Origin of the sequence: Mycobacterium interjectum (assembly GCF_900078675.2) — a bacterium.
In the GTDB taxonomy this organism is placed as follows: domain Bacteria; phylum Actinomycetota; class Actinomycetes; order Mycobacteriales; family Mycobacteriaceae; genus Mycobacterium; species Mycobacterium interjectum.
On sequence record NZ_LT546237.1, the window covers coordinates 224,622 to 334,755 of the forward strand.

At 68.0% G+C, this 110,134-nt stretch carries 105 protein-coding genes, 4 tRNA genes, 23 pseudogenes and 1 riboswitch (1 of these 133 running past the window's edge); of the genes and pseudogenes, 64 read left to right on the plus strand and 68 right to left on the minus strand.

The window, feature by feature from the left end:
* Positions 1 to 663, minus strand: a 663-nt coding sequence (locus BN4348_RS35485) for a (2Fe-2S)-binding protein (protein WP_096866112.1), incomplete at its 3' end; no start/stop codon positions are given.
* 40 nt (positions 664 to 703) lie between these two features.
* Positions 704 to 833: riboswitch (cobalamin riboswitch) on the minus strand.
* A gap of 168 nt (positions 834 to 1,001) precedes the next feature.
* On the opposite strand from BN4348_RS35485, the gene recA reads away from it, so the two are divergent.
* From recA to BN4348_RS35515, 5 genes and pseudogenes are all read left to right on the plus strand, one after another.
* Complete coding sequence (recA, locus tag BN4348_RS35490; protein ID WP_066909836.1) at positions 1,002 to 3,146, plus strand: intein-containing recombinase RecA; 2,145 nt, start codon at positions 1,002 to 1,004, stop codon at positions 3,144 to 3,146.
* Positions 3,112 to 3,630: a recombination regulator RecX gene (gene recX / locus BN4348_RS35495; RefSeq protein ID WP_066909839.1), complete on the plus strand. Its 519-nt coding sequence runs from the start codon at positions 3,112 to 3,114 to the stop codon at positions 3,628 to 3,630. Before recA ends, recX begins: the two co-directional genes overlap by 35 nt.
* 52 nt (positions 3,631 to 3,682) lie before the next feature.
* Positions 3,683 to 5,206 carry a tRNA (N6-isopentenyl adenosine(37)-C2)-methylthiotransferase MiaB gene (miaB, locus tag BN4348_RS35500; RefSeq protein WP_211145686.1) on the plus strand — a complete coding sequence of 508 codons (1,524 nt, stop codon included), beginning with the start codon at positions 3,683 to 3,685 and terminating at the stop codon, positions 5,204 to 5,206.
* Positions 5,203 to 5,589, plus strand: a pseudogene (locus tag BN4348_RS35505) (Rv2732c family membrane protein); the annotation flags it as partial. The gene miaB and the pseudogene BN4348_RS35505, both read left to right, overlap by 4 nt.
* Before the next feature lie 816 nt (positions 5,590 to 6,405).
* Positions 6,406 to 7,263 (plus strand): annotated as a pseudogene (locus tag BN4348_RS35515) (DMT family transporter); the annotation flags it as partial.
* Positions 7,264 to 7,297: 34 nt separating this feature from the next.
* Here the strand turns inward: BN4348_RS35515 and BN4348_RS35520 are convergent.
* A pseudogene (locus BN4348_RS35520) lies at positions 7,298 to 8,392 on the minus strand (DUF349 domain-containing protein); the annotation flags it as partial.
* A gap of 12 nt (positions 8,393 to 8,404) precedes the next feature.
* On the opposite strand from BN4348_RS35520, the pseudogene BN4348_RS35525 reads away from it, so the two are divergent.
* The 5 genes and pseudogenes from BN4348_RS35525 to BN4348_RS35545 all read left to right on the plus strand — a co-directional run.
* A pseudogene (locus BN4348_RS35525) lies at positions 8,405 to 8,778 on the plus strand (tRNA (adenosine(37)-N6)-dimethylallyltransferase); the annotation flags it as partial.
* A gap of 26 nt (positions 8,779 to 8,804) precedes the next feature.
* Positions 8,805 to 9,527, plus strand: a pseudogene (locus BN4348_RS35530) (HflX-like GTP-binding protein); the annotation flags it as partial.
* Positions 9,476 to 10,108, plus strand: a pseudogene (gene dapF / locus BN4348_RS35535) (diaminopimelate epimerase); the annotation flags it as partial. The pseudogenes BN4348_RS35530 and dapF, both read left to right, overlap by 52 nt.
* Positions 10,109 to 10,141: 33 nt before the next feature.
* Complete coding sequence (locus BN4348_RS35540) at positions 10,142 to 11,290, plus strand: acyl-CoA dehydrogenase family protein (protein ID WP_066909848.1); 1,149 nt, start codon at positions 10,142 to 10,144, stop codon at positions 11,288 to 11,290.
* 423 nt (positions 11,291 to 11,713) lie between these two features.
* Positions 11,714 to 13,810 (plus strand): LGFP repeat-containing protein, encoded by a 2,097-nt coding sequence (locus BN4348_RS35545; protein ID WP_407937893.1) that lies wholly within the window; start codon positions 11,714 to 11,716, stop codon positions 13,808 to 13,810.
* A gap of 6 nt (positions 13,811 to 13,816) precedes the next feature.
* Here the strand turns inward: BN4348_RS35545 and lexA are convergent.
* A pseudogene (lexA, locus tag BN4348_RS35550) lies at positions 13,817 to 14,320 on the minus strand (transcriptional repressor LexA); the annotation flags it as partial.
* A 190-nt stretch (positions 14,321 to 14,510) separates the two neighbouring features.
* Between lexA and BN4348_RS63060 the strand changes: the two are divergent.
* Positions 14,511 to 14,798 carry a sunset domain-containing protein gene (locus tag BN4348_RS63060; RefSeq protein ID WP_066909854.1) on the plus strand — a complete coding sequence of 96 codons (288 nt, stop codon included), beginning with the start codon at positions 14,511 to 14,513 and terminating at the stop codon, positions 14,796 to 14,798.
* A 6-nt stretch (positions 14,799 to 14,804) separates the two neighbouring features.
* Here the strand turns inward: BN4348_RS63060 and BN4348_RS59355 are convergent.
* Positions 14,805 to 14,879 (minus strand): annotated as a pseudogene (locus BN4348_RS59355) (transcriptional repressor LexA); the annotation flags it as partial.
* 539 nt (positions 14,880 to 15,418) lie between these two features.
* Between BN4348_RS59355 and BN4348_RS61150 the strand changes: the two are divergent.
* The 3 genes and pseudogenes from BN4348_RS61150 to BN4348_RS35570 all read left to right on the plus strand — a co-directional run.
* Positions 15,419 to 15,595, plus strand: a pseudogene (locus tag BN4348_RS61150) (LysM peptidoglycan-binding domain-containing protein); the annotation flags it as partial.
* Positions 15,596 to 15,695: 100 nt separating this feature from the next.
* Positions 15,696 to 16,175 carry a transcriptional regulator NrdR gene (gene nrdR / locus BN4348_RS35565; protein ID WP_066909860.1) on the plus strand — a complete coding sequence of 160 codons (480 nt, stop codon included), beginning with the start codon at positions 15,696 to 15,698 and terminating at the stop codon, positions 16,173 to 16,175.
* A 9-nt stretch (positions 16,176 to 16,184) separates the two neighbouring features.
* Entirely contained in the window at positions 16,185 to 16,679 is a 495-nt protein-coding gene (locus tag BN4348_RS35570) for a peroxynitrite isomerase (protein WP_066909863.1), read from the plus strand.
* Between the two features lie 8 nt (positions 16,680 to 16,687).
* Here the strand turns inward: BN4348_RS35570 and BN4348_RS35575 are convergent, their stop codons facing one another.
* The 3 genes from BN4348_RS35575 to BN4348_RS35585 are packed head-to-tail and all read right to left on the minus strand — an operon-like array spanning position 16,688 to position 19,467.
* Positions 16,688 to 17,383, minus strand: coding sequence for a PhzF family phenazine biosynthesis protein (locus BN4348_RS35575; RefSeq protein ID WP_066909866.1), 696 nt, complete (start codon positions 17,381 to 17,383; stop codon positions 16,688 to 16,690).
* Between the two features lie 33 nt (positions 17,384 to 17,416).
* A complete protein-coding gene (locus BN4348_RS35580; RefSeq protein ID WP_066909869.1) occupies positions 17,417 to 18,448 on the minus strand; it encodes an alpha/beta fold hydrolase in 1,032 nt (343 codons plus the stop codon).
* Positions 18,449 to 18,495: 47 nt separating this feature from the next.
* Positions 18,496 to 19,467, minus strand: a complete 972-nt coding sequence (locus BN4348_RS35585; protein WP_066909872.1) for a proteasome assembly chaperone family protein — start codon at positions 19,465 to 19,467, stop codon at positions 18,496 to 18,498.
* Positions 19,468 to 19,620: 153 nt separating this feature from the next.
* Between BN4348_RS35585 and BN4348_RS35590 the strand changes: the two genes are divergently transcribed.
* Entirely contained in the window at positions 19,621 to 20,445 is an 825-nt protein-coding gene (locus BN4348_RS35590; RefSeq protein WP_407937894.1) for a trypsin-like serine peptidase, read from the plus strand.
* Position 20,446: 1 nt separating this feature from the next.
* Here BN4348_RS35590 and sthA read toward each other — a convergent pair whose 3' ends face one another.
* A complete protein-coding gene (gene sthA, locus BN4348_RS35595; protein WP_096866250.1) occupies positions 20,447 to 21,853 on the minus strand; it encodes a Si-specific NAD(P)(+) transhydrogenase in 1,407 nt (468 codons plus the stop codon).
* Positions 21,854 to 21,967: 114 nt separating this feature from the next.
* Here sthA and BN4348_RS35600 point away from each other — a divergent pair.
* Positions 21,968 to 22,369, plus strand: a pseudogene (locus BN4348_RS35600) (DUF4192 domain-containing protein); the annotation flags it as partial.
* Here the strand turns inward: BN4348_RS35600 and BN4348_RS35605 are convergent.
* From BN4348_RS35605 to BN4348_RS60735, 3 genes and pseudogenes are all read right to left on the minus strand, one after another.
* Positions 22,369 to 23,064: a metal-dependent transcriptional regulator gene (locus tag BN4348_RS35605; protein ID WP_066909885.1), complete on the minus strand. Its 696-nt coding sequence runs from the start codon at positions 23,062 to 23,064 to the stop codon at positions 22,369 to 22,371. The pseudogene BN4348_RS35600 and the gene BN4348_RS35605 sit on opposite strands and share 1 nt — an antisense overlap.
* A gap of 191 nt (positions 23,065 to 23,255) precedes the next feature.
* On the minus strand, positions 23,256 to 24,215 hold the full coding sequence (sigB, locus tag BN4348_RS35610; RefSeq protein WP_066909888.1) for a sigma-70 family RNA polymerase sigma factor SigB: 960 nt from the start codon (positions 24,213 to 24,215) through the stop codon (positions 23,256 to 23,258).
* Positions 24,216 to 24,365: 150 nt separating this feature from the next.
* Positions 24,366 to 24,862: pseudogene (locus BN4348_RS60735) on the minus strand (DUF3099 domain-containing protein).
* A gap of 45 nt (positions 24,863 to 24,907) precedes the next feature.
* Between BN4348_RS60735 and BN4348_RS35620 the strand changes: the two are divergent.
* A complete protein-coding gene (locus BN4348_RS35620; protein WP_066909891.1) occupies positions 24,908 to 25,147 on the plus strand; it encodes a DUF3039 domain-containing protein in 240 nt (79 codons plus the stop codon).
* Here the strand turns inward: BN4348_RS35620 and BN4348_RS35625 are convergent, their stop codons facing one another.
* Together BN4348_RS35625 and BN4348_RS35630 are read right to left on the minus strand one after the other, a co-directional pair.
* Positions 25,148 to 26,131: a YihY/virulence factor BrkB family protein gene (locus tag BN4348_RS35625; protein ID WP_066909894.1), complete on the minus strand. Its 984-nt coding sequence runs from the start codon at positions 26,129 to 26,131 to the stop codon at positions 25,148 to 25,150. It abuts the gene before it with no gap.
* A gap of 64 nt (positions 26,132 to 26,195) precedes the next feature.
* Positions 26,196 to 26,381, minus strand: coding sequence for a DUF7455 domain-containing protein (locus BN4348_RS35630; protein ID WP_066910155.1), 186 nt, complete (start codon positions 26,379 to 26,381; stop codon positions 26,196 to 26,198).
* 132 nt (positions 26,382 to 26,513) lie between these two features.
* Between BN4348_RS35630 and BN4348_RS35635 the strand changes: the two genes are divergently transcribed.
* Positions 26,514 to 26,879, plus strand: a complete 366-nt coding sequence (locus BN4348_RS35635) for a DUF952 domain-containing protein (protein ID WP_066909897.1) — start codon at positions 26,514 to 26,516, stop codon at positions 26,877 to 26,879.
* Here the strand turns inward: BN4348_RS35635 and BN4348_RS35640 are convergent.
* On the minus strand, positions 26,825 to 27,241 hold the full coding sequence (locus BN4348_RS35640) for a Rid family hydrolase (protein WP_066909900.1): 417 nt from the start codon (positions 27,239 to 27,241) through the stop codon (positions 26,825 to 26,827). The genes BN4348_RS35635 and BN4348_RS35640 overlap by 55 nt on opposite strands.
* A gap of 90 nt (positions 27,242 to 27,331) precedes the next feature.
* On the opposite strand from BN4348_RS35640, the gene BN4348_RS35645 reads away from it, so the two are divergent.
* The gene (locus tag BN4348_RS35645) at positions 27,332 to 27,754 is read left to right on the plus strand and encodes a nuclear transport factor 2 family protein (protein ID WP_160040313.1); all 423 of its coding nucleotides are present in this window, start codon (positions 27,332 to 27,334) and stop codon (positions 27,752 to 27,754) included.
* Between the two features lie 3 nt (positions 27,755 to 27,757).
* On the opposite strand, the gene BN4348_RS35650 is transcribed toward BN4348_RS35645, so the two are convergent.
* Positions 27,758 to 29,320 carry an RNA polymerase sigma factor gene (locus tag BN4348_RS35650; protein WP_084453994.1) on the minus strand — a complete coding sequence of 521 codons (1,563 nt, stop codon included), beginning with the start codon at positions 29,318 to 29,320 and terminating at the stop codon, positions 27,758 to 27,760.
* A gap of 179 nt (positions 29,321 to 29,499) precedes the next feature.
* Entirely contained in the window at positions 29,500 to 30,306 is an 807-nt protein-coding gene (gene ppgK / locus BN4348_RS35655; protein ID WP_066909909.1) for a polyphosphate--glucose phosphotransferase, read from the minus strand.
* A 101-nt stretch (positions 30,307 to 30,407) separates the two neighbouring features.
* Here ppgK and BN4348_RS35660 point away from each other — a divergent pair, with 101 nt between their 5' ends.
* A complete protein-coding gene (locus BN4348_RS35660) occupies positions 30,408 to 31,292 on the plus strand; it encodes an inositol monophosphatase family protein (RefSeq protein WP_066909912.1) in 885 nt (294 codons plus the stop codon).
* A gap of 7 nt (positions 31,293 to 31,299) precedes the next feature.
* Here BN4348_RS35660 and cei read toward each other — a convergent pair whose 3' ends face one another.
* On the minus strand, positions 31,300 to 31,950 hold the full coding sequence (gene cei, locus BN4348_RS35665) for an envelope integrity protein Cei (RefSeq protein WP_066909915.1): 651 nt from the start codon (positions 31,948 to 31,950) through the stop codon (positions 31,300 to 31,302).
* A 183-nt stretch (positions 31,951 to 32,133) separates the two neighbouring features.
* Between cei and BN4348_RS35670 the strand changes: the two genes are divergently transcribed.
* Positions 32,134 to 32,436 (plus strand): DUF4193 domain-containing protein, encoded by a 303-nt coding sequence (locus BN4348_RS35670; RefSeq protein WP_036468275.1) that lies wholly within the window; start codon positions 32,134 to 32,136, stop codon positions 32,434 to 32,436.
* Positions 32,437 to 32,440: 4 nt separating this feature from the next.
* Here BN4348_RS35670 and BN4348_RS35675 read toward each other — a convergent pair whose 3' ends face one another.
* Positions 32,441 to 32,926: a DUF3093 domain-containing protein gene (locus tag BN4348_RS35675; protein WP_066909918.1), complete on the minus strand. Its 486-nt coding sequence runs from the start codon at positions 32,924 to 32,926 to the stop codon at positions 32,441 to 32,443.
* Between the two features lie 25 nt (positions 32,927 to 32,951).
* Here BN4348_RS35675 and dut point away from each other — a divergent pair, with 25 nt between their 5' ends.
* Positions 32,952 to 33,416, plus strand: a complete 465-nt coding sequence (gene dut / locus BN4348_RS35680) for a dUTP diphosphatase (protein WP_066909926.1) — start codon at positions 32,952 to 32,954, stop codon at positions 33,414 to 33,416.
* Positions 33,416 to 34,171 (plus strand): DUF3710 domain-containing protein, encoded by a 756-nt coding sequence (locus tag BN4348_RS35685; protein WP_066909929.1) that lies wholly within the window; start codon positions 33,416 to 33,418, stop codon positions 34,169 to 34,171. The genes dut and BN4348_RS35685 overlap by 1 nt, the downstream gene beginning before the upstream one ends.
* Before the next feature lie 30 nt (positions 34,172 to 34,201).
* On the opposite strand, the pseudogene BN4348_RS59370 reads toward BN4348_RS35685, so the two are convergent.
* Positions 34,202 to 34,291 (minus strand): annotated as a pseudogene (locus BN4348_RS59370) (alpha/beta hydrolase); the annotation flags it as partial.
* A gap of 136 nt (positions 34,292 to 34,427) precedes the next feature.
* On the opposite strand from BN4348_RS59370, the gene BN4348_RS35690 reads away from it, so the two are divergent.
* Both BN4348_RS35690 and BN4348_RS35695 read left to right on the plus strand, forming a co-directional pair.
* Positions 34,428 to 34,796, plus strand: coding sequence for an OB-fold nucleic acid binding domain-containing protein (locus BN4348_RS35690; RefSeq protein WP_066909931.1), 369 nt, complete (start codon positions 34,428 to 34,430; stop codon positions 34,794 to 34,796).
* A complete protein-coding gene (locus BN4348_RS35695; RefSeq protein ID WP_066909934.1) occupies positions 34,793 to 35,467 on the plus strand; it encodes a DUF3159 domain-containing protein in 675 nt (224 codons plus the stop codon). The genes BN4348_RS35690 and BN4348_RS35695 overlap by 4 nt, the downstream gene beginning before the upstream one ends.
* Positions 35,468 to 35,547: 80 nt before the next feature.
* On the opposite strand, the gene BN4348_RS35700 is transcribed toward BN4348_RS35695, so the two are convergent.
* Together BN4348_RS35700 and BN4348_RS35705 are read right to left on the minus strand one after the other, a co-directional pair.
* A complete protein-coding gene (locus BN4348_RS35700) occupies positions 35,548 to 36,222 on the minus strand; it encodes a potassium channel family protein (RefSeq protein WP_066909937.1) in 675 nt (224 codons plus the stop codon).
* Entirely contained in the window at positions 36,219 to 36,902 is a 684-nt protein-coding gene (locus tag BN4348_RS35705; RefSeq protein WP_066909940.1) for a potassium channel family protein, read from the minus strand. Before BN4348_RS35705 ends, BN4348_RS35700 begins: the two co-directional genes overlap by 4 nt.
* Before the next feature lie 129 nt (positions 36,903 to 37,031).
* On the opposite strand from BN4348_RS35705, the gene BN4348_RS35710 reads away from it, so the two are divergent.
* On the plus strand, positions 37,032 to 39,026 hold the full coding sequence (locus tag BN4348_RS35710) for an APC family permease (protein WP_066910158.1): 1,995 nt from the start codon (positions 37,032 to 37,034) through the stop codon (positions 39,024 to 39,026).
* The gene (locus BN4348_RS35715) at positions 39,023 to 40,204 is read left to right on the plus strand and encodes a class I SAM-dependent RNA methyltransferase (protein ID WP_066909944.1); all 1,182 of its coding nucleotides are present in this window, start codon (positions 39,023 to 39,025) and stop codon (positions 40,202 to 40,204) included. The genes BN4348_RS35710 and BN4348_RS35715 overlap by 4 nt, the downstream gene beginning before the upstream one ends.
* A gap of 7 nt (positions 40,205 to 40,211) precedes the next feature.
* Here the strand turns inward: BN4348_RS35715 and BN4348_RS35720 are convergent, their stop codons facing one another.
* Together BN4348_RS35720 and BN4348_RS35725 are read right to left on the minus strand one after the other, a co-directional pair.
* Entirely contained in the window at positions 40,212 to 41,501 is a 1,290-nt protein-coding gene (locus tag BN4348_RS35720) for an ArsB/NhaD family transporter (RefSeq protein WP_066909947.1), read from the minus strand.
* A 17-nt stretch (positions 41,502 to 41,518) separates the two neighbouring features.
* The gene (locus BN4348_RS35725; RefSeq protein ID WP_066909950.1) at positions 41,519 to 41,962 is read right to left on the minus strand and encodes a CBS domain-containing protein; all 444 of its coding nucleotides are present in this window, start codon (positions 41,960 to 41,962) and stop codon (positions 41,519 to 41,521) included.
* Between the two features lie 184 nt (positions 41,963 to 42,146).
* Here BN4348_RS35725 and dxs point away from each other — a divergent pair.
* A pseudogene (gene dxs / locus BN4348_RS35730) lies at positions 42,147 to 43,640 on the plus strand (1-deoxy-D-xylulose-5-phosphate synthase); the annotation flags it as partial.
* A gap of 1 nt (position 43,641) precedes the next feature.
* On the opposite strand, the pseudogene BN4348_RS35735 reads toward dxs, so the two are convergent.
* From BN4348_RS35735 to BN4348_RS35745, 3 genes and pseudogenes are all read right to left on the minus strand, one after another.
* Positions 43,642 to 44,671, minus strand: a pseudogene (locus BN4348_RS35735) (HRDC domain-containing protein); the annotation flags it as partial.
* Position 44,672: 1 nt separating this feature from the next.
* The gene (locus BN4348_RS35740) at positions 44,673 to 45,278 is read right to left on the minus strand and encodes a DUF3000 domain-containing protein (protein ID WP_066909956.1); all 606 of its coding nucleotides are present in this window, start codon (positions 45,276 to 45,278) and stop codon (positions 44,673 to 44,675) included.
* Between the two features lie 98 nt (positions 45,279 to 45,376).
* Positions 45,377 to 46,183 (minus strand): enoyl-CoA hydratase/isomerase family protein, encoded by an 807-nt coding sequence (locus BN4348_RS35745; protein WP_066909959.1) that lies wholly within the window; start codon positions 46,181 to 46,183, stop codon positions 45,377 to 45,379.
* Positions 46,184 to 46,247: 64 nt separating this feature from the next.
* Here BN4348_RS35745 and hemE point away from each other — a divergent pair, with 64 nt between their 5' ends.
* The 4 genes and pseudogenes from hemE (at position 46,248) to BN4348_RS35765 (ending at position 48,838) form a co-directional block, all read left to right on the plus strand.
* On the plus strand, positions 46,248 to 47,321 hold the full coding sequence (hemE, locus tag BN4348_RS35750) for a uroporphyrinogen decarboxylase (RefSeq protein WP_096866251.1): 1,074 nt from the start codon (positions 46,248 to 46,250) through the stop codon (positions 47,319 to 47,321).
* Positions 47,318 to 47,611, plus strand: a pseudogene (locus BN4348_RS35755) (NAD(P)-binding protein); the annotation flags it as partial. The gene hemE and the pseudogene BN4348_RS35755, both read left to right, overlap by 4 nt.
* A pseudogene (gene hemQ / locus BN4348_RS35760) lies at positions 47,574 to 48,086 on the plus strand (hydrogen peroxide-dependent heme synthase); the annotation flags it as partial. The pseudogenes BN4348_RS35755 and hemQ, both read left to right, overlap by 38 nt.
* Entirely contained in the window at positions 48,083 to 48,838 is a 756-nt protein-coding gene (locus tag BN4348_RS35765; RefSeq protein WP_066909966.1) for a class I SAM-dependent methyltransferase, read from the plus strand. The pseudogene hemQ and the gene BN4348_RS35765, both read left to right, overlap by 4 nt.
* Positions 48,839 to 48,877: 39 nt before the next feature.
* Here the strand turns inward: BN4348_RS35765 and msrB are convergent, their stop codons facing one another.
* From msrB to BN4348_RS35785, 4 genes and pseudogenes are all read right to left on the minus strand, one after another.
* Positions 48,878 to 49,288: a peptide-methionine (R)-S-oxide reductase MsrB gene (gene msrB / locus BN4348_RS35770; RefSeq protein ID WP_066909969.1), complete on the minus strand. Its 411-nt coding sequence runs from the start codon at positions 49,286 to 49,288 to the stop codon at positions 48,878 to 48,880.
* Complete coding sequence (aftC, locus tag BN4348_RS35775) at positions 49,285 to 50,613, minus strand: arabinofuranan 3-O-arabinosyltransferase (protein WP_066909972.1); 1,329 nt, start codon at positions 50,611 to 50,613, stop codon at positions 49,285 to 49,287. The genes msrB and aftC overlap by 4 nt, the downstream gene beginning before the upstream one ends.
* Before the next feature lie 19 nt (positions 50,614 to 50,632).
* Positions 50,633 to 51,972, minus strand: a pseudogene (locus BN4348_RS35780) (alpha/beta hydrolase).
* A 14-nt stretch (positions 51,973 to 51,986) separates the two neighbouring features.
* On the minus strand, positions 51,987 to 52,730 hold the full coding sequence (locus BN4348_RS35785) for a pyrimidine reductase family protein (RefSeq protein ID WP_066909975.1): 744 nt from the start codon (positions 52,728 to 52,730) through the stop codon (positions 51,987 to 51,989).
* A 33-nt stretch (positions 52,731 to 52,763) separates the two neighbouring features.
* Between BN4348_RS35785 and zapE the strand changes: the two genes are divergently transcribed.
* Positions 52,764 to 53,813 carry a cell division protein ZapE gene (gene zapE, locus BN4348_RS35790; protein WP_066909978.1) on the plus strand — a complete coding sequence of 350 codons (1,050 nt, stop codon included), beginning with the start codon at positions 52,764 to 52,766 and terminating at the stop codon, positions 53,811 to 53,813.
* Here the strand turns inward: zapE and BN4348_RS35795 are convergent.
* The 3 genes and pseudogenes from BN4348_RS35795 to BN4348_RS35805 all read right to left on the minus strand — a co-directional run.
* A pseudogene (locus BN4348_RS35795) lies at positions 53,797 to 54,306 on the minus strand (GNAT family N-acetyltransferase); the annotation flags it as partial. The gene zapE and the pseudogene BN4348_RS35795 overlap by 17 nt on opposite strands.
* Positions 54,294 to 54,803: a hypothetical protein gene (locus BN4348_RS35800; RefSeq protein WP_066909981.1), complete on the minus strand. Its 510-nt coding sequence runs from the start codon at positions 54,801 to 54,803 to the stop codon at positions 54,294 to 54,296. The pseudogene BN4348_RS35795 and the gene BN4348_RS35800, both read right to left, overlap by 13 nt.
* A gap of 21 nt (positions 54,804 to 54,824) precedes the next feature.
* Complete coding sequence (locus BN4348_RS35805; protein ID WP_066909984.1) at positions 54,825 to 55,562, minus strand: Clp protease N-terminal domain-containing protein; 738 nt, start codon at positions 55,560 to 55,562, stop codon at positions 54,825 to 54,827.
* 97 nt (positions 55,563 to 55,659) lie between these two features.
* On the opposite strand from BN4348_RS35805, the gene BN4348_RS35810 reads away from it, so the two are divergent.
* The 5 genes from BN4348_RS35810 (at position 55,660) to BN4348_RS35825 (ending at position 59,626) form a co-directional block, all read left to right on the plus strand.
* A complete protein-coding gene (locus tag BN4348_RS35810) occupies positions 55,660 to 55,992 on the plus strand; it encodes a DUF732 domain-containing protein (protein WP_308204241.1) in 333 nt (110 codons plus the stop codon).
* Between the two features lie 114 nt (positions 55,993 to 56,106).
* Positions 56,107 to 57,591 carry an alanine/glycine:cation symporter family protein gene (locus tag BN4348_RS35815; protein WP_066909987.1) on the plus strand — a complete coding sequence of 495 codons (1,485 nt, stop codon included), beginning with the start codon at positions 56,107 to 56,109 and terminating at the stop codon, positions 57,589 to 57,591.
* 102 nt (positions 57,592 to 57,693) lie between these two features.
* Positions 57,694 to 57,831, plus strand: coding sequence for a hypothetical protein (locus BN4348_RS60350; protein WP_167670460.1), 138 nt, complete (start codon positions 57,694 to 57,696; stop codon positions 57,829 to 57,831).
* A 448-nt stretch (positions 57,832 to 58,279) separates the two neighbouring features.
* Positions 58,280 to 59,218, plus strand: a complete 939-nt coding sequence (locus BN4348_RS35820; RefSeq protein WP_066909990.1) for a cytochrome c oxidase assembly protein — start codon at positions 58,280 to 58,282, stop codon at positions 59,216 to 59,218.
* Positions 59,219 to 59,266: 48 nt separating this feature from the next.
* A complete protein-coding gene (locus tag BN4348_RS35825) occupies positions 59,267 to 59,626 on the plus strand; it encodes a DUF732 domain-containing protein (protein WP_066909993.1) in 360 nt (119 codons plus the stop codon).
* Between the two features lie 6 nt (positions 59,627 to 59,632).
* Here the strand turns inward: BN4348_RS35825 and BN4348_RS35830 are convergent, their stop codons facing one another.
* The gene (locus BN4348_RS35830) at positions 59,633 to 60,655 is read right to left on the minus strand and encodes a methyltransferase (RefSeq protein WP_084453997.1); all 1,023 of its coding nucleotides are present in this window, start codon (positions 60,653 to 60,655) and stop codon (positions 59,633 to 59,635) included.
* A 408-nt stretch (positions 60,656 to 61,063) separates the two neighbouring features.
* Here BN4348_RS35830 and BN4348_RS35840 point away from each other — a divergent pair, with 408 nt between their 5' ends.
* From BN4348_RS35840 to BN4348_RS35850, 3 genes are all read left to right on the plus strand, one after another.
* On the plus strand, positions 61,064 to 61,399 hold the full coding sequence (locus tag BN4348_RS35840) for a hypothetical protein (protein ID WP_066909999.1): 336 nt from the start codon (positions 61,064 to 61,066) through the stop codon (positions 61,397 to 61,399).
* A 56-nt stretch (positions 61,400 to 61,455) separates the two neighbouring features.
* Positions 61,456 to 62,334 carry an alpha/beta fold hydrolase gene (locus tag BN4348_RS35845; RefSeq protein ID WP_235852661.1) on the plus strand — a complete coding sequence of 293 codons (879 nt, stop codon included), beginning with the start codon at positions 61,456 to 61,458 and terminating at the stop codon, positions 62,332 to 62,334.
* Between the two features lie 154 nt (positions 62,335 to 62,488).
* A complete protein-coding gene (locus BN4348_RS35850) occupies positions 62,489 to 63,655 on the plus strand; it encodes a glycosyltransferase (protein WP_066910007.1) in 1,167 nt (388 codons plus the stop codon).
* A 6-nt stretch (positions 63,656 to 63,661) separates the two neighbouring features.
* On the opposite strand, the gene BN4348_RS35855 is transcribed toward BN4348_RS35850, so the two are convergent.
* Complete coding sequence (locus BN4348_RS35855; protein WP_142308643.1) at positions 63,662 to 63,940, minus strand: hypothetical protein; 279 nt, start codon at positions 63,938 to 63,940, stop codon at positions 63,662 to 63,664.
* 196 nt (positions 63,941 to 64,136) lie between these two features.
* Between BN4348_RS35855 and BN4348_RS35860 the strand changes: the two genes are divergently transcribed.
* The 4 genes from BN4348_RS35860 to BN4348_RS59900 all read left to right on the plus strand — a co-directional run bounded on the left by BN4348_RS35860 (position 64,137) and on the right by BN4348_RS59900 (position 66,975).
* A complete protein-coding gene (locus BN4348_RS35860; RefSeq protein WP_066910010.1) occupies positions 64,137 to 64,637 on the plus strand; it encodes an Rv2253 family sensor-like surface protein in 501 nt (166 codons plus the stop codon).
* A 155-nt stretch (positions 64,638 to 64,792) separates the two neighbouring features.
* Positions 64,793 to 65,089: a hypothetical protein gene (locus tag BN4348_RS35865; protein ID WP_066910013.1), complete on the plus strand. Its 297-nt coding sequence runs from the start codon at positions 64,793 to 64,795 to the stop codon at positions 65,087 to 65,089.
* Positions 65,090 to 65,537: 448 nt separating this feature from the next.
* The gene (locus BN4348_RS35870) at positions 65,538 to 66,683 is read left to right on the plus strand and encodes a PPE family protein (RefSeq protein ID WP_066910166.1); all 1,146 of its coding nucleotides are present in this window, start codon (positions 65,538 to 65,540) and stop codon (positions 66,681 to 66,683) included.
* A gap of 115 nt (positions 66,684 to 66,798) precedes the next feature.
* A complete protein-coding gene (locus BN4348_RS59900) occupies positions 66,799 to 66,975 on the plus strand; it encodes a hypothetical protein (protein WP_160040316.1) in 177 nt (58 codons plus the stop codon).
* A gap of 31 nt (positions 66,976 to 67,006) precedes the next feature.
* Here BN4348_RS59900 and BN4348_RS35875 read toward each other — a convergent pair.
* The 3 genes from BN4348_RS35875 to BN4348_RS35885 form a co-directional block, all read right to left on the minus strand.
* Positions 67,007 to 67,081: transfer RNA gene (locus BN4348_RS35875), tRNA-Val, on the minus strand.
* A gap of 14 nt (positions 67,082 to 67,095) precedes the next feature.
* A tRNA-Cys gene (locus BN4348_RS35880) sits at positions 67,096 to 67,169 on the minus strand.
* Positions 67,170 to 67,197: 28 nt separating this feature from the next.
* Positions 67,198 to 67,270, minus strand: a tRNA-Gly gene (locus tag BN4348_RS35885).
* Positions 67,271 to 67,447: 177 nt separating this feature from the next.
* Here BN4348_RS35885 and BN4348_RS35890 point away from each other — a divergent pair.
* Positions 67,448 to 67,519: transfer RNA gene (locus BN4348_RS35890), tRNA-Val, on the plus strand.
* Between the two features lie 679 nt (positions 67,520 to 68,198).
* Here the strand turns inward: BN4348_RS35890 and BN4348_RS35895 are convergent.
* Positions 68,199 to 69,113, minus strand: coding sequence for an alpha/beta fold hydrolase (locus BN4348_RS35895; RefSeq protein WP_084453998.1), 915 nt, complete (start codon positions 69,111 to 69,113; stop codon positions 68,199 to 68,201).
* A gap of 232 nt (positions 69,114 to 69,345) precedes the next feature.
* Positions 69,346 to 69,641 (minus strand): annotated as a pseudogene (locus BN4348_RS62710) (magnesium transporter MgtE N-terminal domain-containing protein); the annotation flags it as partial.
* 431 nt (positions 69,642 to 70,072) lie between these two features.
* Here BN4348_RS62710 and BN4348_RS35905 point away from each other — a divergent pair.
* The 3 genes from BN4348_RS35905 to BN4348_RS35915 are packed head-to-tail and all read left to right on the plus strand — an operon-like array spanning position 70,073 to position 72,331.
* Positions 70,073 to 70,345: a hypothetical protein gene (locus BN4348_RS35905; protein WP_142308644.1), complete on the plus strand. Its 273-nt coding sequence runs from the start codon at positions 70,073 to 70,075 to the stop codon at positions 70,343 to 70,345.
* On the plus strand, positions 70,329 to 71,327 hold the full coding sequence (locus BN4348_RS35910) for a CobW family GTP-binding protein (protein WP_066910026.1): 999 nt from the start codon (positions 70,329 to 70,331) through the stop codon (positions 71,325 to 71,327). Before BN4348_RS35905 ends, BN4348_RS35910 begins: the two co-directional genes overlap by 17 nt.
* Positions 71,324 to 72,331 carry a WD40 repeat domain-containing protein gene (locus BN4348_RS35915; protein ID WP_066910029.1) on the plus strand — a complete coding sequence of 336 codons (1,008 nt, stop codon included), beginning with the start codon at positions 71,324 to 71,326 and terminating at the stop codon, positions 72,329 to 72,331. Before BN4348_RS35910 ends, BN4348_RS35915 begins: the two co-directional genes overlap by 4 nt.
* Before the next feature lie 105 nt (positions 72,332 to 72,436).
* Here BN4348_RS35915 and BN4348_RS35920 read toward each other — a convergent pair whose 3' ends face one another.
* On the minus strand, positions 72,437 to 74,425 hold the full coding sequence (locus BN4348_RS35920; protein WP_308204242.1) for a heavy metal translocating P-type ATPase: 1,989 nt from the start codon (positions 74,423 to 74,425) through the stop codon (positions 72,437 to 72,439).
* A gap of 94 nt (positions 74,426 to 74,519) precedes the next feature.
* On the opposite strand from BN4348_RS35920, the gene BN4348_RS35925 reads away from it, so the two are divergent.
* On the plus strand, positions 74,520 to 74,882 hold the full coding sequence (locus tag BN4348_RS35925; protein WP_066910035.1) for an ArsR/SmtB family transcription factor: 363 nt from the start codon (positions 74,520 to 74,522) through the stop codon (positions 74,880 to 74,882).
* A gap of 533 nt (positions 74,883 to 75,415) precedes the next feature.
* On the plus strand, positions 75,416 to 76,180 hold the full coding sequence (locus BN4348_RS35935; RefSeq protein ID WP_066910041.1) for a transglutaminase-like domain-containing protein: 765 nt from the start codon (positions 75,416 to 75,418) through the stop codon (positions 76,178 to 76,180).
* Positions 76,181 to 76,807: 627 nt separating this feature from the next.
* Here the strand turns inward: BN4348_RS35935 and BN4348_RS35940 are convergent.
* Positions 76,808 to 77,614 carry a class I SAM-dependent methyltransferase gene (locus BN4348_RS35940; protein ID WP_235852662.1) on the minus strand — a complete coding sequence of 269 codons (807 nt, stop codon included), beginning with the start codon at positions 77,612 to 77,614 and terminating at the stop codon, positions 76,808 to 76,810.
* Between the two features lie 40 nt (positions 77,615 to 77,654).
* Here BN4348_RS35940 and BN4348_RS35945 point away from each other — a divergent pair, with 40 nt between their 5' ends.
* Positions 77,655 to 78,689, plus strand: coding sequence for a CobW family GTP-binding protein (locus tag BN4348_RS35945; RefSeq protein ID WP_066910055.1), 1,035 nt, complete (start codon positions 77,655 to 77,657; stop codon positions 78,687 to 78,689).
* Positions 78,690 to 79,086: 397 nt separating this feature from the next.
* On the opposite strand, the gene BN4348_RS35950 is transcribed toward BN4348_RS35945, so the two are convergent.
* From BN4348_RS35950 to mrf (BN4348_RS35960), 3 genes are all read right to left on the minus strand, one after another.
* Positions 79,087 to 80,448 (minus strand): dihydroorotase, encoded by a 1,362-nt coding sequence (locus BN4348_RS35950; RefSeq protein ID WP_211145687.1) that lies wholly within the window; start codon positions 80,446 to 80,448, stop codon positions 79,087 to 79,089.
* A 21-nt stretch (positions 80,449 to 80,469) separates the two neighbouring features.
* Complete coding sequence (locus BN4348_RS35955; protein WP_066910060.1) at positions 80,470 to 81,498, minus strand: CobW family GTP-binding protein; 1,029 nt, start codon at positions 81,496 to 81,498, stop codon at positions 80,470 to 80,472.
* Positions 81,499 to 81,923: 425 nt separating this feature from the next.
* Positions 81,924 to 83,120: a ribosome hibernation factor-recruiting GTPase MRF gene (mrf, locus tag BN4348_RS35960; protein ID WP_066910063.1), complete on the minus strand. Its 1,197-nt coding sequence runs from the start codon at positions 83,118 to 83,120 to the stop codon at positions 81,924 to 81,926.
* A gap of 131 nt (positions 83,121 to 83,251) precedes the next feature.
* Between mrf (BN4348_RS35960) and BN4348_RS35965 the strand changes: the two genes are divergently transcribed.
* Positions 83,252 to 84,112 (plus strand): mycofactocin-coupled SDR family oxidoreductase, encoded by an 861-nt coding sequence (locus BN4348_RS35965; protein WP_066910065.1) that lies wholly within the window; start codon positions 83,252 to 83,254, stop codon positions 84,110 to 84,112.
* Between the two features lie 61 nt (positions 84,113 to 84,173).
* Here BN4348_RS35965 and BN4348_RS35970 read toward each other — a convergent pair.
* From BN4348_RS35970 to rpmB, 7 genes and pseudogenes are all read right to left on the minus strand, one after another.
* Positions 84,174 to 84,873: pseudogene (locus BN4348_RS35970) on the minus strand (GTP-binding protein); the annotation flags it as partial.
* 63 nt (positions 84,874 to 84,936) lie between these two features.
* Positions 84,937 to 85,344, minus strand: a complete 408-nt coding sequence (locus BN4348_RS35975) for a Fur family transcriptional regulator (protein ID WP_235852664.1) — start codon at positions 85,342 to 85,344, stop codon at positions 84,937 to 84,939.
* A gap of 24 nt (positions 85,345 to 85,368) precedes the next feature.
* A complete protein-coding gene (locus BN4348_RS35980) occupies positions 85,369 to 86,259 on the minus strand; it encodes a metal ABC transporter permease (protein WP_084454001.1) in 891 nt (296 codons plus the stop codon).
* The gene (locus tag BN4348_RS35985; RefSeq protein ID WP_066910068.1) at positions 86,256 to 87,176 is read right to left on the minus strand and encodes a metal ABC transporter permease; all 921 of its coding nucleotides are present in this window, start codon (positions 87,174 to 87,176) and stop codon (positions 86,256 to 86,258) included. The genes BN4348_RS35980 and BN4348_RS35985 overlap by 4 nt, the downstream gene beginning before the upstream one ends.
* Positions 87,173 to 88,054, minus strand: a complete 882-nt coding sequence (locus BN4348_RS35990) for a metal ABC transporter ATP-binding protein (protein WP_235852665.1) — start codon at positions 88,052 to 88,054, stop codon at positions 87,173 to 87,175. The genes BN4348_RS35985 and BN4348_RS35990 overlap by 4 nt, the downstream gene beginning before the upstream one ends.
* Positions 88,055 to 88,885, minus strand: coding sequence for a metal ABC transporter solute-binding protein, Zn/Mn family (locus BN4348_RS35995; protein WP_235852847.1), 831 nt, complete (start codon positions 88,883 to 88,885; stop codon positions 88,055 to 88,057).
* Between the two features lie 138 nt (positions 88,886 to 89,023).
* Positions 89,024 to 89,176 (minus strand): annotated as a pseudogene (gene rpmB / locus BN4348_RS60355) (50S ribosomal protein L28); the annotation flags it as partial.
* A 111-nt stretch (positions 89,177 to 89,287) separates the two neighbouring features.
* Between rpmB and mrf (BN4348_RS36000) the strand changes: the two are divergent.
* From mrf (BN4348_RS36000) to BN4348_RS36015, 4 genes are all read left to right on the plus strand, one after another.
* Positions 89,288 to 90,484 (plus strand): ribosome hibernation factor-recruiting GTPase MRF, encoded by a 1,197-nt coding sequence (gene mrf / locus BN4348_RS36000; protein WP_066910080.1) that lies wholly within the window; start codon positions 89,288 to 89,290, stop codon positions 90,482 to 90,484.
* A complete protein-coding gene (locus BN4348_RS36005; protein ID WP_066910083.1) occupies positions 90,484 to 90,777 on the plus strand; it encodes a type B 50S ribosomal protein L31 in 294 nt (97 codons plus the stop codon). The genes mrf (BN4348_RS36000) and BN4348_RS36005 overlap by 1 nt, the downstream gene beginning before the upstream one ends.
* Before the next feature lie 513 nt (positions 90,778 to 91,290).
* Entirely contained in the window at positions 91,291 to 91,584 is a 294-nt protein-coding gene (locus tag BN4348_RS36010) for a hypothetical protein (RefSeq protein WP_066910086.1), read from the plus strand.
* 48 nt (positions 91,585 to 91,632) lie between these two features.
* Positions 91,633 to 92,460 (plus strand): enoyl-CoA hydratase/isomerase family protein, encoded by an 828-nt coding sequence (locus BN4348_RS36015; RefSeq protein WP_066910089.1) that lies wholly within the window; start codon positions 91,633 to 91,635, stop codon positions 92,458 to 92,460.
* Here BN4348_RS36015 and BN4348_RS61155 read toward each other — a convergent pair.
* From BN4348_RS61155 to BN4348_RS62715, 7 genes and pseudogenes are all read right to left on the minus strand, one after another.
* A pseudogene (locus BN4348_RS61155) lies at positions 92,455 to 92,652 on the minus strand (MBL fold metallo-hydrolase); the annotation flags it as partial. The gene BN4348_RS36015 and the pseudogene BN4348_RS61155 sit on opposite strands and share 6 nt — an antisense overlap.
* Positions 92,653 to 92,768: 116 nt before the next feature.
* Positions 92,769 to 94,310 carry a long-chain-fatty-acid--CoA ligase gene (locus tag BN4348_RS36025; RefSeq protein ID WP_066910095.1) on the minus strand — a complete coding sequence of 514 codons (1,542 nt, stop codon included), beginning with the start codon at positions 94,308 to 94,310 and terminating at the stop codon, positions 92,769 to 92,771.
* Between the two features lie 191 nt (positions 94,311 to 94,501).
* Positions 94,502 to 94,732 carry a hypothetical protein gene (locus BN4348_RS36030; RefSeq protein ID WP_160040322.1) on the minus strand — a complete coding sequence of 77 codons (231 nt, stop codon included), beginning with the start codon at positions 94,730 to 94,732 and terminating at the stop codon, positions 94,502 to 94,504.
* Positions 94,733 to 94,746: 14 nt separating this feature from the next.
* Positions 94,747 to 95,115 carry a hypothetical protein gene (locus BN4348_RS36035; protein ID WP_142308646.1) on the minus strand — a complete coding sequence of 123 codons (369 nt, stop codon included), beginning with the start codon at positions 95,113 to 95,115 and terminating at the stop codon, positions 94,747 to 94,749.
* Between the two features lie 489 nt (positions 95,116 to 95,604).
* Entirely contained in the window at positions 95,605 to 95,835 is a 231-nt protein-coding gene (locus BN4348_RS36040) for a hypothetical protein (RefSeq protein WP_160040322.1), read from the minus strand.
* Between the two features lie 14 nt (positions 95,836 to 95,849).
* Entirely contained in the window at positions 95,850 to 96,218 is a 369-nt protein-coding gene (locus tag BN4348_RS61160; RefSeq protein WP_142308646.1) for a hypothetical protein, read from the minus strand.
* Between the two features lie 231 nt (positions 96,219 to 96,449).
* Positions 96,450 to 96,548: pseudogene (locus BN4348_RS62715) on the minus strand (DUF2510 domain-containing protein); the annotation flags it as partial.
* Between the two features lie 226 nt (positions 96,549 to 96,774).
* Here BN4348_RS62715 and BN4348_RS36050 point away from each other — a divergent pair.
* The 3 genes from BN4348_RS36050 to BN4348_RS36060 are packed head-to-tail and all read left to right on the plus strand — an operon-like array spanning position 96,775 to position 99,320.
* On the plus strand, positions 96,775 to 97,572 hold the full coding sequence (locus tag BN4348_RS36050) for an SDR family NAD(P)-dependent oxidoreductase (protein WP_211145688.1): 798 nt from the start codon (positions 96,775 to 96,777) through the stop codon (positions 97,570 to 97,572).
* 17 nt (positions 97,573 to 97,589) lie between these two features.
* Positions 97,590 to 98,513, plus strand: a complete 924-nt coding sequence (locus BN4348_RS36055; RefSeq protein ID WP_066910104.1) for a catalase family peroxidase — start codon at positions 97,590 to 97,592, stop codon at positions 98,511 to 98,513.
* Between the two features lie 36 nt (positions 98,514 to 98,549).
* The gene (locus BN4348_RS36060; RefSeq protein WP_066910107.1) at positions 98,550 to 99,320 is read left to right on the plus strand and encodes a sulfite exporter TauE/SafE family protein; all 771 of its coding nucleotides are present in this window, start codon (positions 98,550 to 98,552) and stop codon (positions 99,318 to 99,320) included.
* Here the strand turns inward: BN4348_RS36060 and BN4348_RS36065 are convergent.
* Together BN4348_RS36065 and BN4348_RS36070 are read right to left on the minus strand one after the other, a co-directional pair.
* A complete protein-coding gene (locus BN4348_RS36065) occupies positions 99,307 to 100,275 on the minus strand; it encodes a glutamate--cysteine ligase (protein ID WP_066910110.1) in 969 nt (322 codons plus the stop codon). The genes BN4348_RS36060 and BN4348_RS36065 overlap by 14 nt on opposite strands.
* Position 100,276: 1 nt before the next feature.
* On the minus strand, positions 100,277 to 100,720 hold the full coding sequence (locus tag BN4348_RS36070; protein ID WP_066910113.1) for an anti-sigma factor antagonist: 444 nt from the start codon (positions 100,718 to 100,720) through the stop codon (positions 100,277 to 100,279).
* A gap of 152 nt (positions 100,721 to 100,872) precedes the next feature.
* Between BN4348_RS36070 and BN4348_RS36075 the strand changes: the two genes are divergently transcribed.
* Positions 100,873 to 101,493, plus strand: coding sequence for a TetR/AcrR family transcriptional regulator (locus tag BN4348_RS36075; RefSeq protein WP_066910116.1), 621 nt, complete (start codon positions 100,873 to 100,875; stop codon positions 101,491 to 101,493).
* 12 nt (positions 101,494 to 101,505) lie between these two features.
* On the opposite strand, the gene BN4348_RS36080 is transcribed toward BN4348_RS36075, so the two are convergent.
* Both BN4348_RS36080 and BN4348_RS36085 read right to left on the minus strand, forming a co-directional pair.
* On the minus strand, positions 101,506 to 102,171 hold the full coding sequence (locus BN4348_RS36080; protein ID WP_066910119.1) for a DedA family protein: 666 nt from the start codon (positions 102,169 to 102,171) through the stop codon (positions 101,506 to 101,508).
* Positions 102,168 to 103,007 (minus strand): SGNH/GDSL hydrolase family protein, encoded by an 840-nt coding sequence (locus BN4348_RS36085; RefSeq protein WP_066910122.1) that lies wholly within the window; start codon positions 103,005 to 103,007, stop codon positions 102,168 to 102,170. Before BN4348_RS36085 ends, BN4348_RS36080 begins: the two co-directional genes overlap by 4 nt.
* 71 nt (positions 103,008 to 103,078) lie before the next feature.
* Between BN4348_RS36085 and BN4348_RS36090 the strand changes: the two genes are divergently transcribed.
* From BN4348_RS36090 to BN4348_RS36100, 3 genes are all read left to right on the plus strand, one after another.
* Complete coding sequence (locus BN4348_RS36090) at positions 103,079 to 104,716, plus strand: acyl-CoA synthetase (protein WP_066910125.1); 1,638 nt, start codon at positions 103,079 to 103,081, stop codon at positions 104,714 to 104,716.
* 104 nt (positions 104,717 to 104,820) lie between these two features.
* Positions 104,821 to 105,894 (plus strand): permease, encoded by a 1,074-nt coding sequence (locus BN4348_RS36095; protein ID WP_235852667.1) that lies wholly within the window; start codon positions 104,821 to 104,823, stop codon positions 105,892 to 105,894.
* Between the two features lie 20 nt (positions 105,895 to 105,914).
* The gene (locus BN4348_RS36100; RefSeq protein WP_066910128.1) at positions 105,915 to 106,706 is read left to right on the plus strand and encodes an IclR family transcriptional regulator; all 792 of its coding nucleotides are present in this window, start codon (positions 105,915 to 105,917) and stop codon (positions 106,704 to 106,706) included.
* A gap of 71 nt (positions 106,707 to 106,777) precedes the next feature.
* On the opposite strand, the gene BN4348_RS36105 is transcribed toward BN4348_RS36100, so the two are convergent.
* The 5 genes in view from BN4348_RS36105 to BN4348_RS36125 are tightly spaced (each overlapping or abutting the next) and all read right to left on the minus strand, a layout consistent with a single transcriptional unit that may run on beyond the window.
* Positions 106,778 to 107,491, minus strand: a complete 714-nt coding sequence (locus BN4348_RS36105) for a class II aldolase/adducin family protein (protein ID WP_066910131.1) — start codon at positions 107,489 to 107,491, stop codon at positions 106,778 to 106,780.
* The gene (hcaB, locus tag BN4348_RS36110) at positions 107,484 to 108,281 is read right to left on the minus strand and encodes a 3-(cis-5,6-dihydroxycyclohexa-1,3-dien-1-yl)propanoate dehydrogenase (protein ID WP_066910136.1); all 798 of its coding nucleotides are present in this window, start codon (positions 108,279 to 108,281) and stop codon (positions 107,484 to 107,486) included. Before hcaB ends, BN4348_RS36105 begins: the two co-directional genes overlap by 8 nt.
* Positions 108,265 to 108,507 (minus strand): dihydrodiol dehydrogenase, encoded by a 243-nt coding sequence (locus BN4348_RS36115; RefSeq protein WP_066910137.1) that lies wholly within the window; start codon positions 108,505 to 108,507, stop codon positions 108,265 to 108,267. The genes hcaB and BN4348_RS36115 overlap by 17 nt, the downstream gene beginning before the upstream one ends.
* Positions 108,504 to 109,028, minus strand: a complete 525-nt coding sequence (locus tag BN4348_RS36120; RefSeq protein WP_066910140.1) for a 3-phenylpropionate/cinnamic acid dioxygenase subunit beta — start codon at positions 109,026 to 109,028, stop codon at positions 108,504 to 108,506. Before BN4348_RS36120 ends, BN4348_RS36115 begins: the two co-directional genes overlap by 4 nt.
* A protein-coding gene (locus tag BN4348_RS36125) for an aromatic ring-hydroxylating dioxygenase subunit alpha (protein ID WP_372514271.1) crosses the window boundary here: on the minus strand, positions 109,025 to 110,134 show its 3' portion. It continues 225 nt past the right edge of the window; 1,110 of the gene's 1,335 nt are visible here — the last part of the coding sequence; its start codon lies off the right edge, out of view; it ends in the stop codon at positions 109,025 to 109,027. The genes BN4348_RS36120 and BN4348_RS36125 overlap by 4 nt, the downstream gene beginning before the upstream one ends.

Here is a 110,134-nt window from a genome sequence, read left to right on the forward strand (position 1 = left end):
CCGCCGGTCCCGCCGAAACACGCAATCGCCGCACACGGACCGCCCCGGCACGCGGTAGAACAGGCAGCAGCTATGGCGCCGGAACGCGAGATGCGGGCCGGTGAGGACGCCGGAACCGGCCAGCACGCCGCTGTCCAGCAGTGCCTCCGTCGTCGCGACGATCGCGGGCCGCAGGTCCGGGCGGGCGACCAGCAGTGCCCGGGCCGCGCCGACGAGCGCGGACGCGATGTTGCCGGCCAGCAGGGCGGGCGCCAGCTTGACCCGCAGCCCCGCGGCGAACGGGTTCATGTGCTGTGTGACCACGAGGCGGTACAGCAACTTCGCCGACGGCGGGTCGACCGCCCGGCCGAGGGGTTTGGGCATCCGCAGCTGCGCCCCGCCGTCGGCGCGCTGCAGGTCTTTGAGGTCCGGAACGACGCCGTGGCCCAGCGCGCACGCGAGCACGGGTGACCACAACCGGGTGGCGTGGCCGAGGTGCACCAGCGAGGCGCCGATCCGCAGGTCCGACGTGTGATACCGCCGGGCGGTGGTGTCGATCAAGTCGGCGAAGCCGTCGGTGTAGGACTGCTTCACCGGTTGCCACCCCGCGGGTTCGCCGCCCACCGTGAGCGCGAAAAAGCCTTTGTAGGAAGATATTTCGGCCAGCTCAGCCGAGATGTCCATGCGCAACCAGTCCTCTTTAGGGGAAATCCGCCCCAGTTCTCGTGAGGAAGCGCTGACGGTGAGTATCTGGCTCTCGGGTCGGGCATGCCCTTCCCGGTCACAGTGGCGGGACCGCACCGGATTCGCACCGGTTTCCTCAAGGGGTGTGGCCCGTCAGCGCCTTTCGGTAGCAAATATTGCCACACGCCACGCACACGGCGTGTCAAGCTTGAGTCGAACAGGTGTTCGGCTACTGTGGTGAGCGTTCTGCACGCCGACTTGTCGGTGGCCTTCTCTAGTGTCACGGCCAACCGACCGATACCGGTCAGAAGAACACACCGACGATAGGAAGAGGCACCATGACGCAAGCCCCCGACCGCGAAAAGGCTCTCGAACTGGCGATGGCCCAGATCGAAAAGAGCTACGGCAAAGGCTCGGTGATGCGTCTCGGCGACGAGATGCGTCAGCCGATCTCGGTCATCCCGACCGGATCCATCGCACTGGACGTGGCCCTGGGCATCGGCGGCCTGCCCCGCGGCCGGGTCGTGGAGATCTACGGCCCGGAGTCCTCCGGTAAGACCACCGTCGCGCTGCACGCGGTGGCCAACGCCCAGGCCGCCGGCGGCGTCGCGGCGTTCATCGACGCCGAGCACGCCCTGGACCCGGACTACGCCAAGAAGCTCGGCGTCGACACGGATTCGCTGCTGGTCAGCCAGCCCGACACCGGTGAGCAGGCCCTGGAGATCGCCGACATGCTGATCCGCTCCGGCGCGCTGGACGTCCTGGTCATCGACTCGGTGGCGGCCCTGGTGCCGCGCGCCGAACTCGAAGGCGAGATGGGGGACAGCCACGTCGGCCTGCAGGCCCGGCTGATGAGCCAGGCGCTGCGCAAAATGACCGGCGCGCTCAACAACTCGGGAACCACGGCGATCTTCATCAACCAGCTCCGCGAAAAGATCGGCGTGATGTTCGGCTGCATGAATTACTCCACCCGAGTGACTCTTGCCGACGGCTCCACCGAAAAGATCGGCAAGATTGTCAACAACAAAATGGACGTCGAGGTGCTGTCCTACGACCCGAAGACGGATCGGATTGTGCCCCGCAAGGTAGTGAACTGGTTCAATAACGGACCGGCCGAACAGTTTCTCCAGTTCACCGTCGAGAAGTCCGGCGGCAATGGCAAGTCGCAATTCGCGGCGACGCCCAACCACCTTATTCGCACACCGAGTGGCTGGAAAGAAGCAGGCGACCTCTTTACCGGTGACCGCGTGCTGGCAACTGAGCCGCATCTGCTCAGCGAGCAGCAGTTCCAAGTGGTGCTGGGATCGCTGATGGGCGACGGCAACCTCTCGTCTAATCGGCGCGATCGCAACGGTGTCCGTTTTCGGCTGGGACATGGCGCCAAGCAGGTGGAGTACCTACGGTGGAAGACCGGGCTAATGGGCAACATTCGGCACACGGTGCGGGAGAACGCCAAGGGCGCGAGCTTTGTCGACTTCACCCCACTACCAGAACTCGCCGAATTACAACGCGCGGTTTATCTCGGAGACGGCAAGAAGTTCTTGTCTGAGGAGTACCTTAAGGCGCTAACGCCGCTGGCTTTGGCTATTTGGTACATGGATGACGGCTCATTCGTCTTGCGTTCCAAGGGATTGCAGGAACGTACTATTGGCGGCAGCGGCCGCATTGAGATCTGCGTCGAAGCCATGACCGAGGGCACGCGTGTGCGGTTGCGCGACTATCTGCGTGATTCATACGGTTTGGATGTGCGGCTGCGGCACGCCGGCTCAGCTGGCAAGGCAGTGCTGGTGTTCTCCACAGCGGCCACAACGAAATTCCAGGAACTGGTCGCGCAATACATTGCGCCGTCCATGGACTACAAGCTATTGCCGCGATTCCGTGGTCAAGGAACGGTAACGCCGCAGTTCATCGAACCCACGCAGCAGTTGGTGCCAGCCCGCATTCTCGATGTTCATGTGAAGCCGCAAACCCGGTCAATGAATCGGTTCGATATCGAGGTTGAGGGCAATCACAACTATTTCGTTGACGGCGTGATGGTGCATAACTCGCCCGAAACCACCACGGGTGGAAAGGCGCTGAAGTTCTACGCGTCGGTGCGCATGGACGTGCGGCGGATCGAGACACTCAAGGACGGCACCAACGCGGTCGGCAACCGCACCCGGGTCAAGGTCGTCAAGAACAAGGTGTCGCCGCCGTTCAAGCAGGCCGAGTTCGACATCCTTTACGGCAAGGGCATCAGCCGTGAGGGTTCGCTGATCGACATGGGTGTGGATCAGGGCTTCATCCGCAAGTCCGGGTCGTGGTTCACCTACGAGGGCGAGCAGCTCGGCCAGGGCAAGGAGAACGTCCGCACCTTCCTGATGGAGAACGCCGACGTCGCCAACGAGATCGAGAAAAAGATCAAGGAAAAGCTCGGCATCGGCGCGGTGGTGACCGACGACTCTTCCGCTGACAGTGTCCTGCCCGCCCCCGTCGATTTCTGAGCCCTCCCGCGACGAGCAGGCGCGGGCGCTGTGCCTGCGCCTGCTCACCGCGAGATCGCGCACGCGGGCCGAGCTGTCCGGTCAGCTGGCCAAACGCGGATACCCCGACGACGTCAGCGACCGGGTGCTTGACCGGCTGGCCGCCGTCGGCCTGGTAGACGATGCCGAGTTTGCCGAACAGTGGGTGCAGTCCCGCCGGGCTAGAGCGGGCAAGAGCAAGCGTGCCCTGGCCGCCGAGTTGCACAGCAAGGGCGTCGACAACGACGTGATCAGCGCGGTGCTGGGTGGGATCAACGCCGGGGCCGAGCGCGACCGCGCCGAGCAGCTGGTGCGGGCCAAGCTGCGCCGCGAGACACTGAGCGACGAAGCGAAAGTCAGCCGTCGGCTGGTGGCGATGCTGGCCCGGCGCGGCTACAGCCAAAACCTCGCGTGCGAGGTGGTCCTCGGCGAACTGGCCGCCGAACGGGAGCGCCGCTGCGTCTAGCCTTGTGACGTGCGGTTTCTCGCCCGCCGGATGCTCGCCGTACCATGGCCGGGTGACTTCCCCCGTGACTTCGCCGGCGGCCCGAGATGTTTCGGGGGCGCGCACCTATCAGGTGCGCACCTACGGCTGCCAGATGAACGTCCACGACTCCGAGCGCTTGGCAGGCCTGCTGGAGGCGGCCGGTTACCGCCGGGCCGCCGACGGCGCCGACGCCGACGTCGTGGTCTTCAACACCTGCGCCGTCCGCGAGAACGCCGACAACAAGCTGTACGGCAACCTCAGCCACCTGGCGCCGCGCAAGCGCGGCAACCCCGACATGCAGATCGCGGTCGGCGGCTGCCTGGCCCAGAAGGACCGGGACGCGCTGCTGAGCAAGGCGCCATGGGTCGATGTCGTCTTCGGCACGCACAACATCGGATCGCTGCCGGCGCTGCTCGACCGGGCCCGGCACAACAACGCGGCGCAGGTGGAGATCGCCGAGGCGCTGCAGCAGTTCCCGTCGTCGCTGCCCAGCGCCCGCGAATCCGCCTACGCCGCCTGGGTTTCCATCTCCGTGGGATGCAACAACTCCTGCACGTTCTGCATCGTCCCGGCGCTGCGCGGCAAGGAGGTCGACCGCAGCCCGGGCGACATCCTGGCCGAGGTGCGCTCGCTGGTGGCCGACGGCGTGCTGGAGGTCACCCTGCTGGGCCAGAACGTCAACGCCTTCGGGGTGTCCTTCGCCGACCCGGCGCTGCCCCGCGATCGCGGCGCCTTCGCCGAGCTGCTGCGGGCCTGCGGGCGCATCGACGGGCTGGAACGCGTGCGGTTCACCTCGCCGCACCCGGCCGAGTTCACCGACGACGTCATCGAGGCGATGGCCCAGACGCCGAACGTCTGCCCGGCCCTGCACATGCCGCTGCAGTCGGGATCCGACCGGGTGCTGCGGGCGATGCGGCGGTCGTACCGCGCCGAGCGGTATCTGGGGATCATCGAGCGGGTCCGGGCGGCCATGCCGCACGCGGCGATCACCACGGACCTGATCGTCGGATTCCCCGGCGAAACCGAAGAGGACTTCGCCGCCACCCTCGACGTCGTGCGGCAGGCGCGGTTCGCGGCGGCGTTCACCTTCCAGTACTCCAAACGGCCCGGCACCCCCGCCGCCGAATTCGGCGGCCAGCTGCCGAAAGCCGTTGTGCAGGAACGCTACGAGCGGCTGGTCGAGGTGCAGGAGCAGATCTCGCTGCAGGGCAATCAAGCGCTGATCGGGCAGGCCGTCGAATTGCTGGTCGCCACCGGTGAAGGACGCAAGGACGCCCGCACGGCCCGCAGGACCGGCCGGGCCCGCGACGGCAGGCTGGTGCACTTCACCTCGAACGAGGGGGTCCGCCCGGGCGACATCGTCACCGCGGTCGTCACCGGCGCCGCCCCGCATCACCTCGTCGCCGACGCGGGAATCCGCAGCCACCGCCGCACCCGGGCGGGTGATGCGCACGCCGCCGGGCGGCGCCCGGGCACGATCGGTCTCGGCATGCCCGCCGTCGGGCCGTCCACTGAACCGCTGCAACCGCTAGAACCGCTGGGGTGCCCCCGATGAAGAAAGAACACGCAGACATCGACGCTTTGCGAACCGAAATCGAGGCCGTTGAACGCCGGGTGGCGCGCGAGATCGATCCCGGGCCAAGGGCTTTGGTGGTCGCGATCCTGGTGTTCGTGCTGCTGGGTTCGTTCGCCTTGCCGCACACCGGCGACGTGCGGGGATGGGACGTGCTGTTTTCCAGCCACGACGCCGGCACCGCCGCGGTGGCCCTGCCGTCGCGGGTGTTCGCGTGGCTGGCGCTGGTGTTCGGTGTGGGGTGCTCGACGCTGGCGCTGATGACGCGGCGCTGGGCGCTGGCGTGGGTCGCGCTGGCGGGTTCGGCGATCGCGTCCGGCGCCGGGCTGCTGGCGGNGTCGCCCAGCACGGTCGCGGTCGGCAACGTTTCGGCCAGCGCGGAGGCGTTGGCCCGGATCTTGCGCGCGTCCCCGGTGCCGGAGGCCAGCCGTTCCTCCATGAGGGTGATCTCGGTGCTCAGGTCGTCGAATCGGCGGCCGAAGTGGGCGAAGGCGGCCTCGGGATCGCCGGCCTGCCAGGAGCCGACGATGCGCTCGCCGGCCGAGCTGATCAGCCAGACCGTGCCGTCGTCGTCGACGCGTCCGAACCGGTGCGGGTCGCTGGTCGGGTGCGTGGCCAGCGGGTAGGGGGTGGTGGGTCGTGGCCCCGGGCTCATCGGGCGGGGACCGGGCCGCGGTCCCGGTCGCGGCACCGGCCTGGGCGAAGCGGTGCTGCCTGGCTCGTCGGCCGTCATCCTCTCGTCACCACCTTCCAAACCTCTTGCGCGGTGATGTCCCGCGCGCCTGCCGCGCGTGGCGGCTCCCGTTCGCTCCTCGACTCGTTCCCACAGTATTCAAGCAGGACGGCGGGCGTCGCGCCGCTACCTCTTGGCGGCGCCGGGACGGATAACGGTTCGGTTCCACCGCAGCTTGGGTCATAGGGCGCCGCCGTGCCGCCCGGTAGCGTGGCGGAAGCGAGTGGAGTTTCTGGTGGGATGAGCGAGGTGCGCTGGATGCCGCGGGTAGCCGTCGTTGCGCTGTACAACGGTTTGCTGCGGGCGCAGTATTGATGGGCCGTCGGGGCCGCTGAGGGGCTGAGCCCGGCGCCGTCGCACTACAGTGGTCGCTGAATTCTGATCGAACAGCGCGTGTACACGCAGTGTCCAAGGGAATGCTGCTCGGAACGCCGGTGAGGGGGTTCGCATGACGAAAGTAGACGTCGCGGCGCTGATTGCGTTGTGCGCGGCGCTGGCTTCCGCTGTCGGCGATGTGATCCGGCAGCGCTCGGCGCAGGAGATCACCGACCAGGAAGTAGGCCACCTCGAGCTCTTCCGGATGTCGTTGCGGGACAAGCGGTGGTGGTTGGGCGGGCTCGCGGCGATCGTCAACTACAGCTTGCAAGCCGCCGCCCTGGCGTGGGGATCGGTGGTGTTGGTGACGGCGCTGCAGGTGACCGCGCTGCTGTTCGCGCTGCCGATCTATGCGCGGCTGACCCACATCCGGGTGACCCGCTGGGAGTGGGTGTGGGCGGTGGTGCTGGCCGCGGCGCTGGCGGTCGTGATCATCGTCGGCGACCCGCGCTCCGGTCAGCAGCGGGCTTCGCTGTCGACGTGGATGATCGTGGCCGCGGTGATGGGTCCCACGCTGGTGCTGTGTGTGCTGGGGGCCCGGATCTGGAAGGGCCGTCCGGTCGCGGCGATACTGCTGGCGGTGGTGGCGGGTTCGTCGCTGGCGCTGTTCGCGGTGCTGACGAAGGGCGTCGTCGAGGTGGCCGAAAGGGGGCCCGGCGGCGTGCTGCGCATGCCGGAGTTCGTGCCGTGGCTGCTGGTGGCTTTGTGCGGGATGGTTTTCCAGCAGTCCGCCTTTCGCGCCGGCGCGCTCACCTCGTCCCTGCCCACCATGACCGTGGCCAAGCCCGTGGTGGCAGGTGTGCTCGGGGTTACCGTGCTCGGCGAGACGCTTCGGGCCAGCGGGCCCGCGGCGCTTGCGCTGGTCTCGTCGGTGGCGTTGGTCATCATCGCGACGGTGGCGCTGGCCCGGGGCGAGGCCGCCTCGATGGCGGCCGGCACCGGGCGAGACCTGAAGGGCGACACGCTGCCCGGCGACCCGCCGNCACCTTGCCGATCGCGTCCCACTTGTCGGCGATGGACCGCAGCGCCGCCCGCGCCGCGTCGGGGTTGCTGGTGTCGAGCTTTTCCGCCTCGGCCAGCAGCGCCTCCTTGGCGGTGGCGTTGGCCTGGAACTCGGCGTCCTTCTCCGCCGCGGCGGCGTTGCGGGCGGTGAAGAATGAGTCCTGCGCGGCCTTGAAGCGGCGCCACAGCGCGTCATCGACATCCCGGGTCGCCCGCCCGGCCGCCTTCCACTCGGTCAGCAGCTTGCGGAATTCCGCGCTGGTGGCGGTCCAGTCCGTCGAATCGGACAATTCTTCGGCGCGCTCGCAGAGCCGTTCCTTCGACTGCTTGACCCCCGAGCGCTCCCGGTCCAGATCGGCGAAATGGGATCCCCGCCGCCGGTTGAAGGCGTCCCTCGCGGCCGAATACCGCTTCCACAACGCGTCGTCGACTTTGCGGTCCAGGCCGCTGATCGTCTTCCACTCGTCGAGGATCGCCCGCAGCCGGTCACCGGCGGCCTTCCACTGCGTGGAGTTGGCGCCCAGGTCCTCGGCCTCGGCGGCCAGCGCCTCCTTGCGCGCGGTCTGGGCGGCCCGGTGCTCCTCGCGTTTGGAGCGGCCTTCGGCGATGGCCGCGTCGGCGTGATCGAGGAGGCCGGTCAGCCGGGCGGAAAGCGCGTCGATGTCGCCCAGCACGGTCGCGGTCGGCAACGTTTCGGCCAGCGCGGAGGCGTTGGCCCGGATCTTGCGCGCGTCCCCGGTGCCGGAGGCCAGCCGTTCCTCCATGAGGGTGATCTCGGTGCTCAGGTCGTCGAATCGGCGGCCGAAGTGGGCGAAGGCGGCCTCGGGATCGCCGGCCTGCCAGGAGCCGACGATGCGCTCGCCGGCCGAGCTGATCAGCCAGACCGTGCCGTCGTCGTCGACGCGTCCGAACCGGTGCGGGTCGCTGGTCGGGTGCGTGGCCAGCGGGTAGGGGGTGGTGGGTCGTGGCCCCGGGCTCATCGGGCGGGGACCGGGCCGCGGTCCCGGTCGCGGCACCGGCCTGGGCGAAGCGGTGCTGCCTGGCTCGTCGGCCGTCATCCTCTCGTCACNAGATCGTGAACGCCGACGCGATGCAGCTGTATCGCGGGATGGACATCGGCACCGCCAAGCTGCCGGTCGAGGCGCGCCGCGGCATTGCCCATCATCAGCTCGACGTCCTGCACGTCACCGAGACGGCGACCGTCGCCCGCTATCAGCAGGCCGCCGCCGCGGACGTGGAGGCGATCATGGCCCGGGGCGCGGTGCCGGTGATCGTGGGCGGCTCGATGCTCTACGTCCAATCCCTGCTCGACGGCTGGTCGTTTCCCGCGACCGACCCCGCGGTGCGCGCGCGCTGGGAGCGGCGGCTCGCCGAGGTGGGGGTGGGCGAGCTGCACGCCGAGCTGGGNCGCCCAGGAGCGTTAAATCAGGTGCGCCGCACCGATTTAGCGTGCACTATTGCAAATTGCCTATGACACATTCCGAAACTCCCTTTTACGACCGGCCGGATCTCGAGCCCAGCGCGGGCGAACTCGCCCTCGAAGACCGATCGGCGCTGCGCCGGGTCGCCGGGCTGTCCACCGAACTCGCCGACGTTTCCGAGGTCGAATACCGCCAGCTGCGCCTGGAGCGCGTGGTGCTGGTGGGCGTGTGGACCGAGGGCAGCGCCGCCGACAACCGGGCCAGCATGGCCGAGCTCGCGGCCCTCGCCGAAACCGCCGGGTCGCAGGTGCTCGAGGGGCTCATCCAGCGCCGCGATCGGCCCGACCCGTCGACCTACATCGGCTCCGGCAAGGCCGCCGAGCTGCGCGAGGTGGTCCTGGCCACCGGCGCCGACACCGTCATCTGCGACGGCGAGCTGTCCCCGGCGCAGCTGACCGCGCTGGAAAAGGCCGTCAAGGTCAAGGTCATCGACCGCACCGCGCTGATCCTGGACATCTTCGCCCAGCACGCCACCAGCCGGGAGGGCAAAGCGCAGGTGTCGCTGGCCCAGATGGAGTACATGCTGCCCCGGCTGCGCGGCTGGGGCGAGTCGATGTCGAGGCAGGCCGGCGGCCGCGCCGGTGGCAGCGGCGGCGGCGTGGGTTTGCGCGGTCCCGGTGAGACCAAGATCGAGCCCGGCCGTCGCCGCATCCGGGAACGGATGGCCAAGCTGCGCCGCGAGGTCCAGGACATGAAGCANTCGCGCACTACCTGCGGGCCTGCGGCCTGGAATCGCGCGACGAGTTCGTCGTCGGGTCGCTGGCCGGCCCGCGCCCGGTCACCCTGCACCGCGCCGGCCAGACCGACGCCGACGTCACCGTCGACATGGGCAAGGCGAACCGGGCCGGCAGTGGGGAGGCAGTCGTCGGCGGCAGGCGGTTCACCGGCCTGGCGATCGACGTCGGCAACCCACACCTGGCCTGCGTCGACCCGCAACTGGACGCCGAGGGGCTCGCGGCCCTGGACGTGGGAGCGCCCGTGCGGTTCGACCGCGCCCGGTTCCCGGACGGCGTCAACGTCGAGGTGCTCACCGCTGCGGTCGGGGGAGTGGTCACGATGCGGGTCCACGAACGCGGCGTGGGCGAAACCCGCTCGTGCGGCACCGGAACGGTCGCGGCCGCCGTGGCCGCGCTGGCCGACGCGGGGGCCGACACCGGAACCCTGACCGTGCGGGTGCCCGGCGGCGACGTCGTGGTGACCATCACCGACGCCACGAGCTACCTGCGCGGACCGTCGGTGCTGGTGGCCCGCGGCGAGATCAGCGAGGAATGGTGGCGCGCCCAGGAGCGTTAAATCAGGTGCGCCGCACCGATTTAGCGTGCACTATTGCAAATTGCNCGCACGCTTTTCGAGCCGGAGCACGAATTGTTCCGCGAGTCCTACCGCGGCTTCCTGGATCGCCACGTGGCGCCGTACCACGAGGAATGGGAGAAGGCCAAGATCGTCGACCGCGGCGTGTGGCTGGAGGCCGGAAAGCAGGGCTTTCTGGGCATGGCGGTGCCCGAGGAGTACGGCGGTGGCGGCAACTCCGACTTCCGGTACAACACGATCGTCACCGAGGAGACCACCCGCGGCCGGTACAGCGGGATCGGCTTCGGCCTGCACAACGACATCATTGCGCCGTATCTGCTGTCGCTGGCCAACGAAGAGCAGAAGCAGCGCTGGTTGCCCAAGTTCTGCAGCGGGGAGATCATCACCGCGATCGCCATGACCGAGCCGGGCACCGGCAGCGACCTGCAGGGCATCAAGACGCGCGCGGTCAAGCAGGGCGACCACTACGTGCTCAACGGCGCAAAGACGTTCATCACCAACGGGATCAACTCCGACCTGGTGATCGTCGTCGCCCAAACGGATCCGGACAAAGGCGCGCAAGGCTTCTCGTTGCTCGTGGTCGAACGCGGCATGGAGGGCTTCGAACGCGGCCGCCACTTGGACAAGATCGGCCTGGACGCGCAGGACACCGCCGAGCTGTCGTTCACCGACGTGCACGTCCCGGCCGAAAACCTGCTGGGCGAGGAGGGCATGGGATTCATCTACCTGATGCAGAACCTGCCACAGGAGCGGATCTCGATCGCCATCATGGCCGTCGCGGCGATGGAAGGCGTGCTGGAGCAGACCCTGCAATATGCGAAGGAGCGCAAGGCCTTCGGCAAGCCGATCGGCAGTTTCCAGAACAGCCGCTTCATGCTCGCCGAACTGGCCACCGAGGCCACCGTGGTGCGGATGATGGTCGACGAGTTCGTCCGCCTGCACCTCGACCACAAGCTGACCGCCGAACAGGCCGCCATGGCCAAGTGGTACTCCACCGAAAAGCAGGTGCACCTGATCGACCGGTGCCTGCAGCTGCACGGCGGCTACGGCTACATGCGCGAATACCCGGTCGCCCGAGCCTATCTCGACGCCCGGGTGCAGACGATCTACGGCGGCACCACCGAGATCATGAAAGAGATCATCGGCCGCAGCCTCGGTGTCTAGCAATCATGTTGCGGCGCAAGACAATCGCGACTTCCTGCGCGGATAACACGGCGCAACGTGGGTGCCGCCGGCTAGCTAGCCCGCCAAATAATGAATGGCCTAATCGGCCATTTCGCCGGGTAGTTCGCTGACCAGCTAACGGCCTCGCGTACCGTCGGCGCATGTGTTTCTCGTATATCGACTGCGTAGTCACACATCGCCGCCTCGGCGATCGCGGCGCTGGTGAGCGGGGTCGATTGCAACCGGGGCGCGCCCCGGCATCATTTCGACATCGGCGCGGTCTCCGTTTCCGTACTATTTCCAATTTGACTTCGCATTGCATGTCGGCCGGGGCAAAGTTATGCGAGCCCGGCGATAATGCGGTTCGTCAAGGGTTTAGGTGCGGTCATGGCCGGGGATAGGGGCCTATCCATCGGAGGCTTGGTGAACGGGCAGAGAGGTCGAATGCGCAAGCTGGTCGGGCGCGCGCTGGTCGGCATGGCGACCGCGGTGCTGGCGGCCGCACTGCTGGCGCCGTCCGTCTCCGCGTCGCCGATCGGCGACGCCGAGGCCGCCATGATGGCGGCCTGGGAGAAGGCCGGCGGCGACACCTCGCCGCTGGGCGCCCGGAAGGGTGACGTCTACCCCGCCGGCGACGGATTCGCGCTGGACTTCGACGGCGGCAAGATGTTCTACACCACCGACACCGGTGCCAGGTTCGTCTACGGCCCCATCCTGGACAAATACGAGGCGCTGGGCGGTCCGGCCGGCAGCGATCTGGGGTTCCCGACGATCAACGAAGTTCCCGGCCTGGCCGGACCGGACAGCCGGGTGGCCACCTTCTCGGCAAGCGACAAGCCGGTGATCTTCTGGACGCCCGACCACGGCGCCTTCGTGGTGCGCGGCGCGATGAACGCGGCCTGGGACAAGCTGGGCAGCTCGGGCGGCGTGCTGGGGGCGCCGACCGGGGACGAAACCTACAACGGTGAGGTCACCTCCCAGAAGTTCAGCGGCGGCGAGATCTCCTGGAACCGCAAGACCAAGGAGTTCGCCACCAATCCGGCGCCGCTGGCCGACCAACTCAAGGGCCTGCAGGTGGCGATCGACCCGGCCGCCGCCATCAACATGGCGTGGCGGGCGGCCGGCGGGGCCACCGGCCCGCTGGGCGCCAAGCAGGGCGGAACGTATCCCATCGGCGGCGATGGGATCGCCCAGAACTTCGCCGGCGGCAAGGTCTACTTCAACCCGGCCACCGGCGCGAACGCCCTCGAGAGCGACATCCTGGCCAAGTACGAGTCACTGGGCGGGCCGGCGGGCAGCGACCTCGGTTTCCCCACCACGAACGAGTCCGACGGGGGCCTCGGCCCGTCCAGCCGGATCGCCACCTTCGCGGCGGCCGACAAGCCGGTGATCTTCTGGACCCCCGACCACGGCGCATTCGTGGTGCGCGGCGCGATGAAGGCCGCGTGGGACAAGCTGCGCGGCCCCAGCGGCAAGCTGGGTGCCCCGGTCGGCGATCAGGCCGTGGACGGCGACGTCGTCTCGCAGCAGTTCACCGGCGGCAAGATCTCGTGGAACCGTGCGAAGAACTCGTTCGCCACCGAGCCGTCGAACCTGGCTCCGTTGCTGTCCGGCCTGCAGGTGTCGGGGCAGAATCAGCCGAGCACCGCGGCGATGCCCTCCCACGGCAAGAAGTTCGCCTGGCAACGGTGGTGGCTGCCGGCCGCCATCGGCGTGCTGGTGCTGATCCTGCTGTCGGCGTTGCTGACATTCGGATTGCGTCGGCGTCGCGCCCGCCGCGGCGCCATCGCCGCCGCCCCCGCCTACGAGCCCGAGCGCGACGTGCACGGCGGCTACGGGGTGCCGGCCGACGCGCGCTGGGGGCATGACGATGCCGAGCTCGCGACCGACCACTTCCCGGCCGAAGAGCAGCCGGCGGCCGACGCCGGGCGGGTCAGTTGGAGCCGGGGTCATGAGGGCCTCGTTGCCGAGGACGAAGATCCCGACGCGGTGGACACGGATTCCATCCCCATCGTCTCGGCGGCCGCCCTCACCGAGGCGGGCTATCCCGAAATCGCCGACGACGCCGCCTACGAGGACGCGGCCTACGAGGACGCGGCCTACGAGGACACCGTCTACGAGGACGTCGCCTACGAGGACACGCGCTACGAGCAGGCCGGCCACCCGGACGCCGCCGCGGAAGACGCCGAGCTACCCGAGACCGTCGGTCCCGAGGCGGCCGAGGCCTTGGCGGTGGGCGGCGAATCCCGCATCGGGCGACACCACGCGGCCGCGGACGACGAGGAACCGTCCGGGGGCCCGGAAGCGGCCGGCGCGGCGCCGGCGGTCGCTGGGCGCCCGACGATCCGCCTGCCGCTGGACGATCCCTACCAGGTACCCGACGGCTATCCGATCAAGGCCAGCGCGAGCTTCGGCCTGTACTACACGCCCGAAAGCCCGCTCTATGACGACACCCTGGCCGAATTCTGGCTGTCCAGCGAAGAAGTCGCGCAGGCCAACGGCTTCGTCAAGGCCGACTGAGCGGCGCTAGACCTTGCGGATCACCGTGACGACTTTGCCGAGCACGGTCGCGTCGTTGCCCGGGATGGGGTCGAACGCCGGGTTGTGCGGCATCAGCCACACCTGACCGCCCGCGCGCTTGAACGTCTTGACGGTGGCCTCGCCGTCGATCATCGCCGCGACGACGTCGCCGTTGTCGGCGACGTGCTGCTGACGCACCACCACCCAGTCGCCGTCGCAGATCGCGGCCTCGACCATGGAGTCGCCCACCACCTTGAGCAAAAACAGCGTGCCCTCGCCGACCAACTCGCGGGGCAGCGGGAAGACGTCCTCGACCGCCTCTTCGGCGAGGATCGGCCCACCGGCCGCGATGCGGCCGAGCACCGGGACATACGTGGGTTCGGGCAGCGCGTCCGACCCGGCGACCTCGGTGACCGGCGCCNAGGGCCTCGTTGCCGAGGACGAAGATCCCGACGCGGTGGACACGGATTCCATCCCCATCGTCTCGGCGGCCGCCCTCACCGAGGCGGGCTATCCCGAAATCGCCGACGACGCCGCCTACGAGGACGCGGCCTACGAGGACGCGGCCTACGAGGACACCGTCTACGAGGACGTCGCCTACGAGGACACGCGCTACGAGCAGGCCGGCCACCCGGACGCCGCCGCGGAAGACGCCGAGCTACCCGAGACCGTCGGTCCCGAGGCGGCCGAGGCCTTGGCGGTGGGCGGCGAATCCCGCATCGGGCGACACCACGCGGCCGCGGACGACGAGGAACCGTCCGGGGGCCCGGAAGCGGCCGGCGCGGCGCCGGCGGTCGCTGGGCGCCCGACGATCCGCCTGCCGCTGGACGATCCCTACCAGGTACCCGACGGCTATCCGATCAAGGCCAGCGCGAGCTTCGGCCTGTACTACACGCCCGAAAGCCCGCTCTATGACGACACCCTGGCCGAATTCTGGCTGTCCAGCGAAGAAGTCGCGCAGGCCAACGGCTTCGTCAAGGCCGACTGAGCGGCGCTAGACCTTGCGGATCACCGTGACGACTTTGCCGAGCACGGTCGCGTCGTTGCCCGGGATGGGGTCGAACGCCGGNGACCGATTCGCGGATGACGTTCAGGATGGTGCGCTGCCGTTCGGTCAGCGATGAGTCCACGGGATGCGAGCTGCTTGATGGGGTGTCGTTGCTGTCGCTCATGCACCGAATGTAGCCGCAGCGCGCCGAAGAATCAAACATGTGTTCGACTGGCGTGTCGCGGTGGCGAAAACTGACCGGCAGCAGGCGCCGGGCGGGGTGAATAACAAAGGTGTAACTCTTCGATCGATCGGGTATTTCAAGGCCATGTCATTGGTCACGCCCCGAAAGTTGTCGGTGGCGTGCTCTAGCGTTTTGCTCGTCCGACACGCTTCGCTCAAATGTTCGGGTATCGAACACACGAGCGACTATAGTCGAACACACGAGCGAGCATGAGTTGACCGGAGGAACGCAGATGACAATCATCCACACAGTCGCGCCGCGTACCAGCGGCGTTCGGCGCCCGGTCAACGGGCCGGTGCCGGGGCTCCGCAACGGCCGGGATGGGCTGGCGCGCTCTCGCAGGCCGGGTCCGCCCAGGCCGCCCGGCGNCGCCGCGGTGCCGGATCGGCTCGCCGTCGTGCGCGTCGAACCCGGCGAGTCCCTGCAGGATGTGGCCCACCGGGTGGCGCCGGACGCGCCTGCCCGCCAGGTGGCGCAGCGGATTCGCGAACTCAACGACCTGAACTCGCCCTCCGTCGCCGCGGGTCAGACGCTGATCGCGCCGGTCGGCTGACGCGCGAAGCGCGACAAGGTGGCGATGCCGAGCGGGGGAGCGCACGGGTACGCTCGGGGTGTTCTGCGACCCCGGATGTGAGCACGGCGAAGGAGCGGTCATGCACTGTCCGTTCTGCCGCCATCCCGATTCCCGGGTGATCGACTCGCGGGAAACCGACGAAGGCCAGGCCATCAGGCGCCGCCGGTCGTGCCCCGAGTGCGGGCGGCGCTTCACCACCGTCGAAACGGCGGTGCTGGCCGTCGTCAAACGCAGCGGTGTCACCGAGCCCTTCAGCAGGGAAAAGGTCATCAGCGGGGTCCGCCGGGCCTGCCAGGGCCGCCAGGTCGACGACGACGCGCTGAATCTGCTTGCCCAGCAAGTGGAAGACACCGTGCGCGCCGCCGGGTCGCCCGAGGTGCCGAGCCACGAGGTCGGCCTGGCCATCCTGGGTCCCTTGCGCGACCTCGACGAGGTGGCCTATCTGCGATTCGCCTCGGTGTACCGGTCGTTCTCCTCCGCAGAGGATTTCGAGCGCGAGATCGAGGCGCTGCGCGCGCACCGCAACGTGTCCACCGATCCGGAACCGGCCGCTCGCTAGGCTGTCGTCATGCCGTCCGATCTGCATCCCGATCTAGAGGCGCTGGCGCCGTTGCTGGGGACCTGGGCCGGTCGGGGTTCGGGCAAGTACCCGACGATCCAGCCCTTCGACTACTTCGAGGAAGTCGTGTTTTCCCATGTGGGTAAGCCGTTTTTGGCCTACGCGCAAAAGACCAGGGCGGTCGCCGACGGCAAACCGCTGCACGCCGAGACGGGATTTCTGCGGGCGCCGCGACCGGGCGAAGTCGAGCTGGTTTTGGCCCATCCCAGCGGCATCACCGAAATCGAAGTGGGCACCTACTCGGTGGCGGGCGACGTCATCGAAGTCGAGATGTCGACGAGTGCCGGCGGATCGATCGGGCTGACCCCGACCGCCAAAGAGGTGACCGCGCTTGGCCGTTCGTTCCGCATCGACGGCGACGAGCTGTCCTACTCCGTGCGGATGGGCGCGGTGGGCCGGCCCCTGCAGGATCACCTCGACGCGGTCCTGCACCGGCAGCGCTGAACCGCGCGTCAGTCGACCTGCCTGACACCGTCGTTGACGACGCGCCCCGCCACGCCCACCCAGCCCTCGGCGTTCCACGTGGTTTCGATGACCGACCCGTTGCCCTGCGTGATGTGCAGGTCGCGGCTGAGGTAGTCGGTGAGCCGCATCGCCGCGGACCCGGTGGCCTCGTCCTCCGGCACGCCGACGTTCGCGAAGAAGCCCCGCGCACGCAGCGACCCCGCCGATCGATCGACCCAGGCCCACAGGTAGTGCGCGACGTCGACCGGGAAGTCGGCCGGGTCGGCGCCCAAAACGTCATCCGCGGAATCGAATTCGTGGATCGCCAACTCCGGGGCCCACTCGGAACGGGCACTGATCCGGGTCCGCTCGCCCGGATAGCTCACCTGCACCAGGCCGGCCGGCACCTGCAGCGTCTTGATCGGCCAGCCGTTCTCGCGCAGCCACCACGCCGCGCCGACGGTCGGGTGCCCGGCGAACGGAAGTTCGGTGCGTGGAGTGTAAATCTTCGCGTGCGCGGTGGTCGCGCCGGCGGCCGGAAGGTCGATGAATACCGTTTCGCTGTAACCCAATTGGGTCGCAAGCCGCTGCCGGTCCGCGGATCCGACCCGGGCCGCCGGGCTTTCGGGGACCACGCCGAGCGGATTGCCGAAATTGCCGTCCGCGTCGGTGAACACGCGCACCACCGTCACATCGATGCCCATGCCCCGACTGTACGGGCCGGGTCAACGCAATTATCAGGTGGCGCTGCGCTCGTCGGAGCCCATGGCGTTCAACACCGCGACGCGGGTGTCGGCCGGGCCGGTGACGGTCTTCTCGCCGCCCCCGGTGCGAAGCAGCGCGCGAAGGGCGGCCTGGTCGTATTGGGCGGGTTGGGTGCTGTCGATGAAGCGCTGCACGACGTCGATGAAGCGGGCCGGGTCGTCATGGAACGGGAAGTGGCCCGAGCCCTCGAAGATCTCCAGGCGCGAGCCGGGCATCGCTGCGTGCGCCATCCAGGCGTGCCGGACGGGGACCACCACATCCTTGGTGCCCCAGACGATCTGAACCGGGATGGCCTCGGTCAAATAACATCGGTCCAGCATCGTCACGATCTGCCCGCGCCAGTCCACCACCGCCCGCAGTGTCCGGCTGAACGCCGCCGAGGCCGTCGGCTCCGGCAGGTCGTCGAGGATGCGCAGCACGTTGGGCAGGTCGTGGCCCAGCGCGGTCGATCCGATCGCCAGCCCGGCCAGCTTCCCCGCCAGCTGAACCGCCGGCAGCACCAGCGGCAGCCGCAGCAGCGCCAGCGCCTCGCTGCCCATCGGCAACGAGGCCAGCCGGAAGACGACGTTGACGTCCTTGGTGACGCCGCCCGCGGCGACCAGGATCAGCCGGTCGACCAAATGCGGGAACTGGTAGGCGAATTGCATGGCCACCCCGCCGCCCAGCGAGTGGCCGATGATCGTCACCCGCTCGATGTCGAGAACGGACAGCAGGTCGCGCATTCCGTTCGCGTAGGCGGCCGCCGAGTAGTCGGCGCGCGGCTTGTCGGATTTCCCGTGGCCCAGCAGGTCGGGGGCGATGACGGTGAACCGCTGGGCGAGCTTGGCCTGCACGGCATTCCAGGTGGTGGAGTTGTCACCGATGCCGTGCAGCAGCAAGATCGCCGGGCCGGAACCCGCGATCCGGTAGGCCCGCCGGTAGCCGTGGATGGTGCGGAACTCGAGCGTCGGCGCGGTCACTTCGCGCACCGGGCGAAGGTTGCTCTTGCGCTTGCGCTCGGTCATCTCGCCAACCTTGGTGTCGGCCCGGGCTGTGGGCGTTTTAAAGAGTCTCAAGTTTGGTCGTCGTCGTTCTTCTTCTCTGCCTGCTGGGCAAGGAATCGCTCGAACTCGGCGCCAAGCTCGTCGCCGCTAGGCAGGTCCTCGTCGCGAGTCAGTAACGACCTGTTCTCCTGAGCGTCGATGAAGGCATCGTACTGGCGCTCGAGCGCGGCCACCACTTGAGCCACTTCCGCGCTCGCCTGGACCTGTTCGTCGATTTTGGCCCGGATCTCTTCCGCGGCCTCGGTCAGCGCCGACAGCGGCAGCTCGAGCGATCCGCTCCTGGCGACCTGCTCGAGCAGCGCCTGGGCGGCGGCGGGGTAGTCGGTCTGGGTCAGGTAGTGCGGGACGTGCACGGTGAAGCCGACGACGTCGTGACCGTGCTGTGCCATCCGGTATTCCAGCAGGTTGGACGCGCTGCCCGGAACCTGGATCTCCGAGATCCAGGGCTGGAAGTCGGAGATGAGTTCCTTGTTGTTGGAATGCGCCGTCAGCGTGATCGGGCGGGTGTGCGGAACGGCCATCGGGACGGTGCCCAGGCCGATGGTGCGCCGCACGCCCAGCCGCTCGGCCAGCAGGCGCACCGCGGTGATGAAACGCTCCCACTTCAGGTCGGGCTCCATGCCGGCCAGCAGCAGAAATGGGGTGCCGACGCTGTCGCGCAGCGCGTACAGGCTCAGCTCCGGGTCGTCGTAATGGGTGAAGTGGTCGGTCTTGAACGTCATCAACGGCCGCCGCGAGCGGTAATCCAGCAGTTCGTCGATCGCGAACGACGCCACCAGCTCGGCGTCCAGCGCAGCCTTCAGATGGGTGGAGGCCAGGCGTATCGCGTGACCCGCGTCGGAGAAGCCCTCCAAGGCGTGCACCAGCACCGGGCCCTGGCCGTCGGCCGTCGACAACTGCGGTGCCGGAAACTCCAGCTCGTACATGCCGGGCTGGCCTGGCTGATAGTCGCCGTCGTCCGGACTGTGATGGCGCGCCATCGGGCTTCCTCCTCTCGGGAATCTCTCCAGGGTGCCCTAACAAGTGTCCCCCGAATCAACGGGCACCCCTAACGAAACACCGAAGCGGGCGCGGAGCGTCCCGGCGGGTTCAACTCGGCCCGCCGCCCCATGGTCAGGCATGATGGACACCAAATGCGCATATCGACGGTGCTGCTTTGCTCGGGGGTTGGCCTGGCGACGTTGTTGACGTCGTGCACCAGGCCCGCCGAGCCCGCCGCGCGCCCGATCGTCTCCGCCGACGTGGCGACCGCGCCGGTGCAACGGCTCAGCCAGCCCCAGCAGCGGGCCGTCGCGCGTCCCGTCGACCCGGACAGGCGGGTCGGCGCGATCTTCATCAACGACGGCCCCCTGCACGTGTGCACGGGTGCGGTGGTGCATTCGGGGGCCGGGAACCTGGTGATGACGGCGGCGCACTGCCTGGCGGGAGCCGCCAAGATCACCTTCGTCCCCGGGTTCGCCGGTGACGCCGCGCCGCCGCCCGCGGACGTCTGGAGAGCCGACGCCGTTTACCTCGATCCGCGCTGGACCGCCGGCAAGGACCCGCACGCGGATTACGCGATCGCGCGGGTCAGCAACGACGCCGGTGGTTCGGTCGAATCGCATGCCGGGTTGGCGCTGACGCTGGGCATCGCACCGCCTCCGGGCAGCCACGTCACGGTGCTCGGGTACGCGGCCGGGGTCGGGGGCTCGCCCATCGGTTGCCAGGCCACCACCTCGCTCAACGACAGCGGATTTCCGTCGTTGACGTGCGAGGGGCTGGTGGACGGCACCAGCGGCGCGCCGTGGGTCAGCGGCACCACGCTCACCGGGGTGATCGGCGGTTTCGAGCGCGGCGGGTGCGCCCCCAACGTGTCGTACTCGGCGCCGTTCGACGCCCAGACCGCGCAGTTGCTGGCCCGCGCCGAGGCCGGCGGTCCGGGCGACCCGGTGCCCAACGACCTCGACGACAGCTGCTGAGTCAGCGGCGGAACTGGGACAGCGCCCGCATCTTGTTGGTCACGTCCAGCGCCGCGACCTTGTAGGCCTCGGAGAAGGTCGGATAGTTGAACACCGCGTCGACCAGGTAGTCGACGGTGCCGCCGCAGCCCATCACGGCCTGCCCGATGTGCACCATCTCGGTGGCGCTGGTGCCGAAGATGTGCACCCCGAGCAGCTTGCGGTCCTCGGTGGACACCAGCAGCTTGAGCATCCCGTAGGAGTCGCCGGCGATCTGGCCGCGGGCCAGCTCCTTGTATCGCGCCACCCCCACCTCGTAGGGGACCGAGCTCTTGGTCAGCTCCACCTCGGTGGCCCCGACGTAGGAGATCTCGGGGATCGAATAGATGCCGATGGGCTGCAGGTCGGTGATGCCATCGCACGCTTCCCCGAACGCGTGGTAGGCGGCGAGCCGGCCCTGTTCCATCGAGGTCGCGGCCAGGGCGGGGAACCCGATGACGTCGCCGACGGCGTAGATGTGCTCCACCTTGGTCCTGAACTTGTCGTCGACCCAGATCCGCCCGCGCCCCTCGACCTCGATGCCGGCGTTTTCCAGGTCGAGGTGATCGGTCTGGCCCTGGCGGCCGGCGGAGTACATGACGGTCTCGGCGGGAATCTGCTTGCCGCTGGCCAGCGTGGTGACGGTGCCCGCGGCGCCGACGTCGACGGCGGTGACCTCCTCGCCGAACCGGAACGTCACCGCCAGGTCGCGCAGGTGGAACTTGAGCGCCTCGACCACCTCGGGGTCGCAGAAGTCCAGCATGTCGTCGCGCTTTTCGACGACCGTGACCTTGGTGCCCAGGGCGGCGAACATGGACGCGTACTCGATGCCGATCACGCCGGCGCCGACGACGACCATCGAGCCCGGCAGCGTCTTGAGATCGAGGATCCCGTCGGAGTCGAGCACCCGGTCCTCGTCGAACTCCACGCCGGACGGCCGCGCCGGCCGGGTGCCGGTGGCGATGACGACGTATTCGCCGCTGACAGTGGTCATTTCGCGGCGGCCCGGGTCTTCCACGACGATGGTGTGCGGGTCGACGAAGCGGCCGTGACCGACCAGCAGGTCGATCCGGTTGCGCATCAGCTGGTTGCGCACCACGTCGACTTCCTTGCCGATCACGTGTTGGGTCCGCGCCAGCAGGTCGCCCGGGGTGATCCGGTCCTTGACGCGGTAACTGGCCCCGTAGAGCTCGCGCTGGTTCATCCCGGTGAGGTAAAGAACCGCCTCGCGCAACGTCTTTGACGGGATCGTGCCCGTGTTGACGCAGACGCCGCCAAGCATCCGGCCGCGTTCAATGATGGCGACGGATTTGCCCAGCTTGGCCGAGGCGATGGCGGCCTTCTGGCCGCCCGGTCCCGAACCGATGACGACCATGTCGTACTCCTGCATCGAACCCATGAGATAGACGATAAGGCCCACAGTCCAGACTTTCTCCACAGACGAGCGGCGCGCTCCCGTCGCGCGGGCACGGCCTGACGGTGTCGGCCGTCAGCGTTGGTGCCCATGACGACGCATCAACCTGATTTCGAGCTCAACCGCCCCGGGGCGCTGATCGCCGCGCTACCGGCCGTTCTCGGCTTCGTTCCGGAGAATTCACTGGTCTTGGTGTCGCTGGACGGCGGCGAAATGGGGTCCGTGCTGCGGGTCGATCTGTCCGAGGAGGTGACCGACCGGGTGGGCCACCTGGCCGCGATCGCGGCCGCCGCCGAACCCGAGGCCGTGATCGCGGTGATCGTCGACGCCGACGGCGCGCACTGCCCCGGGTGCAACGAGGAACACCGGCAGCTGTGCGCGGTGCTCGCAGACGCCTTGGCGCAGCACGACATTCAGCTGTGGGCCGCGCACGTGGTGGACCGGGTGGCCCTCGGCGGCCGCTGGCATTGCGTGGACCGCTGCGGCGCNTCTCAGACCTTCTCGACCTTGACGGCGTGGGCCATCTCGTGCGGCAGGGTGACGTTCTCGTGGCCCGGGATGAGGATGGTGACCCCGCCCCCGCCCGGGCTGGTCTCGACGGTCACCCGCGCGTTGGGCACCACGCCGGCGTCCTTCAGCCGGGTGATCAGGTCGATGTCCCCCTGGACGTGTTCGGTGAGCTGCCGGACGACCACCGCGACCGGCGATCCGGCGGGCAGCTCGGTCAGCCGGACCAGGTTGGCCTCGCCGGAGCCGGAATCCGGGCCCACGCCAAGGTCCAACAGACCCGGAATCGGGTTGCCGAACGGGGAAGTGGTCGGGTTGTTGAGCACCTTGACCAGCCGGCGTTCGACCTCCTCGCTCATCACGTGTTCCCACCGGCATGCCTCGGCGTGCACTTCCTCCCACGGCACCCCGATGACGTCGACGAGCAGTCGTTCGGCCAGGCGGTGCTTGCGCATCACGGCGATGGCCAGCGCCCGGCCCTTGTCGGTGAGCTCCAGGTGGCGGTCCCCGGCGACGTGGAGGAGCCCGTCCCGCTCCATGCGGGACACGGTCTGGCTGACGGTCGGACCGCTCTGCTCGAGCCGTTCGGCGATCCGGGCGCGCAGCGGCGTCACGCCCTCTTCCTCGAGGTCGTAGATGGTTCGCAGGTACATCTCGGTGGTATCAACCAGCTCGTTCATCCAGCACCCTCCATTGACGCCGAGTCTACTTGGCAAGCTGCGCGAATGGGTGTAACGCGTCCCCGGCAAGCAGTATGCCCGCCGCGTGACGCGGCGGGCATACCGTCTCTGGCTGTTTGGCTCTGGCGGCGATCGCGAGCGCGGCGTCGGCCGGGCGCCGCGGGTCGCCGCGATCTACCTAGTGGGGGGCCTCAGCTCGCGTACGACCGCAGCCGGTCGGCGCGCTCGCCATTGCGCAGCTTGGACATCACGTCGCGCTCGATCTGGCGGACCCGCTCGCGGGACAGCCCGAACAGCTTGCCGATCTGGTCCAGGGTGCGCGGCTGGCCGTCGTCCAGGCCGAAGCGCAGCCGGATCACCTGGTGCTCGCGCTCGTCGAGAGTGGCCAGGACGCTGCGGATGTCGGTGTGCAGCAGCTCGGCGATCACCGCGTTCTCCGCGGACATCGCCTCGGCGTCCTCGATGAAGTCGCCCAGCGGGGCCTCTTCCTCGGAGCCGACGGGCATGTCGAGGCTCACCGGGTCGCGGCTGTGCTCCAGCAGGTCGTTGATCTTCTCGATCGGGATGCCGGATTCCGCGGCCAGTTCCTCGTCGGTGGCCTCACGTCCCAGGTTCTGGTGCATCTCCCGCTTGATCCGCGCCAGCTTGTTGACCTGCTCGACCAGGTGGACGGGCAGGCGGATGGTGCGGCTCTGGTCGGCCATCCCGCGGGTGATCGCCTGGCGGATCCACCACGTCGCGTACGTGGAGAACTTGAAACCCTTTGTGTAGTCGAACTTCTCCATCGCCCGGATCAGGCCCAGGTTGCCCTCCTGGATGAGGTCCAGCAACGGCATGCCGCGGCCCGTGTAGCGCTTGGCCAGCGAAACCACCAGGCGCAGGTTCGCTTCCAGCAGGTGTCGCCGCGCTGCCTGGCCATCGCGCACGACGGCTTCGAGGTCGCGCTTGCGGTTCTCGCCGAGGCGCTTGCGGGTCTCGAGCAGATGCTCGGCATACAGACCGGCCTCGATGCGCTTCGCCAGTTCGACCTCGCCCGCCGCGTTGAGTAGTGCCGTCTTACCAATCCCATTGAGGTACACGCGCACTAGGTCCGCTGCGGGGCTTTGAGCATCCAGATCGCCGTCGATCCTGCTTGTGCCGGCATTCGCCATAGCGACCTCCCGTTCGGCTTTGTAGCTGTCAAGTCGTTCAACGACAGACCCAGCCTGGGAGTTCCCACCCCAGCGCGATCTCACACGCTTTGACGTGCAGAAATGTGCCGACGACCTGAGAATGTCCTGAGAAGTGCGGCTGGCGGCCGTTTATCGGGAATCGTGGTCGTCGTGGTCCCACGTCGGTGAGTGTGGGTGCGGTTCGGGGGCGCGGCGCGGCTCGAGCACTCGCTGCTCGGCCCGGGGGAACAGGGGAGTCCGCCGGCGCGGCTCGTCGAAGCGCCGCGGTTCGTCGTTGCGGCGCGGTGGCCGGTCGTTGGCGATGAGCACCGCCATNGCTCGTCGAAGCGCCGCGGTTCGTCGTTGCGGCGCGGTGGCCGGTCGTTGGCGATGAGCACCGCCATCCAGGGCAACGGCACCGAGACCGCCACGATCGCCAGGGAGATCAGACCGTTGTGCCAGGCGCCGTACGCGACGGCGGCCAGGATCAGCGCCGGAATCCGAAACGCCATCAGGGTCAGGTACTTACGCACCCGCGCGCGATGCTCCTCCTCGTACGAGGGGGCGGCGGAGGTGATCAGGATCGGACGGCCCGCGTCATCGAAACCCAGCTGTTCGCCGCGCTTCATCCCTCCACTGTCCCACAAGTGGTCCATTCCGGTAACGGCGAGTCAGGAGGCACAATGTGAGGCATGCGCACCCAGACGATCGAACGCACCGAAACCGACGAACGCGTCGACGACGGGACCGGCAGCGATACCCCGAAGTACTTCCACTACGTCAAGAAGGACAAGATCGCCGAGAGCGCGGTCATGGGCAACCATGTGGTGGCGCTGTGCGGCGAGGTGTTTCCCGTCACCCGCGCGGCCAAACCGGGTTCGCCGGTCTGCCCGGAGTGCAAGCGGATCTACGAGCACCTCAAGAAGGGCTGATCACGCCGGCGGCTCCGCGGTCGCGACACCGGGTGGCGCGGGGTTCGCCGGTGTGTCCACCGCGTGCCGGCGGGCCCGCGTGCGCGCCAGCACCCAGTTGCGCAGCCGGTGGGCGTGCGTCTTCGGCGCGGGGAACTCCTCCTGGATGGCCGCGTTGAGTTCGGCGCCGATCATGATCGCGAAACCGCCGAAAAACGCGAACAACAGGAACGCGATCGGCGTGGACAGCGCGCCGTAGGTGTAGCCGGTGCTGGTGATCCACGTCAGGTAGAACCGCAGGCCCAGCGTGGCGATCACGAAGACCGCGGTTGCCAGGATCGCGCCGAAGATCAGCCGATGCGACGGCAGCGGCACGGGCAGCGACACCCGGTACAGGATCATCACCCCGATCATCAGCCCGAGGATCAGCAGCGGGTAGTACCCGTAGCGCAGCACGTTGGCCAGGCCGACCGGGATGTGCTCGGAGATCTTGCGCGGGCCCACCACCACCAGCGGCGCGGTCACCACCACGACCACCAGCCCCACCACGTACAGGAACAGTGCGAACAACCGCTGTCGCACGGGATGACGCAGCGGGGTCTGGTCGTGCGCCTCGACGACGGAATCCACCAACGCCGAGATGGCCGACGACCCCGCCCACAGCGAGATCAAAAATCCCAGCGAAACCACCTCGCCGCGCGCGTGGCTGGCGATGTCCCGGATGGTCGGCTCGATGATCTCGTTGACGACGCTGGGCGAGAACACGCTGTGGGCCGTCGAAATCACCTGGTGCTCGATGCTGGGCAACATGTCCGGCCCGAACACGGGCGCCACATAGGCCAGGACACCCAGCAGCCCCAGCAGCAGCGGCGGCAGGGACAGCGCCGACCAGAATCCGGCCTGCGCCGACTCGGAGAAGATCGAATCGTCCCAGCTTTTGCCCAGGGTCCTCAGACTGATTCGCCAGATGTGGTGGCGGGACGGCTTCGCGACCTGATCGCTCATACCCGTCCAGCATTACCGATGACTGCCCGCACCGCCCACATTGCCGATGGGTGAGTTCGGCGAACTAGCTCGCGCTGGCCTCCAGCACGGCGTCCTGCTCGGTCAGTTTCGCCTCATGCTGGTTCGCGTGGTGCTGGCAGAAGAGAAGCTCAAGTCCGGAAGACAGCTTGGCGCGGACTCGAGCCGCGGCGCCGCAACGATCGCAGCGGTCCGCTCTGGTGAGCTCGGGACTGGTCAGAGTTGCATTCATGGCTTCTCCGTTCTCGTACATTCACTCTCTCAGACGTATGGGGTTTTCGCCTTGTTCCCCGATCGTTCTCGGGTGTGTCGTTTCTCACGAGCCCCTCTGGTTTACCCGGCGCACCCGGCTAGGGTGCCGACTGTGACCTCCGATCCCGGCATCTTGGTGCACTTATGCGGTCGCCGACAGTGGTCCCGGGCCCGCGAGCGCGGCCGAATCGACCCCGACCCGCCCGGGTCGGAATTCATCCACCTGTCGGTGCCCGAGCAGGTTCACCTGCCGGCCAACCGGCTCTACCGAGGCCGCGACGACCTGGTTCTCTTGCGCATCGATCCGGCCCTGCTGGACTCGCCCGTGCGCTGGGAGCCGGGGGTGGCAACGGATCCGGACTCGATGTTGTTCCCGCATCTGTACGGCCCGCTGCCGGTGGGCGCTGTAATCGGCGTCACCGCCTATCGGCCCGGACCCGACGGCACCTTCGGCCCGGCATCCCGGGCCCCCACGTAGGCGTCGGCCTCGATCTCCACCAACAGCTCGGGCGCGATCAGCGCGGAAACCTCGACCATGGTGGCCGCCGGGCGTATCTCACCGAAGACCTCGGCGTGCACCGCCGCAACCTCCGGCCAGCGTGCGATATCGGTGACGTAGATGCGGGTGCGCACCACATCGGTGAGCGCGGCGCCCGCCTGCGCAAGCGCAATCTCGATGCGGTGCAACGCGTCTCGCGCCTGCGCGGCGATGTCACCGGCTGCTCCCGCGCCGGTCGTTCCGGCCACCGCCACGAGCGGGCCGACCCGCACCGCGCGCGAATAACCGACCGCCGACTCGTAGTCGGACCCGGACGAGACCACTGTGCGGTTGGCTGGCATGCGGTCACAGTACGACGGCGCGGGGTGCGGCGCACCCGAATTTGCCTCGACTTGGCTTGGCCTCCAACGCGTTCGGCTAACATGCTGCCGATGACCACGCCCGGCATCTCCGAGGACGCGCTGCACGCGCAGGAGGAGTGCTTCGCACGGGCGTTCGCGGCCGGCGATCCGACGCTGGCGCGCGACCTCTACGCGCCCGACGTGGTGTACGTGAGCCCGACGGTGCGCCTGTTCGATTGGCCCGACCGGATCGACGGCATCGAGCGCACGCTCGAGTTCATCGCGCTCACCATCCGCGCCTGTTCGGACATCCACTACGAGGCGACCGACCTCGCCCTCACGCCCGGCGCCGACGCGGCATTCGTGCGCGTGCACTTCGACTGGACCCAGGGCGGGCGGCGCGTGCGCTCGACGTACGTGGTGCTCTACCGCTACCGCGGCGGCCGGATCGCCCGCCAGGAGCTGTATTACGACCCGAGCGGACGGCTGGAACTGCTCGGTGCGCGGTGCTGAATCTCAGTCCAGGTAGTCGCGCAGGACCTGCGAACGGCTGGGGTGGCGCAGCTTCGACATCGTCTTGGACTCGATCTGGCGGATGCGCTCGCGGGTCACGCCGTACACCTGCCCGATCTCATCGAGGGTGCGGGGCTGGCCGTCGGTCAGCCCGAAGCGCAGCCGCACCACGCCGGCTTCGCGCTCCGACAGCGTCTCCAGCACGGACTGCAGCTGATCCTGCAGCAGAGTGAACGACACCGCGTCGACTGCCACCACCGCTTCGCTGTCTTCGATGAAGTCGCCGAGCTGGCTGTCGCCCTCGTCGCCGATGGTCTGGTCCAAGGAGATCGGCTCGCGCGCGTATTGCTGGATCTCGAGGACCTTCTCGGGGGTGATGTCCATCTCCTTGGCCAGCTCCTCGGGCGTGGGCTCGCGGCCCAGATCCTGAAGCAGCTCGCGCTGGATGCGGCCCAGCTTGTTGATCACCTCGACCATGTGGACCGGGATGCGGATGGTACGCGCCTGATCGGCCATGGCCCGGGTGATGGCCTGGCGGATCCACCACGTGGCGTAGGTGGAGAACTTGTATCCCTTTGTGTAGTCAAACTTTTCGACCGCGCGGATCAGGCCCAGGTTGCCTTCCTGGATCAGGTCGAGGAAGGCCATGCCGCGGCCCGTGTAGCGCTTGGCCAGCGAAACCACCAGCCGCAGGTTGGCTTCCAGCAGATGGTTCTTCGCGCGGTCGCCGTCGCGGCAGATCCACATCATGTCGCGGCGCTGGGCGGCGGGCAGCTTGTCGCCGCGCTCGGCATGCTCGCTCATCAGCTGCGTGGCGTACAGCCCGGCTTCGATCCGCTTGGCGAGTTCGACCTCTTCCTCGGCGTTGAGCAGTGCCACCTTGCCGATCTGCTTGAGGTACGCGCGAACGGAGTCCGCGGACGCGGTGAGCTCGGCGTCCTTGCGGGCCTGACGCAGCGCCTCGGATTCGTCCTCGTCCCAGACGAAATCGCCGGAGGCCTTGTCCTTTTCGGAAGGCTCGGCGATGTCCTCGTCCTCTTCGGCCGCCGTCGCGGCCTTGGCGGCGGGCTTCGCCGGCGCGTCCTCCTCGCCGTCCTCGGCGTCGGCCACCTCGAGCTCGGGGTCCTCGCCTTCGGGGGCCACGTCCTCGAGGTCGTCGAGATTGAGGTCTTCGGCGTCGATGTCGAGGTCTTCGACGGGCTCAGCCTCGAGGTCGGGTTCGGCGTCGAGATCCTCGACCGCGGCGTCGGTGTCGATGACCTCCAGGCTGGCGTCGGCGTCCTCCGGAGCGGCTTTGGCCGCCGCCTTCGTTCCGCGGGCAGACGGCGCCTTGGCGCCCGCGGCCTTGGCCGGGGTGCGGGTCTTCTTCGCGGTCTCAGCCGCGGGTGGGGCCTCGTGCGCCTTGGTGGCCTTGGTGGTCCGCGGTGCCGTCTTGGGGGCCCCTTTCGTGGGGGCGGCGCCGTTGGAGGCCTTCGCGGCCGGTCGCTTAGCGGGGGACGACGGAGACTTCGTGGCGGTGCGTTTCACCGGCTGGTCGGTTGCCGCACTTGCCTTGCTCGGTGCCACTTACACCCCTTCGTTTGGACGCACTTTCGGTGGGTATGGGCATGGTGAACCGAAAGTGTCTGCTATGTCGAATGTCGGCGTTGATATCGGCGTGTGTGTGGTTGCACGCTTTCAGTCGGGCGGTCGCCGAGGACCATTGTAACGACAGCGGCCGCCCGCACCCGGCTACCGGCCAAAATTCAGTGAGTCACATCCGAAGTGGCCGCCATCGCCGCGCCCACGATGCCGGCGGTGTTCTGCAGGGCGGCGGCCACCACCGGGGTCCGGTTTTCCAGCAGCGGGAGCCACTTGTCGGCCTTGCGGCTGATCCCGCCGCCCGCGATGAACAGGTCCGGCCAGATCGCGTTCTCGATGGCCACCAGCACCCGTGTGACCTGCTTGGTCCACTTTTCGTAGCTCCAGCCGTTGCGCTCCTTGACCGACGACGCCGCCCGCAGCTCGGCTTCCTTGCCGCCCACTTCGAGGTGCCCGAACTCGGTGTTGGGTATCAGCGTCCCGTTGTGGATGACCGCGGAGCCGATCCCGGTGCCGAACGTCAGCAGCACCACCAGGCCGGACCGATTCCTGCCCGCGCCGTAGTGCTCCTCGGCCAGCCCGGCCGCGTCGGCGTCGTTGAGGATCACGACCTCCTGGCCGTCCAATTCGGCGCTGATGACGTCGCGCGCGTTGGTCCCGATCCAGGCCCTGTCGACGTTGGCGGCCGTCTGCACGACGCCGTGGGTGACGACGCCGGGATAGGTCACCCCCAGGGGGCCGGACCAGCCGAACCCGCGGACGACCTCGGCGATGGTCTTGGCGACCGCCGACGGGGTGGCCGGTTGCGGGGTCAACAGTTTGATCCGCTCGCCGATCAGCAGCCCGGTGTCCATGTCGACGATGCCGCCCTTGATGCCGCTGCCCCCGACGTCGATACCGAACCCGCGGCGCTGCGGCTTGCCGGCGACCGTTATCAGTGGCGTGTCCGTGGTCGAGTCGGTGCTGGTCATCGAAACTCCTCGGCGAGACTTGGCCTGTCCGCCCACCTTAGCCCGGCGAGGACGCCGGTTGGCGGTCTGCGCGGCCGTGGTGTCTGTGATGCGATGGACCGGTGACCCGACCCGACAACGACCCCGCGCAGCTGCGTTCCGTGGCCGAGAAGCTGGCCGAAGAGGCCGCCGAGTTCGTGCGCCGCCGCCGCGCGGAGGTGTTCGGCGGCCGCGCGGCGAGCCGTTCGGCGGCGGGGAGCGGCGCGGTGCGGTCGAAGACCACGCCAACCGATCCCGTGACCGTGGTCGACACCGAGGCCGAGCGGCTACTGCGGGATCGGTTGGCCCAACTGCGGCCCGGTGACCCGATACTGGGCGAGGAGGGCGGTGGGCCGGCCGGCGGCGGGGCCGTTTTGGCCGGCGCGGTCACCTGGGTGCTCGATCCCATCGACGGCACGGTGAATTTCGTCTACGGCATCCCCGCCTACGCGGTGTCGGTGGGCGCCCAGATCGACGGCGTGTCGGTGGCGGGCGCGGTCGCCGATGTCGTCGGCGGCCGGGTGTACTCGGCCGCGACCGGTCTTGGCGCGCACGTCAGCGACGAGGGGGGGACGGAATCGTTGCGGTGCGCCGCGGTCGACGATTTGTCGATGGCGTTGCTGGGCACCGGTTTTGGCTACTCGCGGCGGCGCCGCGCGAGCCAGGCGGCCTTGGTCGCGCAGCTGCTGCCGGAGGTGCGCGACGTGCGCCGCATCGGTTCGGCGGCGCTGGACCTGTGCATGGTCGCGGCGGGCCGGCTCGACGCCTTCTACGAGCACGGGCTGCAGGTGTGGGACCGCGCCGCGGGCGCGCTGATCGCGGCCGAGGCGGGGGCCCGCGTGTTGGTGACCGAGCCGGACGGCCCGTCGGGCAGCGCGGGATTGGTGGTGGCCGCCGCCCCCGGGATCGCCGACGAGCTGTTGGCCGCCCTGGATCGGTTCAATGGCCTAACGCCGCTGCCGGAGTGAGCGAGTATCAGCAGCTGCTGGAGTGGATCTTTTGCAGCAGTGCGGGATCCGACGGCTCGGTGGCGCCGGGCTTCAGGCTGGCGAGCACCGCATCGACGTCGTCGTTGTGGGCCAGCGCGGTGAACTCCGTGCCGATGGCCAGGTCGACCGAATCGTCGGCGCGGCTGTCGTTGAACAATTCCGTGCACGGCGCCACCAGCCAGACCGCGGCCGCGGTGGCCTGCCCGGCCGTACCGAAGCGGATCTGCCCTTGGCAGTTCAGCCTGGCGCCGGCGTAGACGGGGTCGTTGGCGGCGGTGGGCTGCGCGAAGCCCAGGTCCTTCATGGCGCCCGCGACATCGCCGGCCTGCCCGCCGCGACCGCTGGCGTTGAGGACGCGGACCTTGGTGTCGGCGAGTTTGGCGGGGGTGACGTCGGCCATGGCGCTGCGCGACACCTGTTCGCCGAGTTGGGGGGCGGTGGACCCGGGCGGCTGCGGCGGCGGGTTGCAGACCACGGCCTCGTGCACCTTCGCCGGTCGCGTCAGCGCCACGGTCCACACCACGCCGCTGGCCACCACCAACAGGGCGAGCACCACGATCGCGGGCCGGGGATTGCGCCGCCGGAAAGGCCTCCCGTGCTTGTCAAAAGCGGTACCTTCGGTAATCTGTGCGACCACACGTGCACTCTAAAGGCACTGTTTAAGACTCGAGGCAAGGGTCAATCCGGGGGTGTGACGTAAATCACACACTAATGGCACGCGATACGGGCACGAATCGTTTGGTGGATGCGTTCGACGCTGGTACAAAGCGTTGCTTGGGATAAACGAGGCCTGTTAGAGGGGATAGGGCAGGGGAGAGATATGCCTACCGACTACGACGCTCCGCGGCGTACCGAGACCGACGACGTTTCGGAAGACTCGCTGGAGGAGCTCAAAGCACGACGCAACGAGGCGGCCTCGGCCGTCGTCGACGTCGACGAATCCGAATCAGCGGAGAATTTCGAACTGCCCGGCGCCGACCTTTCCGGAGAAGAGCTGTCCGTACGCGTCATCCCGAAGCAGGCCGACGAGTTCACCTGCTCGAGCTGCTTTTTGGTGCAACACCGCAGCCGTCTCGCCAGCGAGAAGAACGGCGTGATGATCTGTACCGACTGCGCGGCCTGATCGGTCAACTGCGCAATGCCGACAGCACCCGCTCCGGGTGACGGCAGCTCACCAGCCAGTACGGCGTCGGGTCGTCTGGGTCATCGAGGACCACCAGCACCATCGGGCCGACCCATGCCCGGTGCAGCACGTAGGCGGCCGGGTCGAGCTGGCGGCCCAGGGCTGCCGACTTCGCCGACGGCGCTATCTCGGCTGACCGGGCGATCACGTTGACCGGTAGATGCGCCTCGCCGGCCCACAGTTGGACCCCGCACGGAGCGGACGAGTCTTCGGTGACACGGATCTCGACCCGGCCCAGCCACAGCAGCGCACCGGTGGCCACCACGAACAGCGTTGCGTACGGCAGCCAGTCGGGCAGCGAGCGAACACCGAGGTTGACTTCGAACGCGATCAGCGCCGCGAGCCCGAAAGCCAGTGGCCACCACCACCACGGCACCCACAGTCGTTCGCGATATCGCACGCTGTGCGGCGCGACGCGCGTTGCAGACACGCGGTCAAGGGTAGTCTGTGGCCCCGTGTCGACCAGTCTGGCCATTGTCCGCCTCGATCCCGAATTGCCGCTGCCTGCTCGCGCCCACGACGGCGACGCCGGGGTCGATCTGTTCAGCGCCGAAGACGTCAAGTTAGACCCTGGGCGTCGCGCCCTGGTGCGAACGGGCGTCGCGGTGGCCATTCCCTTCGGGATGGTGGGTCTGGTGCACCCGCGCTCGGGATTGGCTGCGCGCGTTGGGCTTTCGATCGTCAACAGCCCGGGCACCATCGACGCCGGCTACCGCGGCGAGATCAAGGTCGCGCTGATCAATCTCGATCCGGACGAGCCGATCGTGGTGCACCGCGGCGACCGGATCGCCCAATTGCTGGTGCAGCGGGTCGAGTTGGTGGAGCTGGTCGAGGTGTCGTCGTTCGACGAGGCCGGGCTGGCCGAAACATCCCGTGGCGACGGTGGTCACGGTTCCTCCGGAGGACATGCGAGTTTGTGATGGCGGCATTCGGTAAGCGCGCAGACAAAGGCGACGGCGACCCCACGGACGACGTCGAGGCCCAGGCTCCCCCCGAGGAGTCCGACGAGCTCGAGGGCCCGTTCGACATCGACGACTTCGACGATCCCGCGGTCGCCGAACTGGCGCGGCTCGACCTGGGCTCGGTGCTGATTCCCATGCCGGAGGCCGGCCAACTACAGGTCGAGCTGACCGAGACCGGCGTCCCCAGCGCGGTGTGGGTGGTCACGCCAAACGGCCGTTTCACGATCGCCGCCTACGCCGCGCCCAAGACGGGCGGCCTGTGGCGCGAGGTGGCCGCGGAGCTCGCCGAGTCGCTGCGCAAGGACTCGGCCAAGGTCAGCATCAAGGACGGCCCGTGGGGGCGCGAGGTGGTCGGCACCGCCACCGGCGTGGTGCGGTTCATCGGGGTAGACGGCTACCGCTGGATGATCCGCTGCGTCATCAACGGCGCGCACGAAACCATGGAAGCGTTGGACCAGGAGGCGCGTGCGGCCTTGGCGGACACCGTGGTTCGCCGCGGCGACACCCCGCTGCCGGTGCGGACGCCGTTGCCCGTGCAGCTGCCCGAGCCGATGGCCGAACAGCTGCGGGCCGCCGCGGCCGCCCAGCAGGCCGCCCAACAAACCGAAGCGCAGGGCGAGCAGCCCGAGGGGGAACCGCCGCCCGAGCCGGCCGCCCGCCGCAGCGCCGAGGGGTCGGCCATGCAGCAGCTGCGCACCACCACCGGCGGTTAACCACTACAGCTCGGCGAGGGCGGCCAGACAGGCCNGAGAAAACGCCCGGTAGACGTAGTCGTCGTCGGAGCCGGTGCCCGGCAGCAGCACCGTCGCGACGCCCCGCAGATCGACAGCCACCCCTCGATATTGCCCGGCCGGCATAAGCGGTCCAACACCGCGTTTGGCTCGGTTGGCGCCCGGGAACCAAGAGGTCTACGGTGTCCGTTGGCATGGAGGAAGCACCGAGGCTTACACAGCATCGTCAGGAGTGGCCATGGGGGCCCAAGGATATTTGCGCCGGCTCACCCGTCGGTTGACGGAGGACCCGGAGCAGCTCGACTCCGAAGAATTGTCCGACGAAGTCGATAGCGCGGGCGCGCAGCGTGCGATCGACTGCGAGCGTGGCCAGGAGGTCACCATGGTCGGCACGCTGCGCAGCGTGGAAACCAACGGCAAGGGTTGCTCCGGCGGGGTCCGCGCCGAACTGTTCGACGGCACCGACACCGTCACCCTGGTGTGGTTGGGCCAGCGCCGCATTCCCGGCATCGACTCGGGCCGCACGCTGCGGGTCCGGGGCCGGCTGGGCAAGCTGGACAACGGCACCAAGGCGATCTACAACCCGCACTACGAAATTCAACGGTGACGGTCCCCGCCGAATCGGGGCACACCCGTGACGCTGCCCGCGTGAGCCCGGAACGCCTGCTGGAACAGGCCGGCGGGCTCAGTGGCGTCATCTACTCTTCGCTGCCCGTGGTGATCTTCGTGGTGGTTTCCGGCCTGTCCGGTCTGCTGCCCGCCATCGGCGCCGCGCTGGGCGCCGCCGCGCTGGTCTTGCTGTGGCGGCTGATCCGGCGCGAATCCACCCAGCCGGCGTTCTCCGGGTTCATCGGCGTCGCCGTCTGCGCGCTGATTGCTTACGCGGTGGGGCAGTCCAAGGGCTACTTCCTGCTGGGCATCTGGATGTCGCTGCTGTGGGCGGTGCTGTTCGCGGCTTCGGTGCTGATCCGTCGGCCCCTGGTCGGCTACGCCTGGAGCTGGGCCACCGGGCGCGATCGCGCGTGGCGCGCCGTGCCCCGGGCCGTCTACGCGTTCGACGTCGCCACCGTGTGCTGGGTGCTGGTGTTCGGCGCCCGCTTCGTGGTCCAGCGCATCCTCTACGACGCCGACCAGACCGGTTGGCTGGGTGTGGCCCGCATCGGGATGGGCTGGCCGCTGACCGTGCTGGCCGCGCTGGCGACCTTCGCGGCGATCAAGGCCGCGCAGCGGGCGATGCCCGCCGAGGAGCCCGCCGCCGCCGAACGGGTGACCGACTAGTGGCGATCGCAAGCGCGGCGTAGCCGCGCGCTGGGGGTACCCCCGCGGAGTTGGGGGACGGGTCGCCACCATCGAGGCAGTCAGTCGCCGGGCTCCGTGGCCGGCAGCAGCAGCTTCTGCAGCTCCTCTTCGGCCTCGGCGACCGCCACGAAGAGGAGTTCGTCGCCGCCTTCGAGCGGCTCGTCGGCCTCCGGCACGATGACGCGCGGGCCGCGCAGGATGGTCACCAGCGCCGCGTCCCGGGGCAGCTGCAGCCGGCGCACCGGCTTGCCGCCCCACGGCGTGTCGTCGGGCAGGGTGATCTCCACCAGGTTGGCCTGGCCGCGGCGGAATTCCATGAGCCGCACCAGATCTCCGACGGCCACCGCCTCCTCGATCAGCGAGGCCAGCATCCGCGGCGTGGACACCGCCACGTCCACTCCCCACGCGTCGGTGAACAGCCATTCGTTGCGGGGATCGTTCACCCGGGCCACCACCCGCGGCACGGCGAACTCGGTCTTGGCCAACAGGCTGAGCACCACGTTGACCTTGTCGTCGCCGGTCGCGGCGACGACCACGTCGAAATCCTCCAGGTGTATCGACTGCAGCAGGCTCAGCTCGCAGGTGTCGCCCAGGCGCCAGTGCGCGGCCGGGATCGCGTCGACGTCGACGTGGTCGGGGTTGCGTTCGATCAGGGTGACGTCGTGGTTGTTCTCGATCAGCTCGCGGGTGACCGACCGGCCGACCGCGCCGGCCCCGGCGACGGCTACTTTCACTTGTCGGCTCCCGCCTCGAGGTCCTCACTGGGGGGCAAAGCCGCAATGGCCACCGCCTCGGCGGAGCGGCCGGAAATCGCCGCGATGTAGACCTTGTCGCCGGCCTGGATCACGGTCTTCGGTTCCGGCAACACACCGGTGCCGAACCGGATCAAAAACGCCACCCGCGCACCGGTGGCCTGTTGCAGGTCGGTGACCCGGTGCCCCACCCAGTCCTCGTGCAGATCGACCTCGGCCACCGCGACGGTGCCGGTCGGATCGCGCCATTTGGCGGTCTCGCTTTCCCGGGTGAGCGCGTTGAGCAGGCGATCGGTGGTCCACGGCACGGTGGCGATCGTCGGAATGCCGAGCCGCTCGTAGACCTCGGCGCGCTTGGCGTCGTAGATCCTGGCGACGACGCGCTGCACGCCGAAAGTCTCCCGGGCCAGCCGGGCCGAGATGATGTTCGAGTTGTCCCCGGACGAGACCGCGGCGAACGCGTCGGCTCCCTCGATGCCCGCGCTGAGGAGCACGTCCCGGTCGAAGCCCTGGCCCAGCACCCGCTCGCCGGCGAACTCCGGGCTCAGCCGGTTGAACGCGGTGCTGTCGCGGTCGATGACGGCCACGTCGTGGCCGATCCGGGAGAGCGCATCGGAAAGCGAAGACCCAACCCGGCCGCAACCCATCACAACCACGCGCACTTGGGGTCCTCTCGGCTGCGTCCTGTGCTGTTCAATCGGCAGCCCGGGCTGGCCAGCCGATTCGGTCTGTCCGCAATATTGTTGCCTACGAAACGCTACCAAGCCCCGGTGGGCTTACTCTTGGCTCTCGTGTCCAAACTTTCGACCGCTGCGCGCCGGCTGCTCATCGGCCGGCCATTTCGCAGCGACCGGCTGAGTCACACCCTGCTACCCAAGCGGATCGCCTTGCCCGTGTTCGCCTCGGACGCGCTGTCCTCGGTGGCCTATGCGCCCGAGGAAATCTTCCTGATGCTCTCGGTGGCCGGGGTGGCGGCGTACACGCTGGCCCCGTGGATCGGCCTGGCGGTGGCAGCGGTCATGCTGGTCGTGGTGGCCAGCTACCGGCAGAACGTGCACGCGTACCCGTCGGGCGGTGGCGACTACGAGGTGGTCACCACCAACCTGGGCGACACCGCCGGCCTCGTGGTCGCCAGCGCGCTGATGGTGGATTACGTTCTCACCGTTGCCGTTTCGACGGCGTCGGCAATGTCGAACATCGGCTCCGCGATCCCGATCGTGGCCGAACACAAGGTGCTCTTCTGCGTGGCGGCCATCCTGCTCGTGATGGCGCTGAACCTGCGCGGGGTTCGCGAATCGGGGGCGGCCTTTGCCATCCCGACCTATGCGTTCATCGCCGGTTTGACCATCATGATCGGCTGGGGACTGTTCCGGATCTTCGTGCTGGACAATCCGTTGCGGGCGGAATCCGCGGGCTTCCAGATGCACGCCGAGAACGGAAAGGTCATCGGTTTCGCCTTGGCATTCCTGGTGGCGCGGTCGTTCTCCTCCGGATGCGCCGCGCTGACCGGTGTGGAGGCGATCAGCAACGGGGTGCCGGCGTTTCAGAAACCCAAGTCGCGCAACGCCGCCACCACACTGCTCATGCTGGGCGCAATCGCGGTGACGCTGTTTATGGGCATGATCCTGCTAGCCAGGAAGACCGGCGTCCAAGTCGTCGATGACCCCGCAAAACAGCTGGGGGGCACGCCGCCGAACTACTACCAGAAGACTCTCGTCACGCAGCTCGCGCAGGCTGTGTTCGGCAGCTTCCACATCGGGTTCCTGCTGATCGCAACCGTGACCGCGCTGATCCTGGTGCTGGCGGCCAACACCGCGTTCAACGGGTTCCCGGTGCTCGGATCGGTCCTGGCGCAACACAGCTACCTTCCACGCCAGCTGCACACCCGCGGGGACCGACTGGCGTTCTCCAACGGCATCCTGTTCCTGTCGGGGGCGGCCCTTTTGGCCATCATCGCGTTCCGTGCGGAGCTCACCGCGCTGATTCAGCTGTACATCGTCGGCGTGTTCATCTCCTTCACACTGAGCCAGATCGGCATGGTCCGGCACTGGACCCGGTTGCTGCGCACCGAGACCGATCCGCGGGTCCGGCGCAAGATGGTGCGCTCGCGGGTGGTCAACACGGTCGGCTTGCTTTCCACCGGCGCGGTGTTGGTGGTCGTGCTGGTCACCAAGTTCCTCGCCGGGGCCTGGATCGCCCTTTTCGCGATGAGCTTGCTGTTCATCATCATGAAAATGATTCACCGGCACTACCACACCGTCGGCCGGGAATTGGAGGAGCAGGAGGCCGCCGAACACGACGTGGTACTGCCCAGCCGCAATCACGCGCTGGTGCTGGTGTCCAAGCTGCACCTGCCGACCCTGCGCGCGCTGGCCTACGCGCGCGCCACCCGTCCCGATGCGCTCGAGGCCCTCACGGTCAGCGTCGACGACGCCGAAACGCGCGAACTGGTGCACCGATGGGAGGAAAGCGATATCAGTGTGCCGCTCAAGGTCATTGCGTCGCCGTACCGTGAAATCACCCGCCCGATACTCGATTACGTCAAACGGGTCAGTAAGGAGTCGCCGCGCACCGTGGTAACGGTGTTCATCCCCGAGTATGTGGTGGGCCATTGGTGGGAGCAGGTGCTGCACAACCAAAGCGCGTTGCGGCTCAAGGGCCGGTTGTTGTTCATGCCCAATGTGATGGTGACTTCGGTTCCCTGGCAATTGAATTCGTCGGAGCGACTCAAGGCGTTCCACCCGCACGCGGCGCCCGGCGACGCCCGTCGTGGAATTTTCGATTGAGCACCGAGCTGACGCTGGTCACCGGGCCTCCGGCCAACGGGGGGAGTTGCGTGGCGCACCACGAGGGCCGGGTCGTGTTCGTGCGCTACGCGCTGCCCGGCGAGCGGGTGCGGGTGCGGGTCACCTCCGAGCGCGATTCCTATTGGCACGCCCAGGTTGTCGAGGTGATCGAGTCGTCGGATGACCGCGTCGATTCGCTGTGCCCGATCGCCGGGGCCGACGGTGCGGGCTGCTGCGATTTGGCGTTTGTCATCCCGGAGGCGGCCCGGGCGCTCAAGGCCCAAGTCGTCGCCAACCAGCTGTCCCGGCTGGGCGGGCACGACTGGAGCGGCGAGGCGGAACCGCTTTCCGAGTCCGGGCCCACCGGTTGGCGCACCCGGGTCCGGCTGGAGGTGGGCGAGGATCGTAAGCCGGGCTTCCACCGCTACCACAGCGACGAGTTGGTCACCGACCTGCGTTGCGCGCAGCTGCCGCCCGGCATGCTGGATGGGCTCTCCGAGGCGCAGTGGCCCCCGCACGCGCAGCTGCACGTCGCCGTCGACGACGACGGCGAGCGCCACGTCGTGTGCGCCGTGCGGCGCGGCCGGCGGATCCAGACCACGGTGGTCGAGGGCGGCTACGAGGCGGTGCAGCGGGTGGGCGCCCGCAGCTGGCGGGCGCCGGTCACGGCGTTCTGGCAGGCGCATCGGGACGCGGCGCGCGTCTACAGCGGCCTGGTGGTCGATTGGGCGCAACCGAGTGTGGGCATGACCGTGTGGGATCTCTACGGCGGCGCGGGGGTTTTCGCCGCCGCGCTCGCCGACGCGGTGGGGTCCTCGGGGCGGGTGGTGACCGTCGACACCTCGCGCTCGGCGACGCGGGCCGCGCGCGCCGCGCTGGCCGACCTGCCCCAGGTGAACGTCGTCACCGACTCCGTCCGGCGGGCGCTGGCGGCGCAGCACTCCGCGGCCGGAGTCGCGGTGCTGGATCCGCCGCGGGCCGGCGCCGGGCGCGAGATCATCGGCCTGCTGGCCACCGCCGGGGTGCCGCGTGTGGTCCACATCGGTTGCGAAGCAGCGTCTTTCGCGCGCGACATCGGGCTCTACCGCGGGCACGGCTACGCCGTCGAGAAGCTCAAGGTGTTCGACGCGTTTCCGCTGACTCATCACACCGAATCCGTTGCGCTGCTGACCTGTTGAGCACGGCTCAGCCAAAGACGAAGTAGCGCAACCAGAGATAGGCCGCGGCCAGCCCGGCAGAGATCACGGTGACGATCACGCCCTTGCGGGTGAATTCCCCGAAGGAGATGGGATTGTCGGAGCGGGAGGCGATCCCGAGCACGACGACGTTGGCGCTGGCGCCGACGGCGGTGAGGTTGCCGCCGAAATCGGTGCCGAGCGCAAGGGCCCACCACAAGGCGCCGGGATTGACGTGGTCCCCCAGGGCCGGGACCAAGTCCGCGACGACCGGTGCCATCGTGGCGGCGTACGGAACATTGTTGACGACCCCGCTGATCACCAGTGACGCGACCAGGATCACCATGGTGGCCAGCAAGGTGTTGCCACCGGTGGCGGTGATCGCCAGATGCGCCAGTTGCTTGACGACGCCGGTCTTGACCAGCGCCCCGACCATGATGAACAGACCGGCGAAGAACAGCAGCGTTTCCCACTCGACGCTGGACAGGTAATCGGTGTGCTCCAGCCGCGACACCACGATCAGGATGCCGGCGCCCAACATCGCCACGATCGAGGGCGCCGTGTGCAGCGCCGAGTGACCGACGAACGCGCCGAATACCGCCAGCAACACGACGCCGCACGTGACGAGCAGCCGGCGATCGCGAATCGCCTCCTTCTCTTCCAACGACATGACGTCGGCGACCCGCTCGGGGTCGACGACGAAGGAACCGCGAAACAGCCGTGGCAGCAACCCGATCAGGACAACCATCACGATGATCACGATCGGCGCCAGATGGATCAGGAAGGCGTTGAACGTCAGACCGGCCTTGCTGGCGATGATGATGTTGGGCGGGTCGCCGATCAACGTGGCTGTGCCGCCGATGTTCGAGGCGAACGCCTCGGCCATCAGGAACGGCGCCGCATTGATCGCCAGCCGGTCGCACACCAACAGGGTTACCGGGGCGATCAGCAACACCGTGGTGACGTTGTCGAGCAGGGCCGAGGCGATGGCGGTGACCAGCACCAGCAGGATCATGACGCGCAGGGGGGAACCGCGGGCACGTTTGGCGGACCAGATCGCGACGTACTCGAACACGCCGGTTTGGCGCAGCACGCTGACGATGATCATCATGCCCAGCAGCAAAAAGAGGACGTCCCAGTCGATTCCGGTCTCGTGGGAGTAGAAGACGTCATCGGAATTGATGACCGGCAAGGCGACGACGATCGCGGCGCCGGTGAGCGCCACCAGGGTCTTGTTGACGCGGTCGCTGGCGATCAGCGCGTAGGCGACGACGAACACGACGATCGCGACGACGCTCATCTATTTACCTGTGAGAATCAATGCCGTAGCGCCGCCTCGAGCACACGTGATGCCGTGATGACCCCGATCAACTTGCCGCCCTTGACCACCGCGACGAGCGGGCTTCTCTCCCGCGCCATGAGAGCCGCCACCTCGATGATGGTGTCGTCGGCGTCGGCCGGCGGGACGTCGAGCAGGTGCTCCGGCAGCACGTCGCGCACCTTCTTGCCGCTCAACTTCTCCGCGCAGCGGTCGGCCGTCGATTCGTTGAGCACCCCGGCCAGCGAGGGATCGTCCTGCACGTAGCGGGGCACGATGAAACGGACGACCTGCGAGGCGGGCAGCACCGCGTAGGGATTTCCCGACGCATCGGTGACCAAGAGGCCCGGCAGCCGGTGCTCGGCGAGCAACCGGGCGGCGTCGAGCGCCTCACCGTCGATGCTGACGATCGGGAAGTCTTCGGCGATCTGCTCGGCGCGCATAATGCGACGATACGGCCGGGCGGTGAGCGCGGGACGGTCAACGGCGAGGATCACGGCGAACTCCGGGGTCGGGGACAGCCAGGGACAACTTGCCGACCAGGCTTCCCGGCGCACCGCGGTCTGAGGCTACCAAAGACTCGTCGCGGACTCTGATCTCCGCGGCGGTGCTGCGTAGACTGGCGGGATGCTGGAACAGATCCGCGGGCCCGCTGATCTGCAGTACCTCTCCCAACAGCAGCTCCGGGATCTGGCGACCGAGATTCGCGAGTTCCTGATCCACAAGGTGGCTGCCACCGGGGGGCACCTGGGGCCCAACCTGGGTGTCGTCGAGCTGACGCTCGCGCTGCACCGGGTGTTCGACTCGCCGCACGACCCGATCATCTTCGACACCGGCCACCAGGCCTACGTCCACAAGATGCTGACCGGCCGCTCCCACGACTTCGAGAGCCTCCGCAAAAAGGGCGGCCTGTCGGGGTATCCGTCGCGCGCCGAGAGCGAACACGACTGGGTGGAGTCCAGCCACGCCAGCGCGGCGCTGTCGTACGCCGACGGGCTGGCCAAGGCGTTCGAGCTGAGCGGGCACCGCAACCGGCACGTGGTCGCCGTCGTCGGCGACGGCGCGCTCACCGGCGGCATGTGCTGGGAGGCGCTGAACAACATCGCCGCCTCGCGCCGGCCGGTGATCATCGTCGTCAACGACAACGGCCGCAGCTACGCGCCCACCATCGGCGGGGTCGCCGACCACCTGGCCACGCTGCGGCTGCAGCCGGCCTACGAGCACGTGCTGGAAAGGGGTCGCGACGCGGTGCGCTCGCTGCCCCTGGTCGGCCAGCTCGCCTACCGCTTCATGCACAGCGTCAAGGCCGGCATCAAGGACTCGCTCTCGCCGCAGCTGCTGTTCACCGACCTCGGCCTGAAGTACGTCGGCCCGGTCGACGGCCACGACGAGCGCGCGGTCGAGGCCGCGCTGCGCCATGCCCGGGGCTTCGGGCGGCCGGTGATCGTGCACGTCGTCACCCGCAAGGGCATGGGCTACGCGCCGGCCGAGGACGACGAGGCCGAGCAGATGCATTCCTGCGGCGTCATCGACCCGGCCACCGGGCTGGCCACCAAGATTCCCGGCCCCGGCTGGACGGCGACCTTCTCCGACGCGCTCATCGCCTACGCGCGCAAGCGCCGCGACATCGTGGCCATCACCGCGGCGATGCCCGGCCCCACCGGGCTGACCGCGTTCGGGCAGCAGTTCCCGGACCGCCTGTTCGACGTCGGCATCGCCGAACAACACGCGATGACGTCGGCGGCCGGGCTGGCGATGGGCGGCATGCACCCGGTGGTGGCGATCTATTCGACGTTCCTCAACCGGGCCTTCGACCAGATCATGATGGACGTGGCGCTGCACAAGTTGCCCGTCACCATGGTGCTCGACCGGGCCGGGGTCACCGGTTCCGACGGCGCCAGCCACAACGGGATGTGGGACCTGTCGATGCTCAACATCGTGCCGGGCATCCGGGTAGCCGCGCCCCGCGACGCGGCCCGGCTGCGCGAGGAGCTCGGCGAGGCGCTCGACGTCGACGACGGCCCGACGGCGATACGGTTCCCCAAAGGCGATGTGGGCGAGGACATTCCGGCCCTCGAGCGGCGCGCGGGCGTCGATGTGCTGGCGGTGCCGGCCGACGGGNCCGCGGCCTCTGGTTTGCGCCTGCTCCACCGCGCCGGCGGCGGCGGCCCGTTGGGCGGTTCGGCGTCCTCCGGCGGATCCTGGCTGTGCCGGGCCGCTTCCAGCGCCCCCAGCCAGACCGCTGCGCTGCGGCGCTGGTTGCGCCCACCGAACACCGGCAACTTGACGAGCTCCTCGACGGTCTTCGGGTCGGCGAGGGCGGCGTCGATGATGGCCGAATCCGGCAGGACGCGACGGGGCGCGATGTCGCGGCGCTGCGCGATGCGGTCGCGCGTCGCCCACAGTTCGCGCACCGCGGCGAGGCCGCGCCGGTCGCGCACCCGGTGGATTCCCGACGTGCGGCGCCAGCGCTCTCGTCGTGCGGCCGGGGGCAGCTCCCTGGCGCCCGTGTTCCGCAGGTAGTCGAATTCCTCTGTGGCCCAACCGGTCTTGCCCTGCCCGGCCAGCACCTCGGCGATCGCCGCGCGCAGCTCGATCAGCAATTCCACGTCCAGGGCCGCGTAGTTGAGCCACTCGGCGGGCAGCGGGCGCTTGGACCAGTCGGCCGCGCCGTGGCCCTTGGCCAACCCGAACCCCAGCAGCCGCTCGACCATCGTGGCCAGGTTCACCCGGTCGAATCCGGCCAGCCGGCCGGCGAGCTCGGTGTCGTACAGCGCCGGGGGCCGCATGCCGACCTCGGCCAGGCACGGCAGGTCCTGATCGGCCGAGTGCAGGATCCACTCGTCGGAGCCCAGCACCTCGGCGACCGGCCGCAGCGCCGTCAGCGGGTCGGCGCCGTGGCTGACCGGGTCGATGAGCACCGTGCCGGCCCCCGCCCGCCGGATCTGGATCAGGTAGGCCCGGTTGGAGTAGCGGAACCCCGACGCCCGCTCGGCGTCCACCGCAAAAGGTCCTCGCCCGCGGTCCAGGAGCCGTGCGGCCGCCTCGATCTCGCGCACGCTCACGGCGAGGTCGGGGACTCCGTCGGCCGGGTGGGGTAGCGGGGTGGCTTCGGTTGGCGCGCCGGGCCCAGGGGTCGCCGGTTCGCCCATGTCAGGCGCGTGACCGGGAGCTCAGGTCGGTGACCCCGGTCGGCGGGAGGCCCGCGGCGTGCTCCAGCACTTCGCAGAACGCCTCGACGTGCGCGCCGACTTCGGGGGTGGTCGCCGTCCAGGACGCCCGCAGCTCCAGCTGGTGGGCGCGGGGCGGCCCGGAGATATCGCCGTAGCGCACCGACGTGGTGGCGGTGACCGTGCCGCCCAGCGCGGTGGTGTGCTCGAGGCGCGATTCCAGCGCCTCCACCAGCCAGCTCCACGCCACCTCCGGCAGCAGGGGGTCGACCGCCTCGGTGGGGTCGAGGTCGGCCTGGATGTAGGCGACCAGCCGGATGGTGCCGTCCCATGCGTCGGCGCCGTCCGGGTCGTACAGCAGGATCAGCCGGCCGAACGCGTCGCCCTCGGACCGCTCCGGGACGATCTCGAGGTCGGGGTGCTTGACCTCGGCCCCCAGCGCGTAGCTGAAGGGCGCCAGGCGCTGCGGCGGGCGGATCGGGCCCAGCTCGATCTCCGGCCGCACGGCGACGGCGTTCATCGCCGCTACCGCCTCGCGGAATGGGGCCGGTTCAGCTGAGGCTGTCACAGCGTTCGACGCTAGACCCATCACCCGACACGCCGAAACAGGCGCGCCGGTTTCCGCGCGCGTCGCGACCAAGCCGTTACCCGCGCTCATCGGGGCCTCGAGAAGGGCGTCTTGGCTGCTCAGGGCGCGGTTCCGCCGTCGAATCGGGCCGGGCGCTTCTCCCGGTGCGCGGCGAGGCCTTCCCGGACGTCGGGGCCGCCGAAGCTGAGGAATTCCAGGCCGAGCGACGTTTCGAAGGTGGGGCCGAACATGCGGTACCAGTAGTTGAGGCTGTGCTTGGTCCAGCGGATGGCGTTTTGCGCGCCCTGGGCGAGGTTCTCGGCGATGCGGGTGGCCGTCGCCAGCACGTCGTCGTCGTCGACGCAGGTGGAGACCAGGCCGATGCGCTCCGCCTCCTCGCCCAGCAGGGTTTCGCAGGTGAGCAGGTAGTACTTGGCCTTGGCCATGCCGACCAGCAGCGGCCAGCAGATCGCGGCGTGGTCGCCCGCGGCCACCCCGAGCTTGGTGTGCCCGTCGATGAACCGCGCGGTGCGGCCCGCGACCGAGATGTCGGCGAGCAGCGCCACCACCAGGCCGGCGCCGACGGCGGGGCCCCGGATCGCCGAGACGACGGGCTTGTCGAAGTTGACCATGTTGAGCACCAGGTCGCGGGCCTCGCGCATGATGCGGATCCGGCCCTCGAAGTCGCCGATGGTTTCGTCGATCAACTCGAAGCTGCCGCCGGAGGAGAAGGCCTTGCCCTCGCCGCGGACCAGCACGACGCGCACGGCAGGGTCGCGATCGAGCGCCGGCCAGACGTCGGCGAGGTCGCGGTGCATCTGCGGCCCGACGGAGTTCAGCCCGGGGGAGTCGAGGACCAGGGTGAGCACGCCGTTCTCGGCGGGTTCGAAGCGGAGGCTGGGGAACTCGTCGTAGCTGATCGGCACGGGGTCGATGTTACGCAAGCGCCGGTCGGCGCTCGTGGCAGCATTGAGGCTGATGAACACCGCCGTGCGTGCCCGCCGTGACCTGCCCGAGTCGCCGTATCTGGCCGCCGCCAGCGGACGCAAGCCGGGCCACGTGCCGGTGTGGTTCATGCGCCAGGCCGGGCGCTCGCTGCCCGAATACCGCGCGCTGCGGGAACGGCACAGCATGCTGGCCGCGTGCTTCGAGCCCGAGGTGGCCTGCGAGATCACGCTGCAGCCGGTGCGTCGGCACGGCGTCGACGCGGCGATCCTGTTCTCCGACATCGTGGTGCCGCTGCGGGCCGCCGGCGTCGAACTGGACATCGTCGCCGACGTCGGGCCGGTCATCGCGCACCCGGTGCGCACCGACGCCGACATCGACGCGATGAAACCCCTTGAACCGCAGGCGATTGCGCCGATAACCGAGGCGGTCTCGCTGCTCGTGGGGGCGCTGGGCGACGTCCCGCTGATCGGCTTCGCCGGTGCGCCGTTCACGCTGGCGTCCTACCTCGTCGAGGGCGGTCCCAGCCGCAACCACGCCCGCACCAAGGCGATGATGCTGGCCGAGCCGCACAGCTGGCATGCGCTGATGGACAAGCTGACCGACCTCACCATCGCGTTCCTGCAGGGGCAGATCGAGGCCGGGGTGGACGCGATCCAGGTGTTCGACTCGTGGGCGGGGACGCTGTCGCTGGCCGACTACCGCCACTACGTGCTGCCGCACAGCTCGCGGGTGTTCGCCGAGCTGTCCGAATACGGCGTCCCGATGACGCACTTCGGGGTGGGGACCGCCGAACTGCTGGGCGCGATGTCGTCGGCGCTCAAGTGCGGCATGAGGCCGCAGCAGGCCACCGTCGTCGGGGTGGACTGGCGCACCTCGCTGGCCGACGCCGCCGCCCGAGTGGAGCCCGGCACGGCGCTGCAGGGCAACCTCGATCCGGTGGTGCTGCTGGCCGGCTGGCCGGTGGTCGAACGCTCCGCGCGGGCCGTCATCGACGACGGGCGGCGCGCGGTGGACGCCGGCGCGACAGGCCACGTGTTCAACCTGGGCCACGGGGTGCTGCCGGAGACCGACCCCGCCATCCTGACCGACCTGGTTGCCCTGGTCCACTCGCTATGACCCGCTCCTATTGCGTTGTGGGCGGCGGCATTTCGGGGCTCACGGCGGCATACCGGCTGCGCGCGGCCGCCGGTGACGACGCGGCGATCACGCTCTTCGAGCCCACCGACCGGCTCGGCGGCGTGTTGCGCACCGAGCAGGTCGGCGGGCAGGCGATGGACGTCGGCGCCGAGGCGTTCGTGCTGCGCCGGCCCGAGATGCCGGCGCTGCTGGCCGAGCTGGGCCTGTCGGATCGCCAACTGGCCACCACNTCTGCGCGCCGACGCCGATTTCATGATCTGGACCCACGCCGAACGCATCGAGGCGCTGCAGGCGACCTATGCCGACTTCCGGCGCACCACCACCCTGGGGCGGGCCTGCGCGCCGGTGTGGAGCAGCGTCGCGCTGCACCGGCCCGCCGAGTTCAACAAGAGCCACATCCCGGCGTTCCTGGCCGGCGAGGAGCCGGGCGCCTACATCTGCGTGTATCCCTTTGTGCGGTCGTATGAGTGGTACCTGCTGCCCGACGAGGAACGCCGCCGCATGCTCACCGAGCACGGCATGGCCGCGCGCGAATACAAGGACGTCCGCGCGAACACCGTCCCGGCGTTCGCGCTGGGTGACTACGAATGGATCCTGGCTTTCGAGGCCCCCGAACTGGACCGCATCGTCGACCTGATGCGTGAGCTGCGCGCCACCGACGCGCGCCGCCACACCCGCGCCGAGACGCCGTTTTTCACGGGGCCGCGGGTGCCGGTCGAGCAGCTGGTGGCGGCGCTACCATGACGACCGCACCGTTCGACCCGACCGATCCCGCCCGCTTCGAGGAGATGTACCGCGACGACCGGACGTCGCACGGCCTGCCCGCCGCCACGCCGTGGGACATCGGCGGTCCGCAGCCGGTGGTTCAGCGGCTGGTCGCGCTGGGCGCCATCAAGGGTGAGGTGCTCGACCCGGGCACCGGCCCGGGGCATCACGCGATCTACTACGCCTCGAGGGGCTACTCGGCGACCGGCATCGACGGGTCGGCCGGCGCGCTCGAGCGGGCCCGGGAAAACGCCGAAAAGGCCGGCGTGTCAGTGAATTTCGAGCTGGCCGACGCCACCAAGCTGGAGGGATTCGACAACCGGTTCGACACCGTCGTCGACTGCGCCTTCTACCACACCTTCAGCGCCGACCAGGACCTGCAGCACGCGTACGTGCAGGCGCTGCGCCGGGCGACCAAGCCGGGGGCGCGGCTGTACATGTTCGAGTTCGGCGAGCATGACGTCAACGGCTTCAAAATGATGCGGTCGTTGTCCGAGGACGACTTCCGCGAGGTGCTTCCTGTCGGTGGGTGGGAGATCACCTACCTGGGCCCGACGACCTATCTGGTCAACATGAGCACCCAGACGATCGAGCTGATGGCCGCGCGAAACCCGGACATGGCCGACCAGGTGCAGGCGCTGCTGGATCGGTTTCGGGCGATGGAGCCGTGGCTGGAGGGTGGCCGGGTGCATGCGCCGTTCTGGGAATGCCACGCCACCCGGGTGGACTAGCGCCCCGGCCTATCGCGACACATAAAGCCGGGAATCGAGCTAGCCGCCCGTCGGCACCAGCCGCAGCGAGATCGAGTTGATGCAGTAGCGCTGGTCGGTCGGCGTGGGGTAACCCTCGCCGGCGAACACGTGGCCCAGGTGGCTATGGCAGTTCGCGCACAACACCTCGGTGCGCGTCGTGCCCATCGAGTGGTCGGGGCGCAGGATCACCGCGTCGGAGTTCGCCGGGTCGAAGAACGAGGGCCAGCCGCAGTGCGACTCGAATTTCTCCGTGCTGCGGAACAATTCGGCGCCACACGCCCGGCACTGGTACACGCCCTCGGTCTTGGTGTCGGTGTATTCGCCGGTGAACGGGCGCTCGGTGCCGGCGCGGCGCAGCACCTCGAACTCCTGCGGGTTCAGCTTTCGGCGCCACTCGTCGTCGGACAATTGCACCTTCGGGCTCGTCATGGGTCCACGCTAGCGCTCTCGCGATCACCGCGCCGCTCCCGCTCGGCCGTCAGCCACGCCGGGTCGATGCCCTCGTCCAGCCGGTGCTCGGCCTTGGCGTCCAGATACCGGAAGTAGAGCACGGTGAATGCGACGATCAGCAGCAGCGACCAGCCGTAGGTGATCTTCAGGTAATGCAGCGCGCGGCCATATCTCATGTACCGGTAGATCAGCCAGTCGTCGAGCGTCAAGAAGCCGTAGACCCCCAGCCACGCCGGCCAGTTGCGGATCAGCGAGTTGGACAGCACGACGGTCATCAGGAACGGGAACAGCATCATCGAGTAGTAGCCCTGGGCCAGCGGCAATACCAGCCAGGACCACAACAGCAGCACGCCCGTCGAGCTGGTGTACCAGAACAGCGGGTCGCGGGTGCGGTAGTAGCGGTACAGCAGCCACAACGCGGCGATCGCGAGCAAAGTGAAGAGGATCCGCAGGAACACGATCAGCCAGGTGGGCAGCCCGAAGTACACGCCGTTGCCCTCGATCGAGCTGTTGAAATAGTCGCGGACGCCCCCGATGTAGGGCAGCGTGCGGGTGACGAAGTCCATCGGGTCGCTCACCAATGGCCACGCGGCCGCGTTGATGACGATCGGGACCACCAACGCGGGCACCAGGGCCCGCCACTGCCGGTTCAGCAGCGGCAGCAACAGCAGCGGCCCGAGCACCGGTTTGAGCGTCAACGTCAGCCCGATGACGAGCCCGGCCCACCACTGGTGGCCGACCTTGCCGTCCAGCAGCCACCGCAGGAACAGCACCTCCGCCAGCAGCACGCAGCCGTTGATGTTGGTGAACACCAGCGTGCTGGTCACGCTTTCCGTGCAGAACATGGCCAGCAGCAGCGCGGGGGCGGCCACCGAGGACAACGTGAATTTGAAGAGTCGCAGCAACAGGTACCAGGCGATCAGGATCGCCACGGTGTTGATCAGGATGAACAGGTAACGCGACGGCGTGAAGGACAGGTAGCCGAAGGGCGCCATCAGCAGCGTGCCGCCGGGCGGGTACAGGTAGTGCGGGTCGACGTAGTCGAAGTGCTCGTTGTAGATGTCCCAGCCGTGCCGGAAGTTCAGCACCGCGCGGTACACCGGTTTGAAGTCGTCGGTGATGTTGCCGTTCAGGGTGAGCACGATGCTGCGGTGCAGCACCGACATGATGGCCATAGGCCATAGCGCCGATCGCAGTATCGTCGCGGCACTCGGGGCGCCGGTGCGGGGACGAAAGGCGGCCAGTATCCCGTCGCGCAGGCCGGTTCGGGTCGAGTCAGCTGCGGTCACCAGCGCACCGTACACCGGGACAAGCCGCGAAGTGTCAGGCGGGACAGTAGGTGTCGGTGCCGGGCAACTTGCCGCTGCTGAGGTAGCCGATCAGCGGCGGGACCGCACAGGGCGAGTAGATGCTGGCGCCGTGACCGATGCCCTGCCACATCACCCGCTTGCTGGCCGCGTTGGCGTTGATGATGGTGGCCGCCGTCTGAGCCACCCCCTCGGTGCCGACGATCGGGTCGTTCTGCACGCCCGCCAGCAGGGTGTCGACCTTGAGGTTTTTCGGCGGGGCCGGCGGCGGAATCGTGGGCCAGTGCACGCATTTGACCAGGTTCAGTGCGGCGACGGTGCCGAACTGGGGGTAGAGCTTCGCCCACGCCACGACGAGCTCGCGCACCCGGTCGGGGGTGGGGCGGTTGACGGCGTCGCTGCAGGAGCTGACGAACTGGCCGTCCGAGTCGGTGACGGCGTACGCGTGGTTGGTCAGGTTGTTCAGCTGGTTGGCGTCGCCGGAGCGGGCGGCTGCCAGCGCGTTGGCCAGGCTCGTGGTGACGCCGACGCGGCCGCCGGCGGGGAAGCCCAGCGCGACGGTGATGGCGTTGGCNCCCGGTCGGGCCGCGACGCGGCGTAGGCCAGCGCCACCTGGGCGCCGTTGCCGACCCCGATCAGCGCGACCGCGGGCACGTCCCACAGCGTGCGCAGCCGCTCGATGTCGGAGGCGGCGTGCGAGTTGTCGTAGGAGGACGCGCCGGGCGCGATGGCGTCGGTGCAGTTCGTGGTGGCGGTGTTGGAGATGTCGGAAAGGTTGGCGACCGGGTCGTCGCCCGCCTGGAATTGCGCCTGGTCGCGCATCGACTGGCGGTCGAGCTGGTCGCGGCAGTCGATGGGGCTCGACATGCCCATGCCGCGGCGGTCCACGGCGACGACGGGATGGGTTTGCAGCACGTCGGTGCCCGCCCGGGCCAGCCACACCGGCAACTGGGTGGACGACGGCAGGTCCGAGCCGGTGGTGAAGACGAGCGGTCCCGCGTCGTGCGGCGTCTGGTTCGAGCGGGCGCGCACCACACCGATGGTGAGGTTTCCGCCCTGGCCGTTGACGGGGTCGAGATCGCTGTCGTAGGTCGCGCAGTCCAGCTGCACACCCGGAGCCGCGGGGACGGCCGCGTCGGAAAAGATTTTCGACGTGCAGTCATGCCAGGCCAGGTCGTTCTTGGGCGCCGCGATGGGCGGCGGGCCGGTGGGGGGCGGCTTGCTCGGCGCCACGCCCTGTGGGCGGGCGCCGGAGTCGGTCGCGAAGCGCGGGTCCGCGGCCAGGCCGGGAACGCAGCCGGCCACCAGCGCGGTCACCGCGAGCAGCACCGTGGCCGATGCGATCTGCCGACTCATGCCGACCACAGTAGCTAGGCCTTGACGTAGCGGCCGTAAAGGTAGCCGGCCTCGTCGGTGAGCAGGTGGGCCCGGCGCATCCGGGTCAGCGCCTGCGCCGGACCCGCCGCGATGCGCCGCGCCAGGCCGCCGACGAGACACGGCGCGATCGTCAGGCACAGCTCGTCGAGCAGCTCGCGCTCGATGAACGCCCCGAGCAGCGTGGGCCCGCCCTCGGTCAGGATGTGGCGCATTCCGCGCGCCGCGAGCGCGCCCAGCAGGGCGGCCTCGTCGACCTTGCCGGGATCGCCGCCGGAGCAGTCGACGACCTCGCACAGGTCCCCGATCAGGCGCCGGGTCTGCTCGGCCGCCGCCGTGCAGGTGAGCACCAGCGGCGGCACCTCGGTCCGGGTGAACACCGCCAGGTCCGGGTCGAGGCGACCCGACGCGGTGACGACCGCCAGCTGCGGGACTTCGCTTTGCCCGCGGGCCTGCCGCTGCTGTCGCTGCGCGAGCGCCAGGTGCGCGCCGGAGTACCCCTCGATGCGCACCGTGCCGGCGCCGACCACGATCACGTCGGCCAGTTCGCGCAGCAGGTTGAAGATGTGCCGGTCGCCCGGCCCGCCCATCGCGCCGCTGCTGCCGTCGGCGGTGGCGCCGCCGTCGAGGCTGGTGATGAAGTTCGCCCGCAACCAGGTGCCGTCACGGTCCGGATATGCGTAGAGCCGGGAAAGGTCGCCGTCGTCGAGGTCGCGGGCGGACCCGAGCAGCGTCAGCATGGCTTGATTGCAGCACGCCGCTACATTCGGTGCATGCAAGGGTCCACCTCCGTCGGAGTGCCCCGGCTGGTGGACCGGCATCCGAGCGTGTCGCCGGAGCGACTCATCGCCCAATTGCGGCCGCCGCCAACGTTCGCCGACGTGAGCTTTGCGACGTATCGCCCGGACCCGGCGGAACCGACCCAGGCGGCCGCCGTCGGGGCCTGTCAGGACTTCTGCCGGCAGGCCGTCGAGCGCCGGGCCGGCCGCCGAAAACGGTTCGGAAAGCGGGCCGTACTGCCCGGGGTCGGTCTCTACCTCGACGGCGGCTTCGGCGTCGGCAAGACCCACCTGCTCGCCTCGGCCTATTACCAGTTGCCTGGACGTGGGCCGGAATCGGCAAACCCCAAGGCGTTCGCCACCTTTGGCGAGCTCACCCAGCTCGCCGGGGTGTTCGGGTTCGTCGAATGCATCCAGATGCTGGCCGATTACACCGCGGTGTGCATCGACGAGTTCGAGCTCGACGACCCTGGTAACACCACACTCATCTCGCGGCTGCTGTCGTCGTTGGTCGAGCGGGGCGTGTCGGTGGCCGCGACCTCCAACACCCTACCCGAGCAGCTCGGCGAGGGCCGCTTCGCCGCCCAGGACTTCCTGCGCGAGATCCACACGCTGGCAAGCATTTTCACTACGGTGCGGATCGAGGGGCCCGATTACCGGCACCGCGGCCTGCCGCCTGCCCCGCAGCCGCTGTCCGACGAGGAGGTGGCCGCGCGCGCCGCACAGGTCGACGGGGCGACGCTGGATGACTTCGACGCGCTGTGCGCGCACCTGGCCACCATGCACCCGTCGCGGTATCTGACGCTGATCGATGGCGTGACGGCGGTGTTTCTCACGGGCGTGCACGGCATCGACGACCAGAACGTCGCGCTGCGGTTGGTGGCGCTGACCGACCGGCTGTATGACGCCGGCATTCCGGTGGTGGCCTCGGGCGCGAAGCTGGACAGCCTCTTCAGCGAGGAGATGCTGGCGGGCGGCTATCGAAAGAAGTATCTGCGGGCCACTTCGCGGCTGGTGGCCCTGACCCGAGCTCGCGAACCATGAGGTAGTCGTTCTCGGTGCGGCTGCCCACCCGAAAGTTCCTGGTGCCGTTGATCGCAAAACCGCTCTTGGCGTAAAAGCGTTGTGCGCGCTGATTCGCCTGGTTGACGCCCAGCCACACGCGCCGCGCGCCCCATTCCTCGGCGGTGGCCAGCGCCAAGTCCATCAGGGCCGTCGACACCCCGCCGCCGTGATGCTCGGCCAGCACGTAGATCTTCGACAGCTCGGCGGCGTCGTCGGTGGCGTCGCGAATGAGCATGGCGTAGCCGATGATTCGGCCGCCCCGCGCGGCGGTGATGACCGCCCGGTCGGGATCGGCCAGGTATTCGGCGAAGCGCTCCGCCGACAGGTTGGCGTCGATGAAGGACGCCATGTTTTCCTCGCCCACCGCGGGGGGACACGCCAACGGAAAGGTGCGCGCAGCAACGTCGGCCAGCTCTACGGTGTCGACCGAACCCGTCGCGACGACGCGGACTTCCAGGATCAGAGATTCCATTGGGCGAGGTGATAGCCCGTCTTCTTGTCCAGCAGGACGACGGTGGAGACCGGGTCGCGGTAGGCGTCCCAGTACACCCCGCCGCGCACGATCGCCCCGTTCGGCGCGTTGACGAGCACGTTGTCCAGCGCGTCGGGCGCGTCGGTGGCACGCGGTTTGTAGGCGTCGGCGAACGGGGTCACGCCGTCGAAGCTGAATTCGGTCGCCATGATGAACGGATTGGGCACCCGGATCGCGCGCACCGTGACGTCGGCGCGGTTAGGGGTGCTGCCGGGAAAGCTTTTGATCGGCACGCCGCTGCGCGTGTAGCCGAATCCCGGGGGCGGATCGCAGGGGGCCACGCTGCTGACGGTGACGTCGGCGATGTAGGTGCCGGTGTCCACCCGCAACGTGTCACCGATGTGGCCGATCGGCGCGTCGCCGGCCCACGCGCGCGGCGCCGCGACGTTCGCGGCGGCAACCAGCAACAGTGACAGGGCGATCAGCCAGCGGTGCATCCTCGCATGATCGCACACGCGCTACGGGGAGGGGGAGGGGTTCTTGCCGCTGGCCAGTGCTTCGAGCGCCGCCGCGGCATCGTCATCAACCCGGTCCTTGTCGACGCCGCATCGGTTCAGCGGCCCGGCTCCGTCCTCGAGTTCGAGCAGCGCCAGCAGCAGGTGTTCGGTGCCGATGTAGTTGTGGCCCAGCCGAAGCGCTTCCCGGAAGGTCAGCTCCAGCGCTTTGCGCGCCGGGCCGCTGAACGGGATGAGTTTGGGAGGCTCGCCGGTGGACGGGGGCAACGTTATGGCGGCCCGAAGCGCCTCGACGTCGACCTCTTGCCGTTGCAGCAGCAGCGTGGCCAGCCCGGCCGGATCGCTCAGCACGCCGAGCAGCAGATGGTCCGGTGTGATCTCGCCGTTGCCGGCTTGGTGCGCGGCATTCTGGGCCGCCACCACCGCATTGCGGGCCCGCGGCGTGAAGCGCCCGAAGCCCTGTTCGTCGTCCAGCGTGGTGGCCTCGGCCCGGGGGACGAACCGCTTCTGGGCGGCCTGTTTGGTGACGCCCATGCTCTTGCCGATGTCGGTCCACGACGCCCCCGAGCGGCGGGCCTGATCGACGAAGTGCCCGATCAGGTGGTCGGCGATCTCGCCCAGATGCTCGGCGGCCAGCACGGCGTCGGCGAGCTGGTCCAGCACGTCCGGGTGGACCCGTTTGATCGCGTTGATCAGCTCGTCGAGGCGGACGGGATAGGCGACGGGCGTCGGTTCGGACATGCCGTCAACACTAGGTTGACGGCCGTGAAGCTGTCAACCTTGGGTTGACGACATTTGGGATGCGGAACCGCCGCCGTTCTGCGACGATCAGTAGGCCGTGAAACCGCTGCTTTTGACGATGATGAGCCTTGCCGCCCTGGTCGGCGTGGCCGGTCCGGCGCGGGCCGACGGCGCCGACGACGCTTTCCTCGCCTCGCTGCGCGCGGCCGGCATCACTTTTCCGGACCCGGGCCCGGCCATCGGGGCCGGACGATGGGTGTGCCAGGCGGTGGGCAAGGGGACGCAAATGGCGGACGTCGTCAAGACCGTCCAGTCTCAAAACCCCGGACTGCACGGCGATAACGCGGCCAGGTTCACGGCGATCGCGGCCAACGTGTACTGCCCCCAATCCCTGACGGTCACCAGCACGAAGGTCGATGGCGGCGCATAACACCGCCGTCATTGGTTTTTTACATTCGCGTCCGCGAACGCCCGGTTAAGGAAACCTGTCGTCAACATTGCGCATTTACGCTGCTGCAAACTACGGCCCAGCTAAGGATGCAATTTGGACTTCGTTCAGGCGCAGTTGATCGACCCGCTGAGCAATGCCCTGAATGGCCTCGTCCTCGTTTACCTGCTTCTTGGCGTTGGCGTCTATTTCACGGTGCGCACCCGATTCATTCAGATCCGCTACTTTCCCCGCATGCTTCGCCAGCTCCTCAGATCCCATCGCCAAGACGGTGGGATCTCCTCTTTCCAGGCCTTCTGCGTCGGCCTTGCGTCGCGGGTGGGCACCGGGAACATCGCCGGCGTCGCGATCGCTCTCACCGTCGGCGGGCCGGGCGCGATCTTCTGGATGTGGGTGGTGGCCGCGGTCGGCATGGCGACGGCGCTGATCGAGGCCACGCTCGCCCAGATCTTCAAGGTCCGCTCGGCTGACGGCGCCTTCCGCGGCGGCCCGGCGTTCTACATCCATCGCGGCCTGCGCTCGCGGACCGGCGGCGTCTTGTTCGCCGTGCTGCTGGTGGTCGCGTTCTCCACCGCGTTCAACATGGTAGAGACCAACGCGATCAGCGGCGTGTTGAAGTCATCGCACGGCGTCGACGTCGGTTGGACGACAGCGGCTTTGGCGATTCTGGCGGGGTCGGTGCTGTTCGGCGGAGTGCGCAGGGTTGCCAAGGTCGCCGAACTGGTCATCCCGGTCGTCGCGGTGATGTATGCGCTGCTGGCGCTGACCATCGTGGCGGTCAACATCACCGCGCTGCCGGCGGTCATCGAGGAGATCGTCGGCGGCGCGTTCGGAATCCGCCAGCTGGCAGGCGGTTTCGCCGGCGGCATCGCGACGGCCATGCTGACCGGGGTCAAACGCGGGCTGTTCGCGTGCGAGGCGGGCATGGGCAGTTCGCCCAACATCGCGGGCGCGGCGACGGTGTCACATCCGGTGGAGCAGGGACTGATTCAGTCGCTCGCCGTGTTCGTCGACACGATGGTGATCTGCACGGCGACTGCGTTCATCGTCCTGATGTCGGGCCCCGCAGTTTACGATCCGGCCCACACCGGTTCGGTGGCCGGCGCGAGCCTGACCGAATCGGCGATCGCCGCCGGCCTCGGATCGTGGACCACCGTGCTGATGACTACCGTCGTCTTCCTCTTCGCGTTCGCGTCTGTGCTCAGCAACTACGTCTGCGCCGAGGCCAACCTGTTCTTCCTGGGCGGCCGGCACCTGGCGATCAACGTCCTGAAAGTCGTGACGCTGATGGCCATCGCCTTCGGCGCGATGTCCCAACTCACGGTGGTGTGGGCGTTCGCCGATCTCGCGATGGCGCTGATGGCCATCGCCAACCTGGTCGCGATCTGCCTGTTGGGCAAGTGGGCGTTCGCGGCGGTGCGCGACTTTCATCGCCAGTCCGCTCGGGGCGTAAGGCCGGTCTTCGTCGCCAGCGCGGCCGGCCTGCCCGGTGACCTCGACGGCGACATCTGGGAAATCCCGGAGCGCCGCCCGGTCGGCGCCCTGCCCGAGTCCTTGCGGATGAGCCGCCCGGCGGCGTAGCCGTCGCCGATCATCTGGAAGCCGGCCTCACGTGACTGGGGACGCCGGGGCGTAAGGTCAGTGCATCGGGACCACAAAGGCCCCCACGATCAAGGGGCGGCCATGTCTGACAAATCTCCGCGGCAAACCATGACCAAGAAGTCCGGAAAGTCTCTGAAAGAGAAGCGCGCCGCCAAAAACGCCAAGGCGGCGGCTCGTGTCTCGTCCACCGAGGCCTTACTTCACGACAAGAAGCGCTGACGCGCAAGGACTTTCGTTAGGCGGCCGGCTCGCTCGCGATGCGGCCCGCGTTTCAGCGTGGCGGCGTAGCCGGCGAATCGCTCGCGGGGCGGTCCGAAAAAGTCGGGAGTTGAGTCGGTTCCGGGTCGCGACCGCTGTCGGGCACGACCTCGGGCTCGTAGCGATGTGAAAACAAATCCGATGAATTCATCGGGCGGGGTCCTTAAATTGGTTGGGCTTGGGCACAAACGTTGATCTGTCGAGAGCAGCACGATCGGTTCTGAGCTGCTCATCCGCAGACAAAACGTCCAAGGTGGCAGGCTCAACACGAACGGCCTACCAACCAATCTACACGCGGCCTCGCCGGCGACGCCGCGGCGGACGACTGGCGGCGTTCGGTCAGCTCCGACAAACCAGCCCCGTGGCCAGCCCGTTGCCTTGGCGACTCGCGGCAATAGGCTATGTGGTCATGCGCGCCGATCCGGGTCCGCTGACGTGGGCCGCCCTGGTCCAGACCTGGCAGCTGGACCTGACCTCCGCGGCGGTCATTGTGGTGGTGGCCGCCGCATATGCCCGGTGTTACCTGCGCGGCCGAAGCGTGGCGCGACCGGTCGGGCCCGGGCAGGCCGGCTGCTTCGGGGTTGGTGTGGCGCTGTGGGTGCTGGCGACGATGAGCGCGGTCGGCGCCTACGCCTACGCCCTGTTCTGGATGCGCGCGCTGCAGGTGCTGGTGCTGCTCTACGTCGTGCCGTTCTTCCTGGCCCAGGGCAAGCCGGTCACCGTCGTGCGCGACGCGCTCGACTCGGCCGGGCGAGAGCGCGTCGACCGGCTGTTGGCGACCCGGTTCGCGCGCGTGCTCGCCCACCCGTTGACCACCTCGCTGGCGATGCTGGGCACGCCGTGGCTGCTCTACCTGACGGCCTGGTACACCGCGTCCCTCGACAACGAACGGGTCGGCGCACCCACGCGTATCGTGTTGGTGGCCATCGGTTTTGGCTATTTTTACGCTCGACTGCAGGCGGATCCCGTTCCCCGCAGGTACTCCCAGGCGATCTCGTTGCTCATCACCGTTGCCGAGGCGCTTGGCGACGGCGTGCTGGGATTGGTCATCTGGCAGGGTTCGTTGATCGGCGCGGCGTACTACGCGGCACTGCATCGATCGTGGGGCCCGGATCAGCGGCTCGACCAGACGATCGGCGCCGGTGTCTTGTGGATCCTCGGGGACCTGGTCGGCTGGCCGTTCGTGCTGTTGTTGATGCGCGCGCTGTCCCGCGACGAGAGGGCGCACGCGGTTGAGGTCGACGCCGAGTTGGACGCGGCGGAAGCCGATCAGGGCGAAACCGCCGCACCGTCGGGATTGTGGTGGGAGAACGATCCCGAGCTGCGCGAGCGGTTCCGGCGCCGCTAGGGTGCCCCGGATGCGGTTCCGGCGCGAGTCTGGGACGATCACCAGGTCATGAAATTGCTACGGGGGGTGGCGGCCGTCGTCGCCATGGTGGGCCTGGCGACGCCGGCGCACGCCGACCAAGACCCGAACACCGACCCGGCGACGGACGCCGACTTCCTTGCCGCGCTCAGATTCGCCGGGATCACCTACCAGGATCCCAACGCCGCGATATCGGCCGCCAAGACGCTGTGCCAGTTGGAGGACACCGGATCGTCCGAGGACGAAATCATCGGAAACCTCCAGCAGCGCAACGGGTTTAGCGGAAATGGCGCGGCCAAGTTCACGGTGATCGCGGTCGGCGCTTACTGTCCCAAGTACCTCAGCGGCGAGGGTCGCGGCCCCAAGCCCGAGGGCGCGGCGGGCGATTAGCCTCGGTTAAACCGCGCGGCCCTCGATGATGCTGAACCGCGACGCGGTATCGACCACGCCGACCATCTCGAAACCGGCCGCATCGAACAGGCGGCGGTACTCGGTGGCGGTGCGTTCGCGGCCGTTGTTGATGATCAGCATTTCCATGTCCGTCCACTTGGCGATCGACGCGCTGTCGTCTTCGGGGATGACGGTCTCGACGAGCAGTAACGCGGCGCCGGCGGGAGCGGCCGACCGGACGTTCCGCAGGATCCGCACCGACGCGTCGTCGTCCCAGTCGTGGATGATGTGCTTGAGGATGTAGGCGTCGGCACCGGTCGGGACGCTGTCGAAAAATGAACCCTCGGCAAGCCGGACCCGTTCGGCATGGGTTTCCTGCAGCAGTGCCGGCGCGCCCGCGATCACTTCGGGCAGGTCGTACAGCACCCCTTGGACGTCGGGTGCCGATGCCAGGATCGCGGCGAGCAACCGGCCGTGGCCGCCGGCGACGTCGACGATGGTGGCGAACCGGGTGAAGTCGTAGGCCTCGACGACGGGTCCGATCGACAACCCGGACATGCCCGTCATGGCGTCGTTGAAGATCTGTCCGAATTCGGGCTCGTCGCCCAGGTAGTCGAAAAAGCCCTCGCCGCGCAACCCGGGAACGACCGAGGTCCCGGTTTTGATCGCCTCCGTCAGCAGGCTCCAATGCTCGCGGTGTTGGCGCGCGCCGATGAAGCGCGCCATCGGCGCCACGGATACCGGGGCATCGGAGCGCAACAGCTCGGCCATCGGAGTCAGCTCGTAGCGGCCGTCATCGCGTCGCGCGAAGATGCCTTGGCCGATCAGGGCCCGCAGCAGCCGGCCCAACGCGTCGGGATCGGCCCCGACCGTGGCGGCCAATTCGTCGATCGGCAGCGGTCCCGCGGACAGCGCGTCCGCGACGCGAAGGTCGGCGGCCGCGGTGATGCCCTGCGAGACCCACGCGGCCAGGATCAGCTCCTGCATTACCTCCGCCGGGGAAGCGGCCGTGCCGTCGGGTGAGCTCATGTGCGGAGTCTCCCACGTTTCTCGGGTAGCCAAGGCCGCGGCGGTCCGCTATGTTGCGCGAGACGCGGCGCCTGCCGACCGAACCCATAGGAGCCAAATGGTGATGAAGGTATCGGTCATGGCGGCCGGCTTGGCGGCGAGCGCCCTGGTGGTCGGCGTCGCCCTCACGGGATGCGGAAGCAACAAGTCGTCGGGCCCGTCGTCGTCGACGTCATCGGCTGCGTCGAGCGCCGCCCCGTCGTCGGCCGCGCCGCCGTCGTCGAGCGGTGCCGCCGCCCAGCCGTCCGACTACGGCCACCTGCTGATCAACGCCACCGACATCGCGGTGCCCGGCGATACCTTGCACCCTGTCGCTTATACACATATAGAGGTGTNGTTCCCAACCCGGCGGGAACAGAAGGCGTGTTCATGAATCAGGGCGCCTCCCGCAAGGTCGACGACACCATCTACGTTTATTCCGACGCCGGCGCGGCGTCGCAGGCGCTCGACCAGAGCGCCAAGGGGATTCAGGAGCTCAGCGTCAAGGCCGCCCCGACGCCGGCCGACGTCGGGACCGGCGGCCAGCTGGCCGTGGGGCCGTCGCCGGACGGCTCGAAGTCGAAGGCGATCGTGATGTTCACCGAGGGCAAGGTCTTCACGGTGCTTGAATTCGAAAGCGCGCCAAACGATCCGCTGCAACCGGACTTCGTTCTCGATCTCGCGAAGAAGCAGGACGCGGCCATCAAGAGCGGGCTGCCGTCCTGAAGGCCGTCACGGCGCTCGGCGCGGCCGGGTTGTTGGGCTGGGGCGCCGCGCGGGCGGTGACGGCGCGGATTCGGCGCAACCCGGATCCTTTTCCGCGCGAACGGCTTACGGCCGAGCCGGAGGGTGAGCAGGTCTTCCTCGAACGCCCCGACGGCACGGTGCTCAGCGCCGTGGCCGCGGGGCAGGGGCCGCCGGTGGTCCTCGTCCACGGCTACACCGCCCGCGTCATGGAGTGGAACCTGGTGTGGGACGAGCTGCAGGCGCGCGGGTTTCGCGTCATCGCGTTCGATCAGCGCGGCCACGGACGCTCCACGCTTGGCTCCGACGGAATCGGATCGGAGCCGATGGCGGCCGACCTGGCCGCGGTCCTCGAGCACTTCGACGTTCGCGACGGCGTGCTCGTCGGCCACTCGATGGGCGGGTTCGTCAGCATCCGCGCGGTGCTCGACCATGCCGACGTGGCCCGGCGGCTGCGCGGGCTGGTGTTGTTCGCGACGTGGGCGGGTCGGATCCTCGATGGCGCGCCACAGAACCGGCTGCAGATCCCGCTGCTGCAGCTCGGCATCCTGCAAGGGCTGGTGCGCAACCAGACCGTCGCGGCGCTGTTCGGTGCCGCGCAGTGCGGGGCGCGCCCGTCGCCGATGATGGTGTCGGTCTTCATGGAGGCGTTCAACCAACACCTGGACGAACACGGGCCCCTGCTGCCGATCGTGCGGGCATTCTCGCGGGAGGATCGGTACCCGCGGCTCGGCGAGATACGGGTGCCGACCGTGGTCATGGTCGGCACCGCGGATCGCACTACGCCGCAGAGCCATTCGCGCCGGCTTGCCGACGGTGTCCCCGGGGCGCGGCTGGTGAGCGTGCCCGGCGCCGGGCACCTACTGAATTGGGAAGCGCCCGACGAGCTGATCGAGGTCGTCGAATCGTTTCACTGAGTCGCGGCGCGCGCACTCCAGGTGAAGCTCGCCGCCGGGTCGCGGACTCCGCTGATCACATGCATACCGCCTAATATGCCCGCCAGAGCGGTGTTCCTCAAGCCGGCTGCGGGCAGCGCTGTGCCGCAACGACTTTAATGCTACGGTTCCGCCGATGAAGTTCGTGCTGGCCGGTTACGGAAGCCGGGGCGACGTCGAGCCCTGCGCCGCCGTCGGCCGGGAGCTGCTGCGCCGGGGTCACGACGTACGGATGACCGTCTCGCCCGACAAGATGGCCTTCGTCGAGGCGGCGGGGGTCACCGCGGTCGCCTACGGAGCGGACACGCGGGAGCAGATGAACTCGGCCGGGCACTTCGTCCTTGGGGCTCAGAACCCGATCAGCGCGCTGCCCGCGGTCCTGGAGCATCTCACGCGGGTCTGGACGGAAAAGACCGCGGCGCTCTCGGCGCTGGCGGAGGGCGCCGATCTGGTACTGGCGGGCTTCAACGAGCAGGAACTGGCCAGCGCCGTCGCGGAGCACCGCGGCATCCCGCTGGCCGCGCTGCACTTCTTCCCGGCGCGGTTGTTGTCCGGCGGGACGCTGTATTCGGGGCTGACGAAGGAAGTGGCGGCGGCCCAGCGTCGCGCGCTCGGCTTGCCGGAGTCGGCGGAATCCGGCATACCGCTGGAAATCCAGGCCTACGACGAGCTCTGCCTGCCCGGACCGGCCGCCGACTGGGTGGGATCCGACGGCCGACGGCCCTTCGTCGGCGCGCTGACGCTCGAGTTGCCGACCGACGCCGATGACGAGGTCCTGGCGTGGATCGCGGAGGGAAGCCCGCCGATCTGCTTCGGCCTGGGCAGTACGCCGATCTCGGCCGCGGCCGACCTGGTCGCCATGGTCGGTGCGGCCTGCGAGCAGCTGGGGGAGCGGGCGCTGATGTGCAGCGGCCCCAATGACTTCGCCGATGCTCCGCGTTTCGACCACATCAAGGTGGTCCAGGAGGTGAACCACGCGGCCGTCCTGCCGGCCTGCCGCGCGGTGGTTCACCACGCCGGCGCCGGCAGCACGGCCGCGGGGCTGCGGGCCGGAATCCCCACGCTGGCCGTGTGGCTGTGGCTCGACCAGCCGGTCTGGGCCGCCGGACTGGAGCGGCTCGGGGTCGGTTTCGGGCGGCAGTTCGCGGCCACCACCCAGGAATCGCTGGTCGCGGACCTGCGCCGCATCCTCGCGCCGGACTACGCGACGCGCGCCCGCGAGGTTGCGGCCCGGATGAGCAGGTCCGCCGACAGCGTCGCGCGCGCCGCCGATCTCCTGGAGGACGCCGCCCGCACCGGCTGAGCCGGCTCATGGAAGTGGGAAGCCGTTGCCTCCCGGCCCCGGCGCGGGCACTCCCTCGATGACCTGGCTGCCGGGCCCGGGCGCGTAATACCAGTCGTGACAGACGTTTCTGTCCCAACCGATCGGCTCGCTGGAATTCGGTAACGGTTGCCCGGGGCACCATTGGTGGTGGCAGATCGGGTCGCATATCGCCTGGGCGGTACCGGCGGACAGCCCAACGCCGGCCGCGGCGACAGCGCCGGACAGCAGCGCTCCGGTGACCGCCCGCATCATTTTGTTCCTCACGCTCTCTTCTCCTTACCTGTTTCTGTGTCGCTTTCTTTGCATCGACGCGATCGGGGGAACGTTAGCGCCGACCACTTGCGAATTCCTTGTACTTGCCCGGCGGCCTGTGACCGCGGCATAAGGTGACAGACTGGGTACACCTCCAAGAAGCTGGCGCTTCCGTCCCCACGTTGCTGCGGACCCAGAGGAGAAACCGATGGCCCCAACCGGTTTGTGCGGACTCGTCGGTGTCGGCGCCGCGCCGCTCGTCATCGCGCTGACGCTTGCCCCGATCGCCCCGGCCGACAATCCCTCCTGGAACGGCCAGTACGCGGTCACGTTCATGGTCGCCCCGAAGTCCGGGACCAGCATGGCCGTCGGTGACCCCGAGGTGCAGCACACCGTGACCTATGGGTTCCGCTCGAGTTGTTCGAACGGGAAGTGCGTCGCCACGATCGTCAGCGGACCTCCGCCGACCAACCCGACGGTTCCGCAACCGGTCCAATTCACCTGGGACGGGTCGTCCTGGAAGCAAGAGAGCGACTTTCAGTGGGACTGCATGATGCCCGACACGACGATTCAATGGAATCCCGCGCACGCCGTGGTGCGCTACACGCCCCAAGCCAACGGGTCGCTTTCCGGCGTCATGCACGCCGACATCTCGAGCGGCGCCTGCCAGGGCTGGATCGAGGAGTACATGACGGCCGATCGCGTATGATCGGCCCTGCGCGGGGTTGGCCGGCAGCAAACCTGCAAAGCGTTGTCCCGCAACGCGATTCATCCCGCGGATTGATCTGCGCGGCAACGCATTTCATGGTGCGGAGATCGTGAAAGACCCTTTGCCTCCGGCGCATTCGGCGATATGATCCGAGCATGCGTTTCAGCTCTGTGGCGGCCGTCGCCGCTTTGGTTATCGCCCCGATGATTCTGCCGCTGGGAGCTCCGTTCGCTCGCGCCGACCTCAGTGGCTACCGCCGTTGCGTGGCGAACATTACGCAACTCCCGGTGACCGAACCGGACCCGCAAAACATGAATCGTGTGGGGCTCATCGAGCAGGATCTCAAGTCGGGTGCTACTCCTGCCGCGGAAGCGCAGAAGGTGGCGGGAATGGGATTCGATCAGCGCTCTGCCGACGCGATCGTGCAGTGCGTGATCGAGGAGAACCCGTAGCCCAGGCCTCGGCGAGGGCCGACGAAATCAACGATTCCTGGACGCTGTACGGATAGCGCGAACCGTCGGCTCCGTCCTGCCGGCCATCGCGGTCTCTAAATCGGATCCGGTCGTCTTAGCAGCTCGGCAGTATCTTTTTTCAAGCGAAATTCATAGGGTCTACACGAGATAGTCACCGAAGCCGCAAACTGACCCGGATTCGCCTCGCCAGTTTCGGGACAGCGCAATCAAAGGTGGCTGGACATGTCCAGTGCGCGTGGTCCGCCCAGAACTCAACTTAGCCGCCGGCGCCGGAAACCCCGGCCCGGCCGCGATAACCAATCTGTTCCAGATCACCCGGCGCGCTGTGCTTTGGTCTCAAGTCGCAAAGCAAACACCGACCAATATTCTGCCGCCGTCAATGCAAGGGGGGTTCGCCGCCGACGTCGAGTTAAGGACATGTGACACAATGGATTTCGCTGTATTGCCCCCGGAGATCAACTCCGCCCGGATGTACACCGGCCCAGGATCGGGCTCGTTGCTTGCTGCGGCGGGCAGCTGGGATTCCCTGGCCGCCGAGCTGATCACCACGGCCGAGACCTACCAATCAGTGGTTTCGGGCTTGAGCACCTTGAACTGGCGCGGCCCCGCTTCGGAGTCGATGACGGCCACGGCAACCCCCTACATAGGTTGGCTGTATACGACCGCCGAGCAGACCAAGCAGACCGCCATGCAGGCCAGGGCCGCCGCGGCGGCCTTCGAGCAGGCTTTTGCGATGACGGTGCCCCCGCCAGTGATCGCGGCCAACCGCGCCCAGCTGGCGTCGCTGATAGCGACGAACTTCTTCGGCCAGAACACCGCGGCGATCGCGGCGACCGAGGCGCAGTACACCGAGATGTGGGCCCAGGACGCCGCCGCCATGTACGGCTACTCCAGCGCGTCCGCGGCGGCGGCGACGTTGGTGCCGTTCAGTCAGCCTAACCAGACCACCAATCCGGCCGGCACCGCCGCCCAGCCCGATGCCGTCGCGCAGGCCAACGCACTGCAAGGACTCGCAACCGGGCCTATCGGTCAGTGGCTCCAAACGCTGTGGCAGGGCATCGAAGGCGTATTCGGGGATATAGGTCCCTACAGCGGGCTCTTCAAGGACTATGGGCCCGGCGCCCAAATATGGAGCGACCTATCTTCGGCTGGGGTCTTCCAACTGCCGGCCACGCTTAACATTGCTGGTTTTGTGGGCAAAGGTGCCATCGACGAGGACAGTATTGTGGCGGAGTTTGCAAGCGTGCCTGCTGCGATCGCGAAGGCGATTGGAGTGCCCCTGCCAACGAGCACCCCGATCGGTAGCGGAGGTGCGGTGTCCGCGGTGTTTGCCGGGGCCAAGTCGATCGGCCCTATGTCGGTGCCGGCGAGCTGGGCCACCCCGGCGGTCGGCCATATCTCCGCGTTGTCGGGCACCGGCCTGACCACGCTCCCGGGAACCGAAGAGGCGGTCGGGGCCGGTATGCCCGGCGTACCCGGGATGCCGGCGGGGACGCTAACGCGGACCTCGGGCGTCATACCGCGCTACGGGACCCGGCTGATAGTGATGCCGAGGCCGCCGGCGGCTGGGTGACGCAAGCCCCGCATCGGCCGCGCAGGTCATCCACATCGATGACGGCGCGCCAACGAGGAACCCGCACCATTCGCAGTTTCGCTGGCGTTGACTGGTGGGTGTGCCCCTACGACGCGTGGACGAACTGAAGCCCGGCGACAGGATCCGCATGAAGATCGGGCACGCGACCGTCGTAGATACCGAGCCCCTGGACGGGGACCGCACCCTGCTGACATTCCTCTACGGGACGAAAAGGGCCGCCGACAATGATGTCACCGTCGATGTCTTGGACGAGGACGAGTGGGGTTGGTAATGGCGGCCAGAAAGCCCTAATGCACAGACGCTGGTGCGCGATACTGGGATTGAACCAGTGACCTCTTCCGTGTCAGGGAAGCGCTCTCCCGCTGAGCTAATCGCGCCGGGGGTCAAAAGCTGGAGGTGGAGACGGGAATCGAACCCGTGTGCACGGCTTTGCAGGCCGTTGCCTCACCACTCGGCCACTCCACCGCTGGGATTGATGCCACTTGCACCTTCGAGCGGACGACGGGATTCGAACCCGCGACCCTCACCTTGGCAAGGTGATGCGCTACCAACTGCGCTACGTCCGCGCGCAACGGGCGAGATCGTCGCCCGTTGCGAAGGACGACGATAGTCCAATCGAGCGGGACCGCACAAATCTCTTGGTGACGTTGCCGCTCTAGGCTAGCGCGCCCGGCGACGCAGGTGGCGAGTTCGGCGCGGTCCGATTCGTGCTACCCTTCGACACCGTTCGCCCGTCGGCGCCGGGTCCCGTGGCTCAGTGGAAGAGCGTCCGCTTCACACGCGGAAGGTCGCTGGTTCGATCCCAGCCGGGACCACCTCGAGACGGTGCAGGTCAGGCGCGCATTTCTGTGATCTTGGTGGGCTTGAGATAGGGCGACTATCCGCACTCTTTCCGTATCGGGCGGCGGATGGTCGGCGGAACATGTGTCTGGACCTGCCGTTTCGCGCCGGGTGTGAGCGGAAGGTCATGCGGGCGCAGGGCGACGATCGGACCGCAATTTCGTGAGGGGACCTTGCGTCGTCGAAGACATGCCCGACATGGACGGGAACTGTCGCGTTCCAACTGCACAGCACTGGATATCGGCGATATCAAGATGCGTCGAATTCCTCCTCCGTACTTTAACGCTGTTCCCCACGGACGAAAAGCAGACCCGGAGGCATGTGGGTGACAGTCCTACGCACCCACTAGGTCGTTACAGACCTCCGGTGGTTCTAACTGTCAAGTGGGTAGTCCCGTCCGGGTCGACGGACCGAACGAAATGGACGCGACGTCGTTCAGCGCCGAGGTATTTCTCACACGTGCGGCGTGACGGCGAAGTCATTTGCGGCGACAGGTGGTGCGGCGATCGGCTTCGGCAATGATCCCTTGCAGTACCGATTGCACTGGCCCAGAGCGCATTTCGAATCCAGAGGTTCCGAACGTCTCGTTTTCTCTCTCACCTGCGATTGGTTGACCCAAGCGAGGAGGCTCGGCAGAACGAGCGCGGTCGGTTGCTAGGTCGTGGTCATGTGGGTATCTGAATCCAGCCCAAGCACATCGCGTACCGTCTCGATGACCACGTCGGGCCGGTCGATCGGAAAATAGTAACCGGCCTGGTCAACGGTAATGAGTTCTCCTTGTGGAAACCGTTGAGCCAGCGCGCGATGAGCGACATCAAGACGCTCAACCCAGCCGCGCGATCTGCCGCCGCGATTCTGCGGCACCAGCACCCGCACCGGAACATCCGGTAATGACGCTGCCGTACGCACCGCCGCGGCCGTCTCACGTGCATAGCCGCCGAAAAGCTGCGGCAGCACCGGCACATACGACCACCGCGCCCGCGGGGGATGCAACAAGAAGTGCTCGACGTAGTCGAGCGCATCCGTGCTGGCACCCGCTGACGCAGTCCTGCGCCGAACAAATTTTCGGCCGGTGCGAGTTCGAAACACCCCAAGCCTCATTACAACGTTCGACACCAGAACAGAAACCAGCCCATAGGCCAGCAAGCGATACCGGCTAAGCCGCGACTCGGTGGGCATCTCCGTGGGGTTGAGCAACACCAAACCCGCAACCTTGTCGGGGTGTCGCACAGCGAACATCTCTGCGACCAAACCCCCAAGCGTCCAACCGACGACGACCACCGGTGCTACACACCCCGTGGTTTGGATGATCGCGCCCAGATCGTCTGCCATCGCTGCAACGTCACGATGCGCTGGGCCATCAGAGCACCCACTGCCGGCACGGTCATATGTCAGCACGGTCGCAAACGAAGCCAGGCGTTCTTCTAAGTCGCCGTAGGCGCCCGTGGTGCCTTCACCGGCACCACCCGCACCTCCGGCCTCAAGCACGACCGTTGGGCCACTGCCCCGCACGCGGACACACACCGCCCGGTCACCGATATCAATTAACTGCCGATACGGCCTATCCATGCCCCGATTTTAGCCAGGACCGATGCACGCGCGGAAGTACGAGACGGACGCTTCACGCCGTCGCCGCTCGGCGTTTCCGCCCACCTGCCCCTGGCCTACAGGCCCCAATCTGCTGTGGAAAGACCATGCCAAAGAGGACCGACTGAATCCCGGTATCGGCGGCCACCACAGGCATCTCATGTTGCCAGTCAACGAGATTGAGGAACCGCGACTCATTGCGACCCCAGCACCTGGCGACGGCCTCCGAAACCGTCATGTTCGGACGCACGGTCAGCGTGTCGCGCACCATGTGTGCCGCGGCGGAGTCCTCGGGCCGGTTGAACAGCGCACGCAGAACCGTTGCTTGCTCCATCGGCAGCAACGTCAGTAATGTCTCCCGCTTGGGTCCCTTTAAGCCCGCGCAGGGTGTTGGCGGCGTTGTCGGGAGTCGTGGGCATCGAGTAGTGGGGCTGCCAGCGGCGGGTCCATCGCCTGAAGTGCCCGCGCGGCCAGTTTGTCGTCAACGGACTCGAATAGCTCGACACCGCTGATGCGGTCACGAATAGCGGATAACGGCAAAGCTCCATGGATGACGCGCTCTGAGTCAGTCGCGCCGTTCGTGTCGCCGTTCATTGAACACGCGGGCAGCTTGGCACCTTCTCGCTTCGCGAGGATGCGTAATCATCATTTGTCTTGTCGGCCAACTGATTAGCGTCGCCATAGCCTGGAAGGTGCCGGAGTCGCTTTCCTTGACCCGGACCGCTAGACGCAAGGTCTGAGTCGCCACGAAGGTCAAGCAGTGCAGACTGCGACTTCTTGCGCCGCGGGGACGGTGTGCTAGTTTAATGAAAATGATTTTCAATTAGGTGTTGGAGGGGTGGCGTGCGCGCTCGCCGAGCCATGATGTCGGGCAACCCGGGGCGGGTTGGCGAGGGCCCGGGATGCGCATGCTGGTGAACCCGGGCGGGGGTGCGGGGTCTGTGCCCGCCCCGAGGGCCTCGGCGGCGCACGTCAGCGCGCTGAAGGATGTTGTCCGCTCGGTGTGTGGCCTCGGCGTCGATGCGCCGGTGCTGGTTCAGCAGTTGGCGTGCGCCGAGCCGGGATGTGCTCCGCTGGAGACCGTGGTCGCCGCGCTCGGGCCGCCCAGGCGCAGCTGGAAGTTCCCCGAGCCGAGCGCGGACGTCTCCCCGTCTGCGTTGCGAGCCGCAATCGTTGACTATCCGGAAGGACATCGGCATGCCGACCACGACTGACGACCGCGTGCCGGTGACGGTGATCACCGGCTTTCTCGGTGCGGGCAAGACCACGCTGCTCAATCGCATTCTCACTGAACAGCACGGCAAGCGGATCGCGGTGATCGAGAACGAGTTCGGTGAGGTGGGTATCGACGACGCCTTGGTGCTCGATGCCGAAGAGGAAATCTTCGAGATGAACAACGGCTGCATCTGCTGCACCGTGCGGGGTGATTTGATCCGGATCCTGGGTGCGCTGATGCGTCGTCGCGACCGATTCGACCACATTCTGATCGAGACCACAGGACTCGCCGATCCCGCGCCAGTCGCTCAGACGTTCTTCGTCGACGACGAGGTCCGCGACCAGCTGCGGCTGGACGCGATCGTCACGGTCATCGACGCCGCGCACGTCCTTGACCACCTGGACGAGGCCAAGCCCGACGGCGTGGAGAACGAGGCCGTCGAGCAGGTGGCCTTCGCCGACCGAATGATCCTGAACAAGACCGACCTGGTGACCCTCGAACACCTGGCGACGGTCGAAGACCGGTTGCGCAGCATCAATCGCGGCGCCGACATCGTGCGCGCCCAAAACGCCAAGGTCGACCTGAACCTCATCCTCGATGTCGGGGCCTTCGACCTGCAGAGGGTGCTGAGCGACGACCCCGCTTTCCTGCAGCAGAGTGATCACCAGCACGACCTGACCGTGACGTCGGTGGGAATCCGGGTCGACGGTGAGGTCGATGTCGAGAAATTGAACACCTGGCTGGGTCAGCTGCTCGCCGCCAAGGGTGTCGACATCTTTCGCAGCAAGGGGATTCTGGCGCTGGCCGGTCAGCAGCGGCAGTACGTCTTCCAGGGCGTTCACATGCTGTTCGACGGAGCCGAAGGCAGGCCCTGGGATGCGGACGAACCGCGCACGAACCGGCTGGTGTTCATCGGCCGCAACCTAGACCGCCAGGAACTGGAGTCGGCCTTCGGGGCCTGTCTGGTGACGACGCGGTGAGCCCGGCGGTCAATACGAGCAGCACGTGGCGTGTCGACGTCGACGATGCGGTCGTCGCCTTATCCCCCTCGCCAGAGGGCCGGGTGGCGGTCGCCGGCGCCGAGGGGTCGGTGACCCTGCTGTCCGTTGACGGCGTCGTCGAGCATCGGCAGGCCCTCTCACTGGGTTGTCTTGCGGTGGCGTGGTCGCCGGCCGCAGACCGGATCGCGGTCGGGTCCGTCGACGGTGTCGATGTGCTCGATACGGCGGGGGTAGTGGTCGGGCGCCGCCACGGCGGGTGGTGCTCATCGGTGGCGTGGAGTATTGACGGCGCCCGGCTCGCCGCCGGGGTGGGCCGCACCGCTGTCGTCCTCGACGGCGACGGCACTGAGCTGTTCGCCAGCGACCACGACAGCACCGTCACCGGAGTGGCCTGGATCAACCGCCGCTTCGCCGCCGCCGCGTACGGCGGCGTGCACGTGCGCCACGTAGCCCGCGGCGCCCCACCAGACGTTCTGCCGTTCACCGGTTCCCTCCTGGCGCTGGCGGTCAGCCCGGACCGCCGATGGGCCGCCAGCGGAAACCAGGACGCCACCCTGCATGTCTGGCGCATCGGCCGCCGCGGCGACGAACTGGAAATGTCGGGTTACCCGACGAAGATCAGCACGCTGGCCTTCTCCCCGGACTCCACGTTGCTTGCCTCTGGCGGCGGTCAGGACGTGACAGTCTGGGATTTCACCGGCCGGGGACCGCGCGGAAGCACGCCGCGGATCCTACGGGCCCACGACGACGTGGTGACCTCGCTGGCGTGGTCACCCGACGGCCAGCTGCTGGCCGCGGCAGCCGGCGACGGTCAGGTGGCATGGTGGACACCGCGCCGCGGCCGACCCGGTCACCCGCTGAGCGCACTGGATGCGCTCACCCGGCATTCACCCGCCACCGCGGTGGGCTGGGACCCAGCCGGTCGGCTGCTGGCCGGCTGGGCCGACGCCACCGTCGTCGCGCACGCCCCGGGCCGGGCCTGACCCCCGAACACCGATGCCGAGCCCTGATCGAGCGTCGCCAAAAGGCCGGTCAACCCCGCCCGCACAGCTGGTGCCGATGCGGCCGCTACCACACCGCCGTGGTGGTCACGGCCGTACGACCCGAGCGGGGTTCCAGGCGCGGGGAGCGAGCAGCCGCAGCCCGTTGAGGCCGACGATGATGGTGGAGCCTTCGTGACCGGCGACGCCCAGGGGCAGCGGCAGGTGTCCGGCGAGGTCCCAGATGACCAGCACGGCGATGAACGTCGCCGCGATGACCAGGTTGGCGACCACGACGCGGCGTGCCCGCCGCGACAGGGTGATGACGGTCGGGATGGTGGTCAGGTCGTCGCGGACCACGACCGCGTCAGCGGTTTGCAGGGTGAGGTCGGATCCGTTGCCTCCCATGGCGATTCCGGCATGGGCGGCGGCGAGCGCGGGGGCGTCGTTGATGCCGTCGCCGACCACGGTCACCCGCGCTCCTTGGGCCTCGAGCTCACGCACGGCGGCGACCTTGTCATCGGGCAGCAGCCCGGCCTGCACATCGGCGATCCCGACCTCCCGGGCGAGCCGGGTCGCGGTCGCGGCGTTGTCGCCGGTGAGCAATATCGGTGCGGCGCCGGTCAATTCGGTGACCGCCGCAACCGTCGCAGCGGCCTCGGGCCGGACTTGGTCGGTGATGGCGAGCACCGCGACCGGCTGCTGCTCACACAGCACGACCACTGCGGTGCGTCCGCTGTGCTGCAACCCGTCGACCGCCGCCCGGGCTGCCGCGGCCTGCGCGGTTTGCTCATCGTGCACCGAATCGAGCAGCGCCGCAGGCGAACCCACCCGGATGAAGTGCCCGTCGATAACTGCCGAGACCCCGCGGCCGGGCTGGGAGGCAAACTCGCCGGCGACCGGCAGCTGCAGGCCCCTGGCGTGGGCCGCGCGCACCACGGCCGCGGCAAGGGGGTGTTCGCTGGGATGCTCGGCGGCGGCGGCCAGCCGCAGGATCTGCTCGTCGGTGAACGCCGTACCGGGCAGAAGACGGATGTCGGCGAGTTCGGGGGTGCCGCGGGTGAGAGTGCCGGTCTTGTCGAACGCGACCCGGGTGGTGGTGCCCAGTTGTTCCATCACGACCGCGGATTTCACCAGCACGCCGTGGCGTCCGGCGTTGGCGATCGCGGCCAGCAGCGGCGGCATCGTTGCCAGCACCACCGCACACGGGGACGCGACGATCATGAACGTCATCGCCCGCAGCAGCGCGCTCTGCAGGGGATCACCGAACAGCAGCGGCACCACGAACACCGCAATGGTGACCGCGACCATGCCCAGCGAGTAGCGCTGCTCGACCTTCTCGATGAACAACTGGGTCTTGGCCTTGGTGCGGCCGGCCTCCTCGACCAGGGTGGCGATGCGCGCGACCACGCAGTCTTCGGCGCGACGGTCGACCCGCACCCGCAGGGCGCCGGTGCCGTTGAGGGTGCCGGCGAACACTTCGTCGCCGACGGTCTTGTCCACCGGCAGCGGTTCGCCGGTGATGGTGGCCTGATCGACCTCGCTCGCGCCACTGACGACCTCGCCGTCGGCGGCGATCCGGTCACCGGGCCGCACCAGGATCACATCGCCGACCTCGAGATCGGCCGCCTTGACGGTTTGCTCGCCGCCGCCCACGCTCAATCGGGTCGCGGTGTCGGGCGCCAGATCCAGCAGCCCGCGCACCGAGTCCTCGGTGCGCGCGGTCGCCAAGGCCTCCAAGGCGCCGGAGGTGGCGAAGATGACGATCAGCAACCCGCCGTCCATCACCTGCCCGATCGACGCCGCCCCGATCGCGGCCACCACCATCAACAGATCCACATCGAGGGTCTTCTCGCGCAGCGCCTGCAGCCCGGCCAGACCCGGCTCCCAGCCTCCGCTGACGTAGCAGGCCAGATACAGCGTCGACCACAGCCACGACGGCGCACCCAGCCGCTGGGCCGCGAGGCCCACCAGGAAAAGCGCCAATGCCGCTGCTGCCCAACGCATTTCGGGCAACTCGAACAACCGGGTCCGCCGCACCGGCCCAGCAGTGGGCGCGACGGTGGGGCGTGTTTGCGTCGCGGTCGACGAGGCCACCAGGCACCTCCAGATCTAGTGAGACGGACCAACCGACAATACCAGAATAGATGAACACGTCTTCATGCATGCTGGTGAGCTAGACTCTGCGGGTATGGGACACGGGGTGGTCGGCCGCGAGCCGCCGGTCACGCGCCTCGACGTCGAGGCCGCCACACACGTGGCAACCACGCTGCAGGCATTGGCCGCCCCGAGCCGGCTGCTGATCCTCACCGAACTGCGCCAAGGCCCCCGCCCGGTCACCGAACTCGCCGACGCCGTCGGCATGGAACAGTCCGCGGTCTCCCACCAGCTGCGGCTGCTGCGCAACCTCGGCCTGGTCACCGGCACCCGTACCGGGCGCAGCATCGTCTACAGCCTCTATGACAACCACGTCGCCGAACTCCTCGACCAAGCGGTCTACCACAGTGAACACCTGCGCCTCGGTTTCGCCGACCGGTCCGAAACCGCCAGCTGAGCTCCATTGGCGGAGCTAGCGGCCTCCGGGGCGGCACGGACTTCGACAACTCCCTGGCAGCGGTCGTGATCAGCCGCCAGCTGTCCGCGAAAGGCCCCTTGAGCCGGTCGACTCCGGCGAGGGGGTTCTTCGAGCAGGTCGACAAGCGCGCGTGGGTCGATCTGAGCGCAGATCGCCCCAACGACGATTGCATGGGGATTGCGTTCTCGCACAAGCTGTTTGACCGCTCAAGTACGGCGGAACGGTCGCGTGTGGGGAATTGGTCGAACCGCCCCATGACGGTTGGCCAGCCGTTGTACTCGGTCAATTCGGCTGTCGCAGCTTGCTCAAACGCGTGGTCGTTGGCGCGTGCAACGCTCTGAAGAAACTGTCAGAGCGGCGCAGGGGCGGAGGAGGAGTGATTTCTGGCCGCAGGCCCCGAAAGCACCTGAGGCATCCGAACCAGTAACGATGACATGGGATCGGGGCGGACACCGATTCCTTGTGACAAAGGGCTCTGATCGTCGAGCCGCCTCGTACGTAAGCTCCGCACTATGGAGGATCGCTACCTGAGAGCTACGGCGTTGCTCGATGTCGGTGATCCGCGCCTGCAGTCCCTCGTCGACAAGCGCGGCTGGATGCAGCTTCCCGAACGCGCGCGCATTGGCGCGATCTATGAGTTTGTCCGAAACGAGGTGCCCTTCGGGTACAACGTGTCCGACGACATCCCAGCGTCGGCCGTGTTGGTCGCCGGCTACGGCCAATGCAACACGAAAACAACTCTCTTGATGGCGCTGTTGCGAGCGAGCGGCATCGGTTGTCGCTTTCACGGCGCGACCATCGACAAGCGGCTCCAGCACGGGGTGATGGCCGGTCTGCTGTATCGGCTCGCGCCGCGCAGCATCCTCCACAGCTGGGCCGAGGTGTTCGTTGATGGTCGCTGGGTCGGACTCGAGGGCGTCATCCTCGACGACGCCTACCTCGACGGGATCCGGGCACGCACCGGCCAGGATGGCGGCGCGTTTCTCGGCTATGGCGTCGGTACCGACGACCTCGCAAACCCACCCATCGAGTGGACAGGAACAGACACCCGCATCCAGGCGACGGGCGTCAACCAGGACTTCGGCGTCTTCGACGATCCCGACACCTTCTACGTCGCCCACGGCGTCAACGCCCGCGGCGGCAAGGCGTGGCTGTATCGGCACCTCATGCGCAACGCCATGAACAACAGAGTGAACATGATCCGAACGACGGGCGCTGTCGCAGGCGATCGGTGCATGACGAGCCCGCCGACGAGCCACCCGAGTCCGTCGCAGTAGATACTCCGTCGCAACAGGTAGCGGACCTGTGCTTGTGTGGGCTTGTGCGGGCCCATGTAGAGGCTCCTAAGGGATGGCGGTTGGTTGCGGTCGACATCGCACGCACCGCGCTGCGACCAGCCTTGGTGCAGGCGTAAGCCCTGAACTTGTTGGATCGCAACGACTTTCATTGCCACAATTTCCCCACCTCCTTCGGGGATCGGTAGCTTAATAAAATTATTTCCGACACTGCGTCGCCAATGTGCCTGGGACTCCCTCGAAGCCGGGGATGCCTGCCTGTGGGCGCCGATACGGGTGTCGACTCCGCAGCGCGGCAGTGACGCCAACTCTCAGTAAGCGACAACCGGTCGTACCGGATTAGGCAGCGTAGAATCCGTTTGACATCGGGCAAGTCACTGAGCCCGCCAAGTACCGCGCGGATCGACGAGCTGCCGGACGAACGCATGACCTGGACCTACCGACGTCGGCCGGATTTCGGCGGCGAAGCCAGCTGTCCTGGCATGCCGCTTTGCCGACAAGTCGGTGCGCGAGACTCAGCCACGCAGCGGTGTCGGATCGGTCGACAACGAGCGGTTGTACGACGCGGTCCTGAACCCATTCACCGCGGCGAACCTACGCGATGGGCTATCACCGCTGACGGCGAGCCACCACGACGTCGTCGTGCGTGTGCTGTCCCTCAGGGCCGGCAGGCACCTCGCGTGGTCGTCGCCGGTGGATACGGACATCCCAGCCATCGGAAAGCAATTCAACGATGTCGTCGTGACTGAGGTAGTCGGCGGGGTCGAAGCCATGCGCCTTTGCCCGTTCCGCGTCGACGTCGGCGTGGTGCACGACGAGAAGGATGCCATGCGCGGCGACCGCCGAGACAAGTGCTTGTTGGCCCTCGCGCGCGTCCGAGTGACGCAAGGCCGGATAGAACGCGGTGACCAGATCGAAGCCGCACGCGGCAACCGGGGCATCTTCGAGTCTGGCTTGCACCCACTGCACGTCGACGCCGGCCTGCCGGGCTCGATGCGCCGCGTGCTCGAGTGCCACTCGTGAGACGTCAAGTGCCATGACGTTCCATCCGTGGGTGGCAAGCCAGATGGCCTCAGCGCCCACCCCGCAACCAATGTCGAGTGCGCGGCCCGGCCTCAATGCACCCGCCTCCGTGATCAGCACCGCATTGGGCTCGACGTCGGGAATTCTGTCCGCCAGGCTTGTATACCGCTCATCCCATTCGTCGGCGAGCACCGCGGCGGCGTCTGGTGGATCTGTCACGACGCAATGATCGCTGCTGCCTGGGCATGCACGCAAGCATCTTTCGCCGCAGAGACAACTGATCGATGCGGCACCCGGCGAGCGTTGCGGAGCTGCGGCGCGGCCGCCCCTGGCCCGCTGATCGAACATCACTAGCATGAGGATCAGCGCTCCGACAGGCTTGCTTCCGGTCACTTGTCCGGATTTTCAAAGCCGCCGAGACAGGAGGACAAGCGTGCCGGCGATCCCTGTGATTTGCCTGACCGGCTATCTCGGTGCTGGTAAAACAACTCTGCTCAACCACGTGCTTCGCAGTCCGGGAGCGCGGATCGGCGTGATTATCAACGACTTCGGTGAGCTCAACGTCGATGCCATGCTGGTGACCGGACAGATCGATGAGCCGGTGTCGATCGCAGGCGGGTGCATCTGCCATCTGCCTGACGACGGCGCGATCGACGACGCGCTGACCAAGCTCGCCGACCCTCGGCTCAATCTCGATGCGGTGATTGTCGAGGCCAGCGGTTTGGCTGATCCGCTGATAGTCGCCCGCATCGTCGGCTTCAGCAGGGTAGCCGGCCTACGGTACGGCGGGCTTGTCGACGTCATCGATGCCGCAACGCATTTCGACACCATCGATGTAGGCCAACTACCGCCCGCGCGCTATAGTGCCGCATCTCTCGTCGTCGTCAACAAGCTCGATCAACTCCCCGGCGGCGACCGCGACTCCATGCTTGAGCGGGTGGAACGACGGGTGCGCGAACGAAATTCACGAGCGACCGTCGTCGGGGCGGTCGGTGGACAAATCGACCCTCGACTGATCTACGACGTGGCGGGGTCGTGCGATCAACCCGGCCAGCTCTCGTTGCGCGAACTGCTCGTCGATGCCACGGACAACTCACACGCCGACGGACACGATCACGACCACGTGCACGCCGACTCGGTCGCGGTGACAAGCGATGGCGAAGTCGATCCGGGCGCTCTGATCGACCTGCTCGAGGATCCGCCTGCAGGAGTGTACCGGCTCAAAGGCGCCGTGATGGTGCGATACGGACGGGCCACGCCGACCTTTGCGGTCAATCTGGTCGGCACGACGATTCATATCGCGAACGCGCCACCCGCAGCGACAGCCAACTTTCTCGTCGCGATCGGGATGCGCCTCGACACTGATGCGGTGCGTGCCCAGCTCACTACCGTGCTGCGTCCTTGCACCGACTCGGCGACCCTCGCCGACATTCACCGCTTCCGGCGATACCGTCGCCGCAGCCTCTGACTGGTTCCGACGTGACGACGGCACAGCCTTCCCGCTATACCTGCGCGCTCAAAGTCTTTCCGGTCCGGTCCGCGACATCCTGTTGGGCTGCTCCCGGGCCGATCCGATCGCCGCACTGGTGATTGCCGGGATCGCCCTCGCAGCCCTCACGTTGTTCACTGTCACTTCGCTAACGATGCCGGAATGCGCACCATCGCTACCAACGAGTTTGCACATCCGTGACGGCCTGGTTGGGTGTTGGGTCTGCGACTGATGAGGCGTCGGACTGGACGGCGATTGCTGGAAAGGGCTCAACTCCACAAAGGGGTCGACGTCTTGCTGTCTTTGCTCATGCAAACGGTTTTTCGCCCTCTGCTGTGAATCGCCGCCACAGCCAGTCGCAGTGGCCGGACATCGCCTACGAGCGCCCGCGCCCGATCACCAGCCGCCGGCCCAGCACCGAATCGTCGAGTGTGCCTTCGTGCCAGGCGAGATGTCCGTTGACCCAGGTGGATACCACTGTGCTGCGTAAGTTTTCACCGTCGAACGGTGACCAGCCGCACTTGGACAGCAGCTGCTTCGACTCGATGCGCTGCGGCCGGCGCGGGTCGACCACCACCAGGTCGGCATAGGCGCCCTCGCGCAGGTAACCGCGCTCGGCAATGCCGAAGAGCACCGCGGGTGCATGGCAGGCTCGTTCGACCAACGTCTCGATCGGCAGTTCGCCGTCGAGCACGCGCTCGAGCGCGACCTGCAAGCAGTGCTGCGCTAGAGGGAGGCCCGCAGGCGCCTTGAGGTAGGGTTCCGCCTTTTCTTCGCGGGTATGCGGCGCATGGTCGGTGGCAAGTACGTCGAGGGTGCCGCTCGCGAGCGCGGCGAGCAGCGCCGTGCGATCACGCGCGAACTTCACCGCGGGGTTGCACTTGATCAGGTTGCCGAGGCGCGGGTAGTCCTCGGCATCGAAATGCAGGAAGTGCACGCAGGTTTCGGCGGTGATGCGTTTGTGCGCCAGGGGCGTGTCATGTTCGAGCAGGTCGAGCTCGTCGGCTGTGGACACGTGTAGCACGTGCAGGCGGGCGTCGTGCCGACGCGCAAGCTCCATCGCGAGTCGCGTCGACTTGACGCAGGCCTCGGCGCTGCGGATGTATGGGTGCCGCGTTGCGTCTAGCGCATCGCCGAAGCGGGCCTTCTCGATCGCGAAGTTTGCATCGACAGTGGGGGTGTCCTCGCAGTGGGTGCTGACCAGCGTGCGGGCCTCACGGAAGATTGAGTCCAGCGTCGCTGGGTCGTCCACCAGCATGTTGCCGGTGGAGGCGCCCATGAAGACCTTGATGCCGCACCCATCCCGGTGCGTGAAGCGACGGATTACCTCGATGTTGTCGTTGGTCGCGCCGAGGTAGAAAGCGTAGTTGGCCAGCGAACAACGCGCCGCCCGTGCGTACTTGTCGGTGACCGCCTCGAGCGTGGTCGCGGGCGGGCGCGTGTTCGGCATCTCCATGAAACTGGTGATGCCGCCGGCCACCGCGGCCCGCGACTCAGTGGCGATCGTCGCCTTGTGCTCGAGCCCTGGCTCACGGAAATGCACCTGGTCATCGATGAGTCCCGGCAGCAACCAGGCGCCGTTGGCGTCGACCACCCGGTCGTTGGGACGGCCAGGCAGGTGCCGCCCAATCGCCTCGATGCGCTCGCCGCGCACTCGTAGGTCGGCCTCCGTGCTGCGGCCCTCGTTGACGAGCCGCGCGTTCCGAATCAGCCAATCGCCCATGTCGTTTTCCGCCAAGATCGAACCAGTGATCAGGTATCAGATGCTGAGTCGGCGATAGCATTGCAGGCGACGGACATTGGCGGCTGGTGCGGGGCCGGCCCGCGCGCGCAGCGCAGCGTCGAGTCGGACACGTACCTCGTTGGTGTCGAGGTCGATCCCGATCGCAACCAGGCAGTTGGTTGGTACCGACAGTGGTGTACTCGCAATGTGAATCGAGGTCCCGACCAGATGGACCACATAGGTCCGAACCGATGCGCGATATTGCACCGCCACCGCCCCCTTGAGCCGGTACACCCCGGCGGGCGGTTCTTCGAGCAGGTCGACGAGCGCGCTTGGGTCGATGCAACCGTTGCTGGTCACGGTGACTGAGTCGGCATGCACGTGGTGGTGGCCGTGCGCAGGAACGTTTGTCATGGTGTCGACGAATAGTTCGCGCAATGAGAGCTGGCCTGATTCGTCGTGGGAACCGGCCACGTCGTAAAGCAGCGTGGGGTCGATCTGCGCGCCGATCGCTCCCACGACGATCGCATGTGGATTGCGTTCTCGCACGCGCTGTTCGACGCGCTCGAGTGCGACGGGACGGTAGCGTTGGGGGAATTGGTCGAGTTTGTTGACGACGACAAGTGATGCCGCACCGTAGCGTGCGGGAGCCACACTGCTGACGTCAACGGTGTCGAAGTGTGTTGCGGCATCAATGACATCGACGAGGCCCCCGAAACGCACGCCATCGACCCCGCTGAAACGGATGATCCGGGCGATCGCAGCCGGGTCGGCCAAACCGCTGGCTTCGACCATGATTGCGTCCAGTCTGAGCTGGGGATCAGCGAGTTTACTCAGCGCATCGTCGAGCCCGCCGTCATCAGGCAAGCAGCAGATGCAGCCGCCGGCGATGGAGGCAGGTTCGTCAATCTGTCCGGTCACCAGCATGGCGTCGACATTGAGCTCACCGAAGTCGTTGATAACCACGCCGATTCGCGCTTGCGGACTACGAAGTACGTGGTTGAGGAGACTCGTTTTGCCAGCGCCGAGGTAGCCGGTCAACGCAATGATGGGGATCGCCTGCACGCTTGTCCTTCCGAATTCCAGCGGCGCTTAGTTCTGGTGGCCGGCTCGGGCGAGGGTCAGACCGGCCTGCAATCGCTTCGGCAGCTTTGCCCGGTCCCACTTTCCGGAGGCGACCCACCGGGCCACCACCTTCGCATCGGCGTCGGTATCGACCGGGCCGACCCAGATCACCGCGCCGCTGGGAGTTCGGTCACCCGTGCACGGCTGCAGCAGGACTATTGGCCCTCGGTTGGGACTGGTTCTCGCACAGGTTAATTCGCCGAGCAGGCATTCAGTCTTCACTAACAGCCCATGCCGACATCGGCGTACGACGCCACGCAGCAGCCACATGAGCAGAGGTTCCGGCTCACCGAAGCATCGCATGCATACCGCGGCGGTGAACGGTTGGTCGGTATAGCCACGACCCGACATACGGGCATCCGCCATCAAATCTGGTCCCCGTCGATAGTGCCGGGGTGCAAGGCGTTCCGATTTTCTGCGACCGTGTCGTAGGTATCAGCGCGCCAATCGTCGAAGGGATCGACATAGTCGGCCCAGCGCTCGGGCCGGGAAAGCTCGTCGTCGGTCAGTAGCGCCCAACGCAGAGCTGTGAGGAGCCGGTCAGGATCGGCACCACAAGTAAGGATGCTCAGCGCGATGTGTCGGTCGCCATGGTCGTCATCCCATTGCGCGGCGGCGAAGGTCCGACGGCTGGGGTCGGCAGCGGCCCGCTCGGACGGGTCCATCGCGGCCAGCCAGTGGCCGACGTTGCCGAGGCAAAGCTCCGCTCCCGTCGATCCGATCCACACCACTGTGTCGGGCTGGCTGGCCAGCCATAGCCGGCCGCGAGCGCGCACCACGCCGTCGAGCAGAACATCGATCGCGGTGTGCAGCCGGTCGGGATGAAACGGCCCCGTTGCGGTAAAAACGACCAGGGACACGTCGCCTTCGGGGACCAGCGGCGGCTCTCCGGTAAGGAGCGCTTCATGAGGGTCGAAGTCGGCACCTCGCCGCGCCAGCGGGTGCAGGTCCCGTATCGTCGCCTCAATGTTGGCTATATCGACCGTGATTCGCGATCTTGGCGCCAGCCGCCGAAGTACCGCCTCGGTTCTCTGGTCGCGTTCCGTCAACACCAGCACGTCGGCGAACTCCGCTTGGTCGACCACCACCTGCGCGGCGCTGCGTTGGTCATCGAGTTCGGTATCACCGACAGCGTGGGCCAACCAGCTACCGGTATCGACGCATGTGACGACAGCGGTGAGATGAACATCGAGCGATGCCGGCCCGTCTTCGTAGCCGCGACCAACTCGCACCGACGTGTGATTGATCGCGTGACAAATCGGGTCAGGCTCCGTCCACTCGCCGAACAGCACGACGATACGGTCCACGTCCCGTCGGCGATGCATCCGCCTTAACAGAATCAGCAGGTCGTCGTGGATCGTCGACGCGGCATCCGCGTCGGCCAGCTCAAGGATCCAGTCACTGGCCCACACTTCGCCCGCGCGGCGCATGCTCACGCGCCTGCGCACCACATGCCTTTCGATGGCATAGCTGATCACCGCGGTGCCTTGCGCTTCCATCAAGGTGGCGGCGGCCCGATCGGGATGCCCCTGCCCGCCGACGAGCACCACGGGAGTACGCATAGCGCTCTCCTTATCGACAATCATTTTCATCTAGCGATAATTCACGGTACAGTCCAAGCCGGATGTTGTCGAAAATCATTTTCATTAACGCGGTTCGGCATCGCGGGTCCACGTGAGCAAGGGAGCAATCTATGGGTCGACTCACCGGCAAAGTCGCATTCGTGACGGGTGGGGCGCGTGGCCAGGGCCGCAGCCACGCGGTGCATCTGGCCGACGAAGGCGCCGATGTCATCGTCGTTGATATCGGTCAGGACATCGCCACCAACCAATATCCGCTCGCTACGCAGGCGGACCTCGACGACACCGTGAAGCTCGTCGAGAAGTCCGGTCGCCGCGCGATAGCCGCCCAGGTGGACGTTCGCGATCGGACCGCTCTGAAAAAGGTCCTCGATGAGGCCGTCGCCGAACTCGGTGGCTTGCACGTTATCGTCGCCAACGCCGGAATCTGTCCTCTCGGCAACGATGTCCCCGCCCAAGGCTTTGTCGATGCGTTTGACGTCGACTTCATCGGCGTCGTCAACACCGTCCATGTGGGACTGGCCCATTTGAAGACCGGCGCCTCAATCATCGTTACCGGATCGGTAGCCGGGCTGGTGCCGCAAGCCGGTGGCGTCAACGGCCAAGGTGGACTACAGGGACCCGGTGGAGACGGTTATGGCCTGGCCAAGAAGATGATTCGCGACTACACGCGTTCGCTGGCGTTGACGCTAGGTCCGCAACGGATCAGGATCAACGCCATCCACCCGACCAATGTCAACACAGACATGCTGCACAACCCGGCCATGTATCAAACCTTTCGGCCCGATGTCGCGAAGCCGACTCGTGAAGATGCCGAAGTGACTTTCCCGTTCATGCAAGCGATGCCGATCCCCTACATCGATCCCTCCGATGTGTCGCATGCCGTGGTGTACCTGGCCGCCGACGAATCGCGTTACGTCACCGGGCAGCAGCTCTTTGTCGATGCTGGGGCGTCATTGAAGCTCGGCATCTGAATGGACCCAGGGACGGACGTTGAGTAGCGGCCGGTAACTGCGGGATGTCCAACTCATCCAAGTGCCACAGACCGGTGTCCAGCACTTCTGCCAGCTCGACTCGGCCGCGGTCGGTAGGCACGATGCGGGCTGATGGATTCAACCGCCGCAGCACCGCAGCCACTCGCGCACAAGCGTTCTCGCTGACTAGATCGGTTTTGTTGAGGACAATCACGTCGGCGAATTCGACTTGGTCGACGAGCAGATCGGCAATGCTGCGAATGTCGCCGTCGCCTGCGGCAAGGTCGCGATCCGCCAACTGCTCGCCGCGCACGAGCTCGCTCAGAAACGTCGAGGCGTCGATCACGGTCACCATGGTGTCCAGCCGCGCGACGCTGCCGAGGCTGAACCTGTTTTCGAACTCCCAGCTGAACCTCGCCACGGCCGGCATGGGTTCGGAGATACCCGTCGACTCGATCAGCAGGTTATCGAAACGACCGTCGGAAGCCAGGCGGGCAACCGACTCGATGAGATCTTCACGCAGCGTGCAGCAAATGCACCCGTTGGTCAGTTCGACCAGCTTCTCCTCGGTGCGGTCCAGGTAGCCGGTCCCTGCGACCAGGGCAGCGTCGATATTCACCTCGCTCATGTCGTTGACGATTTACCGCGACCCGCCGGCCCTCCCGGTTGGACAGAACATGATTCAGCAGGGTCGTTTTCCCGGCGCCGAGGAAACCGGACAGGACGGTTACCGGAAGCAGATTAGAGCGTTGCGATGCCATCACTTAACGATAATAATTTTCATTAAGGTGGCAAGGAAGACACCCGGCACGGCCTCTCAGGTCTCAGCGCACCGTGGGCAGGTTCCGTAGAAGTCGATCTCGTGGGGCGAGGTCGGTGTAGCGGTGCTGCTGAGCGAGTTGGCTTGTAAAGGCTTCAATTTCGCCGGCGGTGAAGCCGATCGCGCGCCCGCACCGCCGGCATAGTAGGTAGTGGCGGTGCTCGGGTGTGGCGCGCAGCCGGCAAAGCGTCTCACCGTCTTCGGCGCGCTGGGTTTCGCAGATTTTCATGTCGGCGAACGCGTGCAGGATCCGGTACACGGTCACCAGCCCGATCCGGACGCTGTGGCGTTGACCGAGATCGCGATGGAGTTGCTGGGCGCTACGGAAGCGGTCGCTGCGACCCAGCAGCTCGAGCACGGCTCGTTGCTGGGTGGTCATTCGGGTCTGGCGTAGCGCCTGCGGCGCGGGCATCGTTGCGCTCCTAAGCGTCCCGCGTTATGGCGCGGCCACGGCACGCCGTGGCTGGCGGCCTCGGGCGGTTGTCACGGCGGCGAACAGGTAGATCGTGGCGGCGGTGCTCATGATGGTGAAGGTGGCCGGCGCCGCCGGAACTGCGTAGGCGATGGTGACACCAATCCAGATCGCGGCCGTGGCCAACACCGCGGACAGCCAAAACCCGTGCCAGGGCTGGGTCGTCAGCTGTGCGGCTGCGGCGGCCGGCGCGGCGAGCAGGCCGAGCACGACAAGCGCGCCGATGATCTGGGTGGCCTCGGCGACGGTGACCCCGACAACGACCAGGAAAAGCGCACCCAGCAGCCGGGTCGGCACGCCGGCGGCCTGGGCGACGGCCGGATCGATGGTGGCGAACAGCAGCGGTCGGGCGATCGCGATCAGCACGACGCCCACACCGACGGCGACCGTGACCGCCAGGGTCCTGGCCTGTTCATTGATCCCGAAGATGCTGCCGAACAAGACATTAACGTTGGCTGTGCCGTTGTTGCCGCTGCCGTGGGTGGTGTAGTAGGTCAAAAACAGCGCGCCCAACCCGAGCATCCAGGAGAAAAACGAGCCGATCGCGACGTCGTCGGCGCCGCGACGGCCGAGCACACCCAGCGCGACTCCGGCCACGATGGTGGCGGCGAACAACCCGACGCGGGGGTCCAGCCCGGCCACCAGCGCCGCCATCGCGCCGGTGTAGGCGATGTGTCCTTGTGCATCGCCGGCGAACACCTGGCCGCGCAACACGAGGAAGTAGCCGACCAGACCACACACCACCGCCACCGCGGTCCCGGCCACCAGCGCGTGGGTGATGAAGGGGTGGCCCAGCATGTTCGCGAAACCGGTCAGCGGCCCCGCCGCGCTAGCGCGCCCGTCGATTATCGTCATGCCGCCACCGCGGGGCGAGCCGGGGAGTGCCGCCGTCGGTTGATCCGCCCGAGGGTCCGCTCGACGCTCGCTCGGTAGCCGGCGGCCAATAGATAGATGCCGAACGCGAAACTGCTCACCCAGAACCCGATCGGATATGGCGAATAGAACGCGCAGCCGATGCCGACCCACGTCACGGCGACCGCGATCAGGACCGAGATCGCAATACCCATCGCGGGACGCGCGGTGAAGTGGAAGGCGGCCGCGGGCGGGGCCACCAACAGCGCGAACACCAAGAGGCTGCCGGTGATCTGGCTGGCACCGGCCGCGGCAGCACCGAGCACCAGCAGGAACACCCCGGCGACGAGTCGGATCGGGACGCCGTTGACGGCGGCGGCATCGGGATCGATCGATGCCCACAGCAGTGGCCGCCCGATCGCGGCCAACACGATCAAGCACACCAGCGTGGTGATGAGCAGCACGTGAAGCTGCAGAGAGCTGACCCCGGCGATGGTGCCGAACAGCAGATTGGTCAACCCGGACAGGAATCCGTGATAAAGGCTGACGAACAGGAACCCGGTCGCCAGTGCGAGGGCTTGAATCGTGCCGATCCCGGCGGACGCCTCACCGAAGCCGCCCCGCCCGCCCGCCCGGGTCGGCGCGGGCAGCAGCGCGATCGCCGCCGCGGCGCCGATGCAGGCCGCGAAGTAGCCGTAGCCGGTGGCCACCCCGAGCCACGCCGCGGCGGCGGCGCCCGGGAAGCCGACGACGGCCAGGGTGTGCCCGGCGAAGCTTTCCTTGCGCAACACCATCACCCAGCCGACAACACCGGCGAGAACTGCGACGACGGTGCCGGCGCGCAGTGCGGTGACCATAAACGGGTAGGCCCACATCTGCTGGACATCGGTGATCAGATTCCAGGTCAGCTGCGGATTCATCCGTGCGCTCCGTCGACGTGGCTGGCGGGAACATCGGGTTGCCCGACAACGAACAGGCGCCCGGCCCGGTCCTGAAGCACTTCGATCGGGACGCCGTAGAGCGCGCTGAGCTGATCGGCGGTGATCACCTGCTCGGGCGTTCCGATCACGGCCGACCCGCGGGCGAGGTAAATGACGCGATCCAGGTAGGGCAGGATCGGGTTCACGTCGTGGGCCACCATGACCACCGCGACGCGGTCGCGGCGGCAGATGTCGCGCACCAGGGCGCTGATCCCGGCCTGGCTGGGCACGTCGAGACTGTCGAGCGGCTCGTCGAGCAATAGCAGTTCCGGCCGGCGAATCAGGGCCTGCGCGATCAGCAGCCGCTGCTGTTCACCACCCGAGCAGCGGCCGATGGGGCGCCGCGCATAGTTGGCGGCGCCGACTACCTCGATCACGTGCTCGAGCCGGCGTCGCCGTTGCGCGAACCGTCGCGGGGCCAGCAGTCGGGTCAGCCACGGTACGGGTGTTCCCCAGCGTGCGCCGTCCAATCCCAGGGCCACCACGTCGATCCCGCGGATGCGCACGCTGGCGTCGAACGCGCGCCGTTGCGGCAGATACCCGATCCGTTTGTTGCGCCGGCCGGGGCGCGCGCCCAGCACCTCAACCATGCCGTGCGACGGTGTCAGCCCGAGCAGCACCTTGATCAGGGTCGACTTTCCGCAGCCGTTAGGTCCAAGCACCGCGACGAACTCCCCGGCGGCGACTTCGAGGGACACATCCGACCACACGGTCGCCCCGCCCACCACGGCCGAGGCGCCCCGCATCCGGACCGCGACCCCGTCGGCAACCGACGCTGGGGCGCCCTGCCGGCTAGCGTCGGGGACCGTGCTAGTCACCTACTTTCCCGTCGCGCTGTGCAAAGCATCGGCCAGGCCAGACAACTGGGTGGATTGCCAATCTTGAAACGACGCATTCGCCGGCGACAGTGTCTCGGTCACGGCAGTGACTGGAATGCCCCGTTTCTTAGCCGCGTCGACCTGGGCCTGCACATCTGGGGTGCTGTTTTGGCTGTTCAACACGTACACCTTGATCGTCTTCGCGGCGATCTGCTGGTCGATGGTCGCCTTGTCCGCCGGCGACGGATCGGTGCCCTCACTGATCGCCTTGAGGAATTCCGGCGGCGTGATCAGGTTGAGCCCCAACGCCTCCGAGAGCGGAGAGAAGATCGATTCACTAGCACCGACTGGCGTTCCCGCGTACTTGGCTTTAATGCTGGCGATCAAGCTGCGGTAGTTGGACAGGCCCTGGTTGAGGAACTGCTGGTTCTGCTGGTCGAAATATCCCGAGTCATTCGGGTCCGCCTTCTTGTAGGCGGCGGTGATCGCGTTGGCCACCTTGGTGACTGAAGCGGGCGAATACCACTGGTGCGGGTTGCCGCCCGCGGCAACCCCGACGGTGCCGCCGACATTGACCACTGTGCGCTGCGGATTCGGGTCGGACGCAAGCATTTTGTCGGCCCAGGCGTCGTAGCCGATGCCGTTTTCGACCACGATCTTCGCGTCGGCAACCCTGCGGGCATCAGCGGCCGATGGCTCATAGCTGTGCGGGTCGGTGTCGGGGTTGGTGATGATGCTGGTCTCCTGCACCCGGTCACCGCCGAGCTGTGAGGCGATGCTGCCCCACGCGTTGATCGTCGCGACAACCGCGAGTTTGGGGCCGGCCCCCATGCTGCTGGGTCCGGTTCGCGGTGCGTTGGTGCTGCTACACCCAACCACGCCCAGCAGTACCGCGGCGGTGCTCAGCGCCGTCCATATCGCTGCCCTGCGCCGAACAGGTCGACCCGTCATCAGACCGAGACAACGCTTGACCTGCAGCCGAATCCGGCGGCCCTCCGAGGGCAGGTAGTACGTCTTGAGCTGGATGTTGGGTGACCGGCGCCGACGAGTTCGGCGATGTGAATGCGACACCGAGTTACCAAAACCCGGTGCCCGGCCGTTCACTTGGCAATGAGCAGACACTGTTCCGTCCCGGACCCTGTCAGCCTTATTGAAAATGATTTTCGACAGGCCCTGTCGGAGACCGTACCGTACCAGTAGCTCTAATGAAAATGATTACCAACAAGGGGACTGATGCGGACACCCGTCATCCTGGTTGCCGGCCAGACCGACACGGACCCGGTCGTGGGGACGTTGCTGCGCACCCCCGGGACGTTGGTCGTCGAGCATCGTTTCGACGGGCATGTGGTGCGCCGGACGATGGTGATGCTCCAGCACGGCGTGTTGACCACTACGGAGACTGGCCTCGAACTCGCGCATGGCTGCGTGTCGTGCACCATCCGCAACGATCTCCTTGTGCTGTTGCGTCAGCTGCACCGCCGCGACGACGTGGATCGCATTGTGGTGCACCTGGCGCCGTGGCTGGAACCCGAACCGATCTGCGTGGCCATCAACCATGTCCGAATCCGCGTGGCGCCAGGGTATGTCGACGGGCCGGCGGTCCTGGATGTGTCGATCGCGGCGGTGGTGACCTGTGTCGATTCATCGGTGTGGCTGAGCCAGGCGCTGGGCGACGCCGAACTCGATGACGGGCGCACCCGCGCTCAGGTGGTGGTCGGACAGGCCGAGTTCGCCGACGTGGTCGTGCTCAACCGCCCTAATCCGATCGCGGCTGCCGTGCTACGCCGGCTGTCACCGCGCGCACGGATTCACGTGGGCGCCGAGGGCATCGGGCAAGCGTTGGACAATCTATTCGTCGATGCGCGGCGAGGCGAAAGCGACGACCCGCACGGTCCGTTGCTGGCCGGACACCCACCCCTGGATTCCAGAGGTCCAGTCAAACTGGTCGAGTTCACTGCCAGGCGCCCCTTCCATCCGCAGCGTCTGCACGCGTGTCTGGACGTGTTGCTCGACGGTGTGATCCGAACCCGGGGACGGCTGTGGTTGGCCAGCCAACCCGAGCAGGCGATGTGGTTGGAATCGGCCGGGGGCGGATTGCGGGTCAGTTCGGCCGGCAAATGGCTGGCCGCCCTAACCGGCCCTGAGCTTGCCGACATCGATGCAGAGCGCCGCCTTTTCGCGGAGCTGGCATGGGACGACCGCTACGGAGATCGGCACACCGCGATGACCGTCCTGGTGTACAGCGCCCACCCCGCCGAAATCCTCCACGCCCTCCATGGAGCGCTGCTCACGAACGACGAGCTTCGCACCCCGCAGGACTGGATCGGCTACCACGATCCGTTCGGCGACTGGCACGAAGACCCCTGCGAAGCACCAGCCGAAGATGACGAAGACACGCCTGCCCACCACACCCAGCACGGAGAACGATGATGAAACCCGGAATCCACCCCGATTACCACCCCGTCGTCTTCCAAGACGCCACCACCGGTGCGATGTTCCTGACCAGATCGACCCTCACCAGTTCGCGCACCATCGACTGGGAGACACCGGGCGGGGTGCGCACCTATCCACTTGTCGTCGTCGAAGTCACCGCGGATTCGCACCCGTTCTGGACCGGCAGCCGCCGCATCGTCGACAGCGCCGGACAAGTGGAGAAATTCCACCGCCGCTACGGCAGCCGGCAACCGTCCACACCCAAACCGGACGCAGAAGCCGCACACTGAAACCCGGATCGACCGCGAAGCTGGCGCGAAGGTCGGCGACGGAAATCTTTTCGTCGCCGACCACAACAAACCCCCGTACGCTGCGGCGAGCGCGAGGAGTACGCCAAGCAGGTCAAGCCACGGGCCCAGGCTTTTGACCACACCGCAGAAAGAGCCTAAGTCGCGAGGCATTTGGGTTACATCAGCCCAGGGAAGGCCGACGTATCCGCCGGCGCTTTCGGCTCAGACCTACTCATCGCCGTAGGGTCCCCCGACGGGGGAGCGGCCCTATCAGCCGGCGGTGGTCCAATTCGTCCGGCTTGACCAGCATGAACGCCTGGCTTCTGACTTCGCCTCAGCTTCACACGCGGAAGGTCGCTGGTTCGATCCCAGCCGGGACCACCGGAATCCTTGCACTTCAGGCCTAATTTTCAGCCGGCATGTGTAGCCGAGCCGGAACCCGAGCATCCCCCACGAAATCGTGATCGACTACTCCTAACCCGACAACCTTTCAGTGTGTAAGGACGGTGGACGATGGCAGCCAATCAGGAGGGGATCGGCGTGCTGAAACTCGAATGCCCGCAGCGCCACCCGGTGGGCAGGATCCTCAAGGAGGCCCCGCATCAGGCCGTCCAGTACGACCCCGGCGCCCAGGTCGGTACCCGCCGGTTCTGGCCGGATGAGCAGGACCAGCCGCAGTTCACGATTCACTGCCGCTTCTGCGACAAATCCGTGGGCGAGGCGACGACCGCCCTGCAAAACCAGCTGGCCAGCCTGGTCGACGACACCGCGCAGACCATCCGAACCGCCACGCTGCAATACGCATAGGGGCGTTACAGTCTGGGGGCGCGATGTTGCGCCGTCGAGAGGAGCCCCGTGGCGACACCGGACAGCGGTCCCCGCCCTCCCGAAGGCGATTGGCTGGGCACTCCGTACCTGAGATTCGAGCGCCAGGGGCCGATCGCGGTGTGCACGATCGACCGCCCGGAAGCCAAGAACGCCTTCACGCCGGCGATGTACTTCGGAATCCGTTGCGCCGTAGGGCGCCTCAACGAGGATCCGGACCTGGCCGGGCTGCTGATCACCGGGACCGGCGACATCTTCGCGCCCGGCGGCGACATGGGCGGCGGGGGAGGCACCGACGACTGGATGACCTTCGGCTCGGCGCTGGGCATGGACGTCACGCCGTTCGACGCGGTGCGGACCTCGGCCAAGCCCGTCGTTTGCGCGGTCAACGGGCTGTGCCAAGGCGGCGGCATGCAGATCGCGCTGTGCAGCGACCTGTCCGTGGTCAGCGAGCGGGCCACGTTCCGCGTGCCGGAGCTGTTCCGCGGCTACGCCGACACCTACTACAGCCAGATGCTGGCCCGCCTCATCGGGCCGGTCCGCACCCGCGACCTGATGTTCACCGGGCGGGTGCTCACCGCGGCCGAAGCCCTCGACTGGGGCCTGGTCACGCGGGTGGTGGCCCACGGGACTCTGCTCGCCGCGGCCAAAGACCTGCTGGCGCAGGCCTGCCGGACCGCGCCGCGCGCCCGCGGCGTGATCAAGTCCAGCATCGACAGCTACCTCGGGCTGTATGACCGCATCGGCATGACCGCCAGCCTCAGCGACGCCGAGGCCCGGGAGGGCTTCCGCGCGTTCAAGGAACGGCGCTCGCCGGACTGGGTGCATCCGGAGCTGCGCGCCGAGGGACGGCTATAGGTCGATCCACTCGCCGTGGGGGGCGACCCGCAACACGTCGCCGATCCCGGCGGCGTCGAAGGCCGCGGCGAATTCGTCGGCGCCCTCGGTGAAGTGGGCCCAGCCGTCGACGTGGGCCGGGATCACCACCTCGGCGCCCAGCACCTCGGCGGCGGCGGCCGCGCGCGCCGAGGTCAGCGTCAACGGCCGNGTAGGCGTGCTCGCCGGGCGGATCGAAGGTCGGGTCCATCACCAGGCGGCGACCCGCGATATCGACGACGGTCGTCGGGCCGCCTAGCACCGTGACCGCGAATTCGCGTCGCCGAGCGTCAAACATTGCGCACCCGGCCTTGCCAAAACGGTTCACGCAGCGCGGTTTTGAGGATCTTGCCGCTCGGGTTGCGCGGCAGCGACGGCACGAAATCGACCGTCCGCGGGCATTTGTAGCCGGCCAGGTGCCGGCGGCAGAACGCGATGATGTCGTTCGCGTCGACCTCGCCGGTGGGGACGACGATCGCCTTGACCGACTCGCCCCAGTAGTCGTCGGGAACGCCGATGATCGCGGCGTCGGCGACGGCGGGGTGCTCGATCAGCACGCTCTCGACCTCCGGCCCGTACACGTTCTCGCCGCCGGTGATGATCATGTCCTTGAGCCGGTCCTCGATGTAGACGTAGCCGTCGGCGTCCAGGCGCCCGATGTCGCCGGTGCGCACCCAGTCGTCGGCGGTGATCGTCTCGGCGGTCGCCTCGGGCCGGTTCAGGTAGCCGGTCATGTTCTGGTTGCTGCGCACCCAGATCTCGCCCGGCTCACCGGGCGGCAGCACGTCGCCCGTCTCGGGGTGGACGATCCGAATCTCGCAGCCCAGCACGGCTTTTCCGGCCGACAGCTGCAGGCCGGGCCGGTCGGGGTCGCGGTGGTCGGCGTCGCCGAGCGCGGTGACCGCCCCGCACAGCTCGGTCTGCCCGTACACCTGGACGAAGCTCGTCTTCGGCCAGGTCTGGAGCGCGCGGTGCAGCAACGGCAACGGCATGGGGGCGGCGCCGTACACGATGTAGCGCAGGCCCGCGATCGCCGCGCTCGCCGTCTCGCCGGCCTGAAGGAACCGCGCGATCACGGGCGGCACGAAGAACGCGTGCGTCGCGCCGTCCCGCACCGCCCCGATCAGGGCGGCGGCATCGGGCTCCCGGGTCATGATCGTCGGCGCACCGGCCCGGATGCCGAACAGCGCATAGCCGATTCCCCCCACGTGGAAAAGGGGCATGCAGACCAGGTTTGCGTCGCCGTCGCCGAACGGGAAAGCCGGCGCGAGGTTGGCCGCGTGGTTGGCCAGGGCGCGCTGGCTCAGCAAGACACCCTTGGGCCTGCCCGTGGTGCCGGAGCTGTAGATCACCAGCGCCGTCTCGCTCTCGTCGACCTCCTCGGCCGGCGCGGGCGAGGCCGCGACGAGCAGCGATTCGTACTCGTCGTCGACAACGACCACGCGTTCGACGCCGGGGAGCCCGTCGACCGCCGCACGCAGTTCGGCGCCGACGAACAGCAGCCGGGGGCGGCTGTCGTCGAGCACGTGGGCGAGCTCGTCGCCGGACAGGCGCCAGTTGACGACGGTGGTCACCGCGCCGATGGACGCGGCGGCGAACAGGATTTCCAGGCAGGCCGGGTGATTCTTGTCCAGGAATGCCACGCACTGGCCCCGCTGCACGCCGGCCTCACGCAGCGCCCCGGCCGCACGCCGAATCCGCGCCGCCCACTGGGCCCACGACCACTGCCGATCGCCGAAGCGCATCGCCATGTCGTCGGGCCGCCGCCGGGCGTGCCGCTCGACGAACCCGGCGAGCGTCTCGGTCGAGGCATCGGTGTGCGTGTGTTCCACACACCGAGTGTGCCCTGAGGTCTTTGCGTGTGCAGAGGGGGTGGAGATTCGGCCGCTGTTCCGCCACCCGCTCACTATTAACGCCGTGGTCGCACACGGGCGTCGGTGCGCCATGCCAATCGGCTCCGGTCAAAGAGGCTGCGCCACAGGGATTGCCGCCTGGCAGGGCTGGTTCCGCGCAAGCTGAGCCGCTACTCGCCGACCTCGCCGACCTCGCCGACCTCGGAGTCCAGCTCGTCATCCGAGTTCCGTCGTCGCGCTCGTCTCACCGACAGCCAGGCCAAGAGCAGTCCTGCACCCAGCACCGTCGCTTTCAAGAGCACGAAAAGAGCTGCGCCGTCGGCCGAAAGGCCGTAGACGAAGACCGCCGTGATCACCGACGCCACGATGGCAACAACCACGGCGGCGAGCGGCTTGTTCACCGCGATCTTGCGCCTCACGAGCCCGGCCTATTGGGAACCGTGGCACCATTGGGGCCCTTCTTCGACGGCGGCACCACCGTATTGGGGTTGCTTGCGTTGCGCGATTTGGCGTTCTGGTCGAGCCCGTCCATGCAGCCAGCGATGTAGTCCGTCTTGTTGAGCCCCCCGTCTGGCCGGGTCAATGGGTTGTTGTCGGAGTTGAACGCCTTTTCGCACGCCTCCTGGTGCGAGACCGGCCCCACGTTCTGCAATTCAGTGAGGCTGAAGTATCCGAAGGCGGCCATCTCGGCGTCGCCATGGGTGGCGCTGTCCAGGCCCATCTTGTAGGACTGCGAAGACTTGTCCACGGCACGGCTTCCGCCGCCGAAGGGTCCGGCTGTCAAGAAGATTATGGCGGCGACGATGGCAACGGCGGCGCCCGCGACGACGAAGGCGACCTTGCGTTGCCGAGGCTGGCGAGACCAAAACTGCCGACCATCGTCCCGCGCCTTATTCACACGGGGGCGGACTTGCTCCCACGGGTTCGGTACCCCGGCGGGCTCGGGCGGCGGGGGAGGCGTCTGTGGTGGGGGCGGGGGCACCGGCGGCGCGTGGTCGGGCGCCGTCGGGGCCGTGTTCTTTCGCTGACGGTGCGGAGTCCAGTTCTGACCATCCCAATAACGTTGTGCAGTCGAGTTTTCCGGATCGNGTGTGCCCTGAGGTCTTTGCGTGTGCAGAGGGGGTGGAGATTCGGCCGCTGTTCCGCCACCCGCTCACTATTAACGCCGTGGTCGCACACGGGCGTCGGTGCGCCATGCCAATCGGCTCCGGTCAAAGAGGCTGCGCCACAGGGATTGCCGCCTGGCAGGGCTGGTTCCGCGCAAGCTGAGCCGCTACTCGCCGACCTCGCCGACCTCGCCGACCTCGGAGTCCAGCTCGTCATCCGAGTTCCGTCGTCGCGCTCGTCTCACCGACAGCCAGGCCAAGAGCAGTCCTGCACCCAGCACCGTCGCTTTCAAGAGCACGAAAAGAGCTGCGCCGTCGGCCGAAAGGCCGTAGACGAAGACCGCCGTGATCACCGACGCCACGATGGCAACAACCACGGCGGCGAGCGGCTTGTTCACCGCGATCTTGCGCCTCACGAGCCCGGCCTATTGGGAACCGTGGCACCATTGGGGCCCTTCTTCGACGGCGGCACCACCGTATTGGGGTTGCTTGCGTTGCGCGATTTGGCGTTCTGGTCGAGCCCGTCCATGCAGCCAGCGATGTAGTCCGTCTTGTTGAGCCCCCCGTCTGGCCGGGTCAATGGGTTGTTGTCGGAGTTGAACGCCTTTTCGCACGCCTCCTGGTGCGAGACCGGCCCCACGTTCTGCAATTCAGTGAGGCTGAAGTATCCGAAGGCGGCCATCTCGGCGTCGCCATGGGTGGCGCTGTCCAGGCCCATCTTGTAGGACTGCGAAGACTTGTCCACGGCACGGCTTCCGCCGCCGAAGGGTCCGGCTGTCAAGAAGATTATGGCGGCGACGATGGCAACGGCGGCGCCCGCGACGACGAAGGCGACCTTGCGTTGCCGAGGCTGGCGAGACCAAAACTGCCGACCATCGTCCCGCGCCTTATTCACACGGGGGCGGACTTGCTCCCACGGGTTCGGTACCCCGGCGGGCTCGGGCGGCGGGGGAGGCGTCTGTGGTGGGGGCGGGGGCACCGGCGGCGCGTGGTCGGGCGCCGTCGGGGCCGTGTTCTTTCGCTGACGGTGCGGAGTCCAGTTCTGACCATCCCAATAACGTTGTGCAGTCGAGTTTTCCGGATCGTCGTACCAGCCGGCGGGCGTCGTCATGTTCGTTGCCTTCCTCAGGGCGGTCACGCAAATGCTCCGGGCAGCGGCTTGGAAGATCCTTGGCGTCCGCGCCGGCCGCGTCCGTCGGCATTGTTCGGAAGTCCATAGGGACCACCATGGAAAGTCTCGCAGGTTGTGACGTCAATCACATAGCCTTTTTGCGGGTGGCTTGATCCGGTTACCGATCCGGTATCGCCGAACCCGGGGCGCACACCCGTGTGCCACCATGACTGCCATGGTCAACGCCGATCGCGCCCGCTCCCGGACCTTCGTCGTGACGGGCGCGGCGTCGGGCATCGGCCTGGCCACCGCGCGGCGGCTGCTGGCCGAGGGCGGCACCGTCATCGGCGCCGACGTGGCCGCCCCGCCCGATCTGGGGGCCGACTTCCACTTCGTGACCGCCGACGTCACCGACGAGGCCGCCATCGCGGGGGTGCTGGCCGCGGTGCCCGACCGCCTCGACGGGCTCTTCCACGCGGCGGGCGTCGCCGGCGGCGGCCCCGTCCACCTGCTCGACCGCACCGAATGGGACAGGGTGATCGGCATCAACCTCACCGGCACCTTCCTGATGGCCAAGGCGGCCCTGGCCAGGATGATCGAGCAGCCCCGCGTCGACGGCGAACGCGGTTCGATCGTCACCGTCGCCAGCATCGAGGGCCTGGAGGGCACGGCCGGCGGCAGCTCCTACAACGCGGCCAAGGGCGGCGTCGTGCTGCTGACCAAGAACATCGCGCTGGACTACGGGCCGAGCGGCATCCGCGCCAACTCCATCTGCCCCGGCTTCATCGAAACCCCGATGGCCCACAACGTTTTCGGCCTGCCCGGGATGGAGGGACCGCTGGCGTCGATCACCGAAGAGCATGCTTTGCAGCGGCTGGGCCGGCCCGAGGAGGTGGCGGCGATGGCGGCGTTTTTGCTGTCGCCCGACGCCTCGTTCGTCAGCGGCCAGGCCATCGCCGTTGACGGCGGCTACACCGCCGGTCGCGATCACGGTGTCGTCAAACTCTTCGGCTTCCCGCAGTAGCGCCTTAAGATTCGCGCATGGTCACTCCCGACGAGGCGATCGACGCAATCCGAGGCACCGGCGGCGCGCAGCCGGGCTGTCGCGCCCTGCACGCCAAAGGCATGCTGTACCGCGGGACGTTCACCGCGAGCCCCGAGGCGTCCGGGCTGTCGCGCGCCAAGCACCTCGACGGCTCGACCGTCCCGGCGCTGATCCGGTTCTCCAACGGCTCGGGCAACCCGAAGCAGCGTGACGGCCTGCCCGGGGTACGCGGCATGGCGGTGAAGTTCACGCTGCCCGACGGGTCCACCACCGACGTGTCGGCCCAGACCGCCCGGCTGTTCGTCTCCAGCACACCGGACGGGTTCGTCGACCTGCTCAAAGCGATGCGGCCGGGCCTGACGGCGCCGCTGCGCATGGCCAAGTACTTCCTGACCCACCCGCGGCTGCTCGGCGCGTTGCCCGTCCTGCGCGAGGCCAACAAGGTCCCGGCGAGCTACGCCACCATCGAATACCACGGCCTGCACGCCTTCCGCTGGATCGCCGCCGACGGCAGCGCCAGATTCGTTCGCTACCACTGGGTTCCGGTCGTGGCGGAAAAGCGGCCGGCCAGCGAGGGCGACGGGCCCGACTTCCTGACCGAGGAGCTGAACGCGCGCCTGGCCGGCGGGCCGGTGCGGTTCGACCTGCGCGTGCAGATCGCCGGGCCGGGCGACTCGACGGTCGACCCGTCCGCGGCCTGGGACAGCACGCAGATCGCCACCGTCGGCATGCTCGCGATCGACGGCCTCGAGACGCAGCGCGAGCACGGCGGCGACATCGTCGTGTTCGACCCGATGCGCGTGACCGACGGCATCGAGCCCTCCGACGATCCGGTGCTGCGCTTCCGCAGCCTCGCGTATTCGGCGTCGGTCAAGCTGCGCACCGGCGTGGACCGCGGCCGCGAGGCGCCTCAGATCTGACGGCGGCTAAGCTCTTCGGAAGTGCTGCTCTCCCATATGGTTTTGATCGCCCTGGCCGGGTTCGGCGCCGGCGCCATCAACGCCCTGGTCGGATCGGGCACCCTCGTCACGTTCCCGACCCTCGTCGCCCTGGGCTACCCGCCGGTCACCGCCACCATGTCGAACGCGGTCGGCCTGGTGGCGGGCAGCGTGTCGGGCACCTGGGGGTACCGCGCCGAGCTGGCGGGGCAATGGAACCGGCTGCGGTGGCAGATCCCCGCGTCGCTGGCCGGCGCGGTGCTGGGCGCCTTCCTGCTCCTGCATCTGCCCGCGACGGTGTTCACCGCGATCGTGCCGGGGCTGCTGGTGCTCGCGTTGGTGCTGGTGGTGGTCGGGCCGAAGCTGCAGTCGTGGGCCGCCCGGCGCGCCGAAGAAGCGGGGCGTTCACCCGAGCACATCACGCCGGGTCGGATGGCCGTGCTGGTGTTCGGGACGTTCGCGATCGGCGTCTACGGCGGCTACTTCACCGCCGCGCAGGGGATCCTGATGGTCGGCATGATGGGGGCGCTGCTGCCCGAATCGGTGCAGCGCATGAACGCGGCCAAGAACCTGCTGACGTTGTTGGTGAATGTCGTTGCGGCGGTGAGCTACTCGCTGGTGGCATGCCAGCGCATCAGCTGGCCGGTGGCCGGGCTCATCGCGGCGGGCTCGCTGATCGGTGGGCTGGTCGGGGCGCGCTATGGCCGGCGGCTCTCGCCGACCGCGTTGCGCTCCACCATCGTGTTGGTCGGCCTGATCGGGCTCTACCGCCTGCTCAGCGTGGCTTGACGGTGACCTCGGCGACGACGTCCAGCACATCGTGGCGTTGTTGCCACGCCTGCCGCTGCCGCATCGCCCCGTTGCCGCGCGCCACGACGCGGTCGAGTCCCGTTGCCGCGCGGTGGTATTCGCCGAGCGCTTCCAACGCCGGGCGCACCCGCTGCACCAGCGCGCCGAGCTGCTCGCGCGCCGGCACCGCCCCGCGGCCGTGGATCAAATCCAGGGTGTGCCCCGCGAGCCCGTCGTGGGCGGCCTTCCAGTACGCCGCCCGCAGCGCGCCGGGCGGCAGGCGCCCCAGCACGTCACCGTCGTCGCGAGCGTCGAGCGCCGTCATCACCGCGGCCCTGATCAGCGTCGCCAGCAGCACGGTCTCCTCGACGGTGGCCGGCACGTCGGCGACCCGGACCTCGACCGTCGGAAAGTCCGCCGACGCGCGCACGTCCCAATAGATCATGTCGGGGTCCAGGATCACCCCGGTGTCGACCAGCATGCGCACCGCGCGGTCGTAGTCGTCGGGCGAGGGAAAGAACGGTGGCGGCCCGGCGGCCGGCCAGCGGCGCCACAAGACACTGCGCCAGCTCGCGTGGCCGCTGTCGGCGTTGCGGTACACCGGCGAATTCGCCGACAGCGCAAGCAAAGACGGCAGCCACGGCCGCAGCCAGTTGCTGACGTGGATGGCGGCCGCGCGGTCGGGCACCTGCACGTGGACATGGCATCCGCAGATGCCCTGCTCGTGGGCGATCATCCCGAACTCGGCACCAATCCGCCGGTAGCGCGGGGTGTCGGTGACGGGAAACTCGTGCGGCGTGGCCGGCGGGAGGCCCGAGGCCAGCAGCCGGACGCCGGCGGCCTCGGCGGCCTNGCGGGGGGCCGGTTCGCCGGTCCGCGGGTCAACGAGGAGGAACTCCTCCTCCACACCGACGGTGGGCGCGAAAGTTGGCCCGGAACTCGGGGAGTCGCTCAGCTCACCAGCGAGCGGCCGACCCGAGCGCGGCGTCCGCGCTCGGGTAGATGGGCAGCACGGCGTTCAGCCCGCAGGCGTCGACGAGTCGCGTGACGATCGGCGCGTGGCTCACCAGGCGCAACTCGATGCCGCGGTCTCGACACCGGTGCGCCTCCTCGGCCAGGACCGCGAAGGCGCAGCAGGCCATGAAAGTCAACCCGGTGACGTCGACCACGAAGGGTCCGGGCGCGATGACCACACTGGCGGCCTCGCTGACCAGCTGGCGCCAGGTGTGCTCGTTGCAGGCGTCGACCTCGCCGCCGGCGTTGATGAGGACCGCCGCGCCATTGCGGTCGGTGGTCGCCCGCAGCGTGCTGTGTGGATCGCCGAGCTCGTACACCAGCCGCGTGCTGAGCGTGAGAGGTGGTGGACTGGACATCGGTTCCGCAACGATAACCGGACTCATGATGGACCCCCTAATCGACCGACGCTTGGCGTCGGGATGGTGCCCGTCCTGCTGACTTAAGACGAATTCTTCGCAACGTGCGAATCTCTTTTGTATAACGAGACAGGGCGGTCTGTCTACCTGGCGGGAGTTAAGAGTATGGTAAGGCCCGTATGACCAGCCATGATGTCTTGACGCCGGGCAGCTCGGCCCGGGAACGGATCCTGGCCGCGGCGTATGAGCTCTTCAGCCGGCGTGGGATCCGCGCTGTCGGCACCGACGAGGTGATCGAGCGGGCCGGCGTGGCCAGGGCCACCCTCTACCGTCATTTCGCGACCAAGGACGACCTCGTCCTGGCCGTGCTGCGCCGGCGCGAACAGGTGTGGACCCACGGGCTGATCGAGGAGCAGTCGCGGCAGCGGGGCGCCACGCCCGAGGAACAGTTGCTCGCCATCTTCGACGTCATGCACGACTGGTTTCAGCTTCGCGACGGCTACGAGGGCTGCTCGTTCATCAACGTGTTGCTGGAGTTGGGGGTCGATCATCCGGCCGGCCGGGCCTGCATCGTCCACATCGACCACGTCCGCGACATCGTTCGCCAGCGCGCCGTAGCCGCGGGGCTCGTCGACGTCGAGGACTTCGCTTCGTCGTGGCACATCCTGATGAAGGGCGCGATCGTGCTCGCGGCGGTGGGCGACGTGGATGCCGCCCTGCGCGCCCGCAAGATGGCCTGCGCGCTCATCGAGGAGCACCGGCCGGCGGCGTCGGAGGACATCGGCGAGGCGGTGGGTTAGCCCCTTGAGACCTCAGGCGGCGTCGGCGGCGGTGGTGCCGGTTTTGCGGTAGTGCTCTTCCTCGAGTTCGGCGATGGCCCGCGAGGTGCGCTCGCGCAACGCGAAGGCGGCGATCAGGCCGCACACGATCGCGATGACCAGCGCCACCCAGGAGAACCGCTCCATCCAGCGTTCGGCGGCCATGCCGGCGAAATACACCAACGCGGTGGTGCCACCCGCCCAGCAGACGGCGCCGGAGACGTTGGCCGCCAGGAACCGCGGGTAGTGCATCTTCAGCGCGCCGGCCAGCGGCCCGGCGAATATCCGCAGCAGCGCGATGAACCGGCCGAAGAACACCGCCCGAACTCCCCAGCGGTTGAACAGCTTCTCGGCTAGCGCGACATGCCCGGGCCCGAAGTGTTTGGGGAAGCGCCGGCCGAGCCGCTCGAAGAGCGGCATGCCGAACCGCCGTCCGATCGCGTAGCCGATGGAGTCGCCGATCACGGCGCCGATCACCGCGGCGACGCCGACCCCGACCGGGTTGACGGCCAGGTCGTGATGCGACGACATCAGCGCCGCGCTGACCAGGACGATCTCGCCCGGAAGAGGTATGCCGAGGCTTTCCATCCCGACCACGCCGCCGACCACCAGGTAGACCAGCAGTGGCGGGATGGACTGCAGCAAAGCCTCCAGATTCATGGGTCAAGGATGCCTGACCGGCGCACGAACCGCGCCGTAATCTCCGCGCTCGGCGTGCTGAGGGGTTCCAGCCGCGGACGCTTGGGCACCCGCCCGTCGGCGGAAGACATGCCGCGCAGCCGTCGCCACACCCACGGCATGAATTTCTGCTGCGTCCAGCGCAGCTGGCCGTACGTGCGGGATTGGAACGACAGGCGCGTCGGGCTGCCGCTCGCTTCGGCCCAATCATGGTTGCTGCCAGGCAAATTGAGCGCCTCGGCGGCCGCCGCGGCGAACAGGATGTGCCCCTTGGTGGACGCGTGCACGCGGTCGACGTCCCACGTGTCCAGGTCCCGCATCGAGGCCGCGTTGTAGAGGTCCACGAGCCTGAACTCGTAGCGGGCGGCGGCCGCCCGGATGGCGTCGTTGATGCGGGCGAGCCGCCCGGACACCAGCCGGCCGAGCGGGAGGAATTGCGCGACGTTGGGGAAGGTGGTGGTCACCACCGTCGCGCCCGATCCGGCGAGCGCGGCGTAAACATGCTCCAGCTTGTCCAGGGCGCGGCCAAACGAATTCCCCGGCTGGATCACGTCGTTCATCCCGACGCACACGGTGATCAAATCCGGTTGCATCGCCAGCGCCGGCGGAACCTGTTCGCGCAGCACGTCGGCCACCAGCTTGCCGCGGATCGCCAGGTTGGCGTAGTGCAAACCGGGGTAGCGGGCGTCGATCATGGCCGCGAGCCGATCGGCAAACCCGAGGCAGCCGATCGCGTCGTTGCCGTCCCACAACCCCTCGGTCTGGCTGTCCCCGATGGCGACGTATCGGCCGTATCCGGTCTGTGTAGCCCCGCACACGATGCCGAGACTAACCGCTAATCCCGCTTCCGTCGTTGTAGCGTGGCGCTGGTTCGCCGTGAGGAGAGTCTGTGGAATTCAACCTTGCCCAGGTGTTCGGTGCGGTCGCCGCGGCCAACCCCGACCGGGACTGCATCGTGTTCGGCGATCGGCGCTTCAGCTACGCGCAAACCGCCGAGCGCGCCCGGCGGTTCGCCCGGGCGCTGCACGGCTGGGGGCTGGGCGCGCACCGCGAACGCGCGGAGCTGGCGCCGTACGAATCGGGGCAGAGCAACCTCGGGTTGTACCTGGCCAACTGCAACGAATTCGTCGAGGCGATGCTCGGCGCCTACGGGGCGCGGGTCGCCCCGTTCAACGTCAACTACCGCTACGTCGCCGACGAGCTGGTGTACCTGCTCGGCAACGCCGGCGCCGACGCGGTCGTGTATCACGCGCGGTTCGCGCCGACGCTGGCCGAGGCGCTGGTCAGGATGCCCGGTCCCGTGCGGCTGATCCACGTCGACGACGGGTCGGGCAACGACCCGCTGCCGGGGGCGGTGCGCTACGAGGACCTGCTCGGGTCGGTGTCCGACGAGCCGCTCGACCTCTCGTTGTCGCCGGACGACCTGTACGTGCTCTACACCGGCGGCACCACCGGCATGCCCAAGGCGGTGCTGTGGCGGCAGCACGACATCTATGTCAACGCCATGGGCGGGCGGACGCTGGGCACCGGTGAGGTGGTGGGCAGCCTGGAGGAGATCGTCGAGCGATCGCGGCTGCAGGGACCGGGTTCGATGACCCTGGCGCCGCTCATGCACGGCGCCGCCCAGTGGGCGGCCTTCATCAGTCTCTGCGGCGGCCGGCCGTTCGTGATGGCGCCGACGACCACCCACTTCGACCCGGCCGAGGCGCTGGCGCTGGCCAGCCGCGAACGGGTGATGTCGCTGTCGATGGTCGGCGACGCCTTCGGTCGGCCCCTGGCCGACGAACTCGAGGCCGGCGACTACGACCTGTCCGGGCTGCTGGCGCTGGTCACCGGTGGGGCCGCGCTCAGCGCCCCGCTCAAGCAGCGGTTCGTCGAGCTGCTGCCTCAGGTGACGATCGTGGATGCGGGCGGGGCGTCGGAATCCGGCGCACAGATGATCCAGGCGTCCAGCCGGCTGCAGGGCGCGACCGGCCGCTTCGCCCCGAACCCGGGGGCGGTGGTGGTCAGCGAGGACCTGACCCGGATCCTGTCGCCGGGCGAAGACCAGATCGGCTGGCTGGCCCAGCAGGGGCCGATACCGCTGGGCTACCTGGGTGATCCGGACAAGACGGCGCGCACGTTCCCGGTGATCGAGGGCATCCGCCACTCGGTGCCCGGCGATCGGGCCCGCTGGCACGCCGACGGCCAGATCGAGCTGCTCGGCCGCGATTCGGTCACCATCAACTCCGGCGGGGAGAAGATCTTCGCCGAGGAGGTCGAGGCCGCGATCGCCGAGCACCCCGACGTGTACGACGTCGTGGTGACGAGCCGGCCCAGCGCCCGGTGGGGCAACGAAGTCGTCGCGCTGGTCCAGCTCTCCGACGGCGCCTCCGCCGATCCCGACAGCATCATCGCCGAGGCCGCCCGCCATATCGCGCGGTACAAACTGCCGAAGGCGATCGTCTTCTGCGACCGGCTGCGGCGCTCGCCGTCCGGCAAGGCGGACTACCGCTGGGCGAAAGAGCAAGTGGCACAGGGTAGTTGAGCCTGCGGTGCCCCATCCGACACAATGGCCTCCCGGGGAAAGGATATGGCGTGTGCCCTGCCCCCGCCGTGGCTGGTGCGGCAATTGAGTTAGCCTCGGTGGCCGTGGCCGAGCAATGGAGTGTCAACGCGATTCGCACACCGGGGCGCCCGGTCGTCGCACTCGGTGCCGCCGTGACGCTGGCCGTGTTCGTGGCGGGGCTGATGTGGGCCAAGTGGATGCCCTACGCGGCCAAAGCCCTGCGCGCCCGGCGGACGCATCACTGGTCGGCGTCGAACATTCTCACCATCGGCGGGGTGCGCACCGGGGACGGCCCCACCTGGCACGCCGCGACGACGTTCTTTCACGCCTACTTCTTGGCGATTTGGCAGGCGCTGCTGGTGGCGCTGCTAATCAGCGCGTCGGTACAGGCGTTGCTGCCGCGATCGTGGTTGCCACGCGTGTTGAACCGGCGCGGCGTGATCTCGAGCGCGCTGGCCGGCGGGGTCGTCGGCATGCCGTCGATGATGTGCACGTGTTGCGCCGCCCCGGTGGCGGTGACGTTGCGGCGCAACGGCGTCGGGCGCGTCGCCGCCGTCGCCTACTGGCTCGGGAATCCATTGCTCAACCCTGCGGTGCTGGTGTTCTTGGCCTTTGTGGCGCCGTGGCAGTGGACGCTGACCAGGATGGTGGTCGGCGTCGCCGCCGTGGTTGGTGTGGCGGCGACGGTCGGGCTGGTCACTGGGGGCGGCGGGCAACCGCCCGCCGAGTCCGTCGCCCCTTCCGGTGACGGCGGGCCGGCGGCGAGGCCCGGCGTCTTCGTGCGGGCGCTGCTGCGGTTGTGTCTATTTCTGTTGCCCGAGTACGCGGTCATGGTGCTCCTGGTCGGGGCGTTCCGGGGCTGGCTGCTGACCCTGACCGGATCCCCGCACCACGGCCTGCTGATCGTCGTCCTCGCGGCGGCGGTCGGCACGCTGATCGTCATCCCGACAGCGGCGGAGATTCCGATCCTGCAGGGGCTGGCGCTGCTCGGGGCCTCGACGGGAACGCTTGGTGCGCTGCTGATCACCCTCCCTGCGGTCAGCGCCCCGGGTGCGGCGATGGTGGCACGCAGCTTCGGATGGAAGGCCACCGCGGCCACCACTTGCGCGGTGATCGTGGCGGGCCTGATCGGCGCGACGGTCCTGAGCGCGCTCTGAATCGCGGTACCGTCACTGTCATGGCGAACAAGAGGCAGCAGGACGCCGCCGATTCGCTTGCGCCCCAGTACCCGATCGAGTCGGTCGACAACGCGCTGAGGCTCCTGCTGTTGCTGGGTGAGCGGCCCGAGATCCGGTTGACGGAGGCCACCCGTTACCTCGGTGTCGCGCCGTCGACCGCGCATCGGCTGTTGGCGATGCTGAACTACCGCGGGTTCGTCCGGCAAGACCCGGTGTCCAAGGCGTACCTGCCCGGCCCCTCGCTGACCGGCGTGGCGTTCGCGATCCTGGGGCGCCTCGACATTCAGCGCTGCGCCGCGCCGATCATGCGCGGCCTCAGCGAACAACTGCGGGAGACGATTCACGTCGGCATGCTCGACGGCGCCAACGTCCATTTCGTGGCCGCGGTCGAGGGCCCCGCCGCGGTCCGGGTGGCCTCCCGGCTGGGACGGACCATGCCGGCGCACTGCACCTCGACGGGCAAGGTGATGTTGGCCCAGCTCGCGGAAGCCGAACTGCGCCAATTGTTTCCGGACGAGGAGCTGGAACGCGTCACCCCCCAGTCGATCGGCAGCCGCACCGAGTTGGAGGCCGAGCTGTCCCGCATCCGCGAGCGGGGCTACGCCGTCAATCGCGAGGAGAGCGAGGAGGGCGTCGCCTCGGTGGCCGTGCCCATCCCCACCCGCGCCCCGGGCCTGCGGCTGGCGCTCAACGCGGCGGCACCGCAGAACCGGCTGGACGGCCCCCAGCACCCAGCCGTGGCGGCCGCGCTTGTCAAGGCGGCCAAGGAGATTGGCGATCAGCTCGGCTGAGAATGTCCGGTGTGGGATCTCCGGCCGCAGGAAGACGTCGCGCGCCGGATATGAACCTGTGACATCGGCTGTCAGCCGTTCAAGCGTGCGACCTCGTGCCGCCAGGCGGCCTCGACATTGAGGCCGGATCCCAGGTCCGGCAGGTCATCCCAATCGCGTTCGTCGATGTCGCGCAGCGTGCCGCCGGCCGCGCGCACCCGCAACGACATCCGCGCCAGCGCGTCGACGCCGATCGCCTGCAGCACGGCCTGCTGAACAGTGCCTGCGGCGCTGGTGATCCCGTGCCCGCGCAGGATCACCACCGACCGGCCGCCCATCGCCGCCACCATCTCCTTGCCCAGCGCGGAGGTTCGGATCAGCACGGAACGTTCGTAGACCGGCAAACCGCCGCGCGCGAGCCACGCGCCGGGGATGTCGTAGGCCCCGTAGATCGGCCGGATGGCGATATCCGCGAGGTCGGCGGCGACGACGGCGGGCGGGTGCAGATGCGCGACGGCGCGGTAGTCCGGGTTGGACAGCAGGGTTTCGACGTGGATGGGCAGCTCGTTGGGCACCCGGTAGCCGTCGAGTTCGCCTGCGGCGCCCGCGGTTCCATCGAACGTGACGAGCCGGACGTCGGTGGGCCGGGTGAACGCCACCCCGGTGTCGGTGTCGCTTCGGCACCGCACGAGCAGGCGCTCGTCGTCGGCGCGCAGGCTCAGATGACCCAGGACGCCGTCGACCAAACCGCGCGCTGCCGCGACCCGGCAGCCCCGCGCTACCAGGGCGCGTTGCTCCTCAAGCATGTCGGCCCCCCAGCCCGAATCCGCCGTCGGGATGGACGGTTTCGCCGGTGATGCCGCGGGATCGGTCGGAGGCGAGGAAGACGAAACTGAAGGCGTGGTCCGCGCCGGTGAGCGCGACGTTGAGCGGGGTGCGCGCCGCCATGTCGCGCGCGCGGTCGGGGGTGTCGTCGAGGCGGACGCCGTCGAGGCCCAGGCTGGCGAGGCCGCGCAGGTCGGTGTTGAGCGTGCCGCCCGGTGCCACGCCGTTGACCCGGATCTGTGGCGCGAGTTCGTGAGCCAGCGTCGCCACCAGCCCGCGGACGGCGAACTTCGACGACACGTAGAGCACGCCGCCGCGCCCGGGCTGGTACGACGATGTGGACTCGCACAAGACGATCGACGACCCGGTGCCGGCCCGCAGCGCGGGGAGGGCCGCCTTGACGGACTGCAGGTGGCTCAGCACGTTGGTGCGGAACATCTCGTCGAACGCTGGCGAGAGCGCCTCGTCGTCGATATCGCCGATGCCCCGAGAGAAATCGAAGACTCCGACGCAGTTGACCAGCGTGTCCAGCCCGCCGAAGGCGCCCACCGCGGCGCCGACGGCGCAGGCGTTGGCCGCTCGGGTGATGGCGTCGCCGTCGATCACCGGGACGTCCGGCAATTCGTCGCGCAACCGCTCGCATTTGCCGCAATCCCGTTCCAGGGCCGCGACTTTGGCGCCCTCGGCGCGAAACGCGTCCAGCACGGCGCGGCCGATCCCCGAACCGGCGCCGACGATCAGGGCGCGCTTGCCCTCAAGCCATCCGGTCATCGCCGCCCTCCGCCTCGTCGGGCAGCAGCGGCGCGCCGCACCTGCCGACCATGGTCGCCAGCGTGCGGGCGTTCTGCCAGGTCAGCGCCTCCAGTTCGAGCGCGTCCAGGCTGATCGACCGCCCGGTTTTGGGTGCGCTGATCAGCAGCCGCGTCCCGTTGCGGGTGTCCACCCGCCGCACCTCGACTTCGGCGAATTCGTTTGCCACCGTGATGGATTCGTTCACAGGAACACCGCCAAATTCTGCATCCGCAACACCGACTCGTCCACGAAGATGGTGCGGCGAGCCAGCTTCCAGCGATCGTCGCACCGCCGCAGCAGGTCCTCGCGGCCGCAGGACACCAGCGCGCTCTCGTTGACGTCGCCGCGGCTGCGAAACAGCAGTTCGGCCGATTCGACGGCTAGGTGGATGTCGTCTTCGACAAAAGTGCGCACGTTGGTGACGAAGTGCCGCAGCCGCGACGGCGGATCCTCGGTCCACGCGTGCTCGGTGGCGAAGCGCGCGACCCGCTGGCTCAGCGAGTACTTGTCCTCGTCGAAGTGCGCCATCCCCGGTGACGTGTCGAAGCCCGCGCCGCGTGCCGTCGTGACCCGGACCGGCATCATGTAGCGAACGTCGTCGGTCAGCGTGTCCAGCCACGCCTCGTAGTCTTGGGCGTCCAGCAGGTAGGCCTCGTCGACCAGGAACTGGTTCGCCTCGAGGTGCCGAACATCACTAAAAGGCAGGCACGGCAGCGCTTTTCTCATTGTAGGTAGTCCGCCCACAGCCCGAGCAACGCGCGCTGGTTGTACTCGTTGTAGCCGACCTGCGCGCGGCCGGGCCCGTGGAACGACTCGGCGGGCAGCGCCTCGACGACGGGGCGATCGTCGGCAAGCAACCCCATCCGGCTGTTGAGCAGCAGGCGGCGCGCCATCGAACCGCCCGCGGTGGTGGTCAGCGACACCCAGTTCTCCACGTCGTCTTGTTCGAACATCCCGGTGGACCCGAAACACATCAAATATGCCTGGTACGAATCACGTTTGTATTGCGGGGGAGCCGCGGAATCCACCGCAAACCACGAGCAAACCTCGGTTTCGTTCGCGCTGATGGGCTGCCACAGCCGGATCGAGATGAACGGCAGCACCCGGTCGCTCCCAGGCAACTTCGGCCAGTTGTGCACGAAGCTCAGGTTCGGGAAACAGGTGGCCGCCGAGATCATGAACCCGTCCTCGCCGACCACCCGCTGCTGCTGGGGCGTCCAGGCCTCCTTGATCCGGCCGATCATCTCGTCGGGATAGCCGACGTAGCGCATCCGCTCGTCGAAGTCACCGGGCGGAAGTTTGTAGGTGGTCCCCCCGCCGCGGTGCGCCCAATAGGTCGCTCCGTCCTTGCGCTTCTGGGCTTTTGGCTCGCGGAACAGGCCGATGTCGACGATCGACGCGTGCGTGTGCGGGGTGTGGTACATGTCGCCGGCGAAGTTCTCCGCGCCGATCTTCCAGTTCGCCTTGATCCGCCAGCGCTGCGGGCCCCGCACTTCCAGGCCGCCGGCGCTGTGCTTGGTGTAGAAGTCCAAATAGAACCCGAAGTCGCCGAGGAAGTCCTCCAGCGGTTCGGCGGCCGGGTCCATGCTGATGAACAGCAGGCCGTTGTAGCTCGCGAAATTCGGTGCCGGAAGCAGGCTTTGGCCGCTCCGGGGCAGCCCCTCGTCGCCGCCGTAGGCCTCGCGGTGGAACGGCAGCCCGGCGAGCCGGCCGTCGTTGCGGTAGGACCAACCGTGGTACGGGCAGCGGAAATTGGAGGCGTTGCCCAGCTCCGCGCGGCACACCTGCATGCCGCGGTGCAAGCACATGTTAAACAAGGCGCGGATGTGGCC

Coding starts and splice junctions, on each gene's coding strand:
- msrB (WP_066909969.1), bottom strand. CDS start 49,288: ATGACGAGCCCGAAGGTGCAATTGTCCGACGACGAGTGGCGCCGAAAG.
- BN4348_RS35765 (WP_066909966.1), top strand. CDS start 48,083: ATGACGACCGCACCGTTCGACCCGACCGATCCCGCCCGCTTCGAGGAG.
- BN4348_RS35910 (WP_066910026.1), top strand. CDS start 70,329: ATGCCGACCACGACTGACGACCGCGTGCCGGTGACGGTGATCACCGGC.
- BN4348_RS35625 (WP_066909894.1), bottom strand. CDS start 26,131: ATGAGCGATCAGGTCGCGAAGCCGTCCCGCCACCACATCTGGCGAATC.
- BN4348_RS35685 (WP_066909929.1), top strand. CDS start 33,416: ATGGCGGCATTCGGTAAGCGCGCAGACAAAGGCGACGGCGACCCCACG.
- BN4348_RS35865 (WP_066910013.1), top strand. CDS start 64,793: ATGCGTTTCAGCTCTGTGGCGGCCGTCGCCGCTTTGGTTATCGCCCCG.
- recA (WP_066909836.1), top strand. CDS start 1,002: ATGACGCAAGCCCCCGACCGCGAAAAGGCTCTCGAACTGGCGATGGCC.
- BN4348_RS35645 (WP_160040313.1), top strand. CDS start 27,332: ATGACCACGCCCGGCATCTCCGAGGACGCGCTGCACGCGCAGGAGGAG.
- BN4348_RS35570 (WP_066909863.1), top strand. CDS start 16,185: ATGCCGTCCGATCTGCATCCCGATCTAGAGGCGCTGGCGCCGTTGCTG.
- BN4348_RS36070 (WP_066910113.1), bottom strand. CDS start 100,720: ATGAGTCCGGTTATCGTTGCGGAACCGATGTCCAGTCCACCACCTCTC.
- BN4348_RS35630 (WP_066910155.1), bottom strand. CDS start 26,381: ATGAATGCAACTCTGACCAGTCCCGAGCTCACCAGAGCGGACCGCTGC.
- BN4348_RS35935 (WP_066910041.1), top strand. CDS start 75,416: ATGGAGGATCGCTACCTGAGAGCTACGGCGTTGCTCGATGTCGGTGAT.
- BN4348_RS36075 (WP_066910116.1), top strand. CDS start 100,873: ATGACCAGCCATGATGTCTTGACGCCGGGCAGCTCGGCCCGGGAACGG.
- BN4348_RS36100 (WP_066910128.1), top strand. CDS start 105,915: ATGGCGAACAAGAGGCAGCAGGACGCCGCCGATTCGCTTGCGCCCCAG.
- nrdR (WP_066909860.1), top strand. CDS start 15,696: ATGCACTGTCCGTTCTGCCGCCATCCCGATTCCCGGGTGATCGACTCG.
- BN4348_RS36055 (WP_066910104.1), top strand. CDS start 97,590: ATGGTCACTCCCGACGAGGCGATCGACGCAATCCGAGGCACCGGCGGC.
- BN4348_RS35980 (WP_084454001.1), bottom strand. CDS start 86,259: ATGACGATAATCGACGGGCGCGCTAGCGCGGCGGGGCCGCTGACCGGT.
- zapE (WP_066909978.1), top strand. CDS start 52,764: ATGCAAGGGTCCACCTCCGTCGGAGTGCCCCGGCTGGTGGACCGGCAT.
- BN4348_RS35965 (WP_066910065.1), top strand. CDS start 83,252: ATGGGTCGACTCACCGGCAAAGTCGCATTCGTGACGGGTGGGGCGCGT.
- BN4348_RS36080 (WP_066910119.1), bottom strand. CDS start 102,171: ATGAATCTGGAGGCTTTGCTGCAGTCCATCCCGCCACTGCTGGTCTAC.
- BN4348_RS36010 (WP_066910086.1), top strand. CDS start 91,291: ATGGCAGCCAATCAGGAGGGGATCGGCGTGCTGAAACTCGAATGCCCG.
- sthA (WP_096866250.1), bottom strand. CDS start 21,853: ATGCAGGAGTACGACATGGTCGTCATCGGTTCGGGACCGGGCGGCCAG.
- BN4348_RS35640 (WP_066909900.1), bottom strand. CDS start 27,241: ATGCCAGCCAACCGCACAGTGGTCTCGTCCGGGTCCGACTACGAGTCG.
- BN4348_RS35580 (WP_066909869.1), bottom strand. CDS start 18,448: ATGACCGAGCGCAAGCGCAAGAGCAACCTTCGCCCGGTGCGCGAAGTG.
- BN4348_RS35725 (WP_066909950.1), bottom strand. CDS start 41,962: ATGCGCGCCGAGCAGATCGCCGAAGACTTCCCGATCGTCAGCATCGAC.
- BN4348_RS35870 (WP_066910166.1), top strand. CDS start 65,538: ATGGATTTCGCTGTATTGCCCCCGGAGATCAACTCCGCCCGGATGTAC.
- BN4348_RS36050 (WP_211145688.1), top strand. CDS start 96,775: ATGACTGCCATGGTCAACGCCGATCGCGCCCGCTCCCGGACCTTCGTC.
- BN4348_RS35995 (WP_235852847.1), bottom strand. CDS start 88,885: ATGGGGGCCGGCCCCAAACTCGCGGTTGTCGCGACGATCAACGCGTGG.
- mrf (WP_066910080.1), top strand. CDS start 89,288: ATGCGGACACCCGTCATCCTGGTTGCCGGCCAGACCGACACGGACCCG.
- BN4348_RS35805 (WP_066909984.1), bottom strand. CDS start 55,562: ATGTCCGAACCGACGCCCGTCGCCTATCCCGTCCGCCTCGACGAGCTG.
- BN4348_RS35925 (WP_066910035.1), top strand. CDS start 74,520: ATGGGACACGGGGTGGTCGGCCGCGAGCCGCCGGTCACGCGCCTCGAC.
- BN4348_RS35850 (WP_066910007.1), top strand. CDS start 62,489: ATGAAGTTCGTGCTGGCCGGTTACGGAAGCCGGGGCGACGTCGAGCCC.
- BN4348_RS35825 (WP_066909993.1), top strand. CDS start 59,267: ATGAAATTGCTACGGGGGGTGGCGGCCGTCGTCGCCATGGTGGGCCTG.
- BN4348_RS35985 (WP_066910068.1), bottom strand. CDS start 87,176: ATGAATCCGCAGCTGACCTGGAATCTGATCACCGATGTCCAGCAGATG.
- BN4348_RS35975 (WP_235852664.1), bottom strand. CDS start 85,344: ATGCCCGCGCCGCAGGCGCTACGCCAGACCCGAATGACCACCCAGCAA.
- BN4348_RS35605 (WP_066909885.1), bottom strand. CDS start 23,064: ATGAACGAGCTGGTTGATACCACCGAGATGTACCTGCGAACCATCTAC.
- sigB (WP_066909888.1), bottom strand. CDS start 24,215: ATGGCGAATGCCGGCACAAGCAGGATCGACGGCGATCTGGATGCTCAA.
- BN4348_RS35895 (WP_084453998.1), bottom strand. CDS start 69,113: ATGGATAGGCCGTATCGGCAGTTAATTGATATCGGTGACCGGGCGGTG.
- BN4348_RS35620 (WP_066909891.1), top strand. CDS start 24,908: ATGCGCACCCAGACGATCGAACGCACCGAAACCGACGAACGCGTCGAC.
- BN4348_RS35670 (WP_036468275.1), top strand. CDS start 32,134: ATGCCTACCGACTACGACGCTCCGCGGCGTACCGAGACCGACGACGTT.
- BN4348_RS35830 (WP_084453997.1), bottom strand. CDS start 60,655: ATGAGCTCACCCGACGGCACGGCCGCTTCCCCGGCGGAGGTAATGCAG.
- mrf (WP_066910063.1), bottom strand. CDS start 83,120: ATGCGTACTCCCGTGGTGCTCGTCGGCGGGCAGGGGCATCCCGATCGG.
- BN4348_RS35740 (WP_066909956.1), bottom strand. CDS start 45,278: ATGGGTCTAGCGTCGAACGCTGTGACAGCCTCAGCTGAACCGGCCCCA.
- BN4348_RS35800 (WP_066909981.1), bottom strand. CDS start 54,803: ATGCACCGCTGGCTGATCGCCCTGTCACTGTTGCTGGTTGCCGCCGCG.
- BN4348_RS35785 (WP_066909975.1), bottom strand. CDS start 52,730: ATGCTGACGCTGCTCGGGTCCGCCCGCGACCTCGACGACGGCGACCTT.
- BN4348_RS35575 (WP_066909866.1), bottom strand. CDS start 17,383: ATGGGCATCGATGTGACGGTGGTGCGCGTGTTCACCGACGCGGACGGC.
- BN4348_RS35840 (WP_066909999.1), top strand. CDS start 61,064: ATGAATCAGGGCGCCTCCCGCAAGGTCGACGACACCATCTACGTTTAT.
- BN4348_RS36060 (WP_066910107.1), top strand. CDS start 98,550: ATGGTTTTGATCGCCCTGGCCGGGTTCGGCGCCGGCGCCATCAACGCC.
- BN4348_RS36005 (WP_066910083.1), top strand. CDS start 90,484: ATGAAACCCGGAATCCACCCCGATTACCACCCCGTCGTCTTCCAAGAC.
- BN4348_RS36120 (WP_066910140.1), bottom strand. CDS start 109,028: ATGAGAAAAGCGCTGCCGTGCCTGCCTTTTAGTGATGTTCGGCACCTC.
- BN4348_RS35585 (WP_066909872.1), bottom strand. CDS start 19,467: ATGGCGCGCCATCACAGTCCGGACGACGGCGACTATCAGCCAGGCCAG.
- ppgK (WP_066909909.1), bottom strand. CDS start 30,306: ATGACCAGCACCGACTCGACCACGGACACGCCACTGATAACGGTCGCC.
- BN4348_RS35690 (WP_066909931.1), top strand. CDS start 34,428: ATGGGGGCCCAAGGATATTTGCGCCGGCTCACCCGTCGGTTGACGGAG.
- BN4348_RS35860 (WP_066910010.1), top strand. CDS start 64,137: ATGGCCCCAACCGGTTTGTGCGGACTCGTCGGTGTCGGCGCCGCGCCG.
- BN4348_RS60350 (WP_167670460.1), top strand. CDS start 57,694: ATGTCTGACAAATCTCCGCGGCAAACCATGACCAAGAAGTCCGGAAAG.
- BN4348_RS36105 (WP_066910131.1), bottom strand. CDS start 107,491: ATGCTTGAGGAGCAACGCGCCCTGGTAGCGCGGGGCTGCCGGGTCGCG.
- hcaB (WP_066910136.1), bottom strand. CDS start 108,281: ATGACCGGATGGCTTGAGGGCAAGCGCGCCCTGATCGTCGGCGCCGGT.
- BN4348_RS35720 (WP_066909947.1), bottom strand. CDS start 41,501: ATGAGCGTCGTCGCGATCGTCGTGTTCGTCGTCGCCTACGCGCTGATC.
- BN4348_RS35820 (WP_066909990.1), top strand. CDS start 58,280: ATGCGCGCCGATCCGGGTCCGCTGACGTGGGCCGCCCTGGTCCAGACC.
- BN4348_RS35590 (WP_407937894.1), top strand. CDS start 19,621: ATGCGCATATCGACGGTGCTGCTTTGCTCGGGGGTTGGCCTGGCGACG.